The organism is Jonesia denitrificans DSM 20603 (assembly GCF_000024065.1).
GTDB lineage: Bacteria > Actinomycetota > Actinomycetes > Actinomycetales > Cellulomonadaceae > Jonesia > Jonesia denitrificans.
In genome coordinates, this window is sequence record NC_013174.1 from 1 (window position 1) to 115,343 (window position 115,343).

Genomic DNA, 115,343 nt, shown 5'->3' on the forward strand with positions numbered 1-115,343 from the left:
TTCAAGGGATAGGCTACAAGAATCCGTTTCCCACAGGCTGTGGATAACTTTGTGGATGACGCACGCTATGGAAGACTGTAACCCGCCCAACTGCCCACTTATCCACAGGTGTCAACCACAGTGTGGGCGTTCTTCACACCCGCGCATAAAGGATCGTCGTGACGACTCAAGAAGATACCTTAACCCTCCTCTGGGAATCGATCGTCAGAGATCTGGAATACCGCGAGGATTCCACGCCTCGACTCATTGCATTACTCCGTGGGACGAAGTTGATGGGATTTCTCGATGCGACTGCGATCATCGGTGTCGCAAACGAGGGGCAACGAGATTTTTTTGAACGACGTGGACGCCAGGAGCTGTCTGAAGCGATCTCGCGCGCAATGGGTAAGCCCATCACCATTGCTGTCACAGTCAACCCAGATCTGGAACGTTCCAGTGTCGTGTCTGCGCCTGCGACCAGCCCTCACACACAGGATTCAGCACCGACTCCTGATGCTCCACGCTCACTCGTGGACCGTGAACCAGTTGTCCCCAAGTCGCTCGACGAAGGGCATCGACTCAACCCCAAGTACATCTTTGAAACGTTTGTTATTGGTTCATCGAACCGATTTGCTCACGCTGCCGCGGTTGCTGTTGCCGAAGCTCCCGCAAAGGCCTACAACCCTTTGTTTATTTACGGCGGCTCTGGACTGGGAAAGACTCACCTGCTCCACGCTATTGGTAACTATGCGCTCAATCTCTATCCCAGTGCCAAGGTGAAGTATGTGAACTCCGAAGAGTTCACCAATGACTTCATCAACTCGATCCGTGACGAAAAGGCGGGCGCATTCCAGCGCCGTCACCGGGAGGTCGATTTCCTTCTCATTGATGACATCCAGTTCCTTCAAGGCAAAGAAGCAACGATGGAGGAGTTCTTCCATACGTTCAACGCCTTGCACAATGCGAACAAGCAGGTAGTCATCACCTCTGACCTTCCACCGAAACAGTTGGCTGGTTTTGAAGATCGGTTGCGTTCCCGCTTCGAGTGGGGACTGATCACCGATGTGCAGCCTCCTGATCTGGAAACACGCATCGCTATTTTGCGGAAGAAGGCTGCTGGCGAACGACTCAACGCTCCAGATGATGTGTTGGAGTACATTGCCTCTCGGATCTCATCAAACATCCGTGAGTTGGAAGGCGCGTTGATCCGTGTCACTGCTTTTGCGAACTTGAATCGGCAACCAGTTGATCGTCAGCTCGCTGAGATCGTGTTGAAGGATCTTATTACTGACGATGATGGCGAAGGAGCACAGATCACGGCAAGCTCCGTCATCGCACAAACCGCTGCCTACTTTGGTTTGACCATCGAAGACCTGTGCGGGGCTTCGCGTTCCCGGGTTCTTGTCACAGCACGGCAGATAGCGATGTACCTGTGCCGAGAGTTGACGGACCTCTCGCTACCTAAAATCGGAGCACAGTTCGGTGGTCGTGACCACACAACAGTGATGCACGCTAACCGTAAAATCGCGGAACAAATGGCTGAGCGCCGATCAATTTACAACCAAGTGACCGAGCTCACCAGCCGCATTAAGTTGGAGCATCGCGGCTAACCTCATCCTGTTTACACAGGCTGTGTATAAGTCTTATTCACAGCCTGTGAACAAAGGCGCTTCCCCGAGATCATGCTAGGGAAGCGCCTTTTTCTGTGACTGGCATTCTCACTCGTCCACAGTTATGTCCACAGAATCGGGCTTGTTATCCACACCTGTGGACACAACTGTGCATAACATGTGGAAAACTCCTGCCACCTGTGCACAACACCCCACCTATCTGTGGAAACGCGGTGGATAACTTTTTTGCTTCCACACCCCTCCACAGTTGTCCACACGTTATCCACCGCTCCACCCACAGGAAAGAATGGCTCTGTGGTGCGGCAAAATGCTGTTATCCACAGTATCCACAGCTCCTATTACTACGACTAACTCTTGATCAAGGGGAAAAAGTGAATCCACACCTTCATCAAGAGGTTGTGCACTGCGCGACACAAGCCTGTGGACAACGGAACCAACACAACGAGGGATAACGGTGCAGTATCGAAGAGATCACCGCTAGACTGTGCTAGGACCACTAGATATAAGGCTCACTGCTCTGAGAGCGAGCGACGCACAAACATGAGCCATGAAGGGAGTGCGCATGAAGTTCCGGGTTGAACGTGATGTCCTCACAGAGGCCGTCACATGGACTGCTCGTACTTTGCCAGCTCGTCCACCGGCTCCTGTGCTCTCGGGTGTGCGTATTGAAGCGACACAAGAAGGCGTTGTGAAGCTCGCATCGTTCGACTACGAAGTGTCCGCACGAGGGGAAATCCCCGCTGAGGTGACAGAACCAGGGACCATTCTTGTCTCTGGACGTCTATTGGCTGAGATCGCAAAAGCACTCCCCCACAAACCAGTTGACTTTACGGTGGACGGAACAAAAGTTTCCGTGGTGTGTGGCGCATCGCGGTTCTCACTATTGACGATGCCCGTCGAGGAATACCCCACACTTCCCACAATGCCAGAACTCACAGGCGTGGTGGATGGAAGCGAACTCAGTGCCGCTGTGTCACAGGTGACTGTCGCAGCGAGCCGTGATGACACACTTCCACTGCTCACAGGAGTACGTATTGAAATTGAGGGTGAAAAGGTCACGCTTCTTGCGACAGACCGCTACCGCCTTGCGTTAAGGGAAATGACGTGGCGTCCGAGCGCCCCTGATATGTCAACTGTGGCTTTGGTACGTGCACGCACTCTCAACGACGTTTCAAAGTCGCTTGGCCCTGTGGGTGACGTCAATGTTGCATTGTCAGTTGGTGAAGGCGTTGACCTTATCGGGTTTGAGGCTGGTGGCCGTCAAACCACATCATTGCTGGTTGATGGTGACTACCCGCATGTGCGTAGGCTCTTTCCTGACGAGACCCCTATTCACGCAGTCGTGGCAACACAACCGCTCATCGACGCTGCGCGACGTGTGGCGTTGGTTGCTGAACGCAATACCCCAATCCGTTTGAACTTCTCCGAAGGGCAAGTTGTCCTTGACGCTGGCCAAGGAGACGATGCACAAGCGTCAGAGGTTCTTGAATCCACTTTGGTGGGTGAGGATATTTCCGTTGCATTCAATCCACAGTTCCTCCTTGATGGGCTCAATGCTTTGGGAACTGACTTTGTCCGTTTGTCCTTCACGCATCCGAACAAACCCGTCGAGTTCACCGGTCAAGAGTCGCTCGATGGTGAAGATTCCAAGCACTACCGCTATCTTCTCGTCCCTATTCGCTTCGCGAATTAACGAACCCGCATCAGCATGATGGGCGGTGGATGTTTCACGTGAAACATCCACCGCCCATCACAGCTTGAGGGGATGTTGCCGTGTATGTTTCTCACCTGTCCTTAGTGGACTATCGCTCCTACGAACACGTGGATATTGAGTTCGCCCCTGGTGTGAATGTTCTGGTTGGTCACAACGGCCAAGGGAAGACGAACATCGTTGAGGCAATTGGCTACCTCGCGACACTGGCGTCACACCGTGTCGCTCATGACACAGCACTTATTCGCGTAGGAGCGCAACGGGCGCTCATTCGATCGCGAGTTGTGCGAGGTGACCGGGCACAGGTCGTTGAGCTTGAACTACTCCACGGTAAGGCGAACAAAGCGCGAGTGAATCGAGGCCAACCGGGGCGCGCATCGACAGTATTAGGGATTGTGAAAACGGTGGTGTTCGCGCCGGAGGACCTAGTCTTGGTTAAAGGGGACCCGGACGCACGACGTCGGTACCTTGATGACCTCACCGTGCTCATGATTCCGCGGATGCGCTCGGTCTTAGCTGACTATGACAAGGTTGTGCGGCAGCGCTCTGCCCTCTTGAAACAGCTGATGCGTGGGGGCGCTTCGCATGCTAGCGACGCTACGTTGGCTGTGTGGGATGAACGAATGGTGGCGCTTGGGTCCCAGATCATTGGTGTGCGCCAGCGACTCGTCGCTGCGCTTGCCCCTCACCTCGCGTCCGGGTACGAAACAGTGAGTTCTGGGCAATCGGAAGCCAAGATGAGGTACCGCCCCTCGCTGGAATCCTTCCTTGATGAACCAATGCCAGCGGTGATGAGTGTCGAGGAAATTTCAGTCATCTACGCGGAAGTCTTGGCGCGCGCAAGACGGCGGGAGTTGGAACGTGGGGTGTGTATCGTTGGCCCGCACCGTGATGATGTGGAACAGACGTTGAATAATTTGCCGGTTAAAGGGTACGCAAGCCACGGGGAGAGTTGGTCTTACGCATTGGCTATGCGGCTGGCGTCTTATCGACTCATGACAGAGGGGCCGGATGAGAATGATCCTGCGTCCGCTGACCTGCAGGATATGTGGTGGACAGACTCTCAAGAGGACACTGAGCCAATTCTCATTCTTGACGATGTGTTTGCTGAGCTAGATGTTCGGCGCCGGCGACAATTGGCGGACATCGCGGCGCAAGCACGGCAGGTCATTATCACTGCAGCGGTGGCGCAGGATGTTCCTGACCAGTTGCGTGGCAGGACGTTGTCTGTCACGTTGGGTGCTGTCACTGATATGGATGGTGCCGAGGATCAGTTGAGTGTGAGTGGTGAGCGTGATGGCGACCTATGACATTCGTGGGTTACCTTCTCAGATTGAGGTCACTCCCCCAGTTGCGGTAGCAACAGCCGCGTTGAATCGGGCGAAGGCTGCCGCGCGTGCGCGAGGGTTTCGGCCATCGAGTGTTGCTCAACGAGACGATGCGGTGTCCGGTGCTGCTCGGACGCGACGTGACCCGCAATTGTTGGGTGAGGCGTTGGGAACGTTGTTGACTGAGCGTGGGTGGACAGCTGATGTCGCGGTGGGCAATGTTGTGGCACGGTGGGCTGAGATTGTGGGAACTGAGATTGCAGAGCATTCCACTGCAGAGCAGTTTGTTGATGGTGTGTTGTTTGTTCGGGCGCATTCCTCAGCCTGGGCCACCCAGTTGCGTTTTCTTGCTGCCAATATTCTGGCTGCGATTGCTCGGGATGTGGGTGAGGGTGTGGTGGAGGAGTTACGGGTGGTCACTCCTGATGCGCGTACCGGGTCGAAGGGGAGATTGCGGGTTCAAGGTGGTCGGCCGCGACGCTGATTTGGTAGGGCCTTAAAACGTGCGTTAGCGGCGTGTGGACCCCGTGGGACACACTGGACCCCATTGGTGCGGTGGAAATCTTGCTATAGCACAGATATTCGCGTGATTTCGGGTAGAATAGCAAGGACGATCCACGCCGGAAACGGCTGGTAGAGAATCAGAGGCATGACAAGGCGGCTCCAGTGAGTTGGGCCGCTTGTTGATGTCCTGAGAGATGACTAGGAGCACCACCACTCGTGGCAGAACTCAACACCACCGCGACCGATCCGAACACTCCGACGCAGTCTGTGTCCCCAGCGCAACATCAGGGAGCCTATGACGCGAACGCGATTACCGTCCTTGAGGGGCTGGAAGCGGTTCGGAAACGGCCTGGGATGTACATTGGGTCAACCGGTGAGCGTGGTCTTCACCACCTTGTCTACGAAGTTGTGGATAACTCGGTTGACGAGGCTCTCGCCGGTCACTGTGACACCATTAACGTGACCATCTTGGAAGATGGGGCTCTAGAGGTGTCGGACAACGGGCGCGGAATCCCAGTTGCTATCCACCCCACTGAGGGGCGCCCCACTGTTGAAGTGGTGATGACCATCCTCCACGCGGGCGGAAAGTTTGGTGGAAGTGGGTACGCGGTCTCCGGTGGTTTGCACGGTGTTGGTATTTCCGTGGTGAACGCGTTGTCGTCACGTGTGGAGACAGTCATCCGTCGCGATGGCTACACCTGGCACCAGTCCTTTGCTGATGGTGGAAAACCAGTTGGTGAGTTGCGTCAAGGTGAGCCCACAGAAGAGAAGGGGACGACTCAAACCTTCTGGCCTGACGCTGACATCTTTGAAACAGTTGATTTTGATTTTGAAACGCTGCGTGCCCGATTCCAACAGATGGCGTTCCTCAATAAAGGTCTGTCCATCACGTTGACGGACAAACGACCAGACCACGCTGATGTGTCTGGCGATGAGGTCGCTGGTGGAGATAACTCCCCCACCTCAGAACGCATCAAAACTGTGACCTATAAGTATGACGCTGGGTTGCTGGACTATGTGCACCACCTCAACACCGCGAAGCGAGTTGAGGTCATTCATGATGAGATCATCGACTTCGACGCGGAAGACACTGATCGCAAGATTTCTGTGGAGATCGCGATGCAGTGGACAACGGCGTACTCGGAGTCGGTGCACACCTACGCGAACACGATTTCTACGACGGAGGGCGGTACCCACGAGGAAGGGTTCCGAGCGGCTCTCACATCTCTGATTAACCGGTATGCACGCGCAAAGAACATCCTCAAGGAAAAGGATGACAATCTCACGGGAGAGGACATCCGTGAAGGATTGACTGCCGTGATTTCAGTGAAGCTGGGTGAACCACAGTTCGAAGGGCAAACAAAAACAAAACTGGGGAACACTGAAGCACGTACCTTTGTGCAGTCGATCATGAATGAAAAAATGAACGACTGGCTTGATGCACACCCCAATGAAGCCAAAGAGATCATTCGCAAAGCTATCCAGGCTTCTCAGGCCCGACTCGCAGCTCGGAAAGCGCGCGAAGCGACCCGCCGGAAGGGTCTGTTGGAATCGGGGGGCATGCCCGGAAAGCTCCGTGACTGCCAATCTAACCGTCCCGAAGAGTGTGAAATTTACATTGTGGAGGGTGACTCTGCGGGTGGGTCCGCAGTTCGTGGACGTAACCCCCACATACAAGCGATCTTGCCGTTGCGTGGGAAGATCCTCAACGTTGAACGTGCCCGCCTCGATAAGGCACTGTCGAACGCTGAGGTGCAAGCACTCATCACGGCGTTTGGTACCGGGATCGGTGAGGACTTTGACATGTCTAAGCTGCGGTACCACAAGATTGTGCTCATGGCCGACGCTGATGTGGATGGCCAGCACATTTGCACGTTGCTCCTCACCTTGTTGTTCCGTTACATGCGTCCCCTCATTGAGCACGGGCACGTGTTCCTTGCTCAACCGCCGTTGTATCGGATTAAGTGGACGAACGCCGAGCACGACTATGTGTTCTCTGACAAGCAGCGTGATGACTGTATCCGTGAGGGTTTGGCTGCGGGGAAACGTATTCCGAAAGACAACGGAATCCAGCGGTATAAGGGTCTGGGTGAAATGGACTACTCCGAATTGTGGGACACCACAATGGACCCAGAACACCGCACTTTGCTGCAGGTGACTTTGGAAGATGCCGCAGCTGCAGACGAAATGTTCGCGATCCTCATGGGTGAGGACGTGGAATCGCGACGTAACTTCATCCAACGCAATGCACGGGATGTCAGATTCCTCGACATTTAGCCACCCCGAGTTTTCGTGCTTCCCTTCCGTGCGCACAGCGCAGGACAACATATAGAGGTAGATCGTGACTGAAGATCAGAACATGGCCCAGGGTAACGCTGCTGATGTGAGCGGCGTGGTCCACGGCAACATTGAGCAGGTTGACCTGCAAACCGAAATGCAACGGTCGTACCTCGACTATGCCATGTCGGTGATCGTGGGCCGTGCTTTGCCTGAGGTTCGTGACGGGTTAAAGCCTGTGCACCGCCGTGTCATTTACGCGATGTATGACGGCGGTTACCGACCTGATCGCGCGTATTCGAAGTGTTCACGTGTTGTTGGTGACGTGATGGGGAAGTATCACCCGCACGGTGACACAGCGATTTATGACACGCTTGTTCGTTTGGTGCAGGACTGGACGCTGCGTTACCCGCTCGCTGCCGGTCAGGGGAACTTCGGGTCACCGGGGAATGACCCTGCCGCTGCACCGCGTTACACCGAAACGCGTATGGCGCAGATCGCCATGGAAATGGTGCGCGATATTGACAAGAACACTGTTGATTTTCAGGACAACTACGATGGGCGCACTCAGGAACCAGCGGTGTTGCCCGCTCGTTTCCCGAACCTGTTGGTCAACGGTTCTGCGGGTATTGCTGTGGGAATGGCCACGAATATCCCGCCTCATAATTTGCGTGAGGTGGCTGAGGGTGTTGCCTGGTATTTGGCGAACCCCGATGCCAGCCGTGAAGAGTTGCGTGAGGCGCTGATCGCCCGGATTAAGGGCCCAGACTTTCCCACTGGGGCGACCATTTTGGGTCGTTCCGGGATTGACGATGCGTACCGTACTGGCCGCGGGTCCATCACGATGCGTGCAGTGGTCAATGTGGAAGAAATTCAGGGACGCCAATGTTTGGTTGTCACCGAGTTGCCGTATCAGGTGAACCCTGACAATCTCGCACTCAAGATCGCTGACCTCACCAAAGAAGGTCGTATTCAGGGAATCGCTGATATCCGCGACGAAACCTCTGGTCGTACCGGTCAGCGCCTTGTCATTGTGTTGAAACGTGACGCGGTGGCGAAGGTTGTGTTGAATAACTTGTATAAGCACACCCAGCTGCAGGAGAACTTCTCCGCGAACATGCTTGCACTGGTTGACGGTGTGCCACGGACGTTGTCGATTGACGCGTTCATTCACCATTGGGTGAACCACCAACTTGATGTGATTTCTCGGCGTACGGCGTTCTTGCTCAAAGAAGCTGAGGACAAGATCCACATTTTGCGTGGTTATTTGCGTGCGTTGGATAATCTCGATGAGGTCATTGCGTTGATTCGCCGCTCCCCCACTGTGGAGGAGGCCCGTGGCGGGTTGATTGAATTGCTGGGTATTGATGATATTCAAGCAACAGCGATTTTGAACCTGCAGTTGCGTCGGCTTGCTGCGTTGGAGCGGCAAAAAATCATCGATGAACACGACGATCTTGAACGTCAGATCCTGGATTACCGCGATATTTTGGCAAGTCCACAGCGCCAGCGTGACATTGTGGGAAGTGAACTCAGTGAGATTGTGGACCGTTACGGTGATGAGCGCCGCTCCACAATCCTTCCTTATGGCGGTGAGGTGTCCATGGAGGACCTCATTGCTGAAGAAGATGTGGTTGTCACCATTACCCGCGGTGGTTACGTGAAGCGTACCCGTTCTGACAACTACCGGGCGCAAAAGCGTGGTGGTAAGGGTGTGCGTGGAACACAGCTTCGTGAAGATGACATTGTGGATCATTTCTTTGTCACCACCACTCACCACTGGTTGTTGTTCTTCACGAACCTTGGTCGGGTGTATCGGGCGAAGGCGTATGAACTACCAGAAGGATCACGTGAGTCCAAGGGGCAGCATGTGGCGAACCTTCTTGCGTTCCAGCCAGGTGAAAGCATCGCCCAGGTCCTTGCGCTTCGCAATTACGAAGACCACGAGTACCTTGTGTTGGCAACCCGTTCCGGACTAGTCAAGAAGACCCGTTTATCTGAGTATGACACCAACCGGTCAGCCGGACTCATCGCTATTAAGCTCCGCGAATACGATGATGGAAGCGTTGATGAACTGGTCAAGGCCATGCCCGTGAATGCGGACAATGACCTGATTTTGATTTCCCGTTTGGGTCAGTCCATCCGGTTCACAGCTGACGATGCGTCGCTTCGCCCGATGGGGAGGGGTACCTCTGGCGTCATCGGAATGAAATTCGCCGACGGGGACGAACTCCTCTCGGCAGACGTTGTCAAAGATGATGCTGATCTCTTTGTGGTCACTGACGGTGGGTTTGCAAAACGAACTGCGATCAGCGAATACCGAGTGCAGGGTCGAGGCGGCCAAGGTGTCAAGGTTGCCAAGCTCGTGGAAGACCGCGGTCACCTTGTCGGAGCACTCATCACAGAGCAAGATGATGAAGTTCTTGTGATCATGGAGAAGGGAAAGATTGTGCGTTCTGCCGTTGCGGAGGTTAACCGTACCGGAAGGAACACACAAGGTGTTACCTTTGCCAAGCCAGACAAAAAAGATCGCATTATTGCTGTCGCCCGAAACGTTGAACGATCCCTGAACGATGAGGACGACACCGCTGAAGACGGTGACGAGAACGATGTTCCGTTACCGGACGCAGCAGTCCACGACACACCATCAGACGCTACAGCTGAAGAGAACAACGCATGAGCCCTCAGCCACACTCGAAGTCAGACACAAACTCGACTTCCTCGGCCAATAAGTCGACAAAACCTACGAACCAACCCAAGGCGCCTGCTAAGGGCGGCGCTGCTGCGACGACAGGAAGTAAATCTCCTGGCACGTCAAAGTCTTCGCCTGTGCCACCACCGGATACGGGTGGGAAGCCGCGCAGTTTCGCACCAAAAACCGGGTCTCAGCCTAAGGCTGGGGAGCCCGTGATCCCGGTGGCGTCAAAGGGCTCCGCAGCAACGGGAGTTGCCGGGGCGAAAGCAGGAACCACCCCTGGGAAAAAGCCAACGGCTGCGACCACATCGACAGGCAAAAGCCCCGCCCCGGCAAAGAAGTCGCCGGCCACCGCAACGGCTACAACGGCCACGGGTTCGGCGGGGAGTGCGCAAGGGACAAGTCAGTACTCATCGGTCATGAGCCCAACCGGAACAGGCGTGAAGGCCCGCCCAGACCTCGGGGCTCCCCGACGTATCCGGTTGGCGGTCAACCGCATTGACCCATGGTCGGCCATGAAGTTCTCCCTGCTGCTGTCGTTGGCATTTGGGATCATGATGGTCGTTGCATCAATCGTGTTTTGGAACGTCCTCGACGGGTTGAACGTCTTCACAGAAATCGATGCGATGGTCAAAGACATCCTCGGTGAGGAAGCGGAAGTCAATATTCTGCAATACGTTGAGCTGTCTCGCGTGATTTCTCTCACGACAATTATTGCGGTCGTTGACGTGGTGTTGTTGACTGCGATCGGAACGATCGGAGCATTCTTGTATAACGTTGTGGCCAGCCTTGTTGGCGGTTTACACCTCACTCTTACCGATGACTGAGCACATCAGATCGGTGTGACGAACGACAACAACGTGAGATTTTGGTTTCTGCCGCGCATGCGGTAACTTTAAGTGTCGTTGCGGGTCACTATGACTCACAGCAACACGGGCCTATAGCTCAGGCGGTTAGAGCGCTTCGCTGATAACGAAGAGGTCAGAGGTTCAAGTCCTCTTAGGCCCACGACCTACCCACTGGAGGGGCGTGATGAAGAAGTTCATCCTAGTCGTCTTAGCGGCTGCAGCTGGTTACGCAATTTGGCGTCAAGTAGCTGCAGATAACGGACAGCGCGATCTTTGGTCGGAGGTTACCGACACGGTAGACTAAGTCCACCACGTGTTTGGGGCTATGGCGCAATTGGTAGCGCACCTGCTTTGCAAGCAGGGGGTTACGGGTTCGAGTCCCGTTAGCTCCACAGTGATGAAAGCCCCCCGAACGAAAGTTCGGGGGCTTTCTTTGTGTGAGGGGTCATGATTCTATCGGCATGGAATGGTTTCAGTGGGGACCTGCAAATCAAATCCGATGAGGATTTTTTCGGTCTGACCTAAGCTGTCGACCAATTCTGAAGAACCAAGAATGTTGGTCTCTTCCGGTCCCCACGTGATTGACGCAATATCTGAGCTTCCAAATACACCTTCTGGGCCAGACCAGGACACCTCATGTGCTGCTTGTCCTGCAATCATCTGCTTATACACGTCAATCTGGATCCGTTGACCATCATGTTCTCCCAGACCTTGGAGTTCCAGCTCACGCTCAATAGTGCCATCGTTCAATGGCTCACACCGGCGCATGTCAGTGATCGCGTAGGTGGTGAAGTCATTGATTCTCACGGTGCCCAGAATGGTTCCCACGCCTGTTTGTGAGTCGTCATCAGGTGTTGAGGTGTCCGTCTGTGCGTCAGATCGGAGCCATAGTAAGAAACTGGCTATACAGGCGAGGTCTGTTGTTTCTGGAGGACCTTGCAACGTTCGGCGAGGATGCAGATACGTGGATGAAGAAACGTCATCACTCAGGACAGTCAGACGCCTCGCCGAGTCTGTGCAACAAAGGCATTCCGCGATCCTGACCGGTCCAGCAGGAAGTGGAAAAACATATGTGATTCGACAACTCAACACAGTCCTCGCCGCGCAGTATTCGCGTGTCGCGTTCATTGTGGGGACCAACGCCGGTTCCCAGGTACCACTTGGTGCATTTGCTGGTGTGCAGGGCATACCTGAGGTCCCCTTACATTCACCGGCGACAGTGGTTGACGCGTTTGCTCGTCACCGTTCTGAGACTGTGGTGATTGTGGACAATGTTGATCTGCTTGATGACGCTTCACTCTATGTCGTGACTCAACTCATCACGACAACACAGATGCCCACAATACTGACTGTTCGTGACCTTGGTGTCGCACCTCAGAGTGTGCGTGACCTCTATGACAGCGGTGATCTGGCAGAGTTCCCTCTCGCACCGTTAGCTGAGCCGGAAGCCGTCTGTCTCCTCCGCGATCTCGTTGGTGGAGAACTCACACCCCGCGCACAAGCCCAGATCCTTGCAGCAGGGGAAGGGAACCCGATGCGCTTGCGTGAGATCGTGCGTGGATCACAGGATGATGCGCGCTTAGTGCAGACCCCGCATGGGTGGGACCTCATCGGTCCCCCGTCTCCAACCCAACGGTTAGCGGGGCTTATGGCTGAACGGTTCCGGCACCTCACAGACAGTGCCATGGAAGCGGCCACACTTGTTGCCCTTGTTGGTGAATGTCCGATCTCGGCCCTGAACGAGGCTGACCGTCACGCATTGGCTCAGGCACACATCATTGATGTCACAGAATGCGGATGGGTGGAGTCCACGCTAGACGTAGTTGTCGCAGTGAAGGAATAGCCAAAAAACTACTAACGATGCGTGCTACGGCATACCTGTCAGCGAAGCGACGTCACTCTCCCACGGTGACAGTAACGGGGTCGTGTGTTCCTGCAGGCAGGGTCACATCGGTTGTTCCGTGGGGGGTGGTGATGCGGTAGGTACCCGCGAAACCGGTGATGTCCACTCCCCCATCGGTGGACGTGTGCTGGGTGGTGGTTGGGGTCGTCCATTGCCGGGTGATGAGGTCATGGATTGCGTCATACCCAGGTTTTGCGGTGCCGTCTTTACGCAGGAGGCCGCAAGGGGCGCCAAGCCATGCCCCATGGTCGGTGATGCCCCAGTACGTTAATGATTCGGTGGCTGGGTGTGAGAACACTGCTGTGTAGTGGTCGATGAGGTTTTGTGCTTGACGGGCTTCGCCTTCTGGTGTGGTGGGCCAGTCATCGACCACGTAGTCGTTGAGGTCAACGATGTGTGGTGGCATGAGATCCCCGGAGACCAGTGTGGTTTCGGTGAGTTGGAGGGGTAACCCAAAACGGGAGAACCGTTCCATGCGGTCCCAGATCTCTTCTGCTCCACGGAATCCTTGGTGCATGTGTGTTTGCAACCCAATAGCGTCAATGCGGATCCCGGCTGCGAGACAGTCTTCGATGAGGTGCTCGTAGTCTTCGCTGAGGTCAAAGTCGTTAAGAACAAAACGCCCATTCGGGTTCGCTGCTTGTGCTGTGTCGAAGGCAAGACGCACCATCTCGACTCGCCCCTTTTTCTGGGCAAGGCGAGTGACGGCATTATCCTCGGCGGTGAACACGGGAAGGATCACCACTTCGTTGATGGCGTCCCACAGGTCAATGACTCCAGCGAACTGGGTGACGTCGCGGGTGATGCGATCACGGATGGTGGATTCTACGGTGGCGTCGTCGAGGTCCATCAGCCACTGTGGGGCGAGTGTATGCCATAGCAGTGGGTGGCCTTTGACGGTGACCCCTTTCTCGGTGAACCACCGTGCCGTGGCCATGAGGCGTTCAGTTTCTGGGTGACCGGGTGCGGGCTCGAAGTGGCGCCAGTAGAACGGCAATGTGGCCATGTTGAACACGTCAAGCCATTTGGTGGCGAGAGCGTCCATGTCGTTGGTGGGGACGTGGTTGGAACGTTCCACAGCTCCGGTGGGTGGGCCGGCGATCCAGTCCACAAATTCAAAGCCGATGTTTCCGAACCCGAAGGCGTGTTGGGTGTGTTCGATGGTGATGTCGGTGTTGGTGAGTGGGGCGTTTCCTTGGCGGAGGAGGACGCGCGTGTTGGTGTGACGGTGATCAAAGTGACTCATGTGTTCTTCTCTATCACGATGTGGTCACGATGAGGTGGTTGTCACATCGGAGTGTGCACAGTTGGGCACCTAGATGCGTCCAAGTTCGCGTCGGTTCCACCCGACAAGCCCAACAAGTATGCCCGCGATCCCCAGGGCGGTCAGCCACATGATGGGGGTCCAGTTCACGGGTTCCACCGGGTAGGCGGCAAGGTGATGGAAGGGGTTAAGGTTGCGCGCCCAGGTGGGGAGGTCAAGAAGTTGCCCGAAGGAGGACAGGGCCACGGAGTACCCGATGACGGTCCAGGCAACGGGGTTTGCTGCTCGGGGAAACCAGCCAAGGAACATGGTGGTGAGTCCAATGAGCGCGAGTGCGGCGGGCAGTTGGTGGATGCTGGCGGTGACGAGGGTGCCGATCAGTCCGGTGGGTGGGGTGGTGAGGGTCGCTGCTGAGGTGGCGGCCATGGCCAGGCCGACAAGGATGAGGATGAGGACGGTTGCGGCAACGGTGATGGTGATCGCACTGATGAGGTAGGTGGTGCGGTGGGTGGGGGTGGACAGGATGAGTTCGGTGCGTCCCGATGTTTCTTCAGCCCGTGTGTGAGTGAGCGCGCTGATGGCGGCGGCGGTGGTGAACACGGCCATGAACAGAGCCATGTAGGCGAAGTAGCCGTTGAGGAGGTCGTCTCCGGTGAAGATCACAGCGAATTCGTCGGGGAGGTCGTCGGCGGCGGTGACCATGGCGTTGGCGAATCCGCCATACATGAGCGAGGTGAGAATGAGTGCGATACCCCATCCGCGCAGGGTTCCGCGTTGGGTGCGGAAGGCGAACCCAAGAGGTGTACCAAGGGTTGGGTGGGCGTGGGCGCGGCCGAGCCGTCCGGGCAGGAGACCGGCGTTGAGGTCACGCCGGGTGGAGAGGGCGTATCCCACCGCGATGAATACTGCACCTCCCACAAGAAGAAGTGTGAGAGGCCAGGCACGGTCAAGGACGTAGGGTGCTGTTTGCTGTGCCCAGGCCAGTGGAGAGCCCCAGGATAGTGCGGTTCCGCCGGTTGCTCCCATGTCTCCACCCATGCGGATGAGGTAGGCGGTGGCGAGGACTGCTCCGGCGATTGCGTTGGCGCTACGGGAACTCGTGGTGAGTTGGGCGGTGGTGGTGCTGAGTCCGGCGAAGAACCATCCTGTTGCTGCCGCACCGATTGCGATGAGGACGCTTCCGGTGGTGGCGTATCCGGCAGCGACTGCTCCTGTGTAGATGAGGATACTTGTCAGGGTGGTTGCACACACGGTGATGATGAGTGCCGCTGTGAGGGGGGCGTGGCGGCCAAGGACATTGGCGCGAAGAAGTTCGGATCGGCCTGCTTGTTCGTCGGCGCGGGTGTGCCGGGTCACGGTGAAGATTGCCATGAGCGCGACGAGGATAAGAACGAACAGGACGTACCCGGCAGAGTAGAAGCGTTCGTGGGTGGGGGTGTCCATCCCGTATCCAGGCCCGGTCATCATGCGCCCAACGGGGTCGGCAAACATGACGGTGAGGCTGATGAGTTCCGTGGTGTCTTCGGCAATGACCTTGATGGCGTTCGCGAAGTACATGTTGAGCACGGCCACCCCGATGATCCAGGCGGGGGTGCGGATCTGGTCGCGACGGATCATTGCCCGGAGAAGTTGGAGCGTTCCAGTGAAAGCGTGGGAGCTTTGGTCTGCAGTGATCGCCGATGCGCTGCTGCCGTTTGGGCGAGTAGGTGCGGTAGTCATGGGGTCACCTGGGTGTCGTTGTAGTGGCGCATGAGGAGCTGTTCGAGGGTTGGTGGGTGAGCGGTCAACGAGCGGATGCCGAGGTTCGAAAGGTGGGTCATGACTTCTGACATGTGTGCCCCGTCCACACTGAAGGTGGTGCGTGGGCCTTGCGTGTGAACGTCATGCACACCAGGGAGAGCCGCAAGAGTGTCAGGTGGGGTGGTTGTGTCCACGGTGACGGTGGTGCGGGTCATGTGCCGCATGTCAGCGAGGGTGCCAGAGTCCACGATGGTGCCGTGACGGATAATAGAGACACGATCCGAGAGGGCTTCGACTTGCGCCAGGATGTGGCTGGAAAGTAACACGGTGCACCCGGTGTGTGCCGCATCGCGAATGACTTGCTGGAACTCGTGTTCCATGAGCGGGTCAAGGCCAGCGGTTGGTTCATCAAGGAGGAGGAGGTCAACGTCAGCGGCCAGCGCGGCAATGAGCGCCACCTTTTGCCGGTTCCCTTTGGAGTAGGTGCGGGTCTTTTTGCGTGGGTCAAGGGAGAACCGTTCAATCAGTTCGTCGCGGCGTGCAGTGTTGATGGGGCCACGTAACCGCAGCAGCATGTCGATGATTTCCCCACCGGTGAGGGTAGGCCACAAGTCCACATCACCGGGAACGTAAGCCATACGCCGGTGAAGTGCGACCGCGTCACGCCACGGGTCCCCACCAAACATGCGCACCTCACCCTCATCAGGGCGAAGTATCCCCAACAGGATGCGCATCGTTGTGGACTTCCCGGCCCCATTGGGGCCCAGGAACCCGTGCACCTCCCCCGGGGCTAACGTCAACGACAGGTGGTCGAGTGCGCGAACGGGGCCGAAAGTTTTTGTCACGTTGGACAATGACAGAACATCAGTGTCAGTCATCAGTGTTCCTTTGGTGTGGGCGTGTCAGCCCTAGTTGAACAGGCGTTCAGTACCTCTTACTGTGACGCTAGAACCGTGTGGGCGCCCGGTCAACAGGATTGAACGGGTACGTGCCCGTGTTCAGCGCAGACAACGTCACTGTCAGTGCCGACCGCTACACTGGCGCAAGAGATCAACCCCCACGTCCACGCTGTGCGCGACACCGTGGACACACGAGTTTGGAGTTCCCCGTGGATGTCCTCATCCTTGTCCTTGTGATCGCCAGCATTGTGCTAGGTGTCGTCAACCTTGTTGCGGTGCGTGCAGGGTCACACGACACCGGATTATCGATGCAGGAACTCGAGTCAATCCGCATGGCGGCAGCAGCAGGTAATGGCGACATCCGCCAGGATTTGTCGGTCCAACGCACCGAACTTTCTCAAACACTTGCTCACCAGGACGCAGCCCGCACCCAGGCGCAAACGCGGTTCCGTGAAGACGTGGAACGCCAACTCGACGAGTTCGCGCAACGCAACGCGCTCGCGTTGGAAAAAATTCAGGCAGCTGTTGGGGAACGGTTGCAGCTGTCGTTGAGTGAGTCTCGGGACCGGACGACGAAGGTTCTCCAGGAGCTTGCGGAACGCAATGCGGTGTCTCACCGCGAGTTGCAGCAGGTACTTCGTGAGGAGTTGGAGAAACTACGGGCTGGTAATGAAGCGAAACTCGAAAAGATGCGGGAAACCGTTGATGAAAAACTCCAAGGTACGTTGGAAAAACGGTTGGGTGATTCGTTTGCGATCGTGTCGCAACGTCTCGAAGAGGTCCACAAAGGGTTGGGCGAAATGCAGAATCTCGCTTCTGACGTGGGCGGGCTGAAGCGTGTTCTCACCAACGTGAAAAACCGTGGTGGCTGGGGTGAAGTTCAGTTATCTCGGCAGTTGGAGGATTTCCTCACCCGGGAACAGTACGCGGAGAACATCATTATCAAGGAGCACAGCCAAGAATCTGTGGAGTTCGCGGTGAAAATGCCGGGCCGTGACCCAGAGGGCTCTGAGGTGTATTTGCCTATTGACTCCAAGTTCCCCCAGGAAGACTACGAACGGCTCTTGGAAGCCCAAGAACTTGGGGATCGTGCTGCGATTGATGCCAGCGCAAAAGCGTTGGAACGCGCTGTTGTTGAGCAGGCAAAGAAGATCAGCGACAAGTACATTTCCCCGCCGCGGAGCACGGATTTTGCCATCATGTACTTGCCTACGGAAGGTCTTTTCGCTGAGGTTGTGCGCCGACCTGGGCTGGCGAGTCGCCTCCAAAACGACCACCGTGTCCTCATCACTGGCCCAACGACGTTGATGTCGTTGTTGAACTCTTTGCAGTTGGGGTTCCGCACTCTTGCCATTGAGAAGCGTTCCTCTGAGGTGTGGCAAATCTTGGGTGCAGCGAAAGCTGAGTTCCGTAAGTACGGGGACGTGTGGGAGAAGTTGGGGAAACAGTTGGCAACAACTCAACGCACTGTGGAGGAAGCAGGGCGGCGCACCCGAGCTGTGGAACGACGACTTCGCACCATCGAAACCACCGAAATCGAATCTGCGGACACCGACGTCAACGACATTCTTGCGCTACCGGGTGGGGAAGACTCCGACGATGAGTAGAGCTTCGACCGGGATCTGCTGGTCGTTCAGAGAGTGCAACTCGTCTCAATGATGTGGTGATGCACGATCACGAACCTGAGAGGTCAGGGTTCGTGGAGTGTGGTCACGAGAGTGTAGGTGTCGTAGTCGGTGAGAACGCCGGCCCCTGTGGCTGACATGGTCACCGGAACGAGGATTGTTCCGTTCCCTCCCGGCGGATATGCCTCAGCAACATCACCGGTCAGGGCGTTGTGCGCGCGGATCAGTGCGCCCTCACGCACATACACCATGACGCCACCGGCTGCGGTGATCTGTGGTGGTGCCTGTGAACTTGTGTCACCAGACCCTAACGGCAACTCCCGTGGAATTGACCAGAGTGTGGCCCCAGATTCATCAACCCCGGAGGTGGACTCGTCATCGAGGACCACAAGGGTGCCCGTTGACGGGTCTGTGCCTGCAGTGATCACATCGGAAGCGACAACATCACCGTCACGCGTATCCACCACAACTGACGTGGACTCCCCGACCACCTCAACAAACCTTTGTCCCAGCGGTGAGTCCCCAACCTGTTGTGCACCGTGTGGGGCGGGAATCGACCAACTGCGCTCCCCTGTCTGAGAATCCCACGCCTCAAGGGTTCCGTTGTGCACTGTGAGAATCAGACCGTCTTTTTCCCCGATAACGTGTGCGTCGTCAGGCAGTGACTGTGGCCACGACACGACCTCGCCAGTGTCCGCGCGGAGTACCACCGTGTCTGACACGTCACCGGGAGCGGGTGTTCCTTGGACAGTGAAGACAACACCTAGTCCAGTGAGAGGACCAGGAACAGCAGTGGGCCCCCACACTACGTCACCAGTCGTTGCGTCAATCCCATGGGCTACGAAACCATCCTCAGTGGTTGTACACAGGACGGCAAGTGGCATGTCATCGACAGTGGTCAATGTGAACTGGCCACATTGCTGTGGCCGAGACACCTCCCACAGCGCTGTGCCCTGATGGGTGACTGCCGTGAACGTGACCTGCTGACCAGTTGTCTGAGTTCCCACAAACACGCCGTCACGTTCCTGAGGGGCGCCATCCCACGGAACCGTCACAGCCGTCAGTTCCTCAAACTGGTACGGAATCTGTGTACCACGAAGATCCGCTGCCGGAAGGTCCCCTTCCACAACAGACGGTGCCACCACAGCCGGTGGTGCGGTCGTCGGTGACTCAGCGGGCGCATCGGCAGGTGGTGCTCCCCCACACGCAGCCACCAGCACGGCAACCGCACCAAGAACAACACCACGACGAACAAACATCAGACCCCACAAACACACAGACGAACTAACGGCGGCTTCGCTGCCGCACCCACCACACGGTGAGCGCAACACCAGCAAGCACAAGAATGACCGCAATATCAACAACTGGACCAGAGAGACCAGAAACCCACTGTTGCAAGGTCGCTTGCACCGACGTGGGTATCAGCGCGGGCATCGACACCAGGCCATTGGTGACCCAGAAAACAACACCAACAACAATAATGAGAAGCCCGGTAGCGAGCGACGTGGTGTGGAACTGCCGCCCCCACACAGTGACCGTGCGGCCACGCAACACACGGCGAGAACGATCCCCCAACCGCCTCCACACCACAGCAAGAGCCAGCAGCGGAATCACCATACCCGCGCCGTACACAGCAAGCAGCGCGCCCGATGCCACAACGGAATCCTGGACGGCAGCAAGAGTGAGAACTGCGCCCAAAATAGGGCCAGCACAAAAACCGGCCACCCCACTAGACATCCCCAACAACAGTGACCGCACCACCCCCGACCGGCGTGCGGTGAACGCCTGGAACCGGCGAAAACCAGGAAAAACGCGGGTCATATCGAACCCGCCGCCCACGATCATGACAACACCCAGCACAATCATGACCAACGACGCCACAACAATGACAGTGTCACGGTGCGTGACAAACAAGGCTCCTACCCCGCCTGCCCCAACCCCTAATGGAACCAGAACAACGGCAAGACCCGCGTAAAACACCACACCATGAAGCCACAACCGCTCCCCCGCCCCAACGAGTGACGAAAAAAATGCAGGGAGGAGGAGGGCACCGCACGGACTCAACAGCGCGAGGGTGCCGCCAAGAAAAGCAGCAAGAAGTCCAACATCCATGCGGAAGGCTCAGCCTTGCAGGGCGGTGTCGATCGCGGATGTGAACACATCTGTGGGTTGAGCGCCCACGATAGGTTGCCCGCCCACAAGGAACGCAGGAGTGGAGTAGGCACCAAGATCCAACCCGAGTTGTGCGTTCTTGGCAACTTCCTCGGCTGTGTCCTTCGAGGTGAGGTCTTTGGTGAACTGGTCAGTATCAAGACCAAGGTCGCCGGCAAGAGCAATCAACCCGTCCTCGGAGAGCACCTGTTCGGAGGAAATTTCTCCGCCAGGAAACAGGGCATGGTGGTAGGCAAGGAACTGTCCTTGTTGGCCAGCAGCGTAGGACGCGCGGGCAGCGCGTTCGGAGTTTTCCCCAAAGATGTTCACATCACGCCACTCAACACGAAGGTCACCGGCGTCAACGTAGTTTTCTAACACGGTCAGTGTGTCGTTACTCCACTTTGCGCAGTAAGGGCATTGGTAGTCGGAGAACACCACCATGACCACGGGGGCGTCCACTGGACCAACCGCGAGCGGGTCATTGGGGTCGCGCCGTTCAATGTCGGCAATGTTGACCTCGTCGGGGCCTTGTACGTCGGCGGGTGGTTCTACCGCGTCGGTGTCACCCTGGGTGTCCTGATCTGCGGTGTCAGTGCTCTGTTCTGTTCCCACGGGGGGTTGCTGCGGGTCTGCCTGGTTGGTGGTCGACGGTTGAATCGCGAGCACCAAAACGATCAAGGCAATAACTGTGAGAACAATAAACGCGGGAACAAGCCAGGATTGTGGTGCGGAAGTGCTCACCGATGCGCCCGCCCCGGTCGCAGGGACGGCTCCATCCGGGTGGGTGGTATTCGCCGCAACCTCCGGTCCAGGTGTTGTGGGCTCAGGGTTGGGTTCAGGGGTAGGTGTGGAGGGGCCGTGAGGCATGAGAAAGCCTTCCGCAGGGTGCATGGACCAGAGTCAACCAACCTCGATGATACCCCTAGGGGCATACGAAGGGTGTGAAGCTACTCTTCGCCCTCCGCGAAAGACTTGATGTTGCGAAGAATGTGATGAACATCGACCACTCGTCCCGGTCGATGCGCAGTGGACTGGCCAGCAGGTTGATGGGGTGTGGCAGGTGGAGCCATCCGTACCGTAGGTCTTGATTCCTAGGGTGTTTTCAGGTGGTGCAGCTACCGTAGGTGGTGTGTGGGCGACATCAACAATGCGCGCGTTACGCGCCACGGTAGGAGCGGCCGGCCATGTCCGGACGCTCCTCATGTGTGTCGCAGTTGTGGCCGGGTTGCTGGTCATGCACCCGCTGGGGCATCACACTCCCGCCGCCGCGCAGACTACGCTCGCTCCAGCCGCCACCCCCACCGCGCATACCGCCACCCTCACCGCGCATACCGCCACCTCAACTGAGCACGGATCTCCTACTGACCACACATCGACCATGATTGTCGCGTGCGTGTTAGCGCTGTTGAGTGCAGTGATTGTGCTGGTGTGGGGGGTGCGTTTCTGTGTGCGGGGGCTGTCGCTGGTGCGTGGGTGGTGTCCACGTGTGCCTGCCACGTGGGGTCGGGTGTGGGTCCCACCACGTGTAGCGCTCTGCGTGATTCGTCAGTAAGGGTTTGTGCGGCGCTCACCTCAGGTGGTGTGGGCGTTGCAGTGAAGCACTGCCACAGTGCCGAGAACTGTCCTTTTCCCTTGCTGTTATGGAGTGTGTCATGGTGTTTTTTCGTCGTCTGAACCCCGCCACCCGGTTGGGTGTGAGTGTTGTTGTGGCTGCGGTGGTGTTGGTTGGTTGCGCTGGTGGGGATGATCCTGCCGATGCGCCGTCCACATCGTCCAGTTCGTCAGCGTCAGATGGGGGTGTGTCGAGTGCCCCGGCGGTGGCTCAGTCTGTTGACCAGTTACCCGGCTGGGCGCAGGAGTTGTTGGCGTCCCATGGTCTTGATGGGTTGGACGCAACAGAGATTGTGTCAGTGTTGGATGAAACCCCTGTTGCGGAACGTCCAACAGACCTCATCGCGTCGGTTCGCCCTGATGCGTTGATGATTATTGATGCGGCCGGTCAGGAAGCCCCGCTTGCTTTGCCGGAGGACCTGTTCTACGTGTCGTTTGCGCCGTACCTCACCCAAACACATGAGTGCCATTTCCATTCGCTGACCACGTGCAAGGGTGAGCTGAGTGGTGTCCCGGTGTCGGTGTCGATCACGGATGACTCGACCGGTTCGCTTCTGGTTGACGGTGAACAGGTCACGTATGACAACGGGTTTACCGGGGTGTGGTTGCCCAAGGGAATTGATGCCACGGTGACGGTGACCTATGACGGGAAGCAGGGCTCTGTTCCGATCAGTACCCGAAACAGTGACGATGCGACCTGTGTGACGACCCTCCACCTCACCTAGCCCCGGTTCACCGGGTGGCCCGGCGTAGGATGGGGCTGGAAGGTTCGGGCGCATCGTAAGGAGAGTGACCGGTGGTGGCTGTGCGTCAGGTCCCTGTCTACTTCTATTCGTCGAAGTCAGGCATGGTCCGGCAGTTCGCGAACGCGTTGGGTCGACCCGTGTTCGATATTGGTGAACGTGACGTGCGCCAGTCGGTTCCTGATGGCCCGTGGGTGTTACTCACCCCGTCCTACAAAACAGGGAACCTTGACAATGACACGATCCCGGAGCCGGTGAAACGGTTTTTGCGTGATCCTCAAACCAGGCGCCGCCTGGTTGGGGTCATGGGGTCGGGGAACCGCAACTTTGGGTCGCATTATCAGGCTGCTGCCCGCGATATTGCCCGCCGTTCTGGGCGTCCGGTGCTGTTTGAGTTTGAACTCCAAGGAACGCAGTGGGACGTGGAGGACGCACGGGACATGTTGGAGCAGCTTGATGCCCGGTTCGCGGAGCGTGCCGCTGCACAGTAGCGGCACGCTCCGTTCACCTATTCCACGGGTGGTGTCTCTGGGGTTTCTTGTGCTGTGGCAGCGTGCGTTGGTTTCACTTTCCGGCGCAGTTTCGGTAGCCGCAACCGTGACGCGGGGTCACGTTCAGTGGGTTCTTCGACTTCCAGACCGTAATAGTCACCAATGTGGTCGCGGAAGGCGGCACGCTGCGCTTTCTCGTAGGCGCGCATCTCCCGGTTAAACGCGGTGATCGTTGCCCAGCACATGCCAATCATGACAAACGAGAACGGCAACGCAATCAAAATCGCCACCGTTTGCAAGGCAGTGAGACCACCGGCCAACAACAACGCGATCGCAAGCACAGAACTGATGCACGCAAAGAACACGCGCAACCAGGTCGGTGGTTCCACCTGCCCCCCAGAGGCAATCATCGACATGACCAGAGACCCAGAATCAGCTGAGGTAATGAAGAAAATCGCGATGAGGAGCAGCACCCCAATGGTGAGGAACGTGGTTCCCGGCAGTTCACCGAGCAAGGCGAACAACGATCCTTCAACATCGACACTTCCATCAGGGTTGATCAATTCGGCGCGCCCCGTGAGCTCAAAGTAAATTCCGGTCCCACCAATAACAGAGAACCACAAGAACGTCACCATCGTGGGAACAAGCAGCACCCCAACAACAAACTGGCGCACAGTGCGCCCACGGGAAATACGGGCAATGAACACGCCAACAAATGGTGCCCATGACATCCACCAACCCCAGTAGAACGTAGTCCACCCGCGCTGCCAGATTTCCCCTGCTTCACCTTGGAAAGCCGACACTGTGAACGACAAGCCCACAAAGTTTTGGAGGTAGTTCCCCAGTGATTGCACAAACTCACGGAGCAAAAACACGGTGGGGCCGGAGAACAACACAAACAGCATGACGAGGGCGGCGATCACCAGGTTGATGTTCGACAACCACTTCATGCCCTTGGTGACACCTGTGACCACGGAGAAAATAACAAAACCTGTGATGACAACAATGATGCCGATTTCCAACGAATGGGAAGGTTCAGCCAAGTCAATAGCATCAAGTCCAGCGGCGATCTGGAGGACACCCAACCCCAAGGACGTGGCCACACCAAAGATCGTGCCAACGAGCGCGGTAATGTCGATGATGTCCCCGGCTTTTCCATGAATACGCCGACCAAGGAGCGGTTCGAGGGTGTACCGGATAGAAATAGGGCGTCCACGCCGGTGGATGGCGTAGGCCAGAGCAAGCCCGACAACAACATAAATTGACCAGGCGTGCACACCCCAGTGCAGGTATGTTTGTCGCAGTGAATACTGGGCCAATTGTTCTGGGGTCCCCTCCACCCCAGGGCGCGGGTTCGCGAAGTGCGAGAGCGGCTCGCTTAACCCGTAAAACACCAACCCGATACCCATCCCAGCGGCAAACAGAAGCGCCAGCCAGGACATGTTGGAGAACTCAGGGTCATCATCGTCTTTACCGAGCTTGATATCACCGTATTTAGAGAACCCAATGTAAAGGCAAAAAACAACAAAACCTGCTGCGATGAGGACGTAGTACCAGCTGAATGAGTCAATAACGTTTGTCTGAATGTTCGAGAAAAGTTTCTCAGCAGAGTCCGGCGCAATGATTGCAAACGCTGCGAAAATTGCAACTATGATCGCGGCGGGCCAGAACACGAGCCGCGCAACGGGCGCATCAGTAGTTGTCGGGGCGTCAACCGGCGGGTGCACCGAATCTGAGGTATCGGACGTGTGGGTACTCATGGGATCAGAGTAAACGGATCACCCACATCCCGCCGGGCGAAAACCACGGTGTGTGGGTGATTTCACGGCTGTGGCGTGCCACGATGACCATATGGGCATCGATCTTGAGTCGCTATACATGGATCTTCACCGTCACCCGGAATTGTCATTTCAGGAATTTCGCACCGCGGCGGTGGTGGAGGAACACCTCACCACCCTTGGCTTTGACGTGCACACCACCATTGGCGGCACCGGGGTCGTCGGCGTCCTTGACAACGGGGACGGGCCGGTGGTGCTGCTACGCGCCGACATGGATGGCCTACCCGTGGAAGAACTCAGCGGCCTCGACTACGCCTCAACTGCCACCGCACGCGACCACACCGGTCAATTCGTTCCTGTCATGCACGCGTGCGGCCACGACGTGCACGTCACAGCGTTGATTGGTGCAGTAGAAGAACTCGTAGCCACCTCCGATGAATGGGCAGGCACCCTCATTGTGCTGTTCCAACCTGCGGAAGAACACGGCGGCGGGGCCCAAGTCATGGTCGATGACGGCCTGTATGACCTCATTCCCACACCTGACGTTGTTCTTGGTCAACACGTCACCCCCCTCCCTGCGGGGGTGCTCTCCCTCCATGACGGGGTGACCATGGCTGGGGACGATTCGTTACGCATCACCCTTCATGGCGTGGGCGGGCACGGGTCACGACCCGAAGCGACCGTGGACCCTATCGTCATGGCTGCGAACGTCGTTCAGCGGCTCCAACAAGTGGTCTCCCGCGGAATTGCCGCGACCGAGTCAGTGGTCATCACAGTGGGGCAACTCCACGCCGGAACAAAAAACAACATCATCCCCTCCTCGGCAACTCTGGGGTTATCTGTGCGCACCTTTGACGATGCGGTACGCACCACCGTCCTTCGAGCTATTGAACGTGTCGTGCAAGCAGAAGCCGGGGCGGCGGGCTCCCCCACCGCCCCAGAAGTCATCTACGAGGAACGCTACCCCGTGACCGTCAACCACACCGACTCGGTGGCGAGACTTCGTGAAGCGTTCACCAGCGAGTTTGGTGCCCACCAGATTGTTGATGTGGGGGTTGTTTCTGGCAGTGAAGACGTCGGCAACCTTGCGTTGGCTGCTGGTGCCCCACTGGTGTACTGGTTCCTTGGTGGTGCCGACCCCGCCTTGTTTGAGGGTATGACAGACACCGATCGGATGCCTGCGAACATCCCCTCAAACCACTCGCCGTACTTCGCGCCAGTTCTCCAACCCACCCTCACTCGAGGAGTGGAAGCGCTGGTCATCGCTGCCCGTGAATGGTTGCTGTAGCACAGGCGCAGAACGACACAGGTCTTTGTGCGGGACTACTTTTTGCGCGACGGGAACAACCGGCGTTTGTTCGTGGCCGCCAAATCAATGAGCTCGTCACCGCGCCCTGATAACACTGTGCGAATCGCATACAACGTGAAGCCCTTAGCCTGTTCCGCAGTGATCGTGGGCGGCATCGACAGTTCATGGCGGGCAGTGACCACATCAACGAGGACCGGTCCCTCATGAGCGAACGCTTCACGTAACGCAGCCTCCACATCGCCAGAGTTCTCCACCCGAATCCCCGTGATCCCCACCGCCTGGGCAAGAGCCGCAAAATTTGGGTTCTCCAAGTCGGTGGCGTGGTTGACAATCCCCGCTGCTTTCATTTCTAGTTCCACAAAATTCAGTGACGAGTTGTTATACACCACCATCTTCACTGGAAGTTTCTGCTGCGCTACTGTCAACAACTCCCCCAGCAGCATAGACAACCCACCATCACCGCACATCGCCACCGTGGGGCGGGTACGGTCATGGCTGAGAACCCCCAAGCTTTGCGGCAACGCATTCGCCATTGTTCCGTGACTAAACGACCCAATGAGACGCCGCTTCCCATTCATGGTCAGGTACCGGGCCGCATACATGACAGGTGACCCAACATCGGGGATAAACACCGCATCGTCAGGGGCAATCTGGTCAAGCACACGGGTCAGGTACTGCGGGTGAATGTCCACACCATCAGGTTCTGGGGTGGCCACATCATCAAGTTGAGCACGGCTCTTCTCATACTGTTTCCGCGCAGCCTTCAGGTGCTTGTCACCCTTAGCATCAAGGTGAGGAAGGAGCGCATCCACCGTGGATTTCACATCCCCCCGCAACGCAATATCCACCGGATACCGGCGCCCAATATGTTCCCCACGAATATCCACCTGAATGACGGTGTTCTTCTCGGGAATGAACTGCGGGTACGGGAAATCCGTGCCCAACAACAGGAGCGCATCGGCGTCCTGCATGGCCTGATACCCGGACGCGAACCCCAGCAGCCCGGTCAGCCCCACATCGTACGGGTTATCCGGCTCCAAGTACTCCTTACCCCGCAACGCGTGCACGACAGGGGCTGACAACCGCTTTGCCAATGCCCGCACCTGCGTATGCGCGTCTTTCGTCCCAGCACCCCCCAAAATCGTGACAGACGATGCGGCATTCAGTGCGTCCGCTGCCTGCTGGATCTGTACGGGCGCAGGCGTCGTTGACGACTGCGTGGCAGTCACTACCGTCACCTCATTCGAGGGAATGTCAGCCAACGCCACATCACCAGGAATCACAAGAACCGCAACCCCGCGCTGCTCTACGGCAGCGCGCATCGCGATGCGCAACAACCGAGGCATCTGCTCCGGGCTTGCCACATACTCGCAATACACAGAACACTCCCGGAACAGATCCTGCGGGCGGGTCTCCTGAAAATACTCGGTCCCAATCTCGGCGGTAGGAATGTGGGCGGCAATTGCCAACACGGGAACACGATTACGTTGCGCGTCATACAACCCATTAATCAGGTGCAAATTTCCTGGCCCACAACTGCCTGCACACACCGACAAGGTACCCGACATCTCCGCTTCCGCACCCGCAGCAAACGCCGCCGACTCCTCATGACGAACCGGCACCCACGCGATCCCCTCATGCTGGCGAATCGCCTCCGTGATCCCATTCAACGAATCCCCGGAAATCCCATACATGCGCTCCACCCCATTGGCAACAAGGGTGTCAATCAGGTTCTCAGCGACAGTAGCCACAACGCGTCACATCCTTTCGCTCGGTTCCTCCACCCTATGACGGAACAGCCCAACGCGAACCTCGAACGCTGTCACACCCGCGACCTTTACGGTCAGCACCCCTACGCAGCGGAAGACACGACACAGAGCGAACCAAAGGAAGAGAACTCAGCACAGGACAGGGGGACTTCGCCCCCGCGGCTGCCTCCCCACCTTCGCATGTGGACCATTCTGAACGTGTGGGTGCTGATAATTGTGGTCCACATACAGTGAAAGTGGTCCACACAGGAGGCGGGGGATCGCGCTGTGGCGCGGGAACGTACGGTGGAGCAGGGGTGCGAGACGTGCAACGGGGCGAAGGTCCTAGACAACCTGAGGGTGCGGCGGGTACAAATGGATGTGCGTTGCTCCCACCTGGACGGGCGCAACGTTGGGGCTATAGCTCAGTTGGTAGAGCGTTTCGTTCGCAATGAAAAGGTCAGGGGTTCGATTCCCCTTAGCTCCACGTCACCAAACCCCTGGAACCACCATGGTTCTCGGGGTTTTGTGCATTATTGACGCACCTACGCGCTGGACCAGGGTGGCCATTATGGCGAGCCACCCGCTTGTGGACCATTTCCTCTTCGTGCGGACGAGTTTTCTTGGTCCGTACGCCATAAAAATGGTCCGCACGGGAGGCGAGAGACTGACCTCGAAGGTCACGGCGCCACGCCTTTCATGGCATATTGGGGGAAAGGTCTCACCGGCACGCTTACCCGAAACCCTCGCCCTGCATTCCCACCCAGCGCTGAAGGAACCCGCCATGGTGCATCAACACACCACACCCCTGTGGTCAGGAACAACACGCGCCATACAGCCATGTTCAGCAGCCGCGGTACGCGCCACACGGACGCCGGGCGAGGCGGGCTGGTTGCGCAGGTCGCGCATCGGCAGGTTGGTTGTGGGGGTTGCCGTGCTGGGTGTCCTCGTGGGGTGCGCAGGGCAGGGCCGTGACGATGTTTCAGCCGATCATGCTGTGGTCATGCCTGACTCCGTTGCACCGGGTGCAGTATTTCGAATTAAAACGGTGGACGGCTGGCATATCCGGCAAACATGGGTTCGTGCGACACCTGCCGATGCGTTTCACGAGGATGGACCGTCAGGTGACGACCCTGTCGATGACCCAGTCGGAGCGAAAGGCCCCGCTGATGGCTCAGCTATCGGCCCCGGCGACAACCTCACGCAGGAGTGGGTGCTCGTCGCGACGACAGACGGCAGCCCGCCCTACGCTCACCCGGGCGGCGCCACCGAAGATGTCCTCAACGTGGAAACGCAAACCCTCCAGTTGGCGTACGCTCCAGAGACGGTGGCCGGGAGGTATCGGGTGTGTGTCACAGTGTCATTGGTGACCGACGATGCGGATATTCGCGAGGTATGCGACACAATGACCGTTCGATAGGTGTGCGGCTCGTCCTCAGCCCGCCCCACCCGCCGCCCATGTGGACCGTTGTTGTTGCGTCAGTGTGGAAATAGTTGGTCCTTACGCAACCACAGTGGTCCTTTCGGCGGTGGGGTTCGTGGCTGGAGGACGCATCGGTTGCGGGGAAGGGGAGCGAGGTGCGCAATCGGGAGCGATGGGCATGAGCGAAGGGTCGTCCATAATGGGGGGATGCCTAAGATTTCAGCTCCAACTGTGGCCGAGCACCGCGCGAATCGCCATGCGGCTCTTGTTCGTGCTGGTGAGGAAGTGTTGCGCGAAGAGGGTTTGGCTGGGGTTACCCCAGGGCGCGTGGTAGCGCGGGCAGGATTGTCGCGGTCGAGCTTTTACGACTACTTTGCCACGAAGGACGACTTGCTGATCGCGATCGCGCGGCACGCAATTGAACAGTGGAACTCCGAGATCGACGCTGCATTGGCAGAGGTTGATGCTGGGCTACCGGCGTTACGGCAATTCATCGAATCAACGATGCGGATGACCGCTGACGGGCGGCATGACATTGCCAATGCGGTTCGGGAAGCGAATCTTTCGCCGTCGAGTATGGATGACCTCATGGCATTCCACGACAAGCTCATAGGTCCCGTGGTTTCTATTTTGTCTGAGCTAGGAGTCCCATCTCCGCAGGTCAAGGCCATGTATGTGCAGGGTCTTTTGAATTCTGGTGTGCAGATGGTGTCACATGGTTGTGACCCAAATGGTGTCGCCGATGAGGTGTTCCAGATCGTGACCAAAGGCGTGGTCCAGGAAGATTCATAAGATGTCAGGCTTCGCCCGAGTGCCTCTCGCCCGAACGCCCTAGGTTCGCGTGTGGACCATTATGCACGTTTGGGTGCAGATAGTTGTGGTCCATACGCGATCAAAATGGTCCACACAGAGGGGTGCAACGGGGCACCACGTAGTGCTTGGGCCGTGGGCGGCGGGTACGCCGAGGCCGCGGGTGAGGGGGATGGTTGCGAAGATGAGGGAGAGGAGCGCGAGCACCACGGTGACGTTGGAGGCGAGGATTGCGGGGAGGGTGGCGCGCCACGCGGTGGCGAGGGCGTCGCGGTGGTTGGGGGTGGTGGTGAGTTCTTCGCGGTACCGGGAGATGAGGAGCAGGGCGTAGTTGGTGCTGGCACCGAACATGAGGACGCTGATGATTCCGGCGTCGAAGTCGAGGTTGAGCCAGGTGCCGGTGGTGGCTGTGATGCGCCCGGCGAGTCCGTCGGCTAGCGCGACCACGGTCAGGGGGATGAGCCACAGGATGGGGGAGCGGTATGTTCCGATGAGGAGGACCGCGACGATGCCGATGGTGATGAGTAGGAGGGTGATGTCGGCGCCGTCGAATGCGGATGCGATGTCTGCGCCGAAGGCTGGCCCCCCGGTGACGGTGATGGTGAGTACGGGTGGGGTGAGCGTGCCGATGCGCTCTCTGAGTTCGTTGATTGTGGTGGCGGTGTCGCTGTTGGTGTCGCCCACGGTGATGGGGTGGGTGATCAGTGCGGCGTTGCCGTCGTCGCTGATGAGGACACGAGGGGGAGTGGGGGAATCGTTGGTGGTGAGGGTGTTCGCGATGCTGGTGAGAGTGTCGTGGTCAGCGGGCGTGAGGGGTGTGGTGTCGGTGCGGGTGGCGACGAGAAGCACTGTTTGGGTGTCAGCGTCCGGGAATGTTGCAAGGATGTCGGCGACTTGGGCGGATTCGGACGAGGCGGGGGCTTTCCCGCTGCGCTGTGGGGCTTCCACCGAAGAGAACGCACCAAAGAGCGCAACCATGACAACGAGAGCGAGAAGAATCGACACCCACGCGCCGCGCCGCGACACAAGACGCTCAGCTAAACCAGTGCGGGTAGTGGTGTTGGGCGGGACCGCGGCCATGGACTGACCAGCGACGGGAGCAGGGACAGCAGCGCCGGGCTGAGCAACGGTGTTGGGTTGAGCAACGGTGTCGCTGCGATGGGTGTTGTCACGTGTGGAAGCCATACATCCAGTGCACCAGCACCGCGTTGACCAGCACATCAACCAACTGTGCGAACCTCACCTCAACCAAACGGTTGAGGTGTCGATAGTATCTTAGGTGAGCAGTCAAACGCTCGTGTTTTGGGTGACATAATACAACCGATAGTTGAGGATGGAAGGACAAAATCGAGCCATGTCGAAGAAGAGAATGAGGGGTGAAATATCGTAAAAAAGACCAAAAAACCTTTGCAACTGATAAAATACACCGGACAACAGTGAGTCTACTGAAAGAGCGTACAACGCCGTGGTAAGAATTCTTCACGTCACCGAGTGTTACGCGGGTGGCGTTAGAGATGCGATTGAAATGATCGCTGATCTCACTCCAGAAAACGAACACTACTTACTTTACTCTGGCTCTGATCTAAGTGTAAATCAATCCAAAAGGTATGTCGAGACAGTAAAACTGAGTAGCAATAAAGCCATAGCTCTACTCAAAATAAAATCACTAGTGCGTAAAGTTGACCCTGACTATGTGCATGCACACTCAAGTTGGGCTGGTTTATATACCAGAGCGAGAAAAATCGAAGTACCTGTTATTTACCAACCGCACTGCTTTAAATTTGGTGAAGCTACAAGAATACAATTAATCTCATTTTTAGTAAAAGCTATAGAAACGCTATTAGCGCCGAGAACTCTAGCGTATGTCGTGCTTTCTGAGCAGGAAAAAGAGTACGCACAAATGTTATCGACAGGCGTGCGATGTCATTTTCTACCTAATGCGACCAGATTGCGGACGGGGGAAAGTAAAGGAAATGGTGAGATTGGAATTGGACGGCATGTCACTATGATCGGCCGGATATGCCCTCAGAAAGACCCGCTCTTTTTCGCGAAGGTTGCCAAATATGTTATTTCAAAAAATCCTGAAATAAAATTCCAATGGATTGGTGATGGAGATGGAAGACTAAGAAAAAATCTTGAAAAAGCTGGCGTGGAAGTTAAGGGGTGGAAAACAAAAGAAGGGCTTGCAAGCGAATTGATGGAACCCTTTCTATATTTTCATAGTGCACGATACGAAGGATTCCCGATCAGTCTGCTCGACGCAATAAATACCGGGCACCGGGTAGTTTTGAGAAAAATTGGAGCATTCAAGGATCTGAAACTGCCTCAGTTCGATACCGAGATTGAATGTGGGGAGTACATTCTCAGGATCTTTAGGAACCAGCGAGGCGATGGAAAAGAGACTGTAGAGACGCAACGGATAATAAAAGAATACTCGACAGATCGACAGCGTCTAAGCCTGCAACAGTTATATGTGCACGGAAAAGAAGGCAAGAGATGAAGAATTCAATATTAATCGTTTGCCCGTGGTTAATGAATGGTGGAGCGCAAAAGGCGCTAATAGGTATCCTGAAGAGACTGCCGAAATCAGAAATTAAGCTTCTAATACTTTTCTCTGGGAACACAGATCTAACCGAATTTGATAAATACGCAAATAATACTCTTGTGCTTAACCATTCACGTTCAGTGTCTGGAATCGTCCGTGCAGCTCGAGATATTAGACACCAACTGAAAGATTTTCAGACCGTTTACTCTCTAATGCGAGCGAGTCATCTAGTTATGGGTTTAATACCAAAAAGATCCCTAAAAGACAAGCGATTAATAGGCAGTCTTCATCAATTACCTAGTTCGGATAGGACTACTTTCATTGGTAAACTAGAAGATCTTCTAGTGAAGAGATATCTTAGGCAGGTAGACTACATCACCGCACCCTCAAAACGAGCTCTCGCGGAGGCAGTAGAGTACGGCTATAGCGAAGACAAGAAATGCATTTATGAACCCAACATTATCGACTTTATTTCAAACAAGGCACTCGACGTACGACAAGGTGACCTAGATGTAATAAAGCTGGTGGCAGCTGGGAGGTTAACCGATCAAAAAGGGTTTGATCGAATCCCGGAATTACTGAAACAAGTAACGTTACCGGTCCATATAAAGATTCTTGGTGATGGACCTGATCGAGACAAGATTCATAATATTTCACGAGATCTTTCCCCTGAAAATAAAGTAGAATTGGTCGGCCACGTAGATGATGTCGGCCCATACATAGATTGGAGTGATGCGATTTTTATGCCAAGCCGAGCTGAATTAAACCCAGTGTTTGTATGGGAAGCGTTTTCTAGAGGACGAGGCGTTGTCGCGAGCGAATTACCAGTTTTTAAGGATCTCAGGAACGAATACAACTGTGTAATACTATTCTCAGACACTAATGATCTTGAAACTGGCCTGCAAAAGTTGAAATATCAATGTTTTAGAGAAGAATTGATGGAGCATGCTATCCGAGCAACTAGCGACTACAGGAAGAGCATAGAAACGTCGAAGTTGATCGAAGTTCTGAAAGGGAAAATGTCGTGACGAAAGTGCTTTTGCTACATGCATATTCGGCAAAAAATACGGGCGATGGATTATTAGTCGATTCCGCAATAGAATTTCTAAACGAATGCTATGAAGATCCTGAAATTACTTTATTGGCAAGTTATCCGAATACTTTTGCTGATAGAAAGTGTAGAGTTCTTCCCATTCTTCCAACATCTGCCGACTGGTTTAAGACCATTAATGTCCTGATTCGAGCCAGCTGCTTCGATCTCGTCTGTGGAGTTGGGGGTGGGTATCTTCGCTTTGGCAAGCCGATTGAGTCCATAAAAACTTCTCTAGTGCATCTACCTCAACTGTTATTCGCGGCTTTTGCGCGGACTCCAAGTATATATCTTCCACAAAGCATAGGTCCGGTCAACAGATTTCAGCGTCCGCTGGTCTCGTATCTTCTTTCCAAAATTGATCTGATTGCATTACGTGACAACCGCAGTGTGAGTGAGCTAGCACTCAGTAATGTTCGGCGCATACCTGACATGGCGACATTTCGCATTTCTCCCGGGGTTGGTAGAAAAATTCATGTGGATGCAACTCCGGTATTATCCGTCCGAAACATACGTGGCCAGCTTCCGAGGGAAATACATCAGCTTTCGCAAGCACTAGGGGAGTATGACACTTTTGTGCAAAGTTCAGTGTCGGGTAATGATGACCGTGCTGCCACCGCGACATTGAACGGAACTAGAGAACTCTCAAAGGATGAACTTCTCGTCAACTCATCACAACCGCGGATAGTTGTGGCTGTCCGGCTTCATGCCGCTTTAATGGCTATAGCAGCCGGACATTATGTAATCCATTTAGCGTACGAAAGAAAGGGCTTTGGAGCCTTCTCTGATCTAGGGCTTTCTGAGTGGGTGCACAATGTTCACAACTTCGATAGTGCAACCGTTGCATCGCAGGTACGGTGTCTTCTCGATAGCAAAGAAACAAGAGAGAGATACAATCGAGCGCTCGAAGCCTCCAAAGAAGCTATACTCAATGGCCATTCGGAGCTTATTAGAGAAATGAAGAAAGTCCAAAAATGAAAACAGTACACGAGTCACTTACTGTCGTTATCCCAGCATTTAACGCCGAAAAAACCATTTTAAGTTCTATTATGTCTGCTCAGCGCGTTGGCGCTTCTCGCGTTATCGTCGTTGATGACGGTTCTACAGATAATACTCGCGACCTGGTGGCGACGACTGACGTTTTATTAATCTCTCAAAATAATATGGGAGCCAGTAATGCTCGTTATAAAGGTTTGGAGTTAGTCGAGACAGAATATGTGGTCTTTTTAGATGCAGACGATTATTTAGTTTATGATGGAGTTGCGCGATCTATTGAGATCCTTAATAAGAATATCCATTATTGTGTTGTTGCAGGTAAGGTTCAGCAGATATATAAAGAGCGGGTTATAAGAACAACCTCTACAGCGGTAGTGCCTCTCACTACAGTTGGATTATTACGAGTAGGATTTAGCGCCTGGCCCCCAGGTGCTGCTGTAATCAGGAAGAAGGCTATCCTGGAAGCTGCTGCTCTTGATATAGGATTTCTTAATACGCGATTCGCAGAAGATTATGAAATGTTCATTAGGCTAAGCGTGATTGGCAGGTTCTTTCAACATGAGCGGGTTTCTCTTGTGTACCAGCTACAAGGAGGAAAGTCCACGACAAATACAGAACTTGCCATTGAATCTAAAGAGGCGATACGTCGATTCTATTCACAAGCACTAGGAGTTCCGCTTAACGAAACATCGTCAGCACGGATTCGACTCTCATCGGCGATGAAGCAACTTCGAAGCGTGAAACTTGGAGGTGGAGTACTAAGCAAAATGCTTGCTTATAAAAACGTGGGAACAGCTTTGGTGGCGACCATGGCAAATAAGCTATTTCACCCAAAAAAGACTCACGAAAATGTAGATGTCCACTTGTGGCTTACAGGACAGGACGAGAACATTGGTGATTCATTATTACGTAGACCTTTGCTCGATTTAGCGAGAAGTTATGGTTTGGTTAGTATATATACCGGAAAGGCTAGTCGAAATTTCCTGTCAGGTTTGTGTTTACATGGGCACGAACTCCTTAATAAAAGTTTTATTAAATGGTTGCTAATTGTTCTCTCTTCAAGGGGTGGCATCGTCTTTGTTAATGCAGGTGAAATGAAGGTTTCTGGCAAAGGAAGCCTGAAGATTTTACTTTTGGTCTCAGCATCGACCTTGACACGTAAGAAGATTGTATGGCTTGGTGCAAGTTGTTTTGGCGGACGGGCTAGCTTTTTGCCAGTCTATCGGTGGCTTGCAACAAAGAGTACTGCTCTATACTTTAGAGATCAGGAAACGGCTGAACTACTAGGAAACGGCAGAACTATGCCTGATTGGGCGTTCAGTATTGATTCTCCAAATAATGTAGACAAAAATAGACGGTATCTTTCGCTTGTGATTAGGAGTGATCGTCCTAGACCTTCAGCGGAGTGGGTTGCTTGGGTAAAAGATTCGGCGTTGAAGTTAGATCTCAAAATAGTACTCGTTGTTCAGGTGCTTCGTGATAATACTTTATACGAGTGGTTCGAAGAGAATTTTGACGACGGAGTAGTAGTACCCTTTGAGGGCACAACTTCTCACTTGGCACAAGAAGCTTTAGTGAGAGAGGTATTTTCCGAGAGCTTGATAGTAATAGGAGATCGTTTACACGGTCTCATAGTTGGAGCAACCGAAGGGGCAGTGCCGCTTGGGTGGGTAGAATCTAGCAGCGGAAAAATTGCTCGGCACTTTTCACATTTAAACTTTGAGTCTACTTATCAGCACGAGGGCGACAGTGCCGCCAACTATCCCGTTCTTGATTCTTCAAGCGTCGATCAAATGAGACTAGCTTTATCGGAAATGATTGTTTCGTCGAAAAACGAATTATCATTGTTGGTCTCTGGACTATCGAAGCGTTTGGACGCAGATGTCTAGGGAAAGCAATAGTGAATCAAATTTGAGTCACAAAGCACTTAGAGGTGTCAAGGTTGTGATCAGCGGCCAGGTGTTACGCCTAATTATTACGGTCACAACGACAGTAATTCTATCAAGACTTCTCTCCCCGAGTGATTTTGGCGTTATGGCTGTCCTTTTAGCGATAGTGGCGCTAGCGGAACTGCTTAGAGATTTTGGCTTAACCACAGCAGCTTCGCGACTTCCAATAGACTCACAAGCGATAAAAAATTCACTCTTTATTATTAATCTGTTTGGTGGTTTTCTAGCTGTTCCCCTAGTCTACTTTGTAGTATCCTTATTATCCAGGATAATCGACTTTCCTGAGCTCGGAAGTGTCGTTCTGTACATACTTCCCGTGTTCGTTTTGAACGGCGCCTCCGCACAGTTCCGTGCTGAGATTAATTCGCGGCTCATGTTTACGAAGTTAACAGTTGTGGATACAGCACCAGCCGGGATCGGTTTACTTGTTGCGGTGTCCGCGGCTTACATAAGTCCAGGTTTATATGTTCTTGTTCTCCAACAGGTAGTCGTAGCTTTCTTCGGTCTAGTTCTAGCTGTTATTCTTTGTGACTGGAGGCCTGGTTTTACTTTTGATTTTAGGGGAATAGTACCTTATTTCAAGTTTGGAGTTTCGTTATTTGGAACTCAACTTATTGCTTATTGTACCAAAAACGCAGATACAATGTTGTTAGGCGCTGCTTACTCTCCTACTGTTGTCGGTTTCTATAACCGTGCCTATCAGTTACTCATGGTACCAATGAATCAAATCAGTGCTCCGCTCACCAGAGTATTCGTCCCATACCTATCCCGAGTTGCCCAGAAAAAGAGACTGCTAACAGATCACTTTTATGAATTATCCAAAGGAATGCTATTAACTCTAGGTACAGCATATCTTCTATTTTCCATAAATGCCGAACTGCTTATATCAATATTGTTGGGCCCTCAATGGGATCACGTTGTTACTATATTCCAAATTCTTGCCATCGGGGGTATATTTCGTTGTGCAATGCAAGTTTATTTCTGGGTGTTTCTTGCGATGAATAAAACCCGCGATCAACTTGTTTTCTACACATGGTCACAACCTTTAATCGTTTTAACTATGATTGGTGGATTGCCTTGGGGCGCTACAGGTGTCGCGGCTGGGCACACTGTCGGCTATGGTTTGAACGTAGTTTTATTGAGCTTTGCGGCAGCTCGTTCGTGTGATATTCCTGTCAGAGTTAGCGCTACCGCTTTTGGTTTGGTTTTCTCACATATTTATTTGCCAGGAGTTGTCGTTTCCGCTGGAGCAAGTCGGTTTATTCAAGGGAACGTAAGTTTGCTTTTAGCCTCTATTTCCTCCTTCAGTATTTTAATCGCTTTGCATATATATAGAAATAAACGTTCTTTAAGCACCTTAAGAGGTATTTTAACAAGTTCCAAGAAAGGTGCGTGATTTAAACTTGAATTCGGTAAGCTCGGTGGACAAGTTTTCTCAGACTAAACGTGTAAGTATAGACACAGTTCTGTGGCTTTTAGTTGCGTTCACTCTCCCTTTTCAGCAATTGCTCTATGTCATTTTCTCGCAAAACGTTAGATACTTTCCTTTGCTTGTAGGAATTATTGGCGTATTGCTAGGTCGGGTTTATCGAGTCAATGGTTTCGGTATTCTCATAGGTGCGAGTTTTTTGATACTCGCAGCCGGATTTATTTCAGGGAGTAATTCAAATGTTCCATCTAGTACGCTTGTGGCTACTTCGTTCGTAGGTTTTGTCCTCTTTACATCTCTTTCATTGAGTTTTCAAATAAGGCACTTCCGTTGGTTTACCAAAACTATGCTAGTGCTGTTTCTAGTTGCTCATACGCTGTCCATTGGCGTCGCGTTCGCTCAAGCGGTAGGGATTGACGCTTTCGGTCTTTCACAACGAGGTGGAAGAGTAAACGGGCTCGCCTATCATCCGAATGTTCTTGGGATTATATCGGTCCTCGTTGTACTCTTTCTTACTGGTTTCATTTTCAAGAACCGTGGCTCAATAGTATGGGCGGGTTTTCTAATTTTGGCGAATCTGTATGCCATTGTTTTAAGTGGTAGCTTAAGTTCTTTGTTAGCCCTACTGGCGGGACTCGCTATTTTTCTCAATAAGTTAGGAGTGTGGGAAAGGTTTATAGTCCTCTTCTACTCTTTTGTTGCTCTTTTGTTTGTTTTTTCAATAGGTACTAAGCCTTTTTTGAGACTACTGCCAGATTTTACACAGGAAAGAATGAGGGTAGTTCTCGGCGAGCAGTCGGGAGGTGTCGCTTCTGCGGAGATTAGGTTTCAGACTTATAACCACGCATTGTCTTACATATCACGTGATCCCGTAGTAGGGGTTGGCATGGATTCGATGAACCAGAGCACTGTAGCTTTAGATCTTGTCGTTCATAATTACCTACTTCGCGGATGGTATCAGGGGGGATTTCTTCTGTTTGTTGGCTTCCTGGTATTAACTATCTATTATTTATGGCAAGCTCAGAGGCTGGCTAGGTTTGGCCATCTTGAGTTTTCTTCGATAATTGTTGCGTTGTTTGCGTTTGCCTTGACGTCGGCATTTTACACTCAGTCGAATTACTGGTTACCAATCATATTTTGTGGAGTGTTGGCTTCCTCTTTTGAGGATCGATTTAAGTCTACTGTGAACCAGGTGACGGCTCCTATAGCTGAATAGGTTTTATAAGATAATTCTAGGTTATGCTTGTTCTAGCATCTCTTATTCTAGGCTCTTTTGATCGGATTATGTAGAATTTTCACATGCCGTGTATCCGGATTATTGAATTACGTAATTCAAGTCGTCTCCGCGCACCTAGTCTTTATGCTTTGTGTCTCCTAAGCCATCTCAGACCTGCGTTCTCCGGTAGTCCAGTATGTCGTGACAGAAAATTGTGGAAAACGAATGCATGTAGTCGAAGGCTAGGTTTATCCCTCTGACTTCCAGGATAAGACCCACGACAGGGAGGGGCGTCAGTTTCTATATGTACCGCTGAGGCAGGATGAATTCGTTTCGATGGTGTGATGGCATGGTTTGCCTCGGCTATTGGATTTTTTTTGATGTTGGCTCAAAGTATGTGATAAAGAGCTTTTCAGATCGTCATTTCCTGATTTTATCAACTAAATTTTCGTCGTCCCAAAGGACAGGGCTCACGGGGTTCAAGATCTCCAACACTGTGGATCGGTATCGGAACCACATTGAAAGACTCATAAACCTGCATGGGTGTTGCGGCGGATGAACACTTCGCGGCGGAGGCCGCCCAGAGGTTTTCCAGATCTCAGTAGTAGTTGAACAGACACTGACCGTATTGATGCCTTGCAGCCATCCCGACCACATTCAATACCGTCGGCCAAAGACTACGCAGGGACTAGATCAAAGTGATCAACGACCACTTTGCGATACCGAGTTAGGATTGAGAACTACCGCGAGGCATATCTCTAAACACGATCCGACACCAAAAAGTCAGGTCACTCCTACGCCCCAGTTACGATGAACCGGTCTATCTACCAAGACCAAAATAGTTCCACTCTGCCAAGGACCATTGGACCGGGACGAGCGCGTTGCGACCGTCTATAAGATTCTTCTCGCGGACAAGTGATCCAACAAACGTTGGGTCGAGTTGTTTGTACTCATCCCATTCAGTGACAAGTAAAACGAGGTCAGCGCTCTGGAGCGCCTTCTCCGTAGAAAGTTCGTAGTTGATTTGGGGATGCCGCTGCTCTGCGTTCGGAATGCCTTGTGGATCAGTCGCAACAACGTCTGCTCCTAACCCTTTAAGCCTTACAGCGACATCAAGTGCGGGGGAATCACGGACATCATCCGAGTTCGGTTTGAACGTCAGCCCAAGAACAGCCACTCGCTTTCCATTGAGAGAGCCTCCGAGCACTTCAGTTGCAAGTTCAACTACCCGCTCTCTGCGCCGAGAATTGATGTCGTCCACTTCACGGAGAAAGGTCACTGATCGTCCGACGCCCAGCTCCTCAGCTCTTGCTATAAGCGCCCTGATGTCTTTAGGGAGGCAACCACCACCGAAACCAACGCCAGCATTGAGGAAGCGGCGCCCAATTCTCTCGTCAAGACCAATCGCGTCCGCGAGCTGAGTCACATCAGCACCAGTCGCCTCAGCTATTTCAGCCATGGCATTGATAAAGCTAATCTTGGTGGCGAGGAAAGCGTTCGCTGAAACCTTCACAAGCTCAGCAGTCGCGTAGTCAGTGACAAGTCGCGGTGTCCCTGTCGCGAGAATCTGTTTATAGACGTCATCGAGCACCTGTAGTGACCGCGCTCGATCACCAGACTCTAGCTCTTTGGCGCTTAACCCATAGACAACACGATCAGGTTCTAGGGTGTCTTTGACAGCGAATCCTTCTCTGAGGAATTCAGGGTTCCAGATGAGAGAAGCGTTTGGGTGGATGGCCTGAAGCTTGTTCGCCAGTTCTTGAGCGGTGCCAACTGGAACAGTGCTCTTTCCGACAATGACAGCGTCTGGACGCATGTGCTGAGAAAGCCCTTCGAACGCTGCCTCAACATACTGCATGTCCGCGGCGTCACTGTGCGGAAGCTGTGGCGTCCCCACACCAATGAAATGCACGTCGCAGTCGGCAACTAGGGTGATATCTGTGCTAAAGGTCAACCGCCCACTTTCATGTGCACGGGAAAGAATCTCTGGCAGATCAGGCTCAAAAAATGGTGGCTGGCCATTTTCGAGCATCGCGATCTTCTCTGAGTCGACATCAATTCCCACAACATCGTGACCCAACTCAGCCATTGCGGCCGCGTGCACCGCACCCAAGTATCCGCAGCCGATTACCGATACACGCACGTCAAACCATCACATTCTTCAGGAAGTCGGAGTCTTGTTTTGATCCACCACAACTAATAAGCGCCACTGGGGGTCACCACCGTTCGGATTGTGCGGTACAGGATGATGATGTCGCTCATCATGGACCAGTTTTCGACGTAATACAGGTCAAGGCGGACGCTGTCGTCCCACGACAAGTCAGACCGGCCGCTGACCTGCCACAAACCTGTGATCCCAGGTTTCACCAGTAAACGGCGCAGCGCATGATCGTCGTACTTTTCCACCTCAACGGGCAGCGGTGGGCGTGGCCCCACCAAAGACATGTCACCTTTCAACACGTTAAACAGTTGCGGTAACTCATCAAGTGAATACCGGCGTAACACCCGGCCCACCCGTGTGACCCGTGGGTCATCCTTGAGTTTGAACAACACACCATTCCCGTCGTTACGGTCCAGAAACTCCGCGAGTTTCGCTTCCGCATCGATCGCCATGGAACGGAACTTCAACATCTTGAACGGTTCCTGGTTGTGCCCAATACGCCCCTGACGGAACAACACCGGACCAGGGGAATCCCGCTTCACCAACACCGCAACAGTGACCATGATGGGGCTCAACACCACAATAAGAAACGCGGACCCCACCACATCAAACGCCCGCTTCATCCAATACTTCTGCCCCGAAAACTGCGGGAAATCCACATGGATGAGCGGCAAACCAGCAACCGGGCGCATATGGATGCGCGGCCCAGCAACATCCGTCAAAGCCGGGGCAACCACCATCTCAATACCCCGCTGCTCCAACTCCCACCCCAGGCGGCGCATCTTCTTCGGGCCAAGCACATCAGCACTCGTCATAATGAGAGTGTCCGCACCCGTACCCTCCACAGTCGTGAGGATCGCATCGTAATTCCCCTGCACCGCGACCCCAGCCACAGCCAGATCCTTGCCGTCCTTCGTCGTCGACACCGCGCCCACCAGGGCATACCCATTAGCTGGTGAACGACCAATCTCATCAGCGACATGCTTAATCTTGTCGTAGTCACCCACAATGACAGCCTTATGCAGGTACTGCCCCTCAGCACGTTGCTTATGCAACCACTTGCGCCACAACCAGCGGGTCAACAACAAGAAAAACAACCCAGACGGCAACGCAATCAACAAATACCCGCGAGCAATACTCGCCCGAGTCAACAAATCAATAATCGCCAACAACCCAAACACCCGCACAGAAGTGTCCAGGATCCGCTTATACTCCTCCGGCCCCGTCCCCGTAATCCGGTAATCGCGGGTGTCAAAATACTGCAACGCAAGCATCCACCCAAAAATCAGCACCAACGACACCGTTGAATAACTGAGCACAAACGAAAACCGGTCCGCCGACTCCACCGACAACTCCTGCATGCTCGTGCCAAACCGCAACAGTTGAGCACCAAACACACACACCGCAATCACCGTAAGGTCGCTGAGAAACAGCCGCTGAGCATAATCATGCTGCCACCGATCGACCTTCTCCCGAGGAGACGCAGTTAAGAGGGCCACGACCTGCCCCCATCAGTGGACACAACAAAGTCCTCACCCATCCAGGCGAACACCTCATCATCAACACGAACAAGTGCTGTGTCCCCAGCGGTCACATCCCGCTCAACACAGCCGCCAAAATCCCCAACACGGGAACCATTAAAATTCGCGACCTGCACACCAGCACACTCGCCCACATTCGCGACCGCGACCGTGTACGCACCATCAGACAACCCCACAGCGTGAAGATTCTCCACAACCACAGGGTCACCCCACGACTCACCCGAATCCTCCGTCACAACCAACGACGAATCCGCACACAACACAGCCGCCCGCGCATCAGTCGCAGCCAACTGGACCGCCTCGCACGGCGCATCGACAAGCCCATTCGGGCCACCCAACACACCCGGATCCTGCGGAACCAAATACCAGCCACCCGTCGCACCAATAGGCGCCAACCACGACTCACCCTGATCATTCGTCCGCACCAAATGCGGCGCACAATCCTCATCCAACGCAATCAACTGAACCAAATCCGCACGCGTCGGAATGATCCGCAACGCCTGCGTCGACCCCGTCTCAACCACCGAATCAGACGCCACCCACGACGCGCCCCCATCAGAAGAAAACTCCACCGCAGTGACCGACTCACACGACGCAACCGTCGCACGAATCAACAAAGCACCATCAACAGCGGCAATAATTCTCGATGCGGGAGCCACATCCACAGGCTCCACCGGCTCCTCAGAACCAGACTCCTCCGGCTCCGGTTCCACCGACTCACTCGGCTCAGAAGAAGGCAACTCATCAGGCGTAACCGTGGGGGTAGGCTGCGCATGACCAGGACCAGTAGGAAGACCATCACCGCTCTTCCCACGCGTTGACGACAACGCCAACGCCGACGCCGCAAACACGGCAACAGCAAAAACAACCAACACCACAACAAGAGCCTTCGTCGAACGCTCCGCAGGCGGCTTAGGAGGACGAGGAGAAATCGCCACCTCACACCTCCAACGCAAGAGCCCGCCGCAGCAAACTCACAATCGACGACACCGCAGGAACAATCTCCCGCGTCGACTGGTCATACACATCCTGGCTACGCCGATACGGGTCCACCACATCATCACCCAACGGATCCGCCAACGGCGGCAACATACCCCGACCCGCAGCAACAGCCGCAACCCCAGCACGCAACCGCTCCACCGGCGACGACGGCACATCCCCACCAAAAGGGCCCGGCGCAAACTCAGCGCGCAAATCATCATCCGACGTCGCATCCGCCAACCGGGCAAACTCACGCAACGTAAACACCCGCTTCGACACCCGCGGATTCAACTCCACAATCGCCCGCCGATGCTCACGAGCCATCGCAAACACCACATCAGACTCATCCAACAACTCCGGCGTCAACTGACGACTCACATGCGACTCAGGATCCACAACACCCAACGAGCGAGCAATCGCCAACGACTGATCAGGCATCCCATGCCCCACCAACGCACCCGTGCCCGCACTCGCAACCCGCACATCAGCAAGATCCGCCAACTGCTGCGCCAACAACTGCTCACCCAACGGCGACCGACAAATATTGCCCGTACACACCGTCAAAATCGAAAACACGTCACCAACCATTACGCCGACCCCCGTTTCCCACGGAACCGACCACGACGCTTCTCCTTCGCGCCAATAGCCTCCAACTCATGGCCATAGCCATACGAGCCATAACCGTAACTATCAGGCCCCTTCGTCGGAAGCATCGTGACAATGACCCCCAAAATGTTTGTGCCCGCCGTCTCCAACGTCCGCACCGCAGCACCAAAGCCCTGCTTCGTGGTCCGGCTCGACGCAACCACCATAATCACGCCCGACGTTTTCTTCCCCACCACAGCAGCATCGGTGACAAGAAGAACCGGCGGAGCATCAATCAAGACATAATCAAAACCATCATTCAGCTTCGCCAACACCCGGTCCATCGCAGCCGAACCCAACAACTCACTCGGATTCGGCGGAATCCGACCCGCCGGCAACACATACAACTGCCCGCGACCCCACCGGTGCATCACATCAGCCAAATCAGCCTTACCAATCAGCACATCAGTCAGACCCGCACCAGTCTCCACACCCATGTACTCAGACACCTTCGGCAACCGCAGATCACCCTCAATAAGGACCACCCGGGCGCCCGTCTCCGCTAACGAAATAGCCAAGTTCGCTGACGTCGTCGACTTCCCCTCCGACGGTCCAGCCGAGGTAATCACAAACGACCGCGACCCCTCACCCACATTGAGGAACTGCAAGTTCGTCCGCAACGAACGGAACGACTCAGCACGCGGGTTCCGCGGATCAGCATGCACAATCAACGGACGCGTCTTCGTGTCCGGATCAAACGCAATACCACCCAAAAGCGGCTTCTCGGTAATCTGCTCAATGTCATGCAACGAGTGAATACGGGTATCCAACACCGACCGCAAAATTGCGACACCCACACCCAACGCCAACCCCACCAACAAACCAAGCGCCAAGTTCAACTTCGGGTTCGGGCTGGTCGGAACCTGGGCGACAGATGCTGCCTGCGTGGTCGTCAACTGCACAGGGCTTTGACCACTCGCATTCGTAGCCTCAAGCTTCGTTTGCACAACATCCTTGAAACTCTCGCCCACCGCATTCGCGATATCCGCGGCCTGCTGAGCATCAGAACTCGTCGCAGAAATATTGATCAGCACCGTGTTCAACGGCGACGACGCCGTCACAAACTCTGCCAACTCACCACTAGACACCTGGAGATTCAACTCCTCGATGACCGGGTCCAACACCACGCCCGTACGCACCACATCCACATACGAAGCAACAATCTGGCGGGCAAACGTAGACCCCTGAACCAACTCGCCCGTCTGAGAACCCTCAGACCGCACAGACACATACAACTGGGTTGACGACTGATACTGCGGAGTCGCAAAAATCGTTGCCAGAGCCCCAAGCCCCATGCCCGCCAATGTGATGGCGACAATCAAGGCCCAACTCTTATGCAAAATACGGATATAGTCGCGCAATTCCACGTTATCTGTGTCTCTCTCGCGTTAGGCGATGCAAGGCGTTCGCAAAGCATATTCTCAAAAAGGAAACCCCTGAAAGAGGCCCCCACGCACGTTACCCCGGGTGAATGTCACCCCTAGACTTTCGGCCTTGACGCACGCATCGAAACGCTTCATGCGTAAAACTCGTGGTCACCTAGGGCACACCTCCCCATCGGAAGGTCATGGGAGGTCTTTAGTGTCCCAGTTCATGGACCTCAACGGCGTGAAGGACATGTGAAATAGATGACGAACGGTCACGGAAATTCACCCGCTGTGAGCGGGAGGTGTCCACAATGCGGAGACGATGTGCGCGCCCGGTGAACGATGCGGGGCGTGCGTGGGTGTGGCGCTCAGGCGTGTGTGGGTGCGGGTGCGGACCATTTTGTGGGGTTGGCTTCTGCTGTGTGGACCACTTTGCGCGTGTGAGTGCAGGTTTTCTTGGTCCTTGCGCGCACAAAATGGTCCACATGGCTCATGCAAGGGGCGCACACAGGTGCATGTGAGGGTGTGCGCGCGGGTGCATGTGAGGGTGTGCGCGCGGGTGCATGTGAGGGTGTGCGCGCGGGTGCATGCAAGGGGTGTGCGCACGGGAGATGTACAAGGAGGGCGTGCCAGCGCCGCAGAAGAACGCCGCCGCAGGCGACGAAACAGACAAAAAGTTTCACCCTCACGGACGCCTAAATCCACCTCAAGACTGATGTGCGGTGACGCCTGTGCCACCTACAGTCGGAGACGATGAGCGCAACAGAAGCAACGCACGCAGCGCATCGGCAAGAACAGTAGCGGCCACACAGCAGGGGGACAGCATGTCGGACACCGGCACAACGACGCCAGCGACACGGCGAACACGCACCGACCGCAACGCCACCATCATCATCCTCATCGTCGCAACCGCGACCATCATTGGGCTGTCACTCATCGGTACAACCATGCTCGGCGGGATCCTCCCCGCACGCTCCACCACACACCCGCCATGCACTGAACTCCCACACGTCGACGACGTCAAAGAAGCCCTCCTCACCCACAGCGACCTCGCCAACGACATCGAATCACAAGGCGACACCATCCGCGTAGCAATAGCCACCCCCTGCACCGCGAACACCACCCTCGCGCTCATCGAAGTGTCCTACACGCGCGACCACGAACTCGACGCAATCGACGACCTCCTCACCCAACGCAACGGATTCGGAGTGCCCGTCCACGTCACCCAACGGTGACACGCCAGGTCACCGCGACCGCTCTGGCGTGCAGCTTTGCCCTCCTGCTGTGATGTGCGCCCGCTCTTGTATCGCGCGCCCAGCCCTCCGATGCGCTGCCCAGCCCCATGGGCGTGTGGACCATTTTGCACGTGAGAGTGCGGAAAATTGTGGTCCACACGAATACAAAATGGTCCACACAAGGTGCATGGGGCTGGAGCGGAGGGCTGGAGCGGTGGGCTCGCGTGGAGTGCAGGCGTGGTGGCGAGTGAGTGAGCTGGAGACAGAGTCGCAACGGTGACATATTTACTCACTGTTCACGCAAATCGACCACAATCATCCTCAAGGGGGATACCGCCAGGAATACGCCGCTGGCACGATTGTTCTCGTAAACAGTTGCAGCTTGCACGGCAAATCAACGTTCGAGCGCAACACCATGGTAGGGGGCCATCGTTCATGTATGACAAGCAGCCGCGTAGACGATGCGGACAACAACGAAACGTGCACCCCTTGCCATGCCGGAGAGACGCGAAGCATGGAACAAAGGAGGGGTGATGGCAGAAGACGCTCCATCATCGACGAGGAAAATCATTGTGATCGTTGTCGGCGTTGTCATTGCGGTCGCAGTTGCCCTTGGTGGCATGGGTGTCGTGACCGGGGTGCTGCTGCGAGGTGAGACTAGCGCTCACCCGCCCTGTGATCAGCTACCAGCTGTCACAGAAGTGGAAGACGCGCTTGCCGCCCACCCCTCCCTTGTCCAAGAACTCGAGGATCTTGGTGACAATGTCCAGGTCACCGTTGGTGAACCGTGTGGGACCAGCACTGATCAGGCGCTCGTTCAGGTGACCTACGCAGAAAAATCTGAACGTGATGCCATCGACTCCACGCTTGGACAACGCGAAGGGTTCGGAGTGCCCGTCTATGTCGTGAAGAACTGATAGAGGACAAGGTTCGCCCGGCGTTTATCCCGACATGTGAGATTAATCCTATTCAGGCTTTAGGCGAGTACATAACCTCACCATGAGGCCTCACATCTCAGGAAAAACAGACAGAAAACCTGTTACTCATTGAAGGAAGGAAACGCATCATGCGACAGATGCGCACCACCCTGGCGGCCCTATGCGTCGCCGCAACAATGACACTCGCAGGCCCAAGCCTCGTCGCGAGCGCATAGGAATCAGTAGGACTCAAAACCCAGTACCCATCAGCAGGCGGAACCTGGCAATACGGATTCGAGAACGTCAAACTCCGCTCCTACTACACCGTCAACACATGCCACGGAAGCACCGTGCACAAGAAAATTGACGGAAAAATCGTCAACACATCACGCAGCGTTGACACGGCATCCGGGAAGAAATCCATTGCAGAAGTAGGGACCGTGAACTCACCAGGGCTGAGCGGCAACTACTACTACCGCACCTGCTAACCACGACTCACCCTGGGTAGCGTCGCACACACTGCGAGGCTACCCAGGTATCGCATCGACAATAATCAACCCACAGACACAAGAACCTGACGGACAACACACATGCACAAACACGTCATCGCTGTGACCGGCGTCGCCCTGTACGCCCTGCTCGCCGTCCTCGCCGGGGTCGTCACCGACTTCCACGACAGGTTCTACCCGCAAGCACTCGGAGTCACCGACACCATCACCGTCGACTTCACCAACTCCCCCTGGGACCGTGACGCCGCACTCACCGGGATGCAACAACTCAACACCGACTACGACCTTGGCCTATACAAACTCCTGCCCGACCTCGACAGCACCGGGTCGCAACTCTACGTTGACCTCACACAACCAACCATCACTGACCCGCAACCACTGAACTGGTTCGCCGCCGACACCCCCGCCCACATCGTCGGAACAGACACCCTCACCAACTCCGTGATCGACGGAGCCTACCTGATCACCCAACCCGCCCAACTAGGCCAAGCGATCGCGCATCTACAAGCTCTTGGTGTAGACGTCACCCACAACACAGCATCCCCCGTAGACAGCATCACCGGGTTAGCCGCCACCAGCGGATTCGCCGCCCCCATCCTCGCCGCCTGCGCCCTCATGGGCGCCATCACCGTGTACTGGCTGGCCGCGAAAGCCCGCTCACGGGCGTTACGCGTCCTCGCAGGAACCCCGCCCTGGCGCATCCAACTGCACGACCTCGGGACCCTGTTCGCCATCATCATCGGCGGGGCAACCGTCGTATTCACCACCGCAACCGTGACCATAGGTGCCACACGCGGCTGGGAATTTGTTCCCCTCTACGCCACGATCCTCGCCGTGTTCAGTGTGCTCACCCTCACCGCAACCACCCTCATCGCCCTTGCACTGTCCGCAATCTCATGGCCTAACACCGACCTGTTCGCCCGTCGAACCCCAGCCGTCGCCACCCTGCGCACCGCCGCGAAAATCGTCCAAATCGCCACACTTGCCGCCGTCATCGTCTACATTGGGCCAGCCTGGACCGCCACCACCAACGCCGCCGCAACCGCACGGCAACTCGACGCATGGAACCAACTCTCCAACGAAGTCCACCTCTCCTTTGCCATGCTCGACGACGACATGGAAACAATCGCCCCCACCATCGGCACCATCATCCGCGACGCCGAACACGACAACCAAGCAGCCCTGTCCTACACCATCTTCAACGACACCTGGGGCGGCAACTTCGGCCCCTACAGTGCAATCAGCATCGTCAACACCCGCTGGCTTGACCTCATGACCCCGTCAGTCGCCAGCGAAAATACACCAACAACCGATGCGCCCACCAACACACCCGACACGCCCGCAACCACAATGGCCGGGTTAGAACCCGCAGGAGAAGACGCGGCGCGCATCGTCACGCGAGAACTCGCCCCCACCCTCGAACTCTGGGCACCCGCCGGACGCACCCCCAGCGACATCCTCGCCGACTCGCAACTCCTCACACCAACCACCAACACCGCCTACCCCGTAGCCCACGGCGGGACAGCTGGACAACTCAGCTTCCTCAACGACGTCCTCATCATCACCGTGCCCACCATCACCGGGACCTTCAACGACACCAACCTCACAGCCCTCGCCTCCAGCGCCAATATCATCCTCACCGACCCAGCCACCACCCACCAACGACTCATCGACGCCGGACTCACCCGAAACAACCTCACAGCCCGTGGCATCGACGGAAGCATCCAACCCCTCTACGTCGCCGAACAAGGAATCCTCGAAGCCCAATTCGCCACCTACCTCGCACAACTCCTCACCCTCTCCATCGCCGCACTCACCATCGCTTTCATCGTGTCCGTGGCAATCAACGCGGTCATCGCCAGTAACCTCAACGCCCGCCGCGACTTCCCCCTACGCCTCGCCGGACACACCTGGGAAACCGTCACCCGTCCCCGCGCCACCACCGACCTCCTCATCGGCGTCATCATCACCGGAATCATCGTGGCCCTCCAACCCGCAGACACCCTCCTCATCACAGCCGGAGCCGCCACCCTCGGCATGATCGCCCTCTACACCGCACACCCCATCGCCGCGTCCATCGCCTTCCGACACGTCACCCGGCGCACACTATGACACCCACAGATGCCGCGGACAGCGCGGACAGCGAACGCACCGCAGAAAGGACACCCACATGCGCATCGATAGCCACGACCTGACCGTCACCATCGACGGGCGCACCATCATCGACCACGAAAACGTCACCTGCGAACCCGGGGCCATGACCGCGCTCACCGGCCCCAGCGGCTCCGGCAAAACCACCCTCCTCCACACACTTGGGCTACTCCTACCAGCACAAACAGGGCGCATCGTTGCTGGTGGGCGCGACGTCACCGCATACAACCCGCGGCAACGCCGCCGCTTCTGGCGCGACCACGCCGCGTTCATCCTCCAGGACTACGGCATCATCGACGACGACACCGTCGCATTCAACGTCACCATGCGCGCACGCACCAAACGCACCAACCCGGCCATGCTCGCCGCACTCGACAACACCGGGCTCCTCGGACGCGAAAACGACACCGCCTCCCACCTCAGCGGCGGCGAAAAACAGCGCCTTGCACTAGCGCGAGCGATCTACCGAAACGCACACATCCTCTACGTAGACGAACCAACCGCGTCACTCGACGCCGCGAACCGCGACCATGTCATCGCGCTCCTCGCGAACTTCGCGCACACCGGCGCCACCGTCATCGCCTCCACCCACGACCCTGCACTCATTGCCGCCTGCGACACCCAACACGTCATGGGTCATCAAACGCTCGCTGGTGTGTAACGCCGCCCGGCGCCCTCCACCCGGTTCTGGTGCGCTGTCCCTCACCGGGCTCCCTGTGTGGACCCTTTTGCACGTGAGAGTGCGGAAAAATGTGGTCCACACAGCGCCAAAATGGTCCACACGGTGGGCGTTGGGCGGGTGAGCGGGTGAGCAGGGGGCGGGGGCAGTTTGGCGAGGGGGAGGTCAGCGAGCGCGCTTCAGTTCGGCGGCAAACGCATCGAGAATCCCGAGGAATCCGTCATGCTGCCAGACACGATGCCGCGCTTGGCCCGTACACTCCCTGATCACGGTCCGATCGACCAAGGCATCGACTGCGCGTTGCGCGGTCACCTTCCCCACACCCAAGGCGGTCATCACGTACTCATTATTGATGACCGGCTGTCCCACTAGTAACGGAAGGACACGCCACGCCGTAGCTTGCGGACGAAGCCCGACCAGCAACGAACGTGAGTTGTGGAGTTCGGTGACCAGCGCATCGACAAGCAGGTCGCCGCGGTGTGCGGCGAACCGAGCGGCCTGAGCGAATGCCGCCACAATTGGGCCAGCATCACCACGCCGAAAAGCCTGCAAAGCCTCAAAATAGTCCGTGGTCCGCCGTAATAGACCCCCAGAAAGCGGGGCCGTCACATGCGACACGAGCCCGTAAGAACGAAGCAGCGCATTGACCAACGCGCGACCAGTTCTCCCATTTCCGTCGACAAACGGGTGAATCGTTTCGAACTGCGCATGAGCGATTGCGATCTGGACAAGGGGTGGAATGTCAACACGGCCAATAAACGCCACCAAATCAGCCAGCGCACCTTCCACACGATGCGGTTGTGGTGCCACAAAGTCTGCACGCAACGGACCCGCATGACCAGGACCAATCCACACCACAACCTCCCGCAAACGCCCGGCATGTTCGGCCATGTCTCGCTGATGCTCAAGCAGTGCACTGTGCATCGCAAGAATTGCCGACACGTCAAGAGCACCCGCAAGCTGCAATGCCGCTTCCATCGCACGCACGTTCCCCACAACCAACCGGGCGTGGGGAGTAGAACGATGAGCCAACTCCGCAAGACTCAGTTGGCGGGCAGAGGTCGTCAACTGCTCGATTTGAGAACTTGACGCACTTTCCGTTCGAAGCAAGATAGCGCTCATCGGACCTAGAACCGCCCCTTCGGTGCCAAGTCTGCGCACAACTCGCTCATCAAACGCGACCAATGCGCGAGTCGCCTCATCCACATCAGCAGCAACCGCCGAATCAAGAACGCATTGCCAGGTGGAAAACTGCGCGGGAATTGCCGACTGGTATCTTCCCGTTTGCCGCCGCAACTCCGACCTCGAAAACCCCTCGCCCGGCCCCGGGATCCACAGGTGCTCTTCCCACCCCACGGCGGGAACCGCGATACGTGCGATAGGGCGTTGGTCTGCGTCGTGGGGAGATCCCGAAAGTGGCGCCATGGGCTCATCTTAGTAACACTTCCTGGCAGAAGTGTTACTAAGAGTGGGTAGTGGACACACTTTTAGTGTTGGGAGATGTCTGTTGGGGGTCTTGTTGAGGGGGCAGGGTGCCTATGCGGACCCTTGTGCACGTGAGAGTGCGGAAAATTGTGGTCCATGCGCATTCAAAATGGTCCACACAAGGGGCGGTGAGCGGTGGGCAGGCGCGAAGCGCGCCCACACGAGACACTGGGTGCAACAGCACCACGCCACAACACACCGGTGAGGGGACAACCGATGCGTGACACAACACCCAGCTCCACGGCGACTTCACCAACCACCCCCGCGGAGAGCTCGGCGCAGAGCACCGCGGAAAGCTCGGCGCAGAGCCCGGTGGAAAGCCCCGCACCTGAACCGACGCCCGGCCCGCAGCGCATCGCAACGTTCGCGTGGGGACGACACCCCAACACTCGTGTTGCAGGCGGGTGTGGTCATCGGGTCAGGGTCGGCATCATTTGAAATGGTGCGACACCTCACCGAAGTTCTCCCCGTCATGCCCGCACCACAATGGGTACTCAACCACATTCAACCCATCGCTGTGCACGACGTTCTCTACTACCTGCTCGGCGCATCGCCGCGCTTCCCGTGCTCACCCCACGTCTCGCATCGCATTGGGTCAACCTCGTCACGCCCGTGCCCCGGCAAATCGCCCGCCGACCCACTCCCCTCCGACCCCAACTGGGCTGGCCGCGCCGTCTACACGGACGAACGCACGGCCCACTCCACCGCCCCAGTCACCGACCTCTGGCACGTTGTCATCACCATCGGTGGTGACAACGGCTGGTACTCCACCCCTATCCTGTGGGCGATTCGCGGGTGGATTGACAAACTTGTGGGCGGCGTTGGGCTCGCACGTGGCCGGCGATCCTCCACTACCGTCCACGTTGGTGACGCCATCGACTTCTGGCGTGTCGAAGCCGTCACCGAAGGTACCCTGCTCCGTCTTCGTGCCGAAATGAAAGTCCCCGGCCACGCTTGGCTTGAGATGCGCTGCGAACCGCACGACACCGGCTCCACCTACACCCAACGCGCAGTGTTCTTCCCCCGCGGCCTCGCCGGCCGCATGTACTGGTGGGCGGTTTACCCCTTCCATGGGCTCGTGTTCTCTGGGATGCAAAACCGGATTGTTGCGCTCGCTGAACAGCGCGCAGCACGCCCCCAACAAGCGATGTGACACCCGCGTGGTCTGCCCCCGCTTCGCTTCCTCTCGCGTGGCCTGCCCCCGCGTAAGGACCAGTTTGGTTGCGTGTGGACCATAAATTTGTGCACTCTCGCGTCCAAAGTGGTCCACACGCGAAGGAGGTGGATCTGCACAGTGGTCCACACGCGAAGGAGGTGGATCTGCACAGTGGTCCACACGCGAAGGAGGTGGATCTGCACAGTGGTCCACACGCGCGAGTGAAGAGTGTGAGAGCGTTTGCTGGAGTGATGAGCAGTGCAGGGGAGTTCGCAAGAAGGAACTAGTCGTTGAGCACGAGATCAAACATGACTGGGTCGGTGAGCACACCATTGACTTGCAAAGCGATGCGGTGCTCTCCAGCATGATAGCGACGGGTCGTTATGGGCTTAAACGAATGGGACTTCGACACCCTGACGCTCGCACCAGCAAGAACATCCCGAACACCAATAGCGAAAGTCTTCCGCGTTAACGACCCATTGGCTTTCCGGTGGAACACCACATAATCCACGCGAACCCGTGCATCAACATCCCCCCGGTTGCGCAACACCGCAGAAAAAGGGAGCACCTCACCCACAACGACGCGGGTCACCGCCACGGAAAGGTTTTCCACCTCTATCGCTGGGACGTGAGGAAACCCCACCAACTCAAGCGCCTGCGGGTGACCACGCTTCACCAGGGTGCGCAAGGCGTGCCGGACAAGTGCATCGGTCGTTGGGGCAGGGGCAGCAAGCCACCGGCGGGCGGTATCCAACACCACATCCTCGTGGTGGCGGCTCACATCATTGAGGTGATTCGCGACCGACCTGCGCACATACTCACTTTCATCCCGGTACAGCGCATCCAACACGGGTAGCGTCGCAGTCGGGCGCTCCACAAGCGCCGGAATCCGCACACCCCACGGGAGGAACGGGCGCGTCCCCTCACTCGCGAGGCGCCGCACATGATGGTCCGGCGACGTAGTCCAACCCTCAACCACGCGCAAAGCTCGCTCCCAATCGTGTAACAGCAACACGCGGATCGCGAACTCTGACGTCAACCGGCCGGTCAGCATCGCAAGAACATCGAGGGCGTCGTCAAACGCTGCGCTATTGACAGCCCCAGGCGACTCACTGACTGCCCGATGGGCGACCGCGTTCGTGACCGGCCACAATAACCAGCCCGCGAAACCTTCGTCACGGGCGTACGCATCGCGAATCAGAGACGCGAACTCGGAGTAAGCGGGAGGGCCATCCGCAAGTAAAGCGTCGCGCAACGCATCCGACCGCTCCCGCAAGCTCAACCCATCCAACGCATCCACGGCCTGCGACAACGCGGGCCACTCGTGTCCGGGGCGGGTCAATGCCACGTGCTCCAATAACGACGCAGCAACATCACGACCCAACAACTCATCAGCGAACGGCATGCTCCCATCACATCATGACCCTCTGACATGCGGGGAGCCGGGGAGTCTGGGTGCTGGTGGGTGTGGGTGCTTAGCGATGCGCGGGCGTGGGGGAATGGTTCGCCCCCGCCCCCGCACCCGTCCCTGAACCTGGAGTTACTGGGTTACCCAGCCCGCAGGCTGGTATACGCAGGTGGGGTCTGACGCCAACGCGTTGCCTGTGACAGCGTACGCGTGGGAACGCGAACCCCCGCACAGGTCGTGGAATTCACAGACCCCGCATTTACCATCAAAGCCATCTGGGTTGCGTAGTGATCGCAAAATAGGTGACGTGCGGTAAATGTCAGTGAACGCTTGGTCCTTCACGTTTCCGCACTGATGGGGGAGGAAACCGGAGGGGTACACGTCCCCAACATGGTCAATGAACGCGAATCCGCGCCCCGAGTTGATTTCAATGGGTGGGCGTGGGCGTCGCAGCGCACCAGCTTCGGTGCGGCTGGCGCGCAACCCGGCCACCGCATCGGTAAGCTCACGGTACAGTTCCCCACGCCCAGACGAGTCCACCCCGGAACGCCGCTGGATAACCACCCGACGGTAGTGAGGGGCTTCAGTCGTTTTGACGGCAATAATGTCGGAAATGTCGGCAAGCCAGTGGAGGACATCCTCCACTTCGCTGGGTGACAGCGCCTCCAACGCTTGCCCGCGCCCAGTGGGAACAAGGAAAAACACGCTCCACAGGGATGCCTGCATGGCGACCATCATCTCCAGGAGGCGCGGGAGTTCGTGCACGGTTTTGCGGGTGACGGTGGAGTTCACTTGCAGGCGGAATCCGGCCTCCCGCACCCACGCTGCCGCGTCCAGCGTCCGATCGAACACCCCAGGAACCCCACGGAAGCTGTCGTGTGTGTCCGCGCAGCACCCGTCCAATGACAACGACATAGCCGATGCGCCAGCCGCACGCAGTTCCCGTAACCGTTGCGGTGTCATCTTGGGCGTCACTGAGGGGGATAACGCCATGTGGAGGCCTTGCGCGTGCCCGTGGGCGACGAGTTCAGCAAGATCGTCACGCTCAAAGGGGTCGCCCCCTGTCATCACGACGATGGGAAACGGTTTCCCAAAAGAGGCAATGTTATCCAGGAGCGCTTTGCCTTGTTCCGTGGTCAGCTCGCGCGGGTTTCGACGGTGCTGGGCGTCGGCCCGACAGTGTTGGCACACCAGCGCACACGCACGTGTGACCTCCCAAATTGTGATCATCGGGCGGTCACCCGCATCGTGGTGCAAGCGACGCACTGAACGGTGCTCATCAACAACCGACATTCCCAGCCTCCCAAAAAATGGCGCACAACAACAGGACAAGCTGGGGTGGGCTCAGTCTATGACCTGACACCACCAGATGCGAACGACAGAAAAAACCGTCAGTTACGTGTCACATCCCGGGAGTGGCGGTCACACGTAAACCGTAAACCAAAAGTCGATGTGGGAGCAGCCACGGCTACTCGGTTGCGGTGACGGCGAGTTCCGCGTGAACCAGGGCGCTGATGCGACGTTTAATGTTGTTGAACTCGGGGGAGGTGACGGAACGGTCCGAGCCGAGGGGCACATCGATAATCTCTGCGATGTGTCCAGGGACTCCGTGGGATGCGCCACCTTGCATGACGACGACCCGGTTCGCCAGGTACACGGCTTCCTCGATGGAGTGGGGCGGGGACGGCCGATGCGGGGCATGAGTCCTTCTTTCCTGGTGCTGTCTGTGGGTGGCGGCTTGATGGGTGGCGGGGCTGGTCGGGCTTGATGCGTGGCCGGGTGGTCAGCATGGCCGGGTCTCCTGTGTGGACCATTGTGGGCGCGTAAGTGTGGAAATAGTTGGTCCTTGCGCAACCAAAGTGGTCCTCTCAGCGGCGGGCGTGGGTTTAGGTGAGGGGGTGCGGGGCGAGGTGAGGGGGTGCGGGGTGAGGTGAGGGTGGGGCGGTTGCGGGTGAGGGGGTGCGGGGTGAGGTGAGGGAGTGCGGAGGGCGTGCCCGCGCGCGTGAAACAGTGGATTAACACCCGTGACGTACAGTGCGTTACGCACAACAAGCCGTGCACAGTATTGAGAACATCCCCCGCACGCGGCACCACCTCCATGCCGCACGCGGTGCACCCCACAAGCGAGTGAAGGATTCACCCATGCCTGCACCACCACCATCCACCGCACCATCGCTCACCCCTGCCCGGCACAAGCACACGGTCATTGAGGACATTTTTGGGCTTGTCGCAGGCGTTGTGGTGACAAGCTTTGCGCTGTTTTTGTTGCGCTCCACGGGTGCGGTCACTGGCGGGATCGCCGGGTTGGCGCTCGCGGTGGAGTACTGGAGCGGTGTTTCAGTGTCGTTGCTGGTTGTCGTGTTGAATGTGCCGTTTTTTGCGGTGGCGCTGTGGCAGAAGGGCGTGCGGTTTACGGTGCGCACGTTGCTTGCTGTGGGTGGGCTAGCGGTGACGACCCAGTTCATTGGTCACGTGTTCACGATTGATTCGATCAACCCTGTGTTTGGTACGTTGACGGGAAATTTGCTTGCTGGGTTGGGGATGCTTATGTTGTTTCGCCACCAGGCGAGTTTGGGCGGGGTGTCTATTACGGGGTTGATCATCCAGGAGCGCACCGGGTTTAAGGCTGGGTATACGCAGCTGATTTTCGATGCGTGTGTTGTGGCGATCTCGTTTGTCACGTTGGCGCCGTCGATGGTGGCGTTGTCGATCCTTGGGGCGGCGGTGTTGAACGTGGTTATCGTGTTGAATCACCGCCCTGATAGGTACTTGGGTTATTAGTGTGGGGTGCCTGCAAGACCTTTGTGTGTGCGGAGCACGATTGCCATCATGGTGGCTGCGGTCGCGGTGATGAGGAGCCCGACGAACGATGTGGTGTCAGCCCCCAGTGCGAAGGCTTCTTTCGCGTGGGTGAGGAGTTCGGTTCCCAGTGGGTCGGGAAGCGTGGCGGCCGTGTCCACGGCACCACCCAGAGTTTGACGGGCCGCCTCGGCGTCGGTGTCGCTGACACCTGGGGGGATGACGAACTGGGTGCGGTACACCGCGGTGAGGATGCTGCCGAGGATCGCTGTTCCCAGGAGTGCTCCGAGTTCGTAGGCGGTTTCGGAGATTCCCGATGCTGCACCGGCTTTGTGGGGTGGAACCGACCCGAGGATCGCATCGTTTGTCAACGTCTCAGCGAGCCCTAAGCCAAGCCCGACCAGGGCGAATGCTGCGATGAGGAGCCACACGGATGTGTTGGCTCCCAGTTGGGTGGCGACTGCGAACCCGGATGCTGAGAGTGCCAACCCGGTGGGGATGAGCACCCGTAGCGGGAAGTGGAGGGACAGTCTGACTGCCACTAGTCCGGCGATGACGGTGGCGACGAGCCCTGGCAGCAGAATCAGACCGGACTGGAACGGACTGTAGCCGAGGACGAGTTGCACGTACTGGGCGACGTAGAACAGCATCCCGGTCATGGCAACCACTGCCATGAGGTTGGTGAGTACTGAGGCGGAGAAAAGCCGGTTGCGGAACAGTGCCATGTCGAGCATGGGTGAGGTGAGCCGGTTTTGCCGGCGCACAAACCACCACCCGATGGCGGACCCGGTGAGGATCGCGGTGATCGCGACCAGCGCATCGCCTGTTGCGGCTGCTTTGATGCCGTACACGATGGTGAACATGGTGGCGACGGATGCGACCATGGAGGTGATGTCGAGTGCGCCAGGTTGAGGGTCCCGTGATTCGGGGATGAGTAGGGGAGCAGCGATGAGGAGTACTGCGAGAACTGGGGCGTTGATGAGGAATACGGACCCCCACCAGTAGTGTTCGAGGAGCCACCCACCGACGATGGGGCCAAGGGCCGCGCCGGCGGAGAACCCGGACGCCCAGATGGCGATGGCGAGTCGGCGTTGGACGTCGTCGAGGAAGATGTTGCGCAGTAACGCGAGGGTGGAAGGCATGAGGGTTGCCCCGAATAGTCCCTGTAATGCGCGCGCGGTGATGAGGTGTTCGGGGGTGGTGGAGAACGCTGCGTACAGGGATACTGCACCGAACCCGATGGCCCCGATGAGGAGGAGTTTGCGGCGACCGACTCGGTCCCCAAGGGATCCCATGGCAACGAGGAGACCAGCGAGGATGAGCGGGTAGGCGTCAACGATCCACAACAGTTGGGTGCCGGTGGGATGGAGGCTTCGCGAAATTTCGGGCAAAGCGAACGACAGGACCGTGTTGTCGATGGAGACGAGAAGCACAGGAATCATGAGTGCAGCGAGCGCAGCCCATTGCCGGGTGGTTGCTTTGGCGGGGATTGTCGATGCGGTGGTCATGCGTGTCCTTACGTGCAGTGCAGGTGTGAGGAGGTGTGGGTGCAGGTGTGTGGTGGCTGCTGAGCCTTGGTGTGTGGTGGCTGCTGAGCCTTGGTGTGCGGTTGTCTCGCACCCATCCAATTTACTGTACCGTCTGGACGGTACGTTATGATGTTACGGTAGATTGGCGACGACGCCACGACTTTTTCCCACAATCCACCTGTGAAACGCACGACACTGCACACCCCCCCCGCCACACACCAAGGTCACCGCAAGCACATGGACGACAACCCCACCACCGCACCGACAAACACCTCCCACAAACGCGGCTCCGGACGCGACCGAGTCCTGGACGCATACATCAACGTCCTCCTCACCGACGGAGTTGCTGCAGCAACCCTCGACGAAGTAGCCCGACGCGCCGACATCTCCAAAGGCGGGCTACTCCACCACTTCAAATCAAAAGACGACCTCACCCAAGGCCTCCTCGACCGGTTCCTCACCGAAAACGCCGCCGAAGTAGCCGCGACCCTCAACTCCCCCGACGGACCAATCCTCGGATACCTCAACGGATCCACCGAAACAGGGGACACCTTCCCCAGCCTGTACATGGCCGTCCTGCGGCTCGCCGGCACCAACAACCCCCTCGTCGACGACGCCCTACGCACCAGCCAAAACGCCTGGCTCACCGGATTACAAGCCCACATCGACGACCCGGTGACCGCCCGCCTCGTCCACCTCGTCGGTGACGGTCTCTACCTGCACACCCTCCTCGGCGGCACCCGCAACCCCCTTGACGAGGCGGTCATCGAGTTCGCCCACCACATCATCCGCGACCGCGCATAGCGTTCACGTGGCGCGGGACCTCGGATTACCGATGCGCATCGACGCCGCGATCAGTTCCTCCGCAGCCGGGGACGGCCGGTGCCCCTGCCACACCGCGCGAATCTCCCGGCGCATCGTCAACCCCTCCACCGGCACCCGAACCAATTCACGCTGCGCAACCGACCACGCCACCGCCAGCTCGCTCAACACCCCAGGGCTGCCGCCAGCGCGAACAGTGGACCGGATCGCGCCAATAGACTCCAACTCCAACGCAGGCGCAACCGGGTGCAACGCGCGCATCGCGTCATCAAATGCACGCCGTGTCCCCGACCCCGGCTCCCTCACAACCAAAGGAGTCGCCGCAAGCTCAGCCAACGACACCGGCCGATCAGAGGAACGAGACGCCCACGGGTGCGCCGGGTGAGCAACCACCACGAGCCTGTCATGAGTCACCACCCGTGACCGCAAGCCCGTGCGACGCTGCGGAGTCTCCACGAACCCAACATCCACAGACCCGGCGTCCACCAAGTCATACACGCCCGACGAATTGACCGCCTTCACCTGCACGGATACCCGCTCATTCAATGCCCGCAACGCAACAAGCCACTCCGGCAACAGATGCTCAGCAACCGTCATACTCGCCGCAACCCGCAACGTTGTCGGCTTGTTCCCCCGCAACGCAGCATACGTATCAACAAACGACGACGCTGCCAACAGCACAGAACGCGCCTGCCCCACAAGGGCGACCCCCGCATCAGTCAACGTCGAACCCCGCGGATGTCGGACAACCAACGTCACCCCAATGTCACGTTCCAAACCAGCCAACGCACGACTCGCATTCGGCTGAGCCATCCCCACCGCCCGCGCCGCAGCGCTCACACTCCCCAAGTCATGCACAGCAACAAGGAGTTCCACAACTGACAAGTCAGGCCAACGCACCGTCATATCAACATGATATGCCTCCATGCGACTTTCGACTCTACTGAACACGTCACACATCCGGCATCCTCAAAAGGTGCCAACCCTCAGCCCACTCCTCATCGCCATCATCCTCGGCGCCACCATCGCCAACCTGTGGCGCATACCCGACCCCACCCAACACATCATCGATGTGGTTGGAAAATACACCCTCCGCGCAGGAATCGTGCTCCTCGGACTCCAACTCCACCTCGCTGATCTCGTGGCAGCAGGCCCACGAGTCATCACCACAGCAGTCCTCGTCGTCACAACCGGCATTCTCAGCACCCTCGCGATCGGACGACTCCTCGGCATCCACCGCGACCTCACCCTCCTCATCGCGTGCGGATTCTCAATCTGCGGGGCAGCGGCAGTGGCGGCCGCCACCGCCACCCTCACATCACAGCGGGGTGGGGATGCAAGACAGCGGGGTGGGGATGCAAGCGAACGGGGTGGGGACACTGATGAGCGGCGCCCTGACGTATCGCACCCGGGTGGGGACACTGGCGACAGCCTCCCCCAACACTCGGCGCTCGCAATCGCACTCGTCGTGCTGTTCGGAACCCTCATGATCCCCCTCATCCCCCTACTCGGGCACGCACTGGGACTCACCGCAACTCAGACGGCCCTGTGGGCAGGCGCATCAGTTCACGAAATCGCACAGGTCGTCGCGATCGGTGATGCCGTCGACCCAGGAACCGGCAACGCCCTCCACCTCGCCGTCGTCATGAAACTTGCCCGAGTTCTCCTCCTCGCCGTGGTCCTTGCCGTCATCACCATGCGGCACCGCAGACCAGTTCCCGCACCGGCTGGTGGTGTGCTCATTCAAGCTACTGCCGGTTCGGCCTCCAGCTTTACCGACACCGGTTCGGCCTCCAGCGCTGCTTCGCTCAGTGGTGCTCCCTTAGCCAACAATCAGTCACGCACACCACGCCATACACGAGTGCAACCACTAATCCCCACCTTCGTCAGCGGGTTCATTGTCATGGCGGCCCTCCGCACCACGGGGTTGCTCCCCGACACTGTGCTCACCATGGCTGGGCACACCCAAACGGTGCTCCTGACCATCGCAATGGGGGCGCTGGGAACGGGGGTGCGCATCGACAAGTTGATGACAGTGGGCGGAAAGCCCGTCGTTCTCGCGGCGCTGGCCACACTCATCGTTGGGGTCGTGGGCCTCGCCGGGGCTCTCACTCTCTAAAGGTGTTTCAGGTGGCCTCGGCCCCTCCTGCGCGCCTCCAGCCCCTCCCGCAGCTGGCAGCCACGCGCTGCCCCGCCGAACCTCGTGCTGCCCGTGCCCTTAACCTCCCATAGCCGGCGCCCGTACCTGCACCCGAGCCCGTGTGGACCACTTTGCCTGTGAAAACACCAAAAATTGTGGTCCGCACGAATACAAAATGGTCCACACGGGTGCAGGTTCGGGTGCGGGTATGGGCGCGCGGCGGTGCCCAGGGAAACACCCCGCCCACGTCAGATCATGCTGGGACTGGACTGAACCGTTCCCATGCCCGGTGTTTCGCAAGAAGCGAGGTCACGGTGTCCACCGCGTCGGTAGGCTCAACCGAGGTGACCCCAGGGGTGTTGGCCGGAACGCCCAACGGAGCCAGCGCATCGGCAGGCATACCCGCTAAAACCATGGCTTTACCCTGCCGGTACAACTCCTGCACAAGCAACACGATGCGCGGATCAACCACATCCACACCAGGCGACACCAGGGCCGACTTATGGTCTAGATCCGGCACTGCGTCAGGGGCTGGCGGTGATGTGGCCAAGAAAATTACCGCGTCACACTCGATTGAACGCACAGTCAACAACGACCGGTCAGCAGGCTCGCCGTGCGGAAGACCCCCGCCATCAGGGGCAATAGTCTTCGGGTTCAGGCCCGCGGCAGTTGCTCCTGACACAATCGCGGCCAACGTGTCAGCATCCGTCGAATGATCCGCCACAACACCGACCACCCGGCCATCAACCGGCCACACCTGACCGATCTGAGCCACTGAAGGGCTGAGCGCCCGGTCAGGAACCTCCACAGTCGGGGTTGGGGCAGGCAACCCCAGCCCACGGGCCACAGTTGCACACAACGAAGAATCAATGTTCGCCAATGCCTGCAACTGCCGTTGCCGCACCGTCAGATTCGTGCATTTGCCCAGTTCAAATGTGTACGCCTGCTGGACGTGCAACTGTTCCGTCTGAGTGAGAGACCGATAAAACATCCGTGCCTGACTGAAATGGTCCTCAAACGTGGCCGATTCAGTGCGCTCCTTCAATGCCGCTTCGATAGCTTGGGGAACATCAATAAACGCAGGCTTACCGGCAACATCACGCGGCGCATCAAGGATGTCACCTTCCTCCTCAGGGAGAGCACCCTCCGCGTCCGGGCGGCCACCACCAGCCATGAACGGGCACCCGCCATCAAGGGAGTTCGGCGAATACGGGGCCACCCCCTCATGCACATACTGCTGGTGGAAACCATCGCGCTGCATATCATTCACCGGTGCGAGTGGCCTGTTAATAGGAATCTGCGAAAAGTTTGGTCCACCAAGTCGAGTCAGCTGAGTATCAATATACGAAAACAGTCTGACCTGCAATAAGGGGTCATTCGTGACGTCAATCCCGGGGACAAGGTGACCCGGGTGGAAAGCCACCTGCTCGGTCTCAGCGAAATAATTGTCCGGGTTTTTGTGCAACACCATTTTCCTGATAGGGGTGACCGGTGCGAGTTCCTCAGGAACAAACTTTGTTGGGTCAAGAAGATCAATGCCCTCAAACATTTCCTCAGGGGTGTCCGGGAACACTTGCACACCCAACTCCCACTCTGGGAACGCCCCCGCATCGATGGCCTCAGCAAGGTCACGCCGGTGAAAGTCAGGGTCCTGCCCGTTGGTCAGCAACGCTTCATCCCAGGTCAGGGAATGCACACCTAGTTTTGGCTTCCAATGGAACTTCACCAACGCGCTGTCGCCTGCACTGTTAGTCACACGGAACGTGTGAACACCGAACCCTTCCATAGTGCGGTACGAGCGAGGAATCCCGCGGTCGGACATGTTCCACAAGGCGTGTGCTTGCGCTTCGGTGTGGAGGGAGACAAAATCCCAAAAGTGTCGTGCGCGGATTGGGCTTGCGGGATCTCGGCGTTTGGTTCGGGTTTCACAGCATGCACAACATCAGGGAACTTGATGCCGTCCTGAATGAAAAACACTGGAATGTTGTTTCCTACCAGGTCGTAGTTGCCCTCTGAAGTGTAAAACTTCGTGGCGAACCCGCGAGTGTCACGCACAGTATCCGCCGACCCTCGCGACCCAGCGACGGTGGAGAACCGAACAAACACCGGAGTTTCCACACCTTTCTTGAGGAACCCTGCTTGGCAGATTTTCTCGGCCGTCCCGTAAGAGAAAAACGTTCCATGTGCGCCTGCTCCGCGGGCGTGGACGGCACGTTCCGGAATCCGTTCATGATCAAAATGGGTGATCTTCTCGCGCAAGTGGTGGTCTTGAAGGAGAACTGGGCCGCGCGGCCCGGCCTTCAGTGATGTATCCGTGTTGCGTAACGGTGTGCCCTGCGCAGTCGTCAACGCCTCACCCTGCGGGTGGGTTGCCGACACTCGTGGTTCCTGAAACTTCTTCGTCATTGTCGCTCCTCACGGTGTGTGTGGTGCTTTGGCGACGGGGTCGACGAATCGTTGCGGAACCTGCGATGCGAAAATTGTTGTGGAAATCGTGGTGCGGTTCCGACAGTGTCCCCCTCTGTCAACCGCCACCCTACGCGTGCGGTGCCAGGGTTTCCTGTTGAACAAACAGCCCGATGCGTCACCGCACGTGGGGTACGCGCATGGTGACGCATCGGGCTGCTCTTATTGGTTGGGCGACGGGCATGCTCCGTGATGTGCACTGGCATTGCTGGCAAGAGAATGTCGGTGGCCCTCTGTGCGAACTACATGGTGGAAGGCCACCCGAAGATTTCGTGCCAACTGCTAAAAGCCGCGAAGGATCTTCGCTCCTCTATCCTTGACAGGTTCATCATATTTAAATGATCTGAAAGCAATCACAATACTGATCACAATCAATAACCCGCCAACAACGAAAGCTGCTGGGGTATAAATTCCAATGACCCCAGCCATCAAGAGAATGCCGACATTATTGCGGTATATGTCAACTGATGAGCGCTTTTCGGAGTCCGATGCCTTTTCGATGAGCGGGCGTACAGTATGATAGTAGGCCGCAGAGATTAATACTTGAACGATGAGTACAACCCACCAGGGTGAACCCATGGGTCGAGAAATCAGTGCGATCCCACCAAGAAGGAACAGGAAAGTCTCCAGAAAGTGGCGCATTTTAATACCCCCAGATCGCGCAACCAACGGCGGCTATTGGGACAGAAGAAGCGAGTCCAACAGGCGTAATCTTGGCAAGTTCTTTAGCGCCTATCTTAGCTGCATGTTTTGCTAAATACTTCGACAACTTTCCCCAAGTTTTTTGTTTAATATAGGAATATACTTTGCCCCAGTCGATGGAGACGAGACCTGCACCAGGAATTATTCCCTTCAACACGCACATACCAAACTCCTTCTTGCCTTGTGTTTGATACCGTGTTTCCGAAAGTTTACCACTTCCCTCAAGACGCTCCAACTCCGTGAGCGCTAGAGCAACTTCATTTATTTTCGCTCTATCGATTTCTGGATGTTTTGAGAGTTCTCCTTCGTTGATTTTCCAAGTTCCATTGGAATCTAGCTGAAGAATCTCTGTGAACAAAACCTCGAAACCATCTGCCAAATCATCTTCAAAGCTCTCATTGTCTTGAATGGACTTCGATGTGGGAGGCGGAGTTGTTGCGGATGCGGCGATGCCACCTCCGGACACTAATCCAAACGTTAGGAGAATAGCAATGGCTCCACGTGAATAACTTCTAGTGCGCATCGAGATACCTTCCTTGCTGTGATTGGATACTTGGTTGTTACATGCGGTAATCCTTGGCGTCAAGGGGGGATTGCTATCTGACGCTTTGTGACTTTAAGATTGAATACTCAACCTACGCAGAGGCTTCATTGAAAGTTGGTCAGTTAGCAAACACACTGGCTGCTAACAGCTGTAACTAATGCTCTCATCTACTGTTAAGTGTGTTCGTGAGTTGAGTCGAAAAGGAGCCTCATGCTTGTCGTTAAGGGTTTGGCTGTGTGCCTTCTGACCACAACCCTGCCCGTGAGGTTTCAGGTTTTCCTGTTGAGCAAACAGCCCGCTGCGTCACCGCACGTGGGGTGCTTGTGCGGCGTGCATCGGGCTGCTCTTGTTGGAAGGACTATGCGGTAAGGGCTCCTTAGCCTGGGTTATTTTGTTGGGTGGTTTTGATGGCGGTAGAGGTAGACGGAACTGACACCAAGCCCCACCCCGACTATCACTACGCCAATCCCGGGGCCCATTGTTCCTGGGCTGGTAATCCATGAGATTCCAAGCGCAATGAACCCCAACGCAATGAGAACCCGAACAATAAATCTCATATTCATATTTTGTTACTCCGTTTATATTTTCCTGAAGGCAGGACGCAGTGTGTACTCTACCCTTCGGGTTTAACGCCTAAGCATTCGTGCGCTTTCGTTAACGCTGATTCAGCGACTACTAGTTTCTTACGTGACCATTCGACTGGACCCCACGGGTCATCTCCGCCAATTTCGATCCATGACACGTACGGGATGGGTGGCCCTGGCTCGGTGGTCAGGAATGAGCGTATTCCTGCGTCCCTTGAATCGTCTGCTGGTAGTTCAAGGGCTACGATCCACCATTCCTCTCCGGGGATGAGGCCTTCGCCTACTTTGACTTGGGTGGAGCGCGTGTAGTTGCCGAATCTGACGTTGATGTCCTCGGGGGCTTCTGGTTCGAACGCGTCGCATGACATTTTTTCCATGAGGGAACGGTCTGGCTTGATGGGAGGTGGAGGTGGTTCTTCTTCGTCTTCTGGTTCGGGTTCCTCCTCGTAATCCAGAACCACGGTAGGTGTTTTCGTGGTTTCAGGGGTGGGCGAGGGGGTGTTTTCTGGTGCAGGTGCTGCTTGCCCGCTGCAACTTGTCAGTAAAAGAGTGCCGAGTAGACAGGCAACAACGGGAACAGTTTGTGGAGTGGTCATAAAACTGACGGTCCTTGTCATGGTTGAACGGGTGCCCACCTCGTTGCATCACGCTCACATCAACGTCGTTCTATTCATGTAAAGCGCAAGGAAGACTGAAACCACCATATTGGATATTTCACCGGGAATACAGGCTGATGCATAAGAATCTGAACTTGGTTCAGCGCATGCGGGTTGCTTGGCCTTCATATTTGCGCCAACTGCTGAGTGGCATGTGGGCCGTCCCGCGCATCGCCAGGCTTGCCGCCCATGTGGACCATTTTGAATGCGCATGGACCACTATTTTGCAGATTAATGCATGCAAAATGGTCCTCACAGCGATGGGGCAGGAGGGTTTGAGGGCGGGGTGACGTGGGGTGGGGCAGGGCAGCGCGGACGTGAGGGGGTGCAGAGGTGTTGCATGGTGAGGCGAGCGAACTGGGGGTGCAGGAGCGACCCGCGTGAGACTGCGTCACACTGATGACGCAAACCAGATGGTTCTTACTCACCGGGGACTTTGCCCGGGTACTGGAGCCGATGTAAGCACCCGCAACGCCACGTAGTGTCCTGCGTATTCATGGACACGACGAAGGGGATGACCATGGCGAAGAAACTACACACCATGACACAAGGATGGAGGCGCCAAAAAACTCACGCCTCACATCCACGAAAGGCACATCGAGGATCATCTATTGGATCCTTCACGCTTGTGTGTGCACTGCTGACCGGGGCGTTGACAAGTGTTCCAGCAGTATCAGCGGTGGCCGCCCAGGCGGCTACAAGTCCTGGTGCCGGGCTGCTGGCCACGGCCGTGAACGACACCTGCGTTTCGGGGACATGGTCGACAGACCCAGCGGTCAAGATGTTCCCAGAGCAGCACACCACGGAGCACTTCTCATTCCGGTGGAAGAGTTCCGAGGTCTCAAAAACTGATGTTCAGGCCGCCGGTAAAGCGTTGGAGGAAATCTGGGCACAGTTCATGGCGGAACCAATTGCGTTCCCCGAACCGCACTGTGATTCGGCAACGAAACGTCGCGTCAACGTGGAAATTGATCCAAGTTACGCGCTCACCGGTGGCGTCACCTCTGAAGGTGCAATGGGCATGTGGATTGGGTCTGGGGCTCTCAAGGACCGGTGGGGGCTGGCACATGAGTTGACCCACGCTTTACAGGGGTCAACCAAGGCTTTTCGTGATTCCCCTTACGTTGGGTGGTTGTGGGAGTCGCACGCAAACTGGATGACGCATCAGCTCCCGGAGTTCCGCACGAACCCGCACTGCTCTGAGCTGTTCGCGAATCACACAAGTCTCTACTACGGTTCAACGCGAAATAACTACTGCAACTGGCAGTTTTGGGAGCATCTGAAAGTAACCTATGGCTCAGACACTGTTCAGGGTTTGTGGGCCAACGCCCCAAAGCAGGGTGCCGCAAATTATCGTGACGCCGACCCATTTTCCGTGCTGATGGAACAGCAGGGGTGGTCGCTGGAGCGTCTGAACGATGAGTTCGGTCTGTGGGCGATGAAGAACGTCCTATGGGACTACGGGACGAACACGTACCGTCAAGCGTATGGCGGGTATGACAACCTCACCGGCGATCGCACGTTACGTGTGACCCCTATGACCCCAGTTGAGGGGGTGACGGGTCGGTATGCGGTTCCGTTTGAGGCTGCTCCCCAACGGTGGGGTTACAACACGGTCCGGTTAACACCCGATTCGGGGGCCACATCGGTGACCGTGGGTTTCCGTGGGATTGTCCAAGACACGGCAGCCACCAGCACGCTGCCCGGGTTCGCGAACGAACCAGCCACCGTGGGGTCGCCTCATTCGGGGTGGCGTTGGGGTGTTGTGGTGGAGGGCGCTGACGGGAAAGCCCGCTACAGCGAGTTACAGAAATCTGTGAGCGGAAGCGTGACTGTACCGCTACGTTCAGGGGATCGTGGCGTGTACCTCACTGTTCTTGCTGCTCCGACCGCCCAGCAGAAAATTGCTCACAACCAGCCATTTTATTCAATTTACCGGTACCCGTGGACTATCGATGTGGCGGGTGCGAAACCAACAGAGCCTACGAAACCAGCAGGCAAGAAACACCCCAACGGTGGCGGCTGGGTGGCCAACGGTGCGAATGTCGCGGCGACCGCGTTTGTTGGTCCGAACGCCTGCGTGCTGGGTGGAACAGTGTCAGGGCAGGCACGCATCGAAGATCATGCCACAGTGATGAGCGGAACCGTGACAGACAAAGCGATTGTGCGCGGGGTTTCTCTGATTCGTGGGCAAGCAACGATTAGTGGGAACGCCGTGGTGAATACGACGTTCCGCGGTGTGGGGGCGTTCCAATCCCGAATCACAGTCTCTGGTAATGCGCAGATTCACGGTGACAACGAACTGTGGCCCACCAGCATTAACTCTGGTGTGTGGTATGGGTTCGTGGATGACAACACACTGTCCAGCCACCCGATGCGTCAGTTGTCGGCACCTGTCGCTGAGGTGACTCGGCGGCCGTCGACTGCTGACCTGGCCGCGGTAGCGCCCGCATCTACACCTGCGCCAACAACCGAACCAACGGGGGAAGCAACCACGGCTCCAACAGCTGAACCGACTGTGGAACCCACAGCTGAACCGACGGCGGAACCGAGTTCACCCCCTGCCACCCCTGCACCGAACCCTGCACCAACGAATCCCACCCCAACAAACCCGGTCCCGGCGCCTGTTCCGGTTCCGAGTCCGCAACCTGATGCGGGTGACCCGGTTGTAGGTTCCACCGTGACAGTGGCGTCGTACAACTACCCGGAGCGAAGTGTGCGGCACCAACATTATGTGGGCCGTATCGACGCTACCCGTGACAGCGAGGACTGGCAGTGGAAGAAAGTGACAGGTCTTGCTCCAGGTGGGGGCGGTACGGTGTCGTTCGAGTCGGTGAACTTCCCTGGGTACTTCTTAGTTGCTGTGGGTCGCGACGTGAAGTTGCTCCGCAATGATGGGACGACCGGGTTCGCGCGCTCAGCAACGTTCACGCAGGTCAATGGGCTTGCCGATGCGTCAGCTCTGTCCTTTGAGTCCCTCGCGGCACCTGGACGTTACCTTCGGCACTACGGATTCCAACTCTATGTTGACCCAGTGTTTACGCCGGTTGCGCGGGCTGATGCGACATGGCGGGTGATGAATTAGGCAGAGTACGCGCCTCATGGTTAACGGGTGACAGTTTGTGTGTTGCTCGGTCATTCATGGAAGGGCTTAACGTGGTGTGACGCCACAGCGCCTCCAAACAGGACAGCACCGCTCACGGAGCGGTGCTGTCCTGTTTGTTGGTGAAGCGAGGCGCTGCCCGCGCTGCCCGCACATCGCCAGGCTTACCGCTGTGAGGACCATTTTGAATGCGCAGGGACCACTATTTTGCACATTGATACATACGAAATGGTCCTCACAGCGGTGGGGTAGGAGGGTTTGATGGCGGGATGGCGGGATGGCGTGAGGAGGGCAGGAGAGAGGTGGGCCGCCGCCCCTTTTTTCACCCCCGAATAAGTGGAAACATCTTTGTTTGTGCCCGAATGTGTTGACCAGAGATGTTCGGTCGGGCATAATCGGACTAAAGATGTGAGTGAATGTGCCCCGTGCCACACGGATTCCCGCACGGAAGCTTGACCGAACGCAAAGGCGCGTCATCCAGCGCATAGCCGCGCTGACACGAAAGGGACAACGACGTGTACGCTCCAGAACGACACACGGAAATCCTCACCCGGGCTCGCACGCTCGGACGCGTTGAGGTGACCACCCTTGCCACTGAACTGGATGTCACCCAGGAAACAATTCGCCGTGACCTCACAGCCTTGGAGCGCCGTGGCCTGGTGCGACGGGTGCATGGGGGCGCAATTCCGGTGGAACGTTTGGGTTTGGAACCGGCTGTCAGTGAGCGTGAGCACACGAATCCTGACGCGAAGGACGCGATTGCGCGTGCCGCGCTCGAAGAGTTGCCCGATAACGGGTCAATCATTGTCGATGCCGGGACGACCACGATCAGGTTGGCTGCATTGATTCCGCAGGACAAAGAACTTGTGGTGGTGACGCATTCGATCACTGTTGCGCATTCGTTGTCGAACCACCCGCATGTGACGCTTCATTTGGTGGGTGGGCATGTTCGGGCGAGGACGTTGGCTGCGGTGGGCCCGTGGGCGTTGTCGTCTCTTCAAGACATTCATGTGGATGTGGCGTTTGTGGGGACCAATGGTTTGAGTGCGGAGCGTGGGCTGACCACCCCGGACATGGAGGAGGCGGCTGTAAAGCGCGCCATTATTCAGTCTGCGCGGCGCACGGTTGTGCTTGCTGATCACAGCAAACTTGGTCGCGACGAGTTCGCTTTCTTTGGTCCTGTGACAGCGATTGACACGTTGATTACGGATTCTGCTGCAGATAGCAGCATGCTCGCTGATATTGAACGCGCAGGAGTGGTGGTGACGCAGGCATGATCACAACGGTGACCCCGAATCCCAGTATTGATCGGGCGTTTGACGTGGAGGTGTTGCACGTTGGTGACGTGCAACGGGCGCATGCGTCACATGTTGATGCTGGTGGTAAGGGTATTAATGTGTCGCGTGGGTTGCATGCTCACGGTGTTGTGACGTCTGCGGTGTTGCCGTGTGGGGGCCGTGATGGGCAGGCCTTGTTGTCGATGCTGGCTGATGGTGGGATCGTGACGTCACCTGTGTGGGTGGCGGGTGAGACGCGCACGAACATCACGCTGGTGGAGTCCACGGGTGTGACCACGAAGATTAATGCCCCGGGCCCCCAGTTGGGTGAGGCTGATGTGGTGGCGTTGCTTGCTGCGGCGACGTCGTCGTTGCAGGAGGGTGATCTTGTGGTGGGGGCGGGGTCTTTACCTGCCGGCACTTCCCCTGATTTTTATGTTCGCCTTGGCCTGGCGGTGAGGGAGCAAGGCGCGGAACTTGTTCTTGATACGTCTGGTGCGCCGTTAGCTCATGCCGTGGAGGCGGGCGGTTTGGCGTTGATTAAACCTAATGAAGAGGAACTTGGTGAGCTTGTGGGACGGGAGTTAACGACCGTCGCACAGGTCACTGATGCGGCCCGCGATGTGATTGGTGCGGGGACCCGCGAGGTTCTTGTGAGCCTTGGCGCCCATGGCGCCCTTCTTGTGACTGCCACGAACGTGTGGTGGGCGGGTGGGCCTGCGCTCACCCCCGCATCGACTGTTGGTGCCGGCGATATGACGCTCGCCGGGTATTTGTCGGTGCCTGGTCACGCTACCCCAGACCGGCTGCGTACTGCAGTCGCTTGGGGGCGGGCAGCGGTCCTTCTCCCCGGAACGGCTGTCCCGACCCCTGATGTAATCGACACCGCATTGGTGCGGTGTGTTGCTGAACCTGATCCTTCCACCCCACTCAAGGAGTTGTGACATGAGTTCCCCACTCATCACCCCGGAGCTTGTCGCTGTCAATGTTGACGCCGCCGATGCTCACGCTGTTATTGATGTTCTTGCTCAGCGTCTTGCTGACGCTGGCCGGGTGACGGATGCGGTGGCTTTTGCTGCCGATGTGCGTGCCCGGGAGGCGAAGACGTCCACTGGTATGCCGGGCGGTATTGGTTTACCGCACGCGAAGTCTGAGGCTGTGGTGACCCCGTCGTTGGCGGTCGCGAAAGTTCCCGCTGGCGTGGACTTTGGTGCCCCGGATGGTCCGGCTACTCTTGTTTTCCTTATTGCGGCTCCGGCTGCTGGGGAAGGCGACCATTTGAAGATTCTTGCTGCGTTGGCACGCAAGCTGGTGCACGCTGACTTTAAGGAGTCTCTGCGTGCGGCACCGGATGGTGACGCTGTTGCGGCGATTGTGAATGAGGCGGTTTCGCTATGAAATTTGTTGCAGTGACGTCATGCCCTACGGGTATCGCGCACACATATATGGCTGCTGAGGCGTTGGAGCAGGCTGGTAAGGCTGCGGGTCACGTGGTGACTGTTGAGACGCAGGGTTCTGCTGGTACGGACATGATTGACGATGCGACGATCGCGGCCGCTGATGGTGTTATTTTCGCTGCTGACCTGGAGGTGAAGGGTCGGGAACGGTTCGCTGGGAAACCTACTGTTGATGTGGGTGTGAAGCGGGGTGTTCATGAGGCTGCGAAGGTGATTGAGGAGGCTGTGGCGGCGGTGGAGCGTGGGGTGCCTGCGGGTGCTGCTGCGGCTGCGCCGGCTGCGTCTGGTCCGTCGACGAAGGTTGATGCGAATGCGGGTGTGGGTACCCGGGTCCGTCAGTGGTTGATGACGGGTGTGTCGTACATGATCCCGTTTGTGGCTGCTGGCGGTATTCTCATCGCTTTGGGTTTCATGTTGGCGAACGTTGCCTGGGGTGGTGCTGAGGGTGCCATTGAGGTGACTGCTGTCAACCAGGCTGATGTGTGGGCTCACTTTGAGTGGGGTAACTTGCAGCATTGGTCGGTTCTGTTGTTGGGGGCTGGGCAGATTGCTTTTGGGTTCTTAGTTCCGGTGCTGTCTGGTTTCATTGCGTACGGTATCGCTGACCGTCCTGGTTTGGTGCCTGGTTTTGTTGGCGGCGCAGCGTCGGTCGCTGTGGGTGCTGGGTTCCTTGGTGGTTTGGCCACGGGGTTCATTGCCGGGTTCACCGCGTTGTGGATTAGCCGGTGGAAGGTTCCCAAGGGTGTGCGCGGGATCATGCCTGTTGTCGTGATTCCTTTGTTGTCGACGTTGTTCACTGGTTTTGTCACTCTTGTGGTCATTGGAGCGCCGATTGCGGGCCTGATGAATAGCCTAGAGAGCTGGTTGAACGGGCTGGGTGGTAACCAGCTGGTTCTTCTGGGGCTCATTTTGGGGGCCATGATGGGCTTTGACTTGGGTGGCCCGGTCAACAAGGTCGCCTACACGTTCGCGGTCACTGGTCTTGCCACTCAAGGGCTCACTGCTGACGCTGCACAATACAAAATCATGGCCGCTGTGATGGCGTCCGGTATGGTTGCACCACTTGCGATGGCGTTGGCGACCACGATCCGCAAACGTTTGTTCACCGAAGCTGAACGGGAGAACGGGAAAGCCGCATGGCTCCTGGGTGCGTCGTTCATTTCGGAGGGTGCTATCCCGTTTGCTGCTGCCGACCCACTGCGCGTGATTGCCGCGTCGTTGGTAGGTTCATCTGTAACAGGTGCATTGAGCATGGCAATGGGTGTCACCTTGGTCGCACCACACGGTGGTGTGTGGGTGCTCCCACTGATTGGCAATCCACTCGGCTTCCTCGTATCTATTGTGGCCGGTGTGATTGTGTCTGCGCTGATCGTTGTGGTTCTCAAAGAGATTCGCTACAACAAGATCACCGCCACTTCCCCCACGGACGCAGCGGTCACCGCCGCGTAATCCCATCACCGAGGCTTCGAGAGGAAAAACCATGTCAAGCCGCATCGTCACTGTCGCATCGTCCGCTGGGTTGCACGCCCGCCCAGCAACCCTCATTAGTCAAGCAGCAGCAAACGCCGGGGTGCCTGTCACCATTGGTCGCCCAGGCCAAGACGCAGTTGATGCGTCAAGTGTCTTGTTGTTGATGACGTTGGGTGTTGGGCACGGCGAAGACGTCGAGGTCACTGTGGACGGTGACGATGCGGTCCTTGACAGCATCGTTGACCTTGTTGCCACGGATCTTGACGCTGAGGACGCATCATGACGTCGTTCACATTGACCGGAACCGGGGTGGGCCGCCAGGCCGTCATTGGCCCGATCGCCACAGTACACACCTCTGTGGACGTCGACCCTGACACCGTGGTCACCCGCAACGGCATCCCTGTTCCGGCTGACAAGCTTCCGGAACTCATTGTTGGCGCATTCAACCAGGTCGAACAGGACTTGAAGGATCAGGCTGCTGGCGCATCGGGAAGCGTGGCGGCTGTTCTTGCCGCCGCCGCACAGATCGCTGCGGACCCTGCGTTGCGCACTAAATCGACTGCGAACCTCGCTGCAGGGCAACCACCTGTTGCCGCAGTGGATCATGCTGTCAACGAGTTCGTGGCATTGTTTGAACAGCTTGGTGGGATGATGGCGGAGCGGGTCACGGACCTGAAGTCTGTGCGTGACCGTGTGATCGCGGTGCTGGTGGACCAGCCGCAACCGGGGGTGCCACATCTTAGTGAACCTAGTGTCATTGTTGCTGAGGATCTTGCCCCGGCAGACACTGCCGCACTTGACCTCACCAAGGTCCTCGCTATTGTCACTGAGCTTGGTGGACCAACCGGTCACACGGCGATTATTGCCGGACAGTTGGGGTTGCCGTGCGTGGTGCAAGTACGTGGCGTCCTCCAACTTGATGACGGCACCGTGGTGGCTGTGGACGCAGCCACCGGCAACATCACCGTCAACCCGAGCGACGAGGTCGCTGCACGGATCGCGGCGAAAAGGGCGTTTGACACCGAACTTCAGTCAGACAACGCCCCTGGTGCCACCGCGGACGGTCACACCATTGACTTGCTGGCGAACATTGGGACCGCAGCAGACGCTGTGCGGGCCGCCGCGTACACTGATGGGCGTCTTGTTGCTGGATCGGGGCTGTTCCGAACTGAGGTGTTGTTCCTGGACGCACCGAAGGCCCCCACTGTTGAGCAGCAGAAAGGTGAGTACGCGAAAGTTCTCACCGCGTTCGAGGGGCGTAAAGTGGTGGTCCGGACTCTCGATGCGGGGGCCGACAAACCTCTAGCGTTCGCTACTCAGCCTGATGAGGAGAACCCGGCTCTTGGTGTGCGCGGGTTCCGGAGTGCTCGGCTCCACCCGGAACTCCTCACCGACCAGCTTGCCGCGTTGGCACAGGCGGCCGCAGACACGGGCACAAAACCGTGGGTGATGGCCCCTATGGTGGCCACACCGGCAGAAGCACGTGATTTTGCGGAGCAAGCCCGTGATTACGGGTTGGAACAAGTTGGGGTGATGATTGAGGTGCCGTCTGCCGCGTTGCGGGCACGGGCAATCCTGGCTGAGGTGGATTTTGTGTCCATTGGTTCCAACGATCTCGCCCAGTACACGATGGCCACTGACCGGCTCCGTGGTGAGTTGTCTGACCTGTTGGATGCGTGGCAACCAGCGGTCCTTGACCTCATTGCCGCGACCGCATCGGCAGGACGCGAACTGGGTAAACCTGTGGGTGTGTGTGGTGAGTCCGCTGCCGACCCGCTCATGGCCCTTGTCCTCACTGGGCTTGGTGTGACGAGTTTGTCAATGTCCGTGGGGTCAGTACCTGCGGTGCGGTTCTCTTTGCGTCGGCACACGTTTGCGCAGTGCGAAGCGATCGCTCACGCAGCGTTAGCGGCTCAGTCACCTGACGAGGCGCGAAGCAGCGTCATCGCGCTGCTTGATCCAGAGGTGAAGGCTGCTCTCGTAGCGTAGAACTGTCACGTGAGTAATGTCTTGTGACCATTCAGGGTGGGTCCCAGCATCGTAGGATGTTGGGACCCACCCTTTTCCCCTCCCTACCAGCTGCTCTTCGTGATTCCTGGGAGTTCTCCCCGAAGTGCGAGTTGGCGGAACTTGACACGGGAGACCCCCGCTTTGCGGATGTAGCCGCGTGGACGACCATCTGCGACGTCTCGGTTTCGGAGACGGGTGGGGCTGGCCTCGCGTGGCAGGTTTGATAGTGCGCGGAGTGCCTGTTGCCGTTCGGTAAGAGTGGCGCCGGTGCGGGCTTGTTCTTTGAGGGTTGCGCGCTGTTCTGCGTAGCGGGCCACAATGGTTTCGCGGCGGCGTTGGGCAGCGATTTTTGATGTTTTGGCCATTATCGTTCCTCTCGGAAGTCAACGTGTGCGCGTGGGATGGGGCTGGTGGGCAACTGTCCATCGGGACGTGGTCGCATTGGGATCACGCCGACCCCATGTCGCGCATCGTGGTCACGGGGACGGGCCCTGGGCGGGAAGATCTCATTCGGGCGTTCGACCAGTGTCTGGTCACTGACGTTGAAGCTGTGTCGTACGGGCTGGCGTGGGACACCGTCGAGGATGGGCTTGAACCGTGGCTCGGAGACATTGCCCACCCGTAAGCAGACTGAATCAGCAATCCATCACATCACTGGAAGGTTCCATCATGAAGGTCCGCAACTCGTTGAAATCATTGAAAAACCAGCCTGGTTCGCAGATTGTTCGCCGCCGTGGGCGGGTGTTTGTCATCAACAAGAAAAACCCGCGCCTGAAGGCACGCCAAGGATAGGCGACGAGGACTCACACAGTTCCCCCTTCGTGGAGGAAGACACCGCATCAGGTGCTGGGTGGGGCATCCGCGTTTGCGGGCTCGCCACACCCGGTTCATGGTGGGAGGGTCCCTGTCTGCCTGTGGTGAGGAGCCGTGATGAGTGAGAACGTTGACGTTGTTGTGATTGGCATGGGTCCGGGTGGGGAAGTTGTTGCTGGGGAGCTAGCAAAAGCCAACCGACGCGTTGTGGTCATTGAACGTGAGCTCATTGGTGGGGAATGCGCGTATTACGCGTGTATTCCCTCGAAGGTTGTGTTGCGTGCACCGGCGTTGGGGCAGGAAGTGGATCACGCTGCAGGGATTACCGATGCGCGTCTGAGCTGGGAGAAAACTCGCACCTACCGTGATCAGATGGCACGTCATTGGGATGACAGCACGCAGGTGGACTCTTATGAGGGTCAGGGTGTGACGGTGGTGAAGGGTGAGGGGCGCATCGTGAAGCCGGGTGTTGTCGCGGTGGGGGGCCGTGAGTTTGTGGCGGACCATATTGTCATTGCGACGGGCACCCAGGCACACATTCCTGCTGTGGATGGGCTTGATACTGTGCCTGTGTGGACAACCCGTGAACTGTATACCGCGCAGGACTTGCCTGATTCGGCGGTCATTGTGGGCGGGAGCGCTGTCGCAGTGGAAGCAGCTACATTCCTTGCCAGATTCGGCGTGAACGTGACGGTTGTTCACCGTGGTTCGCGCATCCTTAGCCGCGAAGAACCGCAGGTCAGCGACTTGGTAGGCCGCCACCTTGAGGAGGCGGGTGTTGAGGTGAAAGTGAACGTGGAGCCTGCCGCTGTGGAGCGCTCTGACACCGGCCGCAGTGTCATCCACCTCAATGATGGAACGGCACTGCACACTGACGTTATCGTGTTCGCTACTGGGCGCACCCCACGTACGGGCACCCTTGGTGCCGACACTGCCGGTGTCACATTGGGTGACCGCGGGCAGATCCTGGTGGACGACCAGTGCCACGCAGCCCCAGGGGTCTGGGCGGTAGGTGACGTCACGGGGATCATGCCGTACACGCACGTGGCTAAATACCAGGGGCGCATTGTTGCCGATGCGATCCTTGGCCGCCCCCGGCGCGCCACCTACACGGCGATCCCTCGCGTCGTGTTTGGGGACCCTGAGATCGCCGCGGTGGGTCTCACCGCACAGCAAGCCCGTGACCAGGGGATCAACAGTGTGGAGAACGCGCTTGATCTGACTGAGGCGCTCGCTAAGCCGTGGCTGGATGCGCAAACCCCGCACGGTGTGCTGGGTGTGGTTGCTGATGCGGACAACCGTGTCCTTGTGGGGGCATGGGCGGTTGGGTTGCATGCTTCCGAGTGGATTCACTGGGCGGCGTTTGCGATCCGGACGAGGACGCCGGTCGATGTGCTTCTTGACCAGGTCGTTCAGTTTCCCACGTACCACGAGGCGTATCTGTCCGTCATTGGGGGGCTGGATCTGCGCTGACCAGGCAGATCGGGTGTTCAATTTTTTCCGTGTTCATTTTTTGGTGAACACCGAAATAATTGAACAGCGGTTAGCTACCTGATGCTGGGAACTTTCTCACCGTCACGTGGTGGGGCAGGTGGGGTGCCGTCACCGAAGGGACGTCCACCCAGTTCTTCCCGACCGTGCTCGGTCAACCACGCAGACGCATCAGGACCAAGGGGCACAATCCCGGAGGGGTTAATGTCGCGGTGCACCTGGTAGTAGTGGTCTTTGATTTGTTGGAAGTCGATTGTGTCGCCGAACCCTGGTGTTTGGAAGAGGTCACGGGCGTACCCCCACAGCGCAGGTAGTTCTGAGAGTTTGTTGCGGTTGCATTTGAAGTGGCCGTGATAGACGGCGTCAAACCGGACCAGGGTGGTGAACAGGCGAACGTCAGCTTCGGTGATTGTGTCGCCCACGAGGAACCGTTGGGTGCTTAACCGGTCTTCCAACCAATCTAACCGGCTAAACAGTGTTGTGTAGGCGCGCTCATAGGAGCGCTGTGACCCGGCGAAACCTGCCCGGTACACCCCATTGTTGACGTCTTGGTAGATCAGTTCGGCGACCTCATCAATTTCACTGCGCAAAGCCTCAGGGTAGAGGTCCGGCGCGCCATCGCGGTGGAACTGCGTCCACTGCGTGGAAAAATCGAGGGTGATCTGGGGGAAGTTGTTGGTGACGACTGCGCCGGTGGGCACATCGACAATGGCTGGCACTGTGATACCGCGAGGGTAATCACGGAACCGGGCGAAGTAAGCGTCTTGGAGGCGTTCAATACCCAGAACAGGGTCAACACCGTCAGGGTCAAGGTCAAACGTCCAACTGCGTTCATCATGGACAGGCCCGGGGGTGCCTAAGGAAATGGCGTCTTCCAACCCAAGGAGCCGCCGCACAATGATTGCCCGGTTGGCCCACGGGCATGCGCGCGCAGCAATGAGCCGGTACCGGCCAGCCTCAACAGGCCACCCGTCACGCGCATCGGTCGTGATTCGGTCCTCGATGTACTGGGTGTCCCGGTCGTAGTCTTGTCCGGGTTCTACGTACTTTCCGGGGGTTGTGTGGATGCTTTTAGTTTCGCGTTCAACCATCACCCCAGCCTACGTGACTGGAGTGTGATGGTCGCGGTAAAGCAATCGCCGAAGCAAAGCGGAGGAAGGAAGACCGTGCAAAACACCTTTGCAAACACCATTTGCATACGATAGTCTTTGGGAGTCTTCAGGTTGACGTCTGCGTCTAGCGCAGCATTATTGGTGTTCAGGAGTCGGTAGTGCACTTCAAATTTCTCTACTTCGGGAATCTCTTCTCAAACACGGCCGACGGTTTCATCTATCTGGCATTGCCACTACTCATTTATTCGATCAGCAACGATCCACTAGCCCTATCCGCAGTTGTTGCCGTGGGTATTCTCCCTAGAATGCTGTTCTCTCTTTCAATCGGCGAGTTTGTTGATCGTCATAGTAGAACAAAAATACTTATGTACGGCAACATTCTGCGTTGTATATTTGTGTCTGCGATAGTTGCGATTGTGATGCTCGAGAGAGGAGAACATTATTTACTACTAACCATCGTTTTCATATTGGGAATAATCGAGACAGCAGTGGATACATCGGCAACTGCACTCACACCCACATTAGTCGAAAAGGACTTAGACAAGGCGAACAGCCAAATTCAGGGAGGGCAGTTAATTGCTCAGAACTTCGTAGCGGTGCCGCTAGCCGGCGTACTCTTCGCGCTAGCACACTGGGTGCCATTTATGGTAGGCGGTGCTTGTTATGGAATCGCTGCGTTTAGCGGTGCCATTCTCAATCACAGACTAACTGAGGGGAAAAAAGAGAAAGAACCGCGAGGAGAGCCTAAGAAGATAGCAAAAGGGATTAAAAGCCGGTTTGAAGGCTTCAAGTTGATGAGAGACGACGAAAAGCTCAAGCAACTGCTCTGGATCAGTCTGATCCTCGCTCTTGCAGTGTCGATGTCACAATCAACACTGATCGCCTTCCTCACGGACTTTTTACACACCCCAACAGAGCACATCGGACTTGTCAGCATGTGTCTGGCTGTTGGCGGTGTTGCTGGGATGCTTGTTCTGCCGAGGTTCCTGAAGCGTTTCTCACGTAATACAGCAATCTATACGGGACATGCGGGTCTCGTTATTTGCCTGTTTCTGCTCTGGACATGCAGCACCACAATGCAAGCCGCAGTTCTTCTCTGCTTTATGTCTTGCGCTGTGTCTTTCTGGAATATCCCTGTCATGACAATGCGACAAATGGCGACACCTAAAAAAATACTAGGGAGGGTATTCGCAACTGTTGGCTTTCTCTTGAGTATCGTGCAGATAATCGGGTCAATAATGGGAGGCATAGTGGCGAAAATGGGTTTGAACTTCCCGTTTTTATTCGCAGCTATAATTGCAGCTAGTGCACTTATTCCCGTATTGAAGCTTTTTCAGCTCCAAAACACGACAAGGGATGAGACTATGTTAGAAAATGTCCAAAAAAATTAGTCAAAGGCAGATGCAAGATACTTGTGTAAAGGCAATGAAAAATAACGCTTCCATACCTGGTGCATATAATGGCTTGCATGCACGATGCATAAATGAAGCAGCTGGTTATTATTCCTTCTAGTAAAAACTAGACCTAGCATGAAAAGTGCGGATCTGACCGAAAAAGTGTTAGACATACTACTTGCGACTAGGGCTCTAAAGTCGAGGTCGGGTAGGATGGTGGGCGTTGCACTTAGTTTCGCCGACCAGGAGTTGACATGGACAACAAAACCTCAAAGCCAACGACATCTCTTGTCAATCGAGCTGCCGCATTAACTCATCCAATTCGTGCAGCTATTTGGGAATACCTGCAAATTCACGGTGAAGCAACATCAACTTCATTAAGTGGTGCGCTGGATCTTTCGTCAGGTCTAACTAGTTATCACTTGCGGAAGATGAGCACCTTCGGCCTGATAGAGGAAGACACTTCTCAAGGAGTGGGCCGTGAGCGCTGGTGGCGCCTACGAGCGATTGAGGTGGACCTGAATGACGCGGATGAAACGGGTCTAACACAGGAGGAGCAAGGCGCCTTGCTAGCGAATACCACCGCAATTGAGGCGAGGAGTTTCGTAAACTTTTGGTCCAAGGCATGGGCTGGAGAAATTGATCCGAAATGGGTAGAAGAATCAAATAGTACTCAGCTCATAATGAACCTAACGATCGAACAGTTTGAAGAATTAGCATCTGACATTTCCCAAATGCTAGATAAATGGGGAAATATCAGTGCCGCAAATACACAAGAAAATCGTCAAGTAAATGAAGGCGCAGGCACTGAGCGCGTCCAATTCACAGTCAGAGCATTCCCGTTGTGACACGACAATTGATCTGAAGGGCCGCGTACGCATGAAACGGACAGATACCCTTTGGGGAGAAGTTTTCATATTGTAAAAAGTGTGACATGACAACTTATCATTGCAGGCCCGTTATAAGTACGCCGAGACATCCATCACCTGATTATAGTGACGAAATTAAAGACGTAATTAATCGGAACGAGCCGAGCTTTTACGACCAAAACTTCCCGTGTTTCGTGACCATAGATTACGCCATCTTTCGCTAATTCTTTCACGCGATTTGATGACTACGAGTTTGTTTCTCGGTGTAGTTGGCGCTCCCATACGAGCTCGAGCAGCAGCTTGCTCGTTGCTCTGTATTATCGACCTGATGAAATCATATCTGACGCTATGGTTGGGTTTACGTTGGAAGACGCAAACGCCCATAGAAGATCCGGGCTTAATGTATGGAGTATAAACAGATATGTTTGGAAGTATCAGTTTAGGATACTAGACCCTCGCTTTAGGATGCTTTGATCGCGCTGTGTGCATACTCAAATCCAGAGATTCAGTTGCTAAGGATGGGTCAGCTTCGTAAGTGGATATCGCAAATTCCAACCAGTGTTAGTGTGGTCATAGTCCATTGTTGGGCTCCATTACGACTGGCAGTAAGCTCGAAACTGTATCCAATTTCGCAAAAACACGCTGCTTTCGAACAGGAAACGAAATTTATCTCCGCCTATTCTAGAGATCATATAGATGGTTGATAACCAACTTTAATATTTGCTTAAATCTGCTATGATCCGCACGTTATATTTCCGAGCAGAATTAAACGTCACGTATCTCGACTGATTTCAGCCGAAACATCAACAACCTTTCTTAGTAATCGGTTGCCAGTTTCAAATTTAAGACACAATGAAATGAAGAATGCCAAATGCTCGCCTTGTCACTCTTCAATCATTATAGTGTGCTAAATGGATTTGATTAAGGGTAAAAACCTCACTGAGTTGACAGATGAAGTTATCTGATCGGCCTCTTCTTGTTGTGTGATTGCGGAAGGTGACCGTAGCATAAATGAACTAAGTCGGTTAGTAGTTCTTTACATTTCTTAGCTCGAACCAAAATCAAATTTGGCAGGCCAACATCAGGTTATCCGCCTCTCCTTCTGGTCGCGCACCCTATCGCTAGATGCCAACGTGCATGGTGGAATCGCGCGGTCAGCGATACCGGTCGAGTCTTCCCGGGGCACGGCGCGGTTTGCGCAAAGGAACTTTGCAAACACTCTTGTCAAGGTGTTCTGGCTACTGTAAGCTCCAAGAAGGTCGATCCCGTCGTGATAAGTCCTATAGTCTGGTAAGTCATAAGACGCGTAAGTGTCACGATATGCGTACTTGGCAATGCGGCTCACAACGGAGGCACCGGTCTTACTTCAAGAGTGGACAGAGCGAGAGGAGGGACGATGTTTGAAGAAGTAGTGCTGGACGACATTGCTATCAATGCGCCAGACGCAAACGGAATCTGCTTGATCATCAAGTGAAGTATCTGGTGGGGTGGCTGCTGGTCACCCCACCTCTAGGGGGCATAATGACATATCCATACATAGTGACATCAGAAAATACCTACGTCGATCCAGACCAAGGCGCTTTTCGTCTCGCCTATCACTCGAGTGAACGTCGTGTCTTCAAAGTATCCGAATCATCACTTCCCAATTTTTTGGAGAGCGCGGGTGTATCTGCAGAGGTTGGTAATGGAGTAAGTGACGCTTGTTCGCGAATCCGAGATTTAAATATCGACTACTTTGAAGTGGAGAAAAAGAAATATTTTGACGCAGTTGAGAACCATCAACGTAAGGTTAAACAAGTGGTGATCATGCCCACGGGCGCATGTAACCTAACTTGTGGATACTGCGGTCAGGTCAACAACAAAGTCGGTATTACCTCAGATTCTGTGAAGAGGTTGGCCGAATCTGTTGTTTCGGAGTTTCGACGATCTGGCTCGAAGGATTTATGTCTCGGCTGGTTTGGTGGAGAACCCTTAATGGGCTTGAAGCGTATGGTCGAGATTACGAACCATGTTCTACCCTTAATAGATAATGGGGATACCGAATTTACCTCTAAGGTCGTTACAAATGGTTCCCTCCTTACCGACAGGGTGCTTCGAGTTCTTGAAAACGAGTTGCACGTGAAGGTTGTTGAGGTCACTTTAGATGGTCCATCAGATATGCATGATTTACTTCGACCCACAAGAAATCACAAGGGTAGCTTTTGGAGAATAGTTAACCAGATATCCCGGTATTTGAAGACTTCTGGATCAAAAGGTATGGATTTTATAATCCGAACTAATGTTAGTAGAGTCAACATGCACGCACATGATCAGTTTTCTAGGATTATGTACGAAGCGGGCCTCTCGACCAGCCGAGTAGTCTTTTACCCTGCGATGGTGCGGGCTTGGGGCAATGATGTCAGTGACGTTTCTCTTGACGCGAAAGAGGCGGCCAACGTAGAACTCGACTGGATAAATAGTTATTGGTCCTATGGTCTCAGTCATAATCTCATTCCAACGAGTCCTAGAGGTCCGTTGTGTGTCGCTGTTGACCCTCACAGTAGCGTTATTGCTCCAGATGGTTCGATTTTCGATTGTAGTGAGCAGCCCTTGGTGCCTTCGCGAGCGGCTTCGTCAAGAGGTGGCATTGAGTTTACCGAAGAGAAGTTTCCTGAATCTCATTACTATGGATGGTTCCCTCGTGATGATAGTCAGTGCAAGGACTGCGAAATACTTCCTATTTGTTACGGAAAGTGTCCATTAAGTTGGTCGGAAGGGGTCATGCCTTGTCCACCGGTCAAGCTTAATCTATCGAAGCGACTCGACATTCTTGCTCAACGAAAGCGTTTCACCCCTACTCCAAATCCCCTTTCCTAGTATTTTCTCCAATGCGCTTCCCTCCTAACCGTGCCATGCTCGGAACTGTCAGAGGTGTCAGAAAAAGCAGAGAGGGGACCGCAATGGCATACATGCTCATTTTGCGGGCCACAGAAGAATCCCAAGCGGCAGCGAAAGATGTGCCCTTTGAGGATGTCATTAACGCCATGGGGGTTTACAACGAAGCGCTCATGGACGCTGGCGTTCTAGCAGGCGGTGACGGTCTCTCAGACCCTAATGAGGGGGCGGTTGTTGAGTTCACGGGCGATGCCCCAACAATTCGCCTCGGCGCGTACGGCGGTGTCAGTGAGCGGTTCAGCGGGTACTGGGGGCTCAACGTCGCGTCGTTGGATGAAGCAACGATGTGGGCGGCGCGGTGCCCCATGGTGCCTGGGTCCTCGCTTGAAGTGCGCCGTATTACTGACGAGTCTGACTTCGCTGAGTTTGAGGGAAACGAATACCTCGAGAAAGAGAAAACGTGGCGTGAAATATTACAGGGAGACAGCCAGTAGCTGCCTCCCCGCATCCGAGTTGTCCTTAGTGGCCTTCGCCGAGGTTCCCGGCGAGCCGGTTGTGGCGTTGCGCGGAGTCTTCGTTGAGGCCAATGATCGTGACTGTTTTGCCCCGCCGCTCGTATTTGGTGGTGATGGCGTCAAGAGTGGCCACGGTGGACGCGTCCCAAATGTGGGCACCTGACATGTCAATGACAATGTTTTTGGGGTCGCCGGTGTAGTCGAACTGGTAGACCAGGTCGTTTGACGAGGCGAAGAATAGCTCACCAGTGACGGCGTACACGCGTTCGTCGTCGTCATCGGATTTGTCGAGCCGTACCACGTTGGTGAAGTGGGCGACGCGTTGCAAGAACAGCAGCGCGGCAACAATTACACCAACGAGCACACCAATGGCGAGGTTGTGGGTGACAACAACAACGATCACCGTGGACAGCATGACGGTGGTTTCGGATTTCGGCATCCGACGCAGTGTCGCTGGCTGGATAGAGTGCCAGTCAAACGTTGCTACGGACACGACAATCATGACGGCAACGAGCGCCGCCATGGGGATGATTGCAACCACGTCACCAAGCCCTACGACAAGAGCGAGGAGGAACATTCCGGCGAGGAATGTGGAGATGCGGGTGCGTGCCCCTGAGACTTTGGTGTTGATCATGGTTTGACCGATCATGGCGCAGCCACCCATGCCACCAAAGAAACCGGTGATGATGTTCGCGGCTCCTTGCCCCCATGCTTCACGGGTTTTGTTGGAGTGCGTGTCGGTGACATCGTCGACGAGTTTTGCGGTCATGAGGGATTCCAAAAGACCAACAAGTGCCATGGACAGGGCGAACGGTGCGATGATCTGGAAGGTTTCCCAGGTGAGGGGAACGTCAGGGAAGAACAGGGTGGGCAGGGAGTCGGGTAGTTCCCCTTCGTCGCCGACTGTGGGGACGTTGACTGCGAACGTCACGGTGATGACGGTGAGGATGACAATGGCGACCAGGGGTGCGGGGACAATTGTGGTGAACCGGGGGAGGATAAAGATGATTGCCAGTCCCAGCGCAATGAGTCCGTACACCACGGCAGGGACGTCACGCATGTGGGGGACTTGTGCGAGGAAGATGAGGATGGCGAGGGAGTTGACGAACCCGACCATGACGGATCGGGGAATGAACCGCATGAGCTTAGCAACGCCAATGACGCCGAGGATGACCTGGAAAATCCCGGCGAGGATGACGGTCGCAATGAAGTAGTCGAGCCCGTAGTCTCGCGCGACTGGCGCGATGACAAGGGCGACAGCACCTGTCGCGGCGGAGATCATGGCGGGGCGGCCGCCAAGGAACGCGATGGATACTGCCATGGTGAAGGAGGCGAACAGGCCAAGGCGTGGGTCTACCCCGGCGATGATGGAGAACGAGATTGCTTCAGGGATGAGCGCGAGGGCGACAACGAGCCCGGCAAGAACTTCAGTTTTCAGGCGTTTCGGGGACTTGAGCGTGGCAAGTACTGAGTGTTGGTGGTCTGCCTCGGGTGGTGCTGAGGGCAGCGGGGCGTCGAGGGTCATTCACGTGTTCCGTTCGTTGGTGCGACTTTCGATGCGTGTGGCTGGCCGCATGGTTCACGGCGCGAGTGGGCCTGCACTGGGCAGCTTACGACTCGCTAAACAGTGTGGGGTGATTGTTTGTCAACGCGTTCAGTCGCCACCGGTCTCGAATCAATGCCACCGCTGAGCCGTCCCGTCGGTGCGTGATTTCCACGCCTAATGCCCCGGCGAGCATGGCGATATCCGATGCGCTGGCTGGTTTTGCAATGGAATAGTCCAGCTGGTCAATGATGATGGGCGCATGGAACTCGTGTTCCATCCGGAAGGCTGCCACCTCAAATTGGAGGGGGCCCACGGCTGCGAGAATCGGTGAGGCATCACCACGGTTCTCGGACACAAGGATTTGGATGACGCCTTCTTGTTCGAGTTGGGCGATCCCTTTGCGGAACTGTTTGGATTTGCTGGGGTCTTTGACTCGCACAGTGGAGAAGTGTTCGGTGTTGAAGTGCGGCATGGGCGGGTAGGAGCCGCCAGGGGAATCTGTTGCGTGAATAGTGTCCCCCACGTGCAGGGATGACGCATTGACCAACCCCACCACGTCACCAGGGAACGCAATGTCCATGGTGGAGCGGTCACGGCCAAACACTGACAGCGCATATTTTGTGGCAAAGGAACGGCCAGTGCGTTCTTGGACTACTGTCATGCCACGGGTGAACTGACCGGAACAGACCCGCACGAATGCCAAGTGGTCGCGGTGTGCCTTGTCCATTCCCGCCTGCATTTTGAAGACGAACCCACTGAAGGGCGCATCGACAGGGCGAGGGGTGCCGTCCGCTAACTCGCGGGGGCCGGGGCACGGTGCGATGGTTTTCACCACGGACAACAGTTCTGCGACACCAATGTTTGTTAGCGCAGCCCCAAACAGAAGCGGCGATGTGGTCAGGGAGTGGAAGGTGTCAGGGTCGTGGGAACCCAACAGGCCTGATGCTTCCATGGCTTCTGTGACCTCGTCGGGGAAACGTTCAAGGGCTTGGTCGAGGGTGACAGTTTCAGACAGCGCAAGTGTTGCACCACCGGGTGCGCGCTCATAAAACGTGACTGACTGATCGCGGAGGTCCAACAGCCCTTTCATCTCGCCGGCTCGACCAACTGGCCAGGTGATCGGGGTTGGTGAAAGGTTGATGCGTTCAGTGAGTTCATCACACAGTTCCAAGGCGTCCTTACCTAAACGGTCCCATTTGTTGATGAAGGTGATGACAGGAACACCGCGGCTGCGGCAGACCTCAAAAAGTTTCAGTGTTTGTGGTTCCAACCCCTTGGACGAATCAATGAGCATGACCGCAGCGTCCACGGCGGTCAACACACGGTAGGTGTCTTCGGAAAAGTCTGCGTGACCAGGGGTGTCAAGCAGATTAATGACCAAACCGTCATACTCGAATTGCAACGCAGCAGACGTAATCGAAATGCCGCGTTTCTTTTCAATGTCCAACCAGTCTGACACCACCCCCGAACGGCTGCCACGCCCGTGGACGGCACCGGCTTCATTGATGACTTTTGCGTGCAACGCGAGAGCCTCGGTGATGGTCGATTTCCCGGCGTCAGGGTGAGAGATCACGGCGATGGAACGCCGACGCACGGTTTCTTCGCGGATGGTGGGGGCTGAAACGTTCGATGTCACGTTGGTGTGTTCGCTGCCTTGTGTTGAGTGGATAACGAGCTGAGTTGGTCGGCGAAACCCTCAGCGATACTGAGTTGGCGTCGAAGTGCACGGCACCGCTCTTCAGCTGCACCCTGGAACATGTCCAGTTGCTCCAATGCTTCACCACGCCTGGCTGGGTCGGTGGCGTCATCGGACAGCGCATCGAGTGACTCGAGGAGCCCACGCATTTCGTCGAGGGAAAAATCGAGCGGCTTCATCGCTTTGACGACACCAAGCCTGGCGATGTCCTCTTCGGTGTACAACCGAAAGCCGCCCTGAGAACGAGCCGACGGAGTAATGAGCCCAACTTCTTCGTAATAGCGGATCGTGCGAAGAGATAACCCTGTGCGCTCAGCGACCTCGCCGATTTGCCGATGATGATGTGCCATGGGTTCCCTTCACTCCAACGCACAAGTCTACCGTTGCGTGAGAATCGTGGGGCGTGACAGCGGTAACTTTCTTGGCTATCGCGACATAGGCAGGTTGTGGGCGCCGATGCGTCCACGGTAGGTGGACTTAAGTCCTATTCAGTGCTATTTTTATTGCTGTCAAAGAAGACATCACATATAAGGGGAAAAATCGGTGAGGAAGCTTCGTCAGGCTTTAGCTGTTTCGTTAGTTTCTGGCTCTTTAGTTGTTATTGGCGTTTCGCCAGCTGCAGCTGACCATTCCGGCAGTAGATACTGTAGCGGCGGTCAACGCCCCACACTTTTTACGCACTCAGCGAGGCAAGTTCAGCACATCCACACAAATGCCAATCGTCCTTCAGAGCGAATCTCTCGTTTCTCTCCCGCTGGTCCCACAAACTTCACCACTTCAGTGTCGTGGAATAGTGACAACTGGTATGTGAGTGGTACTGCAAGCACGGTCCAAACATACTGCTCATGAGTTCAGTTCAGGTCACAACCTTTGCGGGAGCAGTGGTGTGCCTTCTGGCGCTTGCTGGGTGTGCTGGTGAGGAAGCCAGCCCAGCAGCGCAAGAATACGCATCGTTAAATGTCACGCTGTTAGAAGACAACGCCAACGAGGTTGTGGAATGCGTCAAAGAGCGAACAGGCTTTGAAGTCACAGCTGACCCTGATGGAAGTGTTGGCTACACCAACGAAGACGTGCCGGAAAGCCAATACGAGATCGTTGACGCTGCGATCCCCGAATGCTTTGAAGAACTCGGATTCATCACCGACGGGGTCCTGTCAGACGAACAAAAAACCCGCATGTACGCCCTACAAGTCGAAGCCCGCAACTGCTTAGCTGAACAAGGCTACGACACCCCCGAACCACCCTCAGAAGCGGTTTACCTCGACACGTACGGCACACAAGAATACTGGGCCCCCTGGGGCCACATGGGCAATTACCAACTGTCCAGCGAAGAGATGACAACACTCCTCGCAGAGTGCCCAGACCCCGGCGCATTCGCGTCACAGAACTAACAACCAGAAACGACCCAACACCCATGAGCCGCCACACCGCCACCGGGCGCACCACGTGGATCACCCGACGCACAGCAACCCTCGCTGGTGCGATTCTTCTGGCGGGTGTGGCGCTCGGATGGGCACTCAACCACGCCTTCACCTCCCCAGAAGACACCCTGCAAAACACCACCCACGTCACCGTCACCGCGCAAACAGGGGAACGCGGCGAAAGCCTCACCCTGAACACCACCGCACAATGGACCCCCACCCAAGGTGCCCTCAACAAGGCTGCTGGGACACTCACGGCCCTAACAGTCGCCAACGGTGACAAGGTAAAAGCTGGCGATGTGCTCTACCGCGTCGACAACCGGCCCGTCGTCATAGCAGCAGGCAACACACCCGCCTACCGGGACTTACACCCCGGGGACAGCGGCCCAGACGTCAAACAACTCGCCGCCCTGCTCAACACCCTCGGCTACAGCGTCGAACCCACACAACAAACCATTGACTCCCAGTTCACTGCCGCGATCCACCAATGGCACAAAGACCTTGGCGTCCCCCGCTCAGAAACCGTCACCGCAGGTGACGTCCTCTACGTCCCCACCCTGCCCACCCGGGTTGCCTACGCGCCCGACGCCCCAAGCATCGGCGCAGTCCTTACCGGGCAAGACCCACTGATCCTGACCGTGGCAGCAGAACCCGCCTTCCACATCGACCTCACCACAGCCCAAGCGCAACGCATCACAACCGGGAACACCGTCACCATCACCCCACCCACCGGTGACCCCTGGATAGCAGAAATCACCACAATCGAACCCAACACCGACGGCGGGCACACCGCAACCCTCGGGCCACAAAACAGCGACAGTATTTGCGGGAAAAACTGCAATGACCTTGCCGTTGACACACCCACCTACCTGCCCACCGCCCTGGTCATCACCCCACCAGTCAGCGGAACCATCGTCCCCCTCGCGGCGCTGACCTCCGGCACCGACAACACCCTGCACGTCACCACCACAACCAATGACACCATCACCGTGGAACTCCTCGCCGCAGTACGCGGAGAAGCAATAGTCGACGGGCTAGAGGCGGGCACCGACATCCTCGTCCCAACCGGCAGTGACACCGCCGTGATCGGTGCAAACACCAACACAAACGCCACAACAACAGGTGACGATGCCCCCGCTGACGACGGCACTAGCGACGACACCCCATGACCACACTCGAAGCCCACAACATCACCTTCGCCTACCCCGGTGGAAACCCCATTCTCACCACCTGGAGCCACACCTTCACCGCAGGCCAAACCACCGCCATCACCGGACCATCAGGGCGCGGAAAATCCACCGCCCTATACATCCTCGGGCTGCTCCTCACCCCCACCACCGGGCACGTCACCCTCAACGGTCAAACCCTCTCCAACCGGCCAGACCACACCCGATCCTGGCACCGCGCACACCACTTCGGATTCGTCTTCCAAAACGCCGAACTCGACCCCACCCGCACCCTCGCAGACAACATCCTCGAATCCTGCCACTATCGCAATGAAAACCCCGCCACCCGCCACAACCATGCACTCCACCTCATGGAACGCTACGGCGTAGCGCTACCCCCACACCGCCGCCCCGGGCAAATCTCCGGCGGTCAAGCCCAACGCGTCGCACTATGCCGCGCCCTCATCGGCGACCCACTCGTCGTCCTCGCCGACGAACCCACCGGCAACCTCGACGCCCAATCCACAACCGCCGTCATCAACGGACTCAAAGAACACGCCGCCACCGGGCGCATCGTCATCATCTCCACCCACTCACCAGACGTCGTCGCCCAATGCGACACCCACATCGACCTATGACAGCCACCCAACGCCACACACGAGAAGCGCTCGCAGGTGTACGCGCCCAACCAGTGACGTCAGCGCTCCTGATCCTCATCGCAGCAATATCCTGCGCCCTCATCCAACTCACCACCGGCCGCACCGCCGGGGTCGAAGCGGACCTCCTCAACCAGATCGACGAGTCCACATCACGCATGATCGTGGTGCGTGCCCAACCCGATGCCGGGCTCACCATGGGGGTGCTCCCAGCCCTCCAAACAATCCACGAAATCGAGAGCGTGATGGTGCTTGGCCCTGCCACAGACATCCACAACACCGACCGTGGCCCCACATCACCAGTGATCGCCTCGCGCCCCATCCCCGCGCAACTGTGCGCAAGCTACGTGACCTGCCAAACAGGCACAGTCAGCAGTGCGCTTCTTGCTACTAAAGCAGCGCAACACACCCTCGGGGTGAGCCCCGGCATGGGGACGCTCACGGGGACAGATGGCATCACCTACGGGGTTGGTGAAACGATCGCACTGCCCGCGCACCTCGCCGCCCTGGAACCGCTCGCGTTGACGCCAATTCACACCGACGACCTCGCCACACAACCCGCCGCAATGATCATTGTGCTGGTGAAAAACAGCCACGAACTCGCCGCCGTCACCGCAACGCTCACCACCCTCATTGACGTACCCGACCCTACTAAAATCAGCCTCGACACCGGCGCCTCCTACGCCGAGCTGCGCGCCGGAATCTCCGGGCAAGTCGGCACCTACGGGCACGGTCTCCTCGTGATGCTTCTGCTTGGAACGGGGGCAGTGATTGGTGCGATCGTGCTGGGTGTGGTGTTGCTGCGCCGCCGCGAATTTGGTCGCAGGCGCTCTCTCGGTGCCACCCGCACCTGGCTCATCCGGTACGTCATCACGCAAGTAGTTGTGCTGGTCGCGGTGGGAGCGGTGATCGGCACAATTGCTGGGCTCGTTGTCCTCGCTGTGGAAAGCGCGCCGATGCCCGCCCCCAGTTTTGTGCTCGCCGTCCTCACGTTGACGCTCAGCGCCGCCGCAGTGTTTGCGGTGTTACCCGCAGCGTATGCGGCCCGCCGTGACCCCGTCGCTGAGTTGCGCGTCCCGTAATTGGGCACAGGGAGGTTACATGCTGCGGCGCAGCATTGGGCAAGACGGGCCCGTCAGGAAGAGTTCGCGTCTCGTTGCGGGGTCGTGAGTGTTTACGTTGTGTCCATGTGGGTGTTATGTGCCGGTGGGGTGTGGGTCATTACTGGGGGGTAGTTGTGGGGGTGCGTCAACCGCCGCCACGTGTGGACGCTTCGTGTGTAACCACCATGCCACTGTCGGCACACCGTCAGGGTGTGCCGTGGATGAGGAGATGACCGATGTTTGTGGGTTCCCGCCGTGATGTACGCCAGGTTTTGCCTGTGCGGCGTGTGTTTGTTGTTGGTGTTGTTGCGTTGTTGTGTGGCGTCGTGGGGTGTACGCCGGGCGCCCAGTCGGCGGGGTCGTCGGCTGGTGGGACGGTGGCGACGGTGACTCAGGCTGAGGACCCTGATGGGTTGGCTGGGTCGGGTATTGAGGGTGTGTTGGGGTCGTTCCAGGATGGCGATGTTGTGTATTTCTATGTGCTTGATGAGTTGGGTGTCAAGAATGGGCTGATTTTGCCGCATGATTTTGTGGCGAGTGCGGATGGCCGGTCCATGATGCAGGGTGGTTCGGTTGTGGCGAATGTGGGGGAGAGCTATTTCTTCCCTGGTGGGTGGGCGTCTGGTCCGATGGCGTCGCTGTGGAACCCGGTCGAGGATGATTTCAAACCGTGGGTGGTGGGTACTCCAGAACCAGCGTTGGTGGACGTCACTGTGGGGTGAGGGTGGTTAGCAGTGCCGGGTGGCGTGGTCGTTGGTGTGTGCTGCCTGACGCTGGGTGTCATTGTGTGGGTGTGGTTCGGTGGTGTCGGGCGCGATGATGGTGACGGCGGTGTTTCGTTCTGATTGGGACATGCCGAGTACGACGGGGGCGAGTCCACCTTCGGTGCTCATCGCCGGGTCGTGGCTGAGGTCTTCACAGGTGTTGTCACTGGTGGACTGCCGATGCGCGGGCTGGGTGGTCGTGTCTGCTGCGAGCCGTTTTTTGGCAGCTTTCCAGGCGGGGATGAGTAGGACCATGGCTCCGAACCAGGCCATGGGGTTACCCCAGACGAGACCGGTGAATCCGAAGAGTGCCCCAAGGACCAGTGCTGCGGAGACTCGCATGACGAGTTCAACGACTCCGGTCATGGTGGGGATGAAGGTGTAGCCGAGTCCTTGGAGCGCTCCGCGCAGGACGAGGAGGATGCCGAGCATGGCGTAGAGGGATCCGTTGGTGATGAGGAACCAGTGGGCCATGTCGACCACTGTGGTGGCACCTTCACCGACGAAAAGTCGGATGATGGGGACACCTGCGGCGATGAGGACGGTGGCGAGGATGGCGGATCCGGCGATGGAGAGCCAGAGCGCTTGTCGTACTCCTTGACGGATGCGTTCGTGGTGCCCGGCGCCGTAGTTTTGTGCGGTGTAGGTGGACACTCCGATGCCGAGGGAGACGAACAGGGCAACGGCGAGTCCGTCGACGCGGGTGGCTGTCGTGTAGGCGGCGACCGCGTCGGAGCCGAGGGTGTTGAGGCGCACTTGGATGGCGAGGGTGCCGATCGCGATGATGGAGGACTGGAAACCCATGGGCAGGCCCAGGCGCATGTGGTGGGCGAGTTCGGTGCGGGTGACCCGCCAGTCGTCGCGGTGGACGTGGAGTGCGGGCAGTGAACGGCGCAGGTAGATGAGACACAGCAGGACGGAGATGATTTGGGAGATGACGGTCGCCAGTGCTGCGCCGCCGACGCCGTAGCCGAGCCAGGCAACGAACGCGAGGACGAGGACGATGTTGATGCCGCACGCGATGATGAGGAACACCAGGGGTGTTCGGGAGTCGCCGATGGCGCGGATGATCGCGGAGAGCAGGTTGAAGAACATGGTGGCACCGGCGCCGAGGAAGGAGATGACGGCGAAGGTGGTGGCTTCGTCGAGGAGTTCGGCGGGGGTTTGCAGCGCGATGAGCATGGGGCGTGCGATGAGGGGTGCCACGATGGTGAGCAGGAGGGACACCGCGGCGGAGAGGAGAACCCCGGCGGCCACGGAGCGGCGAACGCCGGTGGCATCGCCGGCTCCGAAGGCTTGGGCGGTGGGGATTGCGAACCCGGTGGTCATTCCCCAGGCGAACCCAAGGAGGAGGAAGAGTAGTGAGCCGGTAGCTCCGACAGCGGCGAGGGAGTTCACGCCGAGTGCGTTGCCCACAACCATGGCGTCGATGACGTGGTACAGCTGTTGCACAAAGTTCCCGATGAGTAGGGGAACAGTGAAGAAAAGGATGACGCGCCAGGGGGTTCCAACGGTCAGGGTTTTGTGTGGCATGTCGAGCTCCGGATAGGACAAGCAAGGCGGTGTGGTGGTGCAGGACGATCGTGGACCCGGCCCCCTGGGTCGTTGGTGACCTCCCTTGTCACCGTGACGCCCGCGCTCGGGTGTGGTCAGCATGTGTGGGTGCGCATCCTTGTGGGTGGGGCACCCCCACCACTTACTGAATCGTATCGGTTCGATCGTACGCCCGTCCTGTCCCCCCATGTCCAGTGACTTTCTCAGTGATGTAGCACTCACAGCCAAAAAATGACCAAAGCACGAAAAACACTTGGTGTTGCCTGACGTTACTTGACGGATTTCCGGTGGCCGTATCGGTCAGCGTTAAGGTATGACCATGGCAAAGACCCTCACTGAACTGGCCGAAGATCACCTCATTGCCGCAGACTGGGCACAAGCGTTGGAACCGGTCGCCCCCACGATCGCTGCACTGGGTGAACGGTTGCGTAGTGAAGTCAGCGCCGGGCGTGGGTATCTACCGGCCGGGGACCATGTGTTACGGGCGTTTCAACGCCCACTCAACGATGTGCGGGTCCTCATTGTGGGGCAAGACCCCTACCCCACGCCGGGGCACCCCATTGGGTTGTCGTTCGCCGTTGACAAACGGGTGCGGCCCATTCCACGCAGTTTGGCGAACATGTACCGAGAATTGCACGACGACCTGGGGTTCCCGCCCGCAGAGCACGGCGATCTATCCTCCTGGGCGGATCAGGGAGTCATGCTGCTCAACCGCGTCTTGACCGTGCAACCAGGGAAACCCGCCTCCCACCGCGGGTGGGGGTGGGAGGCAGTCACAGAACATGCCATCACAACGTTGGTCGCCCGCAACCGTCCCCTCGTCGCCGTGCTCTGGGGTCGAGATGCTGCGAACCTGAAACCCCTGCTTGGCTCCACCCCCACCGTCGTGTCACCGCACCCTTCACCGTTGTCCGCTCACCGTGGGTTCTTCGGGTCGCGGCCATTTTCTCAGGTGAATGCACTGTTACAGGAGATGGGGGCAGAACCAGTGAACTGGCAGGTGGCGCCATAATCAGTGGGGCGGGTCACCTGTGGGGTGGTCAGGTCAACGGTGACCGCCGTTGCCTGATTGACCCCGTAATCCCAGGTGTAGTCCATCTCACCGGTCAGGCGGATCTTGCCACACGTGGGGTGGGCGCACTACTGTCGTGACCAGCACGGGAGTCCAGTGAGCTGGGCTGAGAGGGAGTAATCAAACTTCGACCGTAGAACCTGATCTGGGTCATTCCAGCGAAGGAAGCGAATTGAGATGTGCGTGTGAGCGCACACCCAAGCTGCCCGCCGCACCCGCATTTGCGGGTCGGTTGCCGTGGTGGGTGGGGAACTCCTTTCCGTGCGATGACAGGGAAAGGAAGATAATGACGATCACGCACTCAGAAACTGACGTGTTCACACAGGACCCACTCCGGTTTGGGGTGGGGGCCCGTGTCACGATTTCCGTGATGACGGACAACTACGTTGAGGTGATCCTCAACGCCCTCGATGCGGTTGACCCTGGTGGACTGTCCCTGGCTACTGGGGATGTATCCACGTGGGTGGGAGGGCATGAACATGATGTCCTGGCGTATCTGACTGCAGTCACACGGGAGATTGCTGCCACTGGGCATCACGCATCGGTCAGCATCCACTTGTCGCGCGGGTGCCCTGGTGAGGTGGCGTGTGCGCTGCCTGGTGGGGCTGGTCCGCGTGTTGTGACCGCGCCTCAAGGGGAAGTCACCGGGTTGTGGGCGGCTGCCGAGTGGGCGTTGTACCCGCTTGGTACAACGACGAGCACGGCCACAGATGATGCTGGGCGCGCGGTGGAGCCTGAGCACATGACTGCGATTTATGCGGCCATTGAATCGACCCGTGCCGCTGGACTGTACCGGGGGTCGGAACACTACGTCACGCGTCTTGAAGGTGACCTCGGGCTGATACTTGGGCACGTCACAGCGGCGTGGGTGGCGGTGGGTGCAAGTGTCCAACACGTGACCAGTCACCTGACGTTGTCCCTCAACAGCCCCAGCCACGCATCGGCCACTTCCTTGGGAGACCACTCATGAGCGCACACACGGCGAACCAAAATAACTCCTCCGATCCTGCGACCGCACCGACATCAGCTGACTCTGTAGCGGCTGCATCCGTGCCTGCCCCTGCGTCACCGGCTGCATCTGCTCGCCGGGCACGCCCCATTTTTCAGATGCGTGACATCGTTCTCATGGTGACCCTCGCCGTGGTTTTTGGGTTCCTGTACTGGGTTCTGGTTCAGGCGTGGAATGTGTTAACCATCGCGATGGGACCTGCCGGTGACTTGTCCCAACACCTGTTGTTCGGTGGGTGGTTGATTGTTGCCCCTATTGCGTTGGCTATTATCCGTCGCCCTGGGGTGGGGATCATCGCGGAGATGGTGGCTGCAGCGATTGAAGTCTTTTTCTTGGGGTCACCTATTGGCCCGACCTTGTTGATTGCGGCGTTCTTGCAAGGGTTTGGCAGTGAAGCTGCGTTCGCGATAACCCGCTACCGCCGGTTTACGTGGGGTGTGTATGCGGTGTCTGGGTTGTTGGGTGCGGCGATTGTGTTCTTCTATTCGGCGTTTCGCTCTGGGTGGTTTGGGCAGGATATTTTCTGGTTGCGCTTCGCTATTCAGTGCGGGTCTGGGGTCATCCTTGGTGGGTTGTTGGCCAAGGTGATTGTTGATGCTCTTGTGCGCACCGGGGTGCTGAACAATTACGCCATTGTGCGTGAGGCAGCGGTATGACCTCGCTTGACGATGCGCGTGTTGGCTCCCAGCACCACACGACGGGGGTTGTTCACCTACAAGATGTGAGGGTGACGTTCCCTGGTGGGGGAACCACCGGCCCGGTGTCGTTCACGGTTGAACCGGGGGAGAGGGTCCTCATCATGGGGCCATCTGGTGGGGGAAAGTCCACTGTTGTGCACCGTGTGATCGGGGCGATTCCGCACGCTATTCACGCAACAGCCCACGGGCACGTGTGTGTGGCGGGTCGTGACATGGCCGATCAGGAGCCGAGCGATATTGCGGGCATTGCAGCTGTTGTGGGGCAGGACCCGTGGGCAAGCGTGTGTTTCACGCGTGTAGAAGACGACATCGCGTTCCCGCTGGAAAACGCAGCCGTCCCACCCCAGCAGATTGGTGAGCGGGTGCGCGCCGCCGCCGCTCTTGCTGGGGTGGGTCACCTCCTTGGTCGTGCGACCAGTCAACTGTCTGGCGGGGAGTTGCAGCGGGTGGCGTTGGCTGTGGCACTTGTGTCAACGCCGCAGGTGATTGTGTTGGATGAACCAACGTCGATGCTTGACCATCACGGTATCGCTGATGTCACCAGGGCGATCGACCATGTCCAGGAGCACACGGGTGCGGCGGTCATCATGGTGGAGCACCGGGTCGATGACATTGCTACAACGTCCGGGAGTGGGGCGTTGCCAGACCGGTGGATTGTGCTTGATGAGCACGGTGCTATCCAATGGGATGGGAAGGCGGGGGACATTGGCGCACCAACCGCTGCGATGCTCCTTGCCCAGGGGTGTTGGCTGCCCACTGATGTGGAATTGTTGGCGCTCTTTGGCTATCACGGTGGGATCAGTAACCCGGCTGTTCAACGTGGCATTCGTGCTGCCGCGGAGGTGACCGTCACCCCTGTGGTGGGTGTCGCCCCTGACCAGCCTCGCACCGCTCTCCTGGCTGAGAACCTTAGTGTGGCACCGCCACCGCGACACCGGTCAACACCACGCACACCTGTGCTTGCTGACATCAACCTTGCTTTCTCCACGGGGGAACTCACTGCCATTGTTGGCACCAATGGCACCGGGAAAACCACACTGTTGCGCACGCTCGCGGGAGTGGAGACCCCGGTGTCGGGGGTGGTGCGTGGGCCACGCGGCGGGTTGGTGTGCCAGAACCCGGAACACCAGTTCATGGCACATTCAGTGCGGGCAGAAGTGGGGTACCAGCAGCCCGTGGGCTGCGAGGCGCGGGTCGAGGAGTTGTTGGCGCAGTTCGAGTTAACCGATGTGGCTGACCGGTCCCCGTTTTCGTTGTCAGGCGGGCAAAAACGGCGGTTGTCACTCGCGGCGATGCTGGCCCACGATCACCCGTTTTTGTGTGCGGATGAACCCACGTTTGGGTTGGATCGGCGCGGTGTGAGCACGGTGTTGGGGTCGTTGCGTGACCATGCGGCGTCCGGGCACGGGGTGGTGTGGTCGTGCCATGACATGAGGGCGGTAGCAGTGTTCGCTGACCGGGTTGTGGCTGTAACCAAAGGACGTGTTCTCAGTGACCTGACCCCGTGGGAGTTCTTCTCCGATGCGGCGCTTGTTGCCGTGGCTGGCCTTGCTGTTCCACCGTTGGTGGGGTGGGCTGCCAGTGCGGCTGGGTGCGCTGAGGAGTTCCGGCACCTGCTGGGAACGGTCGATGCGCTGGCGCGCACCCGGGCACACGACAGCGTGGAGGTGGCGGTGTGACTGCTCTTCAAGGCGCATCGTCTGTGTGGTTACAGGAACGGAACCCGACGGTGAAAGTCGTTGTGGTGACCCTGCTCTCCCTTGTTGTCATGTTCCTGACCGACCCGGTCACAGTGAGCGTGGTCCTCGCTGTGACACTGGGGGTCGTCACCTGGGGAGGTGGCGTGCCGATGCGCACACTCGCCATCGTGCTGCTGCCGTTTGTTGGGTTCGGTGTGGGAGTGTTCATCGTCAACGCCGTGACCCGACCAGGGGAGGTCATCCTCACCTGTGGAACACTCACCGCAACCCGTGAAGGGGTACACATGGGGGTGGCACTGGCGTTGCGTACCCTCATCATTGGTGCGCTGACCGTGGCATTCCTTGCCTCCACCCCACCACGAGACCTGATGGTGTCACTGCAACAACACGCACGACTGTCACCACGCTTCGCAGCGGCACTGATGGCAGGGCACCGAATCCTTGACTCCATGCCCCACCACTGGTCCACGATCCGTGCTGCTCACGCTGTGCGGGCACCGCGCAACCGGGCCGGGAAACCGCGATTCACCATCACAGACTTCGGTCGGTGCGCATTCGCACTGCTGGTCACCTCAATCAGGTCCTCAGAACGAGTCGCCCTCGCCCTGGAGGTACGCGGACTGACAACCGGGAAACGCACCGTGTGGAAACCTGTCGCCCTCACCCGCACCGACGTGGCATTCGCGATCACCACACTCCTGGGGTGCGCGGTCATCATCATTGTGGGAACAACCGTGTCCCACTTGCTCTAACCGCCCACTACCCCACAGGAGCAGCGGTGTCAGACGTGGGCGCATCGGGAAGAGGATCAAACCGTTGCGCCCACGACACCAGCCCCGCAGTTACGGCGAACACCGCCATGACAACACCACTGACCGCCAACACAACACGGCCATCAGCAACCGAACCCACTACGCCAAACACCGCGTAACCTACGGGCACAAACCCGAAACTCACCGCATAGTCCAGCGATGACACCTTCCCAATATTGTCGCTATCCACCCGGGTTTGCAGCGCCGACCCCCACGCCACCCCGGACACTTCCAACCCAACCCCGGCAATAAACGAGGCCACTAACCACACCGGCACCACATCGGTCAGCGCCACCGCAACAAGCGGTACACAACTCAACCCCACCCACACAACACTTCCCGTCACCAAATGGCGGGACATCTGCCACCGGGTGGCCCCCACACTGCCCGCAATGTACCCAGCCGCCAGACACGCAGCCATCCACGACCACACCCGATCCCCACTGATCTGGGCCACCACAACAGGCTGCACAACTCCACCAGCGCCACCTTGCAACGCCAAATACACGGCCCAAAAACCGATCATCACCGTAAACCACCTGGTGTGCCGGGCAAAACCCACAGCTTCCGCAAGGTCCCCACGAATACTGCGCACCGGTCGGGCCTGTTCCGTCACCGGAAGCATCGCGATGAACAACGCCCCCACGCCTGCACACACCGCACTGACCGCCACACCGCTTGCCGCACCCCACTGGGCAGCGAACAGCCCCGCCACCACAGGACCAGCTAACATGCCCCCATTACGCCACGTTCGCACCAACGCGTTCGCACGGAAGTTGTTCTCCTTAGCCACAATGGCCGGCAACAACGAATACAGCGACGGGGCACCAAACGCAGAAATCAGCCCGGCAACCAACGCCAAAACATGAATGTAACCGGTCAACCCCGTCACCGGGATCACCGCAGCGATCAGCAACGACACAACCGCTGTGCCCAGCAACGTGGCGACCGCAACTGTTTTCTTGCGCCACCGGTCAGCAGCAACCCCACCCACCAACGCCACCACAACAGTCGGTAACGTTCGTGCCGCGAGGATCAAGCCCAAACCTAAAAAGTCACTTGTCTTGCCCGCAACGAGCGCCACCGACACGGTAAACACCGCCGTGCTCAATGCCTGAAACCCCTGCGAGGCAGCAAGAAACCACACAGGCCTCATGCTTGTTGACGCAACCTGTGTGGTTTCTTGTTTCACTTCACGCCTTTCACAACTGGGCAGAACCTGCGAACCGGTTCTCGAGGTGTTCTTGTGGGTCGTGGAGGTAGGCCACGGGGTCCTGTTCGCCGATCACTGCGAAAGCACCACTCCGGTTGATGCAGGGCGCGCACTGACCGCAGTGTGTGCTCCCGCCAGCTGCACAACTCCATGTGCGGCCAAAGGGAACACCCAAGGTGATCCCTTTGTTGATCACATCGAACTTGCGAGTGTCAAGGTAGGGCGTGTGGAACTCCACAGCAAAATCTTGACCTTCACATTCTCTGGTCACATCACTGAGTTTGTCGAAGTACTCACGGTGGTTGTCGGTGAAATGTGAGTCGTCTGCGTGCACTGCATAGAACACCGAAGAAATGTCATTTTTGACTGCCCATGACGCAGTGAGGAGTAGCGCAATCGCGGACCCAAAGGGTTGCACGTCCTCACTTTTACTCACTGGACCGGCCTCGGATGAACGCATCATTGCCATCCGCAAGAACTGTGGTTGTGGAAGGTGGTAGAACTCCTTCAGCGGTCCAGAGAAGTCGAAGAAGTGGTGTTCGACCTCAAGTTCAGCTGCGATTGCAGTAGCTGCGTCACGTTCATTCTGCGCCTCGGCTTCACCGAAGTTGTACGTGAGAGCGACCACTTCGTGTCCCTGCGCGAGCAGGTCATACAGCAAGGTGACTGAATCGGGTCCACCGGACAAAAGTAATGCGACTTTGTTTTTTGACATGACAGGAGAATAAGTGTGATTGAACTAACGCGGCAATACGTAGGAGGGTGAATTACCCATCTATTCACCCTCTTGTGCGTAGATGCAAGAAAAGGCCTCACCTTGCAGCACCTGTGATGTGGCCAGGGAGAGAGGCGGTTGTGACCTGATGTGGAATGCGAATCGCCCACAGAGTGGTCGTCTGTGGTTGGCACCAGTGCGCTTCGTGAGCGTCAATATGGGGGTCACCCGACTCAGACGATAGCGCACATCACCGTGGACCTCTACTTCGACTGGGAAAGGAGGGCCAGAATTCAGCTCATTGCCTCAGGCATCCTCGCTGGAAGGGCGCGCCCACGGGCGACCAGTGGCGGTGCGTACTGAGTCAGGTGTGACCTCAAGAGTGTGGCGCATAATGTTGCCCTCATGAGAGACGCCCACATATGCATGATGAGTCATGTGACACCACGCAGGAAGGTCATAGACAGATGTGGGATCATCCGACACAACAACAAGACGCCCGCCCACCGGTAACTCGGCAAGGCGGGCACGAATCTTCACGAGCATCGTCACGCACCGGGCGCCCGTGGTATCAAACTCAACAGGACAATCCGCACCCATGCCCACCATCCTAGGCGAACACCACACCACACACTGGGGGCAACCGCACCACTATCAGAGCCCATACGGTTGGCGCGCGAGACGACAAGAAACCCCCATCAGCGAGGGAACAAGTCCCCTGACAACGTCAGTCCCGATCAACCCGATCCCGAGCGCTCACACCCGGAAACAATCCAGCCTCCGCCATTTGCGCCCCCACCCAGTTGTGGGCAGCAAGGAACATCGCGCCAGCGGGAAGCAGTGCGCCAACAAATGGAAGGCCAGTCGACAAATAAAAATAGACCGCAAGCACACCCACAATGAACATGTGCCCAGGCCAGTGCTGAGCTAACACGACAGCAGCCGCGAACACGGGAACCCAGATATAGTTCGCGGCGCTCGCAGACGGCAACCCGTGCTGGTAAACGGTGATCGCGATCGCCAAGATGATGCTCGATGCGGCCGCTAGCGCGGCGTGCGTGAACCAGTGGGGGAGAGGTTCTGGGGTGCCGGTGTGTGTGTCCATGACCCAAGCGTAAACCCAATAGTTTTTATTCGCCACCCCTTCGCGTGAAGACGTTGCAAGTAAAGGGCAAACGAGGTCTTTGAAGATATTGTTAAAACAATTTCCGATGCGCCCGGTGTGTGGCGTCGGATCAGGGGTCGGCGGCGTGTCGGAACCATTCCATGCGCAGGTGTAATTTTACCAAAGCCATAACATTCTTTGGAGTATAATTTAAACCCAAGCGGTCGGTAGCGGTGAAAAACTCAGTACAAAGGTCCCACCCGGTAAAGGGGTCACCAACACTAGCCTCGATGTAAAGGCACACGTCTGCACACGCATCGTCACGATGTAGGGGGCGGGCAGCGTGCTTCCCCACTAGGGGCCGAACGCATCCCGCGGACGGTCAAGTGCCATGCAAGAGGAGGATCTCGTGGAACTTCTGCTGTCAAAGGTGGACCTGCCACCAGCCGTCGAGGCGGCACTCAAAGCAGCTCCCAGCATCACCGTTCCCCGCACCCGCGCGGAACTGTACGAACTCTCTCTCGGACCAGACGGCGCCGACACCTTCGACGTGACATACCAAGTCCCCGATAACGGCGTGGTCACTGAGGCAACAGTTGTTCGTTGCAAAAACGGTATCGCCGTAAACTACCCCGAAGACTACATTCGCCGCCGTGACCCCAACTGCATGCGGATCGCTGACGACCGCCCCACCGACAAGCCGCGGTTCAAAGACGTCCACGGCTACGACTTCGCCAGCGTCAAACAAGAAACCCTTGACTGGCTTGCCACCCAAGACCTCATCGTTGTTCCCTTCAAAGCAGGTGGCCTCACCTACGGTTCGCTGTCCCTAGCGATCGTGCCTGCGAACACCGCATTCTTTGCGACCGCACTCGTTGACCTCCAAGGCTGGGTCAGCATCGAAGACGTTGAACCCTTCAGCCCCCGCTCCATCATGTATGCGGCACCACCCTTCCGTCACACCCACTTTGACGGCAAACAAATCGTCGTCCACGACCGCACCGAAACGCTCCACGAAATCTTTGCCTACAACCTCTACCCAGGGCCGTCAGCAAAGAAAGGTGTCTTCTCTGCGCTCCTCGACATCGGTGAACAAGAAGGCTGGCTGACCGCACACGCATCATCCGTCCGGGTCACCACCCCCTACGACAACGAAACCGTCATCATGCACGAAGGTGCATCTGGTGGTGGAAAATCAGAAATGTGCCAAGACATCCGCCGCCAACCTGACGGACGTATCCTCCTGGGCACCAACGTGGTCAGCAATGAGCCCTACTTCATCAACCTTGGTGAATCCTCACAGCTCGCACCCGTCACCGACGACATGACTTTGTGCCACATCTCCCTGCAAACAGGTAACGGCAAACTCACCGTTGCTGACGCAGAAGACGGCTGGTTCGTCCGCGTGGACAACATGAAAACCTACGGAGAAGACCCCAACTTTGAGCGGGCGGTCATCCACCCCGACGAACCACTGGTGTTCTTCAATATCTCCGGTCTACCAGGTGCCACCTGCCTTCCGTGGGAACACGAACCAGACTCCAACGGCAAACCATGCCCAAACCCGCGCGTGGTCATCCCCCGCCGAATGATCCACGACGTCGTGTCCGAACCCACCGAAATTGACGTCCGTACCTTCGGTGCGCGTATGCCCGCGTGCACCCGCGACAACCCCACCTACGGGATCATGGGGATGATGCACATCGTCCCACCAGCACTAGCCTGGCTGTGGCGTCTCATTGCACCACGCGGAGACAAAAACCCCTCCATTGGTGAGTCAGCAGAACAAACAGACAAGCTCGCCCACGGTGGCCTCGTCTCCGAAGGTGTCGGTTCCTACTGGCCGTTCTCCACTGGTACCAAAGTTGCCGCAGCGAACCTGCTCCTCAAGCAACTCATGGACGCCGACCGCACCCGCTACGTGCTGACCCCCAACCAGCACATCGGTGCCTACAAAGTGGGGTTCACCGCGGAATGGCTTACCCGTGAATACCTGGCACGTCGCGGCGGCGGAAAGATCCGTCAAGAACAACTCACACCAGCCCGGTGTGCACTGTTCGGGTACGCCCTCAAAGAAGTCAAGATCGACGGACAACTGATCCGTCCCACCTTCCTCCAACCTGAAAACCAATCACAAGTTGGGTTCGAAGCGTACGACGCTGGAGCGAAAATCCTCACCGACTTCTTCAAAGCAGAACTCGCGCAATTCCTCACCGATGACCTTGACCCACTGGGCCGCGCCATCATCGAGGTGTGCATGAAGGACGGAAGCCTTGAGGACTACGAAGCGTTGACCTCGACCTACCTGTAACACCTCATGCACGTGGGGGGACGCACGCGCGTCCCCCACCTTGCCTGGACACAACGGGCGCTCAGGTCTCTCCAGGACCTGGGCGCCCGTTGTGTGCCCACCGACCACATGAATGCAACGGATGCACCCAATGGCACGTGTCAGTGCGGCACGCAACAATGGGGATCATGACAGCTCCCTCCACCAGCACGACTCACCCCGCTGACAGTCACGACATGATCCGCGTGCGCGGGGCCCGGGAAAATAACCTCAACGATGTCAGTGTGGACATCCCCAAACGCCGCCTGACCGTGCTGACAGGCGTATCCGGGTCAGGAAAATCTTCTCTCGTGTTCGGCACAATCGCCGCCGAATCACAGCGCCTCATCAACGAAACCTACTCAGCGTTCATCCAGGGGTTCATGCCGAACCTGTCCCGACCAGACGTGGACCACCTTGATGGGCTCACCACCGCGATCCTCGTCGACCAAGAACGGCTCGTCGCGAACTCTCGCTCTACTGTGGGCACAGTCACTGACGCCCACGCACTGTTGCGTACCTTGTTCTCACGTATCGCTGAACCTCACATTGGCTCATCCCAGGCATACTCCTTCAATGTGCCATCCGTGGAAGCATCCGGCGCTGTCACCGTCCACCGGGGGAACAAAGTCCGCGAAAAACAAACATACTCCGTCGTGGGTGGCATGTGCCCCCGGTGTGAGGGGATCGGAAAAGTCAACGATATTGACCTCGCTCAGGTGTTCGACGCCTCCAAGTCACTGGCACAAGGCGCGATCACTGTCCCCGGGTATACACCTGATGGGTGGTATGTGCGACTGTTCAGCGAATCTGGTTTTCTCGACCCCAACAAACCTATTGAGAAGTACACCAAGCGCGAACTGCATGATTTCCTCTACAAAGAACCCACGAAGGTGCCAGTTGGGGGCGCCAACATGACGTACGAAGGGCTCATTCCCAAAATCCAAAAATCGATGCTGTCCAAAGACCCCGACGCCATGCAACCTCACATCCGCGCCTTCGTTGAACGCGCTGTCACGTTCACCCAATGCCCTGACTGTGAGGGCACACGGTTGGCACAACCTGCTCGTGAATCGCGGATCGCTGGGAAGAACATTGCTGATGTCTGCGCACTGCAAATCACTGACCTGAGGGAATGGCTCAACCAGATTGATGATGCGGGGGTTGCTCCGCTCGTGACTACACTGGCAGCCACCCTGGATTCCTTTGTCACTATTGGTTTGGGGTACCTGTCGCTTGACCGGCCTTCAGGGACGCTGTCAGGTGGGGAAGCTCAACGCACCAAAATGGTGCGTCACCTCGGCTCAGCGCTCACCGATGTGACGTACGTGTTTGACGAACCAAGCACTGGGCTCCACCCCCATGACATAAGCCGTATGAATGACTTGCTTCTTCAGCTACGCGACAAAGGCAACACCGTTCTTGTTGTTGAGCATAAACCCGAAGTCATCATGATTGCTGACCACATCATTGACCTTGGACCAGGTGCAGGAAGCCGCGGAGGGACCATCACCTACCAGGGGGATGTGGCGGGGCTCCAGGCCAGTGACACTGTCACTGGCCACCACCTGGGGGACCGGGTGCAGGTGAAACCCACAGTCCGCGAACCCAGCGGGGTGCTGGAGGTGCGGGGCGCATCGGCACACAACGTCAACAACGTCGATGTGGACATCCCTTTGGGGGTCCTGGTTGCTGTGACTGGGGTGGCTGGGTCGGGGAAGTCGTCACTGATCCACAGTTCGGTTGTCCCACGGGAGGGCGTTGTTGCTGTGGATCAATCCCCGATTCGCGGGTCACGGCGTTCCAACCCGGCCACCTACACCGGGTTACTGGACCCGATTCGCAAAGCGTTCGCCAAGGAAAACGGTGTAAAGCCCGCGTTATTCTCTGCGAATTCGCAAGGAGCGTGCCCAGTGTGCCAAGGAGCAGGGGTAACCTTCACCGATTTAGGTGTGATGGCATCTGTGGCCACGACCTGCGTGGAATGTGAGGGCCGCCGCTTCCGCTCGGATGTCCTGGAGTACACCCTGGCAGGTTGTTCCATTGCCGATGTGCTCGCTCTACCCGCTGAGGAAGCGTCCCGTTTCTTCACTGACGATGCGCCCAATCCAGCAGCAGCGCGGATCCTGCGCCGGCTGGTCGATGTTGGGTTAGGGTACATCACGCTAGGGCAGCCATTGACCACCTTGTCCGGTGGGGAACGGCAACGCCTGAAACTTGCCACCCACATGGGTGGACAAGGAGATGTGTATATCCTCGACGAACCCACCACCGGGCTTCACCTCGCAGACGTCCACCATCTGCTGACACTGCTAGACCGACTCGTTGATTCGGGGAAATCGGTGATTGTCATCGAACATCACCAAGCGGTGATGGCACACGCTGACTGGATCATCGATATGGGGCCAGGTGCAGGACACGACGGCGGACAAGTTGTCTTCCAAGGAACGCCTGCAACCCTTGTGGCACAAGCCTCGACCGTGACTGGTCAACACCTCGCCGAGTATGTTGGACAGTAACAGATTCACCTGCGAAAGGATTCACCATGTCCGTTGTTGTCACCGGAGCGACCGGGCACCTTGGCCGTCTTGTTCTTGACTCCTTGCTTGACCACGGAATCGTGCCCAGCGACATCACTGCGCTTGGACGGCGCACAGACACCCTTGAGTCATACGCGACCGCTGGTGTCCGGGTTGCCACAGCTGACTACGACGATCCAGCTACTTTTGACGGTGTGTTCGACGGTGCTGACGCCGTCTTACTCATCTCTAGTTCAGCCATAGGGCAGCGAGTCGGCCACCACAGCACAGTGCTCAACGCCGCGAAAGCGCAAGGGGCGGGTCGTATCGTGTACACAAGTGCTTTTCCCGGTCTTGTGGTCTCCCCTGAGCACGAAGCAACCGAAACGATCATCAAAGAACAAGGACTGCCGTTCACGATTCTGCGTAACGCGTGGTACATCGAGAATTACAGTGGTTTGGTTGAGCAAGCACGCACGAGCGGAGGCATCATCGGGGCGGCAGGGGACGGACGCGTGGCAGGAGCAACCCGCGCCGACTTGGCTCAGGCCGCAGCAACCGTGTTGACAACCTCTGGACACGAAGGTGCCACCTATGGGCTCACCGGCGACACCGCATTCACGTACTCGGAGTTGGCGCAGGTCATTGGTGACCTGGTTGGACGGGAAGTCACCTACACGGACATGCCGACAGATGATTACGCGAAAGCGTTAGAGAGTATGGGGCTGGACTCGGGGACCGCAGGTTTCCTTGCCGCCGCAGACCAGAACATCCGCGATGGGCTCATGGCCGAGGTCACCTCAGACTTGAGCGATCTCCTTGGACGGCCCACCCAGTCACTGAAGCAGGGGTTGAGCGCCTAGCGGGCGGTTGGTTCGCTCAAGATCACTGTTTTTCAGGGTCGTTCACGGGACGTTCAATAACGTATGTTGACCCATCAGGTGCAGTGATTCGGACCAACTGGGTGCGCAAGTCAGTTTCACGTTGGCGTTCAGCATCTGTGTCAGGTCGGCTAGGTTTCGTGGGGTCACTGACCTGGGCTGGGCCAAAGATGGGAAGTAAACCTTCAGTGAATCGTAGGCCGCGTGATTTTCGTGGTTGTTGATGTCCTGTTGTGCGGCCTAACCGGGCCATATTTGCTGCTCCTTGTGTGGTCGATTTGTTGTGGTGAGTCTATCTGCCACAACAATGATGTGAGCAGAGTTTTTGTTCCGGCGGTATTACGGCCGCGGCGGGGCAGTTGAACCTCGCACGATCAGTTCGGTGGGAATTGTTGTGCGGTGATCAGTGAGTGGTTGACCGCTCCGAATCTGCTGGAAGAGCACGTCCATGAGGGTGGTGCCTACCGCACTAAAATCTTGGCGCACAGTAGTGAGAGGCGGCCACAAGTAGGACGCTAGCGGGATGTCATCGAATCCAATAATGGACACATCCTCAGGGACGCGCAGCCCTCGTTCGTGGGCGGCTCGCATCAACCCGGCAGCCATTTCATCATTCCCGCACAAGACTGCTGTCACTGACGGATCAGCCAAGAGGCGCGTCCCCACCGCGTGACCGGATGCGGCAGACCAGTCGCCACGCACCACATCGGGAATCATGCGGTCATGTGCAGTTAACGTGTCACGCCACGCCTGAATACGGACCCCTGCCGGGGAAGAATCAACTGGCCCAGCCAGGTGGTGGACGGTGGTGTGCCCCAAGCCAAGGAGGTGACGAACCGCGTGTGCGATGCCCGCCCACTGATCAGTGCTGACCGCAGGGTGGTGGCCAATGAACCGTGAGTCCGACACCACAATAGGGAGCCGTCTGGGTAGTTGCAGGGTGTCAGGAGTTGCTGTTTCTGCGCGAATAATGACAAGACCGTCAATGGATTGGTGGGTGAGCCGCTGCACTGCAACGCTCATGTCATCAGATGACGGGGACTCCACATCGATCAGGTTGACGGTGAACCCGTTCTTTCGGGCTGCTTCAACGAGCGCATCAATGGTGTGAAACTCACCTGTACGCGATAGGTGATGCGCGATCACGCCGATTGAGCCAAAGCGGCCGTATCGTAAAGCTCGGGCTGCGTGATTGGGAGAATAGCCCAACTGTTCCATGGCGGAAAGGACGCGTTCTCGTGTTTCTGGGCGAACACGTTCTGCCCCAGTTGAGACGCGTGACACAGTCTGTGAAGATACCCCTGCAAGCCGCGCCACATCGCCAATGGAGGGGCCAAGCCGTTTCCGGCTGCCACGGGGTGAGTTTGGCTGGGCGACGCTGTCCATAGGGACAGGATAACCATGTTCACGTACACATGGTGAAACGGCACGACGTATCCCCTGGTTTTCTCGCGAATGCTCTCACCGAAACCGTTGACGATGTTTGCGTAAACATGCTACCTTCGCTGAAGATGTTGACGTAAACATCGCCCAGCTTGTCACACAGACGTGGCAAGACGCACTGTGCTGAACACTCAACGAAGAGAACCAGCAGGGACACCCTGCATAAGCCAGAGCCCGATGCGGGTGCTGGGTTAGGAAGGAGGCCACTCGTGGCCACACGCAACACACGATTCGCCGTTGGCGCTCTCGCAGGAACGCTCGCCCTCACACTCACAGCATGCGGAGGAAGTGACAGCGACAACGCCCCCACACAAGCCCCCACGAACGCATCCGGTGAACTCTCCGGAGAACTTACCGTATGGGCATGGGACCAAACCATCACCGACGTCGCCGAGGCCTTCACTGCTGAACACCCTGACGTCACCGTCGACGTCGTCAACGTCGGAACCGGAAATGACCAGTACGTTGCCCTCCAAAACGCTGTCGCAGCAGAATCCGGCGGACCCGACCTGGCGCAAATCGAATACTACGCAGTCCCACAATTCTCCATCGGACAAGCACTCGCCGACATCGGCCCCATGGGGGCAGATGAACTCGACGGAACATTCACCACAGGCCCATGGTCTGCCGTCGCACAAGGCGACAACGTGTGGGGGCTCCCCCTCGACTCCGGTCCTATGGCCATGTTCTACAACAAGGAAGTCTTCGACGCGAACAACGTCGACGTCCCCACCACATGGGACGAATTCCTTGACGCCGCACGAACGCTGAAAGAACAAGGCATCTACATTGTTAACGACACTGGAGATGCAGGCTTCACCACCTCCATGATCTGGCAGGCCGGTGGGCGCCCCTACCAAGTCAACGACACCACAGTGTCCGTGGACTTCGCCGATGAAGGGACAGCCAAATTCGCCGAACTGTGGCAAACCATGATCGACGAAGAACTCGTCGCCCCCATAAGCTCGTGGAGCGACGAATGGTACCAAGCCCTCGGGGACGGGAGTGTCGCATCGCTCGTCATCGGCGCCTGGATGCCCGGCAACCTCGAAACCGGTGTCCCGGCAGGAGCAGGTAAATGGGCAGTCGCTGACATGCCACAATGGTCAGACTCAGAATTCACCACCTCAGAAAACGGTGGAAGCTCCATGGCCGTCATGAAAGGCAGTGACAACCAAGCGCTGGCCTACGAGTTCCTCGAATTCACCGCAGCAGGCGAGGGAATCGACATCCGAGTCGACGGTGGCGCCTTCCCCGCAACAGTTGACACCCTCAACGAACCAGGATTCCTCGACCGAGAATTCGAGTACTTTGGCGGACAAAAAGTCAACGAAGTACTCGCCAAATCAGCAGAGGGAGTCGCCGAAGGCTGGCAGTACCTTCCCTTCCAGGTTTACGCCAACTCCGTATTTAACGACTTCAGCGCGAACGCCTACAACGGCAGCACCCCACTAGCGGACGCATTGACCCAATGGGGTGACGCATCGGCAACCTACGGTGGCCAACAAGGGTTCACCATCGAATAGTCGCTATGACCCGCGCACACCGGGGTGGGGTGCGCACACGTGGTGCCCACAAGATGGGGGATCTTCTGGGCACCACGTTCACCGTCACAACACCCCATGACACGAGGTGACGGGACCTGTCCACACTGACCTTTCTGCGAATAAGGTGGTTCGCATTGTGACTCTCACCAACACAGCTGAGACACAGCCGCATACCGCGGTAGCCTCACCCACAACCCGGCGCTCACGCCGGTCCTGGGTCGGGTGGGCGTTCATGGCGCCATTCATGACCGTGTTTGTCTTTGTGCTTCTTGCACCAATCCTGTACTCCGTGTACCTCAGCGTGTACGACACGAAACTCATCGGTGGCACACAGTTTGTGGGCATCGACAACTACATTCGCGTGATGAATGACCCCCAATTCTGGGAAGGTGTCCAACGGATCCTCACCTTCTTCGCCATCCAGGTCCCCATCATGATTGTGCTGGCGCTCGGGGCGGCCCTCGCCATTGACTCTGCGCGACTGCGCGCCAGCGGTTTCTTCCGCATCATCATTTTCATGCCCTACGCAGTGCCCGCCGTGGTAGCGACCCTCATGTGGGGTTTCATCTTTGGAGACCGGTTTGGGTTGGTCGCCAACATCAACGACTTCTTCAACGCGGATATCCCCTCACCACTGACCAGCAGCCTGGTTCTTCTCGCTATCGCCAACATTCAAGTGTGGACATTCACCGGGTATAACATGCTCATCTTTTACTCAACGCTGCGCACCATTCCTGAAGAACTGTACGAGGCAGCCGACCTCGACGGAGCTAACCAGTGGTGGATTATCCGCAGCATCAAACTCCCAGCTCTGCGCGGCTCCATGGTGATCGCCCTCGTGTTCTCCGTCATTGGGAGTTTCCAACTCTTCAACGAACCAAACGTCCTCAAAGGACTCGCTCCGAACGCGATCTCCTCCTACTTCACCCCCAACATGTATGCCTACAACTTGTCCTTCAGCGGACAGCAATACAACTACTCGGCCACCGTCGCTTTGGTCATGGGGGTGCTCACCATGATTGTGGCGTACTCCGTCCAACACTTTGGTACGCGAAAGGATGAACGCTGATGGGTGTCCTGAGTCGTTACCGAGCTGACTCACCTGTGATCGCGCGCGCAGGAGTGCCGCGTGTGAACAAGTCAGTCGCACTCTTTGGGGTCATGCTCTTCATTGCTGGGTACATTGTGTTGCCACTGACATGGCTCGTCGTGAACTCAACAAAAACCCAAAAATCGTTGTTCTCCTCGTTTGGGCTGTGGTTCTCCGGTGAGTTCGCACTGATCGACAATATCCAAGCGGTGTTGTCCTACAACGATGGTGTGTTCGTGCGCTGGTTGGGAAACACCGCACTCTACGTAGTTGTCGGTGCTGGAGGAGCAACCCTCCTCGCCGCATTAGGCGGTTACGCCCTGGCTAAGTTCAACTTCCCTGGAAGGCGCGGCGTCTTCATCGTGGTGTTGGCGTCCCTCTCGATCCCCGGGACTGCCCTGGCGGTCCCCACGTTCTTGTTATTCAGCCAAATCGGTTTGACCAACACCCCGTGGGCTGTCATTTTGCCGTCGCTGATCAACCCGTTCGGGTTGTATCTCATTTGGATTTACGCCTCAGAATCAGTTCCCACCTCACTGCTTGAAGCAGCACGCCTGGATGGGGCACGCGAGTTCCGGATCTTCTTCACCATTGCGTTCCGCCTCCTCACCCCCGGCCTTATCACCGTGTTGTTGTTCTCCATTGTGGCGACCTGGAACAACTACTTCCTGCCCCTCATCATGCTCAGCGACCCACAGTGGTACCCGCTCACGGTTGGGTTGAACCAGTGGAACGCACAGTCATCA

97 protein-coding genes, 3 tRNA genes and 3 pseudogenes (1 of these 103 running past the window's edge) are annotated in these 115,343 nt (G+C 57.1%); 64 read left to right on the forward strand and 39 right to left on the reverse strand.

Features of this window, described 5'->3' with window-relative positions; translation table 11 throughout:
• The first annotated feature begins 158 nt into the window (after nucleotides 1-158).
• The 6 genes from dnaA to gyrA all read left to right on the forward strand — a co-directional run bounded on the left by dnaA (nucleotide 159) and on the right by gyrA (nucleotide 10,110).
• Entirely contained in the window at nucleotides 159-1,589 is a 1,431-nt protein-coding gene (dnaA, locus tag JDEN_RS00010) for a chromosomal replication initiator protein DnaA (RefSeq protein ID WP_012805785.1), read from the forward strand.
• A gap of 583 nt (nucleotides 1,590-2,172) precedes the next feature.
• On the forward strand, nucleotides 2,173-3,303 hold the full coding sequence (dnaN, locus tag JDEN_RS00015) for a DNA polymerase III subunit beta (protein WP_012805786.1): 1,131 nt from the start codon (nucleotides 2,173-2,175) through the stop codon (nucleotides 3,301-3,303).
• Nucleotides 3,304-3,383: 80 nt separating this feature from the next.
• Nucleotides 3,384-4,631: a DNA replication/repair protein RecF gene (gene recF, locus JDEN_RS00020; RefSeq protein WP_012805787.1), complete on the forward strand. Its 1,248-nt coding sequence runs from the start codon at nucleotides 3,384-3,386 to the stop codon at nucleotides 4,629-4,631.
• Nucleotides 4,618-5,133 (forward strand): DciA family protein, encoded by a 516-nt coding sequence (locus tag JDEN_RS00025; RefSeq protein ID WP_012805788.1) that lies wholly within the window; start codon nucleotides 4,618-4,620, stop codon nucleotides 5,131-5,133. The genes recF and JDEN_RS00025 overlap by 14 nt, the downstream gene beginning before the upstream one ends.
• 236 nt (nucleotides 5,134-5,369) lie before the next feature.
• On the forward strand, nucleotides 5,370-7,430 hold the full coding sequence (gene gyrB, locus JDEN_RS00030; RefSeq protein ID WP_012805789.1) for a DNA topoisomerase (ATP-hydrolyzing) subunit B: 2,061 nt from the start codon (nucleotides 5,370-5,372) through the stop codon (nucleotides 7,428-7,430).
• Nucleotides 7,431-7,512: 82 nt separating this feature from the next.
• Nucleotides 7,513-10,110, forward strand: coding sequence for a DNA gyrase subunit A (gene gyrA / locus JDEN_RS00035; RefSeq protein ID WP_041287951.1), 2,598 nt, complete (start codon nucleotides 7,513-7,515; stop codon nucleotides 10,108-10,110).
• Between the two features lie 205 nt (nucleotides 10,111-10,315).
• Here the strand turns inward: gyrA and JDEN_RS14000 are convergent, their stop codons facing one another.
• Nucleotides 10,316-10,498, reverse strand: a complete 183-nt coding sequence (locus tag JDEN_RS14000; RefSeq protein WP_012805791.1) for a hypothetical protein — start codon at nucleotides 10,496-10,498, stop codon at nucleotides 10,316-10,318.
• Between the two features lie 46 nt (nucleotides 10,499-10,544).
• On the opposite strand from JDEN_RS14000, the gene JDEN_RS14005 reads away from it, so the two are divergent.
• From JDEN_RS14005 to JDEN_RS00055, 4 genes are all read left to right on the forward strand, one after another.
• Nucleotides 10,545-10,952, forward strand: a complete 408-nt coding sequence (locus tag JDEN_RS14005) for a DUF3566 domain-containing protein (protein ID WP_012805792.1) — start codon at nucleotides 10,545-10,547, stop codon at nucleotides 10,950-10,952.
• Nucleotides 10,953-11,059: 107 nt separating this feature from the next.
• Nucleotides 11,060-11,133 (forward strand) — tRNA-Ile (locus tag JDEN_RS00050).
• Between the two features lie 24 nt (nucleotides 11,134-11,157).
• Complete coding sequence (locus tag JDEN_RS13980; protein ID WP_012805793.1) at nucleotides 11,158-11,277, forward strand: DLW-39 family protein; 120 nt, start codon at nucleotides 11,158-11,160, stop codon at nucleotides 11,275-11,277.
• 15 nt (nucleotides 11,278-11,292) lie between these two features.
• Nucleotides 11,293-11,365 (forward strand) — tRNA-Ala (locus tag JDEN_RS00055).
• 61 nt (nucleotides 11,366-11,426) lie between these two features.
• On the opposite strand, the gene JDEN_RS00060 is transcribed toward JDEN_RS00055, so the two are convergent.
• Nucleotides 11,427-11,780: a hypothetical protein gene (locus tag JDEN_RS00060; protein WP_083775069.1), complete on the reverse strand. Its 354-nt coding sequence runs from the start codon at nucleotides 11,778-11,780 to the stop codon at nucleotides 11,427-11,429.
• 157 nt (nucleotides 11,781-11,937) lie between these two features.
• Between JDEN_RS00060 and JDEN_RS00065 the strand changes: the two genes are divergently transcribed.
• The gene (locus JDEN_RS00065) at nucleotides 11,938-12,816 is read left to right on the forward strand and encodes an ATP-binding protein (protein WP_012805795.1); all 879 of its coding nucleotides are present in this window, start codon (nucleotides 11,938-11,940) and stop codon (nucleotides 12,814-12,816) included.
• A gap of 52 nt (nucleotides 12,817-12,868) precedes the next feature.
• Here JDEN_RS00065 and JDEN_RS00070 read toward each other — a convergent pair whose 3' ends face one another.
• The 3 genes from JDEN_RS00070 to JDEN_RS00080 form a co-directional block, all read right to left on the reverse strand.
• On the reverse strand, nucleotides 12,869-14,122 hold the full coding sequence (locus tag JDEN_RS00070; RefSeq protein WP_012805796.1) for an endo-1,4-beta-xylanase: 1,254 nt from the start codon (nucleotides 14,120-14,122) through the stop codon (nucleotides 12,869-12,871).
• Between the two features lie 69 nt (nucleotides 14,123-14,191).
• The gene (locus JDEN_RS00075; protein WP_012805797.1) at nucleotides 14,192-15,859 is read right to left on the reverse strand and encodes an ABC transporter permease; all 1,668 of its coding nucleotides are present in this window, start codon (nucleotides 15,857-15,859) and stop codon (nucleotides 14,192-14,194) included.
• Nucleotides 15,856-16,758, reverse strand: a complete 903-nt coding sequence (locus JDEN_RS00080; protein ID WP_012805798.1) for an ABC transporter ATP-binding protein — start codon at nucleotides 16,756-16,758, stop codon at nucleotides 15,856-15,858. Before JDEN_RS00080 ends, JDEN_RS00075 begins: the two co-directional genes overlap by 4 nt.
• Before the next feature lie 230 nt (nucleotides 16,759-16,988).
• On the opposite strand from JDEN_RS00080, the gene JDEN_RS00085 reads away from it, so the two are divergent.
• On the forward strand, nucleotides 16,989-18,386 hold the full coding sequence (locus JDEN_RS00085) for a DNA recombination protein RmuC (RefSeq protein WP_012805799.1): 1,398 nt from the start codon (nucleotides 16,989-16,991) through the stop codon (nucleotides 18,384-18,386).
• 83 nt (nucleotides 18,387-18,469) lie between these two features.
• Here JDEN_RS00085 and JDEN_RS00090 read toward each other — a convergent pair whose 3' ends face one another.
• The 3 genes from JDEN_RS00090 to JDEN_RS00100 are packed head-to-tail and all read right to left on the reverse strand — an operon-like array spanning nucleotide 18,470 to nucleotide 21,425.
• Entirely contained in the window at nucleotides 18,470-19,663 is a 1,194-nt protein-coding gene (locus tag JDEN_RS00090; protein ID WP_012805800.1) for an outer membrane protein assembly factor BamB family protein, read from the reverse strand.
• A gap of 25 nt (nucleotides 19,664-19,688) precedes the next feature.
• Nucleotides 19,689-20,516: a cytochrome c biogenesis CcdA family protein gene (locus JDEN_RS00095; protein WP_012805801.1), complete on the reverse strand. Its 828-nt coding sequence runs from the start codon at nucleotides 20,514-20,516 to the stop codon at nucleotides 19,689-19,691.
• 9 nt (nucleotides 20,517-20,525) lie between these two features.
• The gene (locus tag JDEN_RS00100; protein ID WP_012805802.1) at nucleotides 20,526-21,425 is read right to left on the reverse strand and encodes a DsbA family protein; all 900 of its coding nucleotides are present in this window, start codon (nucleotides 21,423-21,425) and stop codon (nucleotides 20,526-20,528) included.
• A gap of 262 nt (nucleotides 21,426-21,687) precedes the next feature.
• On the opposite strand from JDEN_RS00100, the gene JDEN_RS00105 reads away from it, so the two are divergent.
• From JDEN_RS00105 to nrdI, 3 genes are all read left to right on the forward strand, one after another.
• Complete coding sequence (locus JDEN_RS00105; RefSeq protein ID WP_143713200.1) at nucleotides 21,688-22,110, forward strand: DUF6153 family protein; 423 nt, start codon at nucleotides 21,688-21,690, stop codon at nucleotides 22,108-22,110.
• A gap of 100 nt (nucleotides 22,111-22,210) precedes the next feature.
• A complete protein-coding gene (locus tag JDEN_RS00110; RefSeq protein WP_012805804.1) occupies nucleotides 22,211-22,894 on the forward strand; it encodes a CueP family metal-binding protein in 684 nt (227 codons plus the stop codon).
• A gap of 80 nt (nucleotides 22,895-22,974) precedes the next feature.
• Complete coding sequence (gene nrdI / locus JDEN_RS00115; RefSeq protein WP_041287956.1) at nucleotides 22,975-23,403, forward strand: class Ib ribonucleoside-diphosphate reductase assembly flavoprotein NrdI; 429 nt, start codon at nucleotides 22,975-22,977, stop codon at nucleotides 23,401-23,403.
• A 17-nt stretch (nucleotides 23,404-23,420) separates the two neighbouring features.
• On the opposite strand, the gene JDEN_RS00120 is transcribed toward nrdI, so the two are convergent.
• Nucleotides 23,421-25,163, reverse strand: a complete 1,743-nt coding sequence (locus JDEN_RS00120; RefSeq protein WP_012805806.1) for a BCCT family transporter — start codon at nucleotides 25,161-25,163, stop codon at nucleotides 23,421-23,423.
• 91 nt (nucleotides 25,164-25,254) lie between these two features.
• On the opposite strand from JDEN_RS00120, the gene JDEN_RS00125 reads away from it, so the two are divergent.
• The gene (locus JDEN_RS00125; RefSeq protein WP_174564707.1) at nucleotides 25,255-26,469 is read left to right on the forward strand and encodes an amidohydrolase; all 1,215 of its coding nucleotides are present in this window, start codon (nucleotides 25,255-25,257) and stop codon (nucleotides 26,467-26,469) included.
• A 35-nt stretch (nucleotides 26,470-26,504) separates the two neighbouring features.
• Here JDEN_RS00125 and poxB read toward each other — a convergent pair whose 3' ends face one another.
• Nucleotides 26,505-28,241: a ubiquinone-dependent pyruvate dehydrogenase gene (gene poxB, locus JDEN_RS00130; RefSeq protein ID WP_012805808.1), complete on the reverse strand. Its 1,737-nt coding sequence runs from the start codon at nucleotides 28,239-28,241 to the stop codon at nucleotides 26,505-26,507.
• 411 nt (nucleotides 28,242-28,652) lie between these two features.
• Here poxB and JDEN_RS00135 point away from each other — a divergent pair.
• From JDEN_RS00135 to JDEN_RS00145, 3 genes are all read left to right on the forward strand, one after another.
• Nucleotides 28,653-28,725: transfer RNA gene (locus JDEN_RS00135), tRNA-Ala, on the forward strand.
• Nucleotides 28,726-29,022: 297 nt separating this feature from the next.
• The gene (locus JDEN_RS00140) at nucleotides 29,023-29,658 is read left to right on the forward strand and encodes a hypothetical protein (protein WP_041287743.1); all 636 of its coding nucleotides are present in this window, start codon (nucleotides 29,023-29,025) and stop codon (nucleotides 29,656-29,658) included.
• 210 nt (nucleotides 29,659-29,868) lie between these two features.
• On the forward strand, nucleotides 29,869-30,453 hold the full coding sequence (locus JDEN_RS00145; RefSeq protein ID WP_012805810.1) for a TetR/AcrR family transcriptional regulator: 585 nt from the start codon (nucleotides 29,869-29,871) through the stop codon (nucleotides 30,451-30,453).
• A 39-nt stretch (nucleotides 30,454-30,492) separates the two neighbouring features.
• On the opposite strand, the gene JDEN_RS00150 is transcribed toward JDEN_RS00145, so the two are convergent.
• A complete protein-coding gene (locus tag JDEN_RS00150; protein ID WP_049754370.1) occupies nucleotides 30,493-31,656 on the reverse strand; it encodes an MMPL family transporter in 1,164 nt (387 codons plus the stop codon).
• Between the two features lie 280 nt (nucleotides 31,657-31,936).
• Here JDEN_RS00150 and JDEN_RS13570 point away from each other — a divergent pair, with 280 nt between their 5' ends.
• From JDEN_RS13570 to JDEN_RS00180, 6 genes are read left to right on the forward strand one after another with little or no spacing between them, the layout of a single operon-like run.
• Nucleotides 31,937-32,971: a glycosyltransferase gene (locus JDEN_RS13570; RefSeq protein WP_012805812.1), complete on the forward strand. Its 1,035-nt coding sequence runs from the start codon at nucleotides 31,937-31,939 to the stop codon at nucleotides 32,969-32,971.
• Nucleotides 32,968-34,044 (forward strand): glycosyltransferase, encoded by a 1,077-nt coding sequence (locus tag JDEN_RS00160; protein WP_012805813.1) that lies wholly within the window; start codon nucleotides 32,968-32,970, stop codon nucleotides 34,042-34,044. The genes JDEN_RS13570 and JDEN_RS00160 overlap by 4 nt, the downstream gene beginning before the upstream one ends.
• Nucleotides 34,041-35,084 (forward strand): polysaccharide pyruvyl transferase family protein, encoded by a 1,044-nt coding sequence (locus tag JDEN_RS00165; RefSeq protein ID WP_012805814.1) that lies wholly within the window; start codon nucleotides 34,041-34,043, stop codon nucleotides 35,082-35,084. The genes JDEN_RS00160 and JDEN_RS00165 overlap by 4 nt, the downstream gene beginning before the upstream one ends.
• Nucleotides 35,081-36,991, forward strand: a complete 1,911-nt coding sequence (locus JDEN_RS12835; protein WP_012805815.1) for a glycosyltransferase — start codon at nucleotides 35,081-35,083, stop codon at nucleotides 36,989-36,991. Before JDEN_RS00165 ends, JDEN_RS12835 begins: the two co-directional genes overlap by 4 nt.
• Complete coding sequence (locus JDEN_RS00175) at nucleotides 36,984-38,447, forward strand: lipopolysaccharide biosynthesis protein (RefSeq protein ID WP_012805816.1); 1,464 nt, start codon at nucleotides 36,984-36,986, stop codon at nucleotides 38,445-38,447. Before JDEN_RS12835 ends, JDEN_RS00175 begins: the two co-directional genes overlap by 8 nt.
• 25 nt (nucleotides 38,448-38,472) lie before the next feature.
• A complete protein-coding gene (locus JDEN_RS00180; RefSeq protein ID WP_041287745.1) occupies nucleotides 38,473-39,696 on the forward strand; it encodes an O-antigen ligase family protein in 1,224 nt (407 codons plus the stop codon).
• An 820-nt stretch (nucleotides 39,697-40,516) separates the two neighbouring features.
• On the opposite strand, the gene JDEN_RS00185 is transcribed toward JDEN_RS00180, so the two are convergent.
• From JDEN_RS00185 to JDEN_RS00205, 5 genes are read right to left on the reverse strand one after another with little or no spacing between them, the layout of a single operon-like run.
• Nucleotides 40,517-41,839 carry a UDP-glucose dehydrogenase family protein gene (locus tag JDEN_RS00185; protein ID WP_012805818.1) on the reverse strand — a complete coding sequence of 441 codons (1,323 nt, stop codon included), beginning with the start codon at nucleotides 41,837-41,839 and terminating at the stop codon, nucleotides 40,517-40,519.
• 53 nt (nucleotides 41,840-41,892) lie between these two features.
• Nucleotides 41,893-43,356 carry a sugar transferase gene (locus JDEN_RS00190; protein ID WP_012805819.1) on the reverse strand — a complete coding sequence of 488 codons (1,464 nt, stop codon included), beginning with the start codon at nucleotides 43,354-43,356 and terminating at the stop codon, nucleotides 41,893-41,895.
• Nucleotides 43,344-44,336, reverse strand: a complete 993-nt coding sequence (locus JDEN_RS00195) for a hypothetical protein (protein WP_012805820.1) — start codon at nucleotides 44,334-44,336, stop codon at nucleotides 43,344-43,346. Before JDEN_RS00195 ends, JDEN_RS00190 begins: the two co-directional genes overlap by 13 nt.
• Before the next feature lies 1 nt (nucleotide 44,337).
• Nucleotides 44,338-44,955 (reverse strand): arsenate reductase/protein-tyrosine-phosphatase family protein, encoded by a 618-nt coding sequence (locus JDEN_RS00200; RefSeq protein WP_226926622.1) that lies wholly within the window; start codon nucleotides 44,953-44,955, stop codon nucleotides 44,338-44,340.
• Nucleotides 44,956-44,966: 11 nt separating this feature from the next.
• The gene (locus JDEN_RS00205) at nucleotides 44,967-46,391 is read right to left on the reverse strand and encodes a tyrosine-protein kinase domain-containing protein (protein ID WP_012805822.1); all 1,425 of its coding nucleotides are present in this window, start codon (nucleotides 46,389-46,391) and stop codon (nucleotides 44,967-44,969) included.
• Between the two features lie 722 nt (nucleotides 46,392-47,113).
• Here JDEN_RS00205 and JDEN_RS00215 point away from each other — a divergent pair.
• The 5 genes and pseudogenes from JDEN_RS00215 to JDEN_RS00235 all read left to right on the forward strand — a co-directional run bounded on the left by JDEN_RS00215 (nucleotide 47,114) and on the right by JDEN_RS00235 (nucleotide 51,864).
• Nucleotides 47,114-47,626: a hypothetical protein gene (locus JDEN_RS00215; protein ID WP_143713201.1), complete on the forward strand. Its 513-nt coding sequence runs from the start codon at nucleotides 47,114-47,116 to the stop codon at nucleotides 47,624-47,626.
• Between the two features lie 533 nt (nucleotides 47,627-48,159).
• Nucleotides 48,160-48,543 (forward strand): hypothetical protein, encoded by a 384-nt coding sequence (locus tag JDEN_RS00220; protein WP_012805824.1) that lies wholly within the window; start codon nucleotides 48,160-48,162, stop codon nucleotides 48,541-48,543.
• Nucleotides 48,544-48,827: 284 nt separating this feature from the next.
• Nucleotides 48,828-49,031 (forward strand): annotated as a pseudogene (locus tag JDEN_RS13985) (hypothetical protein); the annotation flags it as partial.
• 102 nt (nucleotides 49,032-49,133) lie between these two features.
• Nucleotides 49,134-51,164 (forward strand): hypothetical protein, encoded by a 2,031-nt coding sequence (locus JDEN_RS00230; protein ID WP_012805826.1) that lies wholly within the window; start codon nucleotides 49,134-49,136, stop codon nucleotides 51,162-51,164.
• A gap of 58 nt (nucleotides 51,165-51,222) precedes the next feature.
• The gene (locus JDEN_RS00235) at nucleotides 51,223-51,864 is read left to right on the forward strand and encodes an ATP-binding cassette domain-containing protein (protein ID WP_012805827.1); all 642 of its coding nucleotides are present in this window, start codon (nucleotides 51,223-51,225) and stop codon (nucleotides 51,862-51,864) included.
• Between the two features lie 183 nt (nucleotides 51,865-52,047).
• Here the strand turns inward: JDEN_RS00235 and JDEN_RS00240 are convergent, their stop codons facing one another.
• On the reverse strand, nucleotides 52,048-53,307 hold the full coding sequence (locus tag JDEN_RS00240; RefSeq protein ID WP_012805828.1) for a Fic family protein: 1,260 nt from the start codon (nucleotides 53,305-53,307) through the stop codon (nucleotides 52,048-52,050).
• Between the two features lie 379 nt (nucleotides 53,308-53,686).
• Here JDEN_RS00240 and JDEN_RS00245 point away from each other — a divergent pair.
• Nucleotides 53,687-54,520: pseudogene (locus tag JDEN_RS00245) on the forward strand (DUF2867 domain-containing protein); the annotation flags it as partial.
• 286 nt (nucleotides 54,521-54,806) lie between these two features.
• On the opposite strand, the gene JDEN_RS00250 reads toward JDEN_RS00245, so the two are convergent.
• From JDEN_RS00250 to JDEN_RS00260, 3 genes are all read right to left on the reverse strand, one after another.
• On the reverse strand, nucleotides 54,807-55,928 hold the full coding sequence (locus tag JDEN_RS00250; protein ID WP_012805829.1) for a DNA alkylation repair protein: 1,122 nt from the start codon (nucleotides 55,926-55,928) through the stop codon (nucleotides 54,807-54,809).
• A 135-nt stretch (nucleotides 55,929-56,063) separates the two neighbouring features.
• Nucleotides 56,064-57,224, reverse strand: a complete 1,161-nt coding sequence (locus tag JDEN_RS00255; protein WP_012805830.1) for a TIGR04053 family radical SAM/SPASM domain-containing protein — start codon at nucleotides 57,222-57,224, stop codon at nucleotides 56,064-56,066.
• A 175-nt stretch (nucleotides 57,225-57,399) separates the two neighbouring features.
• Nucleotides 57,400-57,588, reverse strand: a complete 189-nt coding sequence (locus tag JDEN_RS00260) for a hypothetical protein (protein ID WP_041287748.1) — start codon at nucleotides 57,586-57,588, stop codon at nucleotides 57,400-57,402.
• Nucleotides 57,589-58,073: 485 nt separating this feature from the next.
• On the opposite strand from JDEN_RS00260, the gene JDEN_RS00265 reads away from it, so the two are divergent.
• On the forward strand, nucleotides 58,074-58,712 hold the full coding sequence (locus JDEN_RS00265) for a YitT family protein (protein ID WP_012805832.1): 639 nt from the start codon (nucleotides 58,074-58,076) through the stop codon (nucleotides 58,710-58,712).
• Here JDEN_RS00265 and JDEN_RS00270 read toward each other — a convergent pair.
• Nucleotides 58,709-60,238, reverse strand: a complete 1,530-nt coding sequence (locus JDEN_RS00270) for an MFS transporter (RefSeq protein WP_012805833.1) — start codon at nucleotides 60,236-60,238, stop codon at nucleotides 58,709-58,711. The genes JDEN_RS00265 and JDEN_RS00270 overlap by 4 nt on opposite strands.
• Nucleotides 60,239-60,439: 201 nt before the next feature.
• On the opposite strand from JDEN_RS00270, the gene JDEN_RS00275 reads away from it, so the two are divergent.
• Nucleotides 60,440-61,063, forward strand: coding sequence for a TetR/AcrR family transcriptional regulator (locus JDEN_RS00275; RefSeq protein WP_143713202.1), 624 nt, complete (start codon nucleotides 60,440-60,442; stop codon nucleotides 61,061-61,063).
• A gap of 3 nt (nucleotides 61,064-61,066) precedes the next feature.
• Here the strand turns inward: JDEN_RS00275 and JDEN_RS00280 are convergent, their stop codons facing one another.
• Nucleotides 61,067-61,987 carry a LysR family transcriptional regulator gene (locus JDEN_RS00280; protein ID WP_012805835.1) on the reverse strand — a complete coding sequence of 307 codons (921 nt, stop codon included), beginning with the start codon at nucleotides 61,985-61,987 and terminating at the stop codon, nucleotides 61,067-61,069.
• A gap of 70 nt (nucleotides 61,988-62,057) precedes the next feature.
• On the opposite strand from JDEN_RS00280, the gene JDEN_RS00285 reads away from it, so the two are divergent.
• Nucleotides 62,058-63,200 (forward strand): YeiH family protein, encoded by a 1,143-nt coding sequence (locus JDEN_RS00285; protein ID WP_012805836.1) that lies wholly within the window; start codon nucleotides 62,058-62,060, stop codon nucleotides 63,198-63,200.
• Nucleotides 63,201-63,474: 274 nt separating this feature from the next.
• Here JDEN_RS00285 and JDEN_RS00290 read toward each other — a convergent pair.
• The 5 genes and pseudogenes from JDEN_RS00290 to JDEN_RS00305 all read right to left on the reverse strand — a co-directional run bounded on the left by JDEN_RS00290 (nucleotide 63,475) and on the right by JDEN_RS00305 (nucleotide 68,113).
• Nucleotides 63,475-65,627, reverse strand: a pseudogene (locus JDEN_RS00290) (catalase).
• A gap of 342 nt (nucleotides 65,628-65,969) precedes the next feature.
• Nucleotides 65,970-66,329: a hypothetical protein gene (locus tag JDEN_RS00295; protein WP_012805837.1), complete on the reverse strand. Its 360-nt coding sequence runs from the start codon at nucleotides 66,327-66,329 to the stop codon at nucleotides 65,970-65,972.
• A gap of 1 nt (nucleotide 66,330) precedes the next feature.
• Complete coding sequence (locus tag JDEN_RS00300; RefSeq protein ID WP_012805838.1) at nucleotides 66,331-66,912, reverse strand: hypothetical protein; 582 nt, start codon at nucleotides 66,910-66,912, stop codon at nucleotides 66,331-66,333.
• Between the two features lie 407 nt (nucleotides 66,913-67,319).
• Nucleotides 67,320-67,490 carry a hypothetical protein gene (locus JDEN_RS13745; RefSeq protein ID WP_169304080.1) on the reverse strand — a complete coding sequence of 57 codons (171 nt, stop codon included), beginning with the start codon at nucleotides 67,488-67,490 and terminating at the stop codon, nucleotides 67,320-67,322.
• A gap of 56 nt (nucleotides 67,491-67,546) precedes the next feature.
• Nucleotides 67,547-68,113, reverse strand: coding sequence for a hypothetical protein (locus JDEN_RS00305; protein ID WP_012805841.1), 567 nt, complete (start codon nucleotides 68,111-68,113; stop codon nucleotides 67,547-67,549).
• A gap of 580 nt (nucleotides 68,114-68,693) precedes the next feature.
• Here JDEN_RS00305 and JDEN_RS00315 point away from each other — a divergent pair.
• The 7 genes from JDEN_RS00315 to ptsP all read left to right on the forward strand — a co-directional run bounded on the left by JDEN_RS00315 (nucleotide 68,694) and on the right by ptsP (nucleotide 77,469).
• The gene (locus JDEN_RS00315) at nucleotides 68,694-71,258 is read left to right on the forward strand and encodes an Svx/AvrXca family virulence/avirulence protein (protein WP_012805843.1); all 2,565 of its coding nucleotides are present in this window, start codon (nucleotides 68,694-68,696) and stop codon (nucleotides 71,256-71,258) included.
• A 533-nt stretch (nucleotides 71,259-71,791) separates the two neighbouring features.
• Nucleotides 71,792-72,553 carry a DeoR/GlpR family DNA-binding transcription regulator gene (locus JDEN_RS00320; RefSeq protein WP_012805844.1) on the forward strand — a complete coding sequence of 254 codons (762 nt, stop codon included), beginning with the start codon at nucleotides 71,792-71,794 and terminating at the stop codon, nucleotides 72,551-72,553.
• A complete protein-coding gene (pfkB, locus tag JDEN_RS00325) occupies nucleotides 72,550-73,497 on the forward strand; it encodes a 1-phosphofructokinase (protein WP_012805845.1) in 948 nt (315 codons plus the stop codon). Before JDEN_RS00320 ends, pfkB begins: the two co-directional genes overlap by 4 nt.
• A 1-nt stretch (nucleotide 73,498) precedes the next feature.
• Nucleotides 73,499-73,951, forward strand: a complete 453-nt coding sequence (locus JDEN_RS00330; protein ID WP_012805846.1) for a PTS sugar transporter subunit IIA — start codon at nucleotides 73,499-73,501, stop codon at nucleotides 73,949-73,951.
• Nucleotides 73,948-75,459 (forward strand): PTS fructose transporter subunit IIC, encoded by a 1,512-nt coding sequence (locus JDEN_RS00335; protein ID WP_012805847.1) that lies wholly within the window; start codon nucleotides 73,948-73,950, stop codon nucleotides 75,457-75,459. The genes JDEN_RS00330 and JDEN_RS00335 overlap by 4 nt, the downstream gene beginning before the upstream one ends.
• Nucleotides 75,460-75,490: 31 nt before the next feature.
• A complete protein-coding gene (locus JDEN_RS00340) occupies nucleotides 75,491-75,763 on the forward strand; it encodes an HPr family phosphocarrier protein (RefSeq protein ID WP_012805848.1) in 273 nt (90 codons plus the stop codon).
• The gene (ptsP, locus tag JDEN_RS00345) at nucleotides 75,760-77,469 is read left to right on the forward strand and encodes a phosphoenolpyruvate--protein phosphotransferase (protein ID WP_012805849.1); all 1,710 of its coding nucleotides are present in this window, start codon (nucleotides 75,760-75,762) and stop codon (nucleotides 77,467-77,469) included. The genes JDEN_RS00340 and ptsP overlap by 4 nt, the downstream gene beginning before the upstream one ends.
• A gap of 83 nt (nucleotides 77,470-77,552) precedes the next feature.
• Here ptsP and rpsN read toward each other — a convergent pair whose 3' ends face one another.
• Nucleotides 77,553-77,855 (reverse strand): 30S ribosomal protein S14, encoded by a 303-nt coding sequence (rpsN, locus tag JDEN_RS00350; RefSeq protein ID WP_012805850.1) that lies wholly within the window; start codon nucleotides 77,853-77,855, stop codon nucleotides 77,553-77,555.
• Between rpsN and JDEN_RS00355 the strand changes: the two genes are divergently transcribed.
• From JDEN_RS00355 to JDEN_RS00365, 3 genes are all read left to right on the forward strand, one after another.
• On the forward strand, nucleotides 77,843-78,115 hold the full coding sequence (locus JDEN_RS00355; protein ID WP_041287750.1) for a GTP-binding protein: 273 nt from the start codon (nucleotides 77,843-77,845) through the stop codon (nucleotides 78,113-78,115). The genes rpsN and JDEN_RS00355 overlap by 13 nt on opposite strands.
• Before the next feature lie 44 nt (nucleotides 78,116-78,159).
• Nucleotides 78,160-78,282, forward strand: a complete 123-nt coding sequence (gene ykgO, locus JDEN_RS00360) for a type B 50S ribosomal protein L36 (protein ID WP_012805852.1) — start codon at nucleotides 78,160-78,162, stop codon at nucleotides 78,280-78,282.
• Between the two features lie 138 nt (nucleotides 78,283-78,420).
• Nucleotides 78,421-79,776, forward strand: a complete 1,356-nt coding sequence (locus JDEN_RS00365) for a dihydrolipoyl dehydrogenase family protein (RefSeq protein ID WP_012805853.1) — start codon at nucleotides 78,421-78,423, stop codon at nucleotides 79,774-79,776.
• Nucleotides 79,777-79,850: 74 nt separating this feature from the next.
• On the opposite strand, the gene JDEN_RS00370 is transcribed toward JDEN_RS00365, so the two are convergent.
• The gene (locus tag JDEN_RS00370) at nucleotides 79,851-80,885 is read right to left on the reverse strand and encodes a glutathione S-transferase family protein (RefSeq protein WP_012805854.1); all 1,035 of its coding nucleotides are present in this window, start codon (nucleotides 80,883-80,885) and stop codon (nucleotides 79,851-79,853) included.
• Nucleotides 80,886-81,064: 179 nt separating this feature from the next.
• On the opposite strand from JDEN_RS00370, the gene JDEN_RS00380 reads away from it, so the two are divergent.
• The 4 genes from JDEN_RS00380 (at nucleotide 81,065) to JDEN_RS00390 (ending at nucleotide 86,537) form a co-directional block, all read left to right on the forward strand.
• Nucleotides 81,065-82,297, forward strand: coding sequence for an MFS transporter (locus JDEN_RS00380; protein ID WP_012805855.1), 1,233 nt, complete (start codon nucleotides 81,065-81,067; stop codon nucleotides 82,295-82,297).
• A 257-nt stretch (nucleotides 82,298-82,554) separates the two neighbouring features.
• Nucleotides 82,555-83,148: an ArsR/SmtB family transcription factor gene (locus JDEN_RS12850; RefSeq protein WP_012805856.1), complete on the forward strand. Its 594-nt coding sequence runs from the start codon at nucleotides 82,555-82,557 to the stop codon at nucleotides 83,146-83,148.
• A 1,542-nt stretch (nucleotides 83,149-84,690) separates the two neighbouring features.
• Complete coding sequence (locus JDEN_RS13305) at nucleotides 84,691-86,025, forward strand: radical SAM/SPASM domain-containing protein (RefSeq protein WP_012805857.1); 1,335 nt, start codon at nucleotides 84,691-84,693, stop codon at nucleotides 86,023-86,025.
• An 83-nt stretch (nucleotides 86,026-86,108) separates the two neighbouring features.
• A complete protein-coding gene (locus JDEN_RS00390; protein ID WP_012805858.1) occupies nucleotides 86,109-86,537 on the forward strand; it encodes a YciI family protein in 429 nt (142 codons plus the stop codon).
• A 25-nt stretch (nucleotides 86,538-86,562) separates the two neighbouring features.
• Here JDEN_RS00390 and JDEN_RS00395 read toward each other — a convergent pair whose 3' ends face one another.
• From JDEN_RS00395 to JDEN_RS00405, 3 genes are all read right to left on the reverse strand, one after another.
• Nucleotides 86,563-88,083, reverse strand: a complete 1,521-nt coding sequence (locus tag JDEN_RS00395) for a SulP family inorganic anion transporter (RefSeq protein ID WP_012805859.1) — start codon at nucleotides 88,081-88,083, stop codon at nucleotides 86,563-86,565.
• Between the two features lie 85 nt (nucleotides 88,084-88,168).
• Nucleotides 88,169-89,740 (reverse strand): peptide chain release factor 3, encoded by a 1,572-nt coding sequence (locus JDEN_RS00400; protein ID WP_012805860.1) that lies wholly within the window; start codon nucleotides 89,738-89,740, stop codon nucleotides 88,169-88,171.
• The gene (locus JDEN_RS00405; protein WP_012805861.1) at nucleotides 89,737-90,150 is read right to left on the reverse strand and encodes a MerR family transcriptional regulator; all 414 of its coding nucleotides are present in this window, start codon (nucleotides 90,148-90,150) and stop codon (nucleotides 89,737-89,739) included. Before JDEN_RS00405 ends, JDEN_RS00400 begins: the two co-directional genes overlap by 4 nt.
• Nucleotides 90,151-90,645: 495 nt before the next feature.
• Between JDEN_RS00405 and JDEN_RS00410 the strand changes: the two genes are divergently transcribed.
• The 5 genes from JDEN_RS00410 (at nucleotide 90,646) to JDEN_RS00430 (ending at nucleotide 94,868) form a co-directional block, all read left to right on the forward strand.
• Nucleotides 90,646-91,191 carry a hypothetical protein gene (locus JDEN_RS00410; protein ID WP_041287752.1) on the forward strand — a complete coding sequence of 182 codons (546 nt, stop codon included), beginning with the start codon at nucleotides 90,646-90,648 and terminating at the stop codon, nucleotides 91,189-91,191.
• A gap of 23 nt (nucleotides 91,192-91,214) precedes the next feature.
• Nucleotides 91,215-92,390 carry a biotin/lipoyl-binding protein gene (locus tag JDEN_RS00415; RefSeq protein ID WP_012805863.1) on the forward strand — a complete coding sequence of 392 codons (1,176 nt, stop codon included), beginning with the start codon at nucleotides 91,215-91,217 and terminating at the stop codon, nucleotides 92,388-92,390.
• A complete protein-coding gene (locus JDEN_RS00420) occupies nucleotides 92,387-93,025 on the forward strand; it encodes an ABC transporter ATP-binding protein (RefSeq protein WP_012805864.1) in 639 nt (212 codons plus the stop codon). The genes JDEN_RS00415 and JDEN_RS00420 overlap by 4 nt, the downstream gene beginning before the upstream one ends.
• The gene (locus JDEN_RS00425) at nucleotides 93,022-94,125 is read left to right on the forward strand and encodes an FtsX-like permease family protein (RefSeq protein WP_012805865.1); all 1,104 of its coding nucleotides are present in this window, start codon (nucleotides 93,022-93,024) and stop codon (nucleotides 94,123-94,125) included. Before JDEN_RS00420 ends, JDEN_RS00425 begins: the two co-directional genes overlap by 4 nt.
• Before the next feature lie 257 nt (nucleotides 94,126-94,382).
• Entirely contained in the window at nucleotides 94,383-94,868 is a 486-nt protein-coding gene (locus JDEN_RS00430) for a hypothetical protein (protein ID WP_012805866.1), read from the forward strand.
• Nucleotides 94,869-94,874: 6 nt separating this feature from the next.
• On the opposite strand, the gene JDEN_RS00435 is transcribed toward JDEN_RS00430, so the two are convergent.
• Nucleotides 94,875-96,443, reverse strand: a complete 1,569-nt coding sequence (locus JDEN_RS00435) for an MATE family efflux transporter (RefSeq protein ID WP_012805867.1) — start codon at nucleotides 96,441-96,443, stop codon at nucleotides 94,875-94,877.
• Between the two features lie 340 nt (nucleotides 96,444-96,783).
• Between JDEN_RS00435 and JDEN_RS00440 the strand changes: the two genes are divergently transcribed.
• The 5 genes from JDEN_RS00440 (at nucleotide 96,784) to JDEN_RS00460 (ending at nucleotide 101,695) form a co-directional block, all read left to right on the forward strand.
• Entirely contained in the window at nucleotides 96,784-97,476 is a 693-nt protein-coding gene (locus JDEN_RS00440) for a uracil-DNA glycosylase (protein WP_012805868.1), read from the forward strand.
• Nucleotides 97,477-97,822: 346 nt separating this feature from the next.
• On the forward strand, nucleotides 97,823-98,506 hold the full coding sequence (locus JDEN_RS00445) for a YkoF family thiamine/hydroxymethylpyrimidine-binding protein (protein WP_012805869.1): 684 nt from the start codon (nucleotides 97,823-97,825) through the stop codon (nucleotides 98,504-98,506).
• Entirely contained in the window at nucleotides 98,503-99,201 is a 699-nt protein-coding gene (locus JDEN_RS00450; RefSeq protein WP_083775074.1) for an ECF transporter S component, read from the forward strand. Before JDEN_RS00445 ends, JDEN_RS00450 begins: the two co-directional genes overlap by 4 nt.
• Complete coding sequence (locus JDEN_RS00455; protein ID WP_012805871.1) at nucleotides 99,198-100,922, forward strand: ABC transporter ATP-binding protein; 1,725 nt, start codon at nucleotides 99,198-99,200, stop codon at nucleotides 100,920-100,922. The genes JDEN_RS00450 and JDEN_RS00455 overlap by 4 nt, the downstream gene beginning before the upstream one ends.
• Nucleotides 100,919-101,695 (forward strand): energy-coupling factor transporter transmembrane component T family protein, encoded by a 777-nt coding sequence (locus JDEN_RS00460; protein ID WP_012805872.1) that lies wholly within the window; start codon nucleotides 100,919-100,921, stop codon nucleotides 101,693-101,695. The genes JDEN_RS00455 and JDEN_RS00460 overlap by 4 nt, the downstream gene beginning before the upstream one ends.
• A gap of 7 nt (nucleotides 101,696-101,702) precedes the next feature.
• Here JDEN_RS00460 and JDEN_RS00465 read toward each other — a convergent pair whose 3' ends face one another.
• The 4 genes from JDEN_RS00465 to JDEN_RS00480 form a co-directional block, all read right to left on the reverse strand.
• A complete protein-coding gene (locus tag JDEN_RS00465) occupies nucleotides 101,703-102,911 on the reverse strand; it encodes an MFS transporter (RefSeq protein ID WP_143713203.1) in 1,209 nt (402 codons plus the stop codon).
• 46 nt (nucleotides 102,912-102,957) lie between these two features.
• On the reverse strand, nucleotides 102,958-103,683 hold the full coding sequence (locus JDEN_RS00470) for a 7-cyano-7-deazaguanine synthase (RefSeq protein ID WP_012805874.1): 726 nt from the start codon (nucleotides 103,681-103,683) through the stop codon (nucleotides 102,958-102,960).
• Between the two features lie 306 nt (nucleotides 103,684-103,989).
• Nucleotides 103,990-104,283, reverse strand: a complete 294-nt coding sequence (locus JDEN_RS00475; protein ID WP_012805875.1) for a sulfurtransferase TusA family protein — start codon at nucleotides 104,281-104,283, stop codon at nucleotides 103,990-103,992.
• Nucleotides 104,284-104,410: 127 nt separating this feature from the next.
• Complete coding sequence (locus JDEN_RS00480; protein WP_012805876.1) at nucleotides 104,411-104,788, reverse strand: hypothetical protein; 378 nt, start codon at nucleotides 104,786-104,788, stop codon at nucleotides 104,411-104,413.
• A 391-nt stretch (nucleotides 104,789-105,179) separates the two neighbouring features.
• On the opposite strand from JDEN_RS00480, the gene JDEN_RS00485 reads away from it, so the two are divergent.
• The 3 genes from JDEN_RS00485 to JDEN_RS00495 all read left to right on the forward strand — a co-directional run bounded on the left by JDEN_RS00485 (nucleotide 105,180) and on the right by JDEN_RS00495 (nucleotide 110,499).
• Nucleotides 105,180-107,099: a DUF4914 family protein gene (locus tag JDEN_RS00485; RefSeq protein ID WP_105597240.1), complete on the forward strand. Its 1,920-nt coding sequence runs from the start codon at nucleotides 105,180-105,182 to the stop codon at nucleotides 107,097-107,099.
• A 158-nt stretch (nucleotides 107,100-107,257) separates the two neighbouring features.
• Nucleotides 107,258-109,636, forward strand: a complete 2,379-nt coding sequence (locus JDEN_RS00490) for an ATP-binding cassette domain-containing protein (protein WP_012805878.1) — start codon at nucleotides 107,258-107,260, stop codon at nucleotides 109,634-109,636.
• A gap of 26 nt (nucleotides 109,637-109,662) precedes the next feature.
• Nucleotides 109,663-110,499 (forward strand): SDR family oxidoreductase, encoded by an 837-nt coding sequence (locus JDEN_RS00495; RefSeq protein WP_012805879.1) that lies wholly within the window; start codon nucleotides 109,663-109,665, stop codon nucleotides 110,497-110,499.
• 22 nt (nucleotides 110,500-110,521) lie between these two features.
• Here the strand turns inward: JDEN_RS00495 and JDEN_RS00500 are convergent, their stop codons facing one another.
• Both JDEN_RS00500 and JDEN_RS00505 read right to left on the reverse strand, forming a co-directional pair.
• A complete protein-coding gene (locus JDEN_RS00500; protein WP_012805880.1) occupies nucleotides 110,522-110,770 on the reverse strand; it encodes a hypothetical protein in 249 nt (82 codons plus the stop codon).
• Nucleotides 110,771-110,856: 86 nt separating this feature from the next.
• Nucleotides 110,857-111,903 (reverse strand): LacI family DNA-binding transcriptional regulator, encoded by a 1,047-nt coding sequence (locus JDEN_RS00505; protein WP_012805881.1) that lies wholly within the window; start codon nucleotides 111,901-111,903, stop codon nucleotides 110,857-110,859.
• Between the two features lie 266 nt (nucleotides 111,904-112,169).
• Between JDEN_RS00505 and JDEN_RS00510 the strand changes: the two genes are divergently transcribed.
• The 3 genes from JDEN_RS00510 to JDEN_RS00520 form a co-directional block, all read left to right on the forward strand.
• Nucleotides 112,170-113,486, forward strand: a complete 1,317-nt coding sequence (locus tag JDEN_RS00510; protein WP_012805882.1) for an ABC transporter substrate-binding protein — start codon at nucleotides 112,170-112,172, stop codon at nucleotides 113,484-113,486.
• A gap of 157 nt (nucleotides 113,487-113,643) precedes the next feature.
• Nucleotides 113,644-114,576: a carbohydrate ABC transporter permease gene (locus tag JDEN_RS00515; protein ID WP_012805883.1), complete on the forward strand. Its 933-nt coding sequence runs from the start codon at nucleotides 113,644-113,646 to the stop codon at nucleotides 114,574-114,576.
• Nucleotides 114,576-115,343: the 5' portion of a carbohydrate ABC transporter permease gene (locus tag JDEN_RS00520; protein ID WP_012805884.1), read on the forward strand. Its footprint extends 135 nt past the window's final position; only the first 768 of its 903 coding nucleotides appear in the window; the start codon lies at nucleotides 114,576-114,578; the stop codon falls past the right edge of the window. The genes JDEN_RS00515 and JDEN_RS00520 overlap by 1 nt, the downstream gene beginning before the upstream one ends.

Excerpts from the sequence above, each read along its gene's own strand:
- JDEN_RS00235 (WP_012805827.1), top strand. The coding sequence starts at position 51,223 with ATGCGCATCGATAGCCACGACCTGACCGTCACCATCGACGGGCGCACC.
- JDEN_RS00160 (WP_012805813.1), top strand. The coding sequence starts at position 32,968 with ATGAAGAATTCAATATTAATCGTTTGCCCGTGGTTAATGAATGGTGGA.
- JDEN_RS00075 (WP_012805797.1), bottom strand. The coding sequence starts at position 15,859 with ATGACTACCGCACCTACTCGCCCAAACGGCAGCAGCGCATCGGCGATC.
- JDEN_RS00485 (WP_105597240.1), top strand. The coding sequence starts at position 105,180 with ATGCAAGAGGAGGATCTCGTGGAACTTCTGCTGTCAAAGGTGGACCTG.
- JDEN_RS00295 (WP_012805837.1), bottom strand. The coding sequence starts at position 66,329 with ATGCGCCACTTTCTGGAGACTTTCCTGTTCCTTCTTGGTGGGATCGCA.
- JDEN_RS00140 (WP_041287743.1), top strand. The coding sequence starts at position 29,023 with ATGGTGCATCAACACACCACACCCCTGTGGTCAGGAACAACACGCGCC.
- rpsN (WP_012805850.1), bottom strand. The coding sequence starts at position 77,855 with ATGGCCAAAACATCAAAAATCGCTGCCCAACGCCGCCGCGAAACCATT.
- JDEN_RS13745 (WP_169304080.1), bottom strand. The coding sequence starts at position 67,490 with ATGAGATTTATTGTTCGGGTTCTCATTGCGTTGGGGTTCATTGCGCTT.
- JDEN_RS00250 (WP_012805829.1), bottom strand. The coding sequence starts at position 55,928 with ATGCCGTTCGCTGATGAGTTGTTGGGTCGTGATGTTGCTGCGTCGTTA.
- JDEN_RS00455 (WP_012805871.1), top strand. The coding sequence starts at position 99,198 with ATGACCTCGCTTGACGATGCGCGTGTTGGCTCCCAGCACCACACGACG.
- JDEN_RS00100 (WP_012805802.1), bottom strand. The coding sequence starts at position 21,425 with ATGCCTCACGGCCCCTCCACACCTACCCCTGAACCCAACCCTGAGCCC.
- JDEN_RS00500 (WP_012805880.1), bottom strand. The coding sequence starts at position 110,770 with ATGGCCCGGTTAGGCCGCACAACAGGACATCAACAACCACGAAAATCA.
- JDEN_RS00475 (WP_012805875.1), bottom strand. The coding sequence starts at position 104,283 with ATGGGTGCGGATTGTCCTGTTGAGTTTGATACCACGGGCGCCCGGTGC.
- JDEN_RS00150 (WP_049754370.1), bottom strand. The coding sequence starts at position 31,656 with ATGGCTTCCACACGTGACAACACCCATCGCAGCGACACCGTTGCTCAA.
- JDEN_RS00330 (WP_012805846.1), top strand. The coding sequence starts at position 73,499 with ATGAGTTCCCCACTCATCACCCCGGAGCTTGTCGCTGTCAATGTTGAC.
- ptsP (WP_012805849.1), top strand. The coding sequence starts at position 75,760 with ATGACGTCGTTCACATTGACCGGAACCGGGGTGGGCCGCCAGGCCGTC.
- JDEN_RS00395 (WP_012805859.1), bottom strand. The coding sequence starts at position 88,083 with ATGACCCTCGACGCCCCGCTGCCCTCAGCACCACCCGAGGCAGACCAC.
- JDEN_RS00125 (WP_174564707.1), top strand. The coding sequence starts at position 25,255 with ATGGGCATCGATCTTGAGTCGCTATACATGGATCTTCACCGTCACCCG.
- JDEN_RS00340 (WP_012805848.1), top strand. The coding sequence starts at position 75,491 with ATGTCAAGCCGCATCGTCACTGTCGCATCGTCCGCTGGGTTGCACGCC.
- JDEN_RS13980 (WP_012805793.1), top strand. The coding sequence starts at position 11,158 with ATGAAGAAGTTCATCCTAGTCGTCTTAGCGGCTGCAGCTGGTTACGCA.
- pfkB (WP_012805845.1), top strand. The coding sequence starts at position 72,550 with ATGATCACAACGGTGACCCCGAATCCCAGTATTGATCGGGCGTTTGAC.
- JDEN_RS00305 (WP_012805841.1), bottom strand. The coding sequence starts at position 68,113 with ATGACCACTCCACAAACTGTTCCCGTTGTTGCCTGTCTACTCGGCACT.
- JDEN_RS00230 (WP_012805826.1), top strand. The coding sequence starts at position 49,134 with ATGCACAAACACGTCATCGCTGTGACCGGCGTCGCCCTGTACGCCCTG.
- JDEN_RS13305 (WP_012805857.1), top strand. The coding sequence starts at position 84,691 with ATGACATATCCATACATAGTGACATCAGAAAATACCTACGTCGATCCA.
- JDEN_RS00300 (WP_012805838.1), bottom strand. The coding sequence starts at position 66,912 with ATGCGCACTAGAAGTTATTCACGTGGAGCCATTGCTATTCTCCTAACG.
- JDEN_RS00175 (WP_012805816.1), top strand. The coding sequence starts at position 36,984 with ATGTCTAGGGAAAGCAATAGTGAATCAAATTTGAGTCACAAAGCACTT.
- JDEN_RS00255 (WP_012805830.1), bottom strand. The coding sequence starts at position 57,224 with ATGTCGGTTGTTGATGAGCACCGTTCAGTGCGTCGCTTGCACCACGAT.
- JDEN_RS00095 (WP_012805801.1), bottom strand. The coding sequence starts at position 20,516 with ATGGATGTTGGACTTCTTGCTGCTTTTCTTGGCGGCACCCTCGCGCTG.
- JDEN_RS00145 (WP_012805810.1), top strand. The coding sequence starts at position 29,869 with ATGCCTAAGATTTCAGCTCCAACTGTGGCCGAGCACCGCGCGAATCGC.
- JDEN_RS00025 (WP_012805788.1), top strand. The coding sequence starts at position 4,618 with ATGGCGACCTATGACATTCGTGGGTTACCTTCTCAGATTGAGGTCACT.
- JDEN_RS00335 (WP_012805847.1), top strand. The coding sequence starts at position 73,948 with ATGAAATTTGTTGCAGTGACGTCATGCCCTACGGGTATCGCGCACACA.
- JDEN_RS00080 (WP_012805798.1), bottom strand. The coding sequence starts at position 16,758 with ATGACTGACACTGATGTTCTGTCATTGTCCAACGTGACAAAAACTTTC.
- JDEN_RS00370 (WP_012805854.1), bottom strand. The coding sequence starts at position 80,885 with ATGGTTGAACGCGAAACTAAAAGCATCCACACAACCCCCGGAAAGTAC.
- gyrA (WP_041287951.1), top strand. The coding sequence starts at position 7,513 with ATGGCCCAGGGTAACGCTGCTGATGTGAGCGGCGTGGTCCACGGCAAC.
- JDEN_RS00240 (WP_012805828.1), bottom strand. The coding sequence starts at position 53,307 with ATGGCGCCACTTTCGGGATCTCCCCACGACGCAGACCAACGCCCTATC.
- JDEN_RS00365 (WP_012805853.1), top strand. The coding sequence starts at position 78,421 with ATGAGTGAGAACGTTGACGTTGTTGTGATTGGCATGGGTCCGGGTGGG.
- JDEN_RS00480 (WP_012805876.1), bottom strand. The coding sequence starts at position 104,788 with ATGGACACACACACCGGCACCCCAGAACCTCTCCCCCACTGGTTCACG.
- JDEN_RS00265 (WP_012805832.1), top strand. The coding sequence starts at position 58,074 with ATGCCTGCACCACCACCATCCACCGCACCATCGCTCACCCCTGCCCGG.
- JDEN_RS00120 (WP_012805806.1), bottom strand. The coding sequence starts at position 25,163 with ATGAGTACCCACACGTCCGATACCTCAGATTCGGTGCACCCGCCGGTT.
- JDEN_RS00070 (WP_012805796.1), bottom strand. The coding sequence starts at position 14,122 with ATGAGTCACTTTGATCACCGTCACACCAACACGCGCGTCCTCCTCCGC.
- dnaN (WP_012805786.1), top strand. The coding sequence starts at position 2,173 with ATGAAGTTCCGGGTTGAACGTGATGTCCTCACAGAGGCCGTCACATGG.
- JDEN_RS00450 (WP_083775074.1), top strand. The coding sequence starts at position 98,503 with ATGAGCGCACACACGGCGAACCAAAATAACTCCTCCGATCCTGCGACC.
- JDEN_RS00435 (WP_012805867.1), bottom strand. The coding sequence starts at position 96,443 with ATGCCACACAAAACCCTGACCGTTGGAACCCCCTGGCGCGTCATCCTT.
- JDEN_RS00430 (WP_012805866.1), top strand. The coding sequence starts at position 94,383 with ATGTTTGTGGGTTCCCGCCGTGATGTACGCCAGGTTTTGCCTGTGCGG.
- JDEN_RS00220 (WP_012805824.1), top strand. The coding sequence starts at position 48,160 with ATGGCAGAAGACGCTCCATCATCGACGAGGAAAATCATTGTGATCGTT.
- JDEN_RS00315 (WP_012805843.1), top strand. The coding sequence starts at position 68,694 with ATGGCGAAGAAACTACACACCATGACACAAGGATGGAGGCGCCAAAAA.
- JDEN_RS00505 (WP_012805881.1), bottom strand. The coding sequence starts at position 111,903 with ATGGACAGCGTCGCCCAGCCAAACTCACCCCGTGGCAGCCGGAAACGG.
- JDEN_RS00090 (WP_012805800.1), bottom strand. The coding sequence starts at position 19,663 with ATGTTTGTTCGTCGTGGTGTTGTTCTTGGTGCGGTTGCCGTGCTGGTG.
- JDEN_RS00465 (WP_143713203.1), bottom strand. The coding sequence starts at position 102,911 with ATGAGGCCTGTGTGGTTTCTTGCTGCCTCGCAGGGGTTTCAGGCATTG.
- JDEN_RS00420 (WP_012805864.1), top strand. The coding sequence starts at position 92,387 with ATGACCACACTCGAAGCCCACAACATCACCTTCGCCTACCCCGGTGGA.
- ykgO (WP_012805852.1), top strand. The coding sequence starts at position 78,160 with ATGAAGGTCCGCAACTCGTTGAAATCATTGAAAAACCAGCCTGGTTCG.
- JDEN_RS00355 (WP_041287750.1), top strand. The coding sequence starts at position 77,843 with ATGTTTTGGCCATTATCGTTCCTCTCGGAAGTCAACGTGTGCGCGTGG.
- JDEN_RS12850 (WP_012805856.1), top strand. The coding sequence starts at position 82,555 with ATGGACAACAAAACCTCAAAGCCAACGACATCTCTTGTCAATCGAGCT.
- JDEN_RS00270 (WP_012805833.1), bottom strand. The coding sequence starts at position 60,238 with ATGACCACCGCATCGACAATCCCCGCCAAAGCAACCACCCGGCAATGG.
- JDEN_RS00415 (WP_012805863.1), top strand. The coding sequence starts at position 91,215 with ATGAGCCGCCACACCGCCACCGGGCGCACCACGTGGATCACCCGACGC.
- JDEN_RS12835 (WP_012805815.1), top strand. The coding sequence starts at position 35,081 with ATGAAAACAGTACACGAGTCACTTACTGTCGTTATCCCAGCATTTAAC.
- JDEN_RS00110 (WP_012805804.1), top strand. The coding sequence starts at position 22,211 with ATGGTGTTTTTTCGTCGTCTGAACCCCGCCACCCGGTTGGGTGTGAGT.
- JDEN_RS00390 (WP_012805858.1), top strand. The coding sequence starts at position 86,109 with ATGGCATACATGCTCATTTTGCGGGCCACAGAAGAATCCCAAGCGGCA.
- JDEN_RS00405 (WP_012805861.1), bottom strand. The coding sequence starts at position 90,150 with ATGGCACATCATCATCGGCAAATCGGCGAGGTCGCTGAGCGCACAGGG.
- JDEN_RS00280 (WP_012805835.1), bottom strand. The coding sequence starts at position 61,987 with ATGACGGTGCGTTGGCCTGACTTGTCAGTTGTGGAACTCCTTGTTGCT.
- JDEN_RS00440 (WP_012805868.1), top strand. The coding sequence starts at position 96,784 with ATGGCAAAGACCCTCACTGAACTGGCCGAAGATCACCTCATTGCCGCA.
- JDEN_RS00410 (WP_041287752.1), top strand. The coding sequence starts at position 90,646 with ATGAGTTCAGTTCAGGTCACAACCTTTGCGGGAGCAGTGGTGTGCCTT.
- JDEN_RS00490 (WP_012805878.1), top strand. The coding sequence starts at position 107,258 with ATGGGGATCATGACAGCTCCCTCCACCAGCACGACTCACCCCGCTGAC.
- JDEN_RS00495 (WP_012805879.1), top strand. The coding sequence starts at position 109,663 with ATGTCCGTTGTTGTCACCGGAGCGACCGGGCACCTTGGCCGTCTTGTT.
- JDEN_RS00445 (WP_012805869.1), top strand. The coding sequence starts at position 97,823 with ATGACGATCACGCACTCAGAAACTGACGTGTTCACACAGGACCCACTC.
- JDEN_RS00425 (WP_012805865.1), top strand. The coding sequence starts at position 93,022 with ATGACAGCCACCCAACGCCACACACGAGAAGCGCTCGCAGGTGTACGC.
- JDEN_RS00470 (WP_012805874.1), bottom strand. The coding sequence starts at position 103,683 with ATGTCAAAAAACAAAGTCGCATTACTTTTGTCCGGTGGACCCGATTCA.
- JDEN_RS14005 (WP_012805792.1), top strand. The coding sequence starts at position 10,545 with ATGAGCCCAACCGGAACAGGCGTGAAGGCCCGCCCAGACCTCGGGGCT.